Here is a 115,343-nt window from a genome sequence, read left to right on the forward strand (position 1 = left end):
TGGTTGATGATGCTTTTTGTATGTTTACTTAGTACTTTCCGTTCACGATCCGTGAGATCAGGCATTTTGCGTTCGATGCTTTTCATCGTTTCAGCCTGAATGGAAAGTGCCTTTTGTCTTAATGCCGTGATGACAGGAACTACTCCGAGGGTATTGATCCAGTTTAAAAATGCAAGCAGTTCTTCTTCAATAAGGACACGGATCTTAGCAGCTTCTTCTTGTCGCTCAGCTAAGTTCGCCTCGACGATTCCTTCTAGGTCATCAATGTCATATAAGAAGACACCTTCAAGGTCTTGCAAATCTGGAGATAGGTCTCTAGGTACCGCGATGTCCATCATGAACAACGGTCTCCCTTTACGTTTCTTCAAAACTGGTGCAACGTTGGCCTTCGAAAGTACGAACTCAGTTGAACCAGTAGAACTGATCACAATATCCGCTTTCTTCAACGAAGATTCCAGCTCTTCCATAGTAGAAGCTTGTCCATTAAAACGGGCTGCTACTTCCTGAGCTTTTGAATATGTCCGATTAAGAACGGTAATTTGATCGACTCCGTTACTGCATAGGTGTTTTGCAGTTAGTTCACCCATCTTTCCGGCACCGATGATCAATACATTCTTTCCCTCAAGTCCATCGAATATTTTTTTAGCTAGTTCGACTGCAGCATAGCTCACAGAAACTGCATTCTCTCCGATTTCAGTTTCGGAATGAGAGCGCTTTGCCAATGTGATCGCCTTTTTGAACAGCTCGTTGAACACAGTACCAGTTGTCCCGATTTGTTGTGCAGTGAAAAAGCTTGAACGCACTTGTCCAAGGATTTGGGTTTCACCTAGAATCATCGAGTCCAGTCCGCAAACAACCTTGAATAGATGCTCGATGGCATCCTCACGTTCACGAATTTGTAAATATGGGTTCAACAAGTCCTTATCTAATGAAAACCAATTCGCTAAGAATGATTTAATATAATATCGCCCTGTATGCAACTGATCAGCGACGGCGTAAATTTCAGTACGGTTGCAGGTCGATACGATTACACATTCCAGTATGCTTTTCGTGTTTCTAAGTGACTGCAAAGCCAGCTCCATTTCGCCAGGTTGAAAAGATACCTTTTCACGTATTTCAACCGGAGCTGTCTTATGATTCAGCCCAACTTTTAAAATGTGCATCGTTCGTCACCCCCTGTATTTATGTAAATAGAGATAAATAAATTCCCAATAGCATTATAGCATGTACAGTCCAGCATTATTCGAAACAAATGTGAACAGTGTTTGAAAGTCTTATGGTATGATTTTTAGTAGATAAAATTAGTATACCCTTAAAACCAAAATTTAGTATTTCATAGTATTATCAAGGCTTCGTACACATCTAATGTACCAAATTTCCAAGATTTTCGCAAAAGAACAGCAAGATGTAAGCTCTGTGAGGAGGAGATTATGAAACAAGGTATTTTTCCAGGAACATTGATCGCAGGTTTGGGTGTCTATTTTTTATCAAAGCAATGGTCTGTTCCATTTATTAGTGAAGTTGATGCCTTACCTGCATTCTTATTGATCATCGGAATAGGGTTCCTTTTACAAAAGAATGAACCTTACGCTCTGTTTTCCGGTGTGGTCATTTGCGGGATCGCAGTCCATTACTATGCAAGCGGGAATATCACAAATTGGCCAGCTTTATGGATCGTCTATTTCCTTAGTATCGGCATAGGATTTTTACTACAATATAACAGAACAAAGCAGAGCGGGTTATGGATCGGTGCAGCCTTGACTATCCTTTCCCTGATTGCACTGTTTTCAACCAATACAACTGGAATTATCAGTACGATCGTCAATTATACTGAACAATTTTGGGCAGTAATCCTCATTGTGATCGGGTTTTATTTGATGAAACGAAACAAGTGAGTATTAATTAAAAAAAGGTGTGACCTCTCTTCGGGTCACACCTTTTGCTTTAGAGTATGGAACTTAAGAAATCTTTTGTACGCTGTTCTTTTGGATTGTTGAAAAGTTCTTGTGGATGGCCGCGTTCCACGATTCGTCCATCATGCATATAAAAGACCCAGTCACCTACTTCACGTGCGAAGCCCATTTCATGGGTGACGACGACCATCGTCATTCCTTCCCTCGCCAATTGTTTCATTGTTGATAAAACTTCCCCGACAAGTTCAGGGTCTAATGCAGACGTAGGCTCATCGAACAGCATGATGTCTGGCTTCATCGCTAATGCCCTTGCAATGGCGACCCGTTGTTTCTGCCCGCCAGAAAGCTTTGATGGATAGACATCCGCTTTTTCAGCCAGCCCTACTTTTTCGAGTAATTCTTTCGCTTCATTCTCAGCTTGGGATCTGTTCATCCCTTTCACCATGAGTGGTGCTTCCATGACGTTTTCAAGCACTGTTTTATGAGGAAACAGATTGAAGTGCTGGAATACCATCCCGATTCGTTCACGAACTTTATTCAAATTATCTTTATTAGGGTCAATTTCTTTTCCTTCTACGATAATTTTCCCACCGTTTTTGATTTCTAAGAAATTCAGGCATCTGAGCAGGGTACTTTTCCCTGATCCACTTGCCCCTATTAAAACGACAACGTCATTTTCTTGGACTTCCATATCAATATCTTTCAGTACATGCAGATCACCGAAACTCTTGTTCAGCTTTTCTATTTTGATCATTTCTCGTTTTTCACTCAATATTATTCACTCCCTTAATCACTTGCAGATAGCTTTTTCTCCATCAAGCTGACAATAGCTGTTAGTAAGAAGACAAGAATCAGATAGTAAACAGCTACGATCAATAAATAGGTCATAGAATCGAAGTTATTCGAACCAGCTGTTGTAGCAACATTGAATAACTCATACATACCGATGAAGGCTGCTAATGAGGAGTCTTTCAATCCAATGATGAACTGATTACCGAGTGGAGGCAACGCTCTTCGGAACGCTTGTGGAAGAATGATTCTACGCATCGTCAGAGCAGTCGTCATACCTAATGAACGCCCGGCTTCCATTTGACCTTTGTCGATCGATTGAATCGTACCTCGAAAGATTTCTGCTATATAGGCACCGTTGTGAAAGGCGAGTGCTAATGTTGCCGACCAGAACCCTGAAATATTATACTCTGATAGCCCGAAATAAAAAATGAAGATTTGGACGATCAGCGGTGTTCCGCGGACAATATAAATATAAACATTTGCAATTGCTTCTAATACTTTGATCTTAGAAATCTTCAATAATGCAAAGAAAAGACCTATGAATATTGCAATTAAAATAGAAACCGCCGTTACTTGAAGGGTTAGAAGCATCCCTTTGAGAAAGACAGGATAACTATCAATGAACGTTTCAAAAAAATGCGGAAAACTTGGCAAGGTGTATCATCTCCTTAAAGCACCGATATCAAGTTGATATGATTAATGGATTATGGCCTTTGGAAAAGTTATGCAATAGGAAATATAAGAAACAAATGTGCGCAATGGTGCGCACATTCGTCATTTTCTTTCCAATAAATTTATTCACCTTCAGGATCCGATGTAATGTCATCCCCAAAGTATTTTTCACTTAGCTTTTTCAATGTACCATCTTCTCTAAGCTTCTCTAAAGCTGCATTGATATCTTCAAGAAGTATTTCATTATCTTTTGCAACAGCGATTGCTTGCTCACTTCGTCCTATAAGTTCTTTACCTTCGATATTGAAATCATTCCCGATTGCTTCTTTACCAGTTACGAAGTCAGTGATGACCGCATCGTGCTTCCCTTCACTCAAGGCTTCTAGTGCTGTCACGTCACTGTCATAGATTTTGATATTATCCGTCACTTCTTCCGCTGATTTTGCATATGTTGAACCTTTTGAAACTGCAATTTCCTTATCTTTCAAATCATCTTTTGTTTCGATATCACTATCTGGCCGAGTGAAAATTTGGGGACCGGAATAATAATATGGAATCGAGAAATCTACATGCTCAGCACGTTCAGGTGTGATTGTATGACTCGCCACCGCAGCATCGAACCGACCTGTCTTTACCCCTTCAACGATACTCGCGAACTTGAATTTCTGTGGACTAGGTTCCAATCCTAATTCTTTAGCAACTGCTTCAGCTACTTCGATATCAAATCCAGACATTTCACCATTTGCATCGGTTGAACTGAAAGGCTTGAATTCACCCGAGGAAGCGAAAGTAAACTTGCCATCTTCCTTGAGATCGTATTCCCCATTTGCTCCCCCTCCATCTTCTGAACCGCCTCCACAGGCTGCCAGAAGCATAGAAAACGATAAGATCATGACTGCCCATAAGCCAACTTTTCTCATTCTGTTTTGACCCTCTTTCTGTAGAATTTTTGGATACTACTTACGAGAGAAACATACAGTGGTAAACAGTCCATAAAACGATCCCATTCTTTTTCTAAGAGTATGAAGATGAGACATTCTATCTATCAGCCTACTCCACATACCCTACATTTCTCTCCACCACTGTATATTCCCCTTAACTATAACGAACTAAACAGTATCAATGTCATGTTATATTTAAAAGTATCCACAGTATATCTTCTACATAAAAACAAAAAAACCTCCCTGTTTTTTAAAACAAGGAGAGTTTTGTCACTTTATAAAAGGCTTTCAATTGTAGACCAGACTTTTTCTTTCCCGAATGAAGTTTCTGCAGAAAAAGGGAGTACAGACTCACCTTTATCCATCTGAAGGGTTTCACGGATTTGTTTGATATGCTGCTGATGCTTGCCTTTTGGAATCTTATCCGCTTTTGTCGCAACGACAATTACAGGGATTTCAAAGTGCTTCAACCAATCATACATCAATTGATCATCCTTGGAGGGAGCATGGCGCAGATCGACTAACAAAACAACTGCCCTCAATTGCTCGCTTTCCATCAAATATGTCTCAATCATCCGCCCCCAAGCATCACGTTCTTTTTTGGAGACTTTCGCAAAACCATACCCTGGAACATCGACAAAGTACATTTCTTCATTCAAAAGGTAAAAATTCAATGTTTGTGTCTTACCTGGTTTTGAAGATGTCCTTGCTAGAGCTTTACGATTGATCATTTTATTGATGAAAGATGATTTACCTACATTCGAACGGCCAGCGAGTGCGATTTCCGGCTTCAGATCATTCGGGTATTGCTCCTTCTTTACGGCGCTGATAATCAGTTCGGCTGTATTTACTTTCATTTTTGTCCACCTATCAATGCTTCCTTTAACACTTCATCTAAATGAGAAACTGGAATGAAGGTGAGATCTTTCTTCACACTATCAGGAATATCATCCAAGTCTTTTTCATTTTCTTTAGGGAAAATGATTCTCTCAAGGCCTGCTCGATGGGCACTCAGTGTCTTTTCTTTCAATCCGCCAATAGGCAGTACACGTCCCCGAAGGGTTATTTCTCCGGTCATGCCGACTTCTTTTCGGACAGGACGGTTTGTCAGTGCTGAAATGAGGGCTGTGGCCATCGTAATTCCTGCAGAAGGACCATCCTTAGGTGTTGCGCCTTCCGGGACATGGATATGGATATCATTTTTCTCGGAAAACTCCGGATCGATATTCAACTCTTCAGCACGTGAACGAATATAACTGAAAGCTGCTTGTGCCGATTCTTTCATCACATCGCCAAGTTTCCCAGTCAAGATCAACTTGCCTTTACCTGATGAAACCGAGACTTCAATCGAAAGTGTATCACCGCCAGTCGTAGTATAAGCCAGACCTGTAGCAGCTCCGATTTGATCTTCCACTTCAGCTTGGCCATATCTGAATTTAGGTCTGCCCAGATAATCTCCCAGCGTTTTCTCTGTAATGATGACACGCTTTTTATCGCCGGCCACGATTTCTTTAGCCGCTTTTCGGCATAAGGAAGCTATTTGACGTTCTAAATTACGCACGCCTGCCTCACGTGTATAGCGACGGATGACTTGTATCAGTGCTTCATCACGAATCTGAAGTTTACCTTTGGTGAGACCATGTGCCTCGGTTTGCTTCTTTACAAGATATTGATTCGCTATATGAAGCTTTTCCACTTCAGTATATCCAGCGATTTGGATCAATTCCATACGATCCAACAGTGGGCCAGGTATGGTTGAAATGTTATTTGCAGTCGTTACAAATAAAACCTTTGATAGATCATATGGCTCCTCAATGAAGTGATCGCTGAACGTATTGTTCTGCTCAGGATCAAGCACCTCTAGTAAAGCGGATGCAGGATCTCCACGAAAATCATTAGACATTTTATCTATTTCGTCAAGTAAAAACACAGGGTTCACGGAACCTGCTTTTTTCATCCCTTGGATGAGTCGGCCCGGCATCGCACCTACATATGTACGGCGATGACCGCGAATTTCCGCTTCATCACGTACGCCCCCAAGTGAAATCCTGACGAAATTCCGTCCGAGAGTGCGGGCGATCGACCTGGCAAGGGAGGTTTTACCGACCCCAGGAGGTCCGACTAAACATAAAATAGGTCCTTTTAAAGAATTTGTAAGCTGTTGGACTGCAAGGTATTCAAGAACCCTTTCCTTCACTTTTTCAAGTCCATAATGGTCTTCATTCAAGATTTTTTCGGCATGATTGATATCAAGGTTATCTTCTGTCTCTTTCATCCATGGTATATTGAGGAGCCAATCGATATAATTTCGGATCACACCGCTTTCAGCAGAGCTTTGTGGCATCTTTTCATACCTGTCCAATTCCTTAAGTGCAGTTTTCTGGACATTTTCAGGCATTTGAGACTCTTCAATTTTTTCTTTTAATGATGTGACTTCCCCAGCTTTACCTTCCTTGTCACCGAGTTCCTTTTGGATCGCCTTCATTTGTTCACGAAGGTAATATTCTTTCTGAGTCCGTTCCATCGACTTTTTGACGCGCTGCCCGATTTTCTTCTCAAGACCGAGGACTTCCTTCTCATTATTCAATATCTTAATGATTTTATTAAGGCGTTCTTTGATTTCGAGTGTTTCTAAAATTTCTTGTTTTTGTTTTATTTTTAACGGTAAATGTGATGAAACGATATCGGCTAATCTGCCGGGCTCTTCAATGTCTTGAACAGAAGCAAGGGTCTCAGCTGTCACTTTCTTTGAGAGGCTTATGTATTGTTCAAAATGGTGCAGCAAAGTACGCATCAAAGCCATTTCTTCAGCATCTGCCTCGTTGCGTTCTTCGATCAAATTCACATTCACTTCAATATAACCGACTTCTTCATCGTCTTTATAGGAAGTGATCTCCCCCCGTTGTACACCTTCAACAAGTACCCTGATCGTTCCATTCGGGAGCTTCAGCATTTGATTGACTTTTACAATCGTGCCTAATTTATAAATTTCATCTTCCGTTGGTTCTTCTATGGCCACTTCTTTTTGAGTGGATAAAAATATATGTTGGTCATCCATCATTACTTTTTCAAGGGCTTGAACAGACTTCTTGCGTCCTACATCCAAGTGGAGAACCATTCCTGGGTATACAAGTAGTCCTCTAAGTGGCAACAATGGTATTGTTCTCGTTTGAGCCATAGAAACACACCTCCAAATTCTATTTGACAAACTGACTTCAAACACTTTCCTAACACTGATCGCTTCGAAATATTTTTCAATAATACAGCGATGGGAGTGGGTTAAAATCAGCTTGATTATCATGAGTTAAAATAGGTATTTCATCTTATCAATTCTACCCGTAAATCCTATCTTTGTCTAATAAGTACCATCCCTTTCAGCCCTTATTTTAGATGATATTGAGAATATTTCAATGTTCGGGAAAAAATCCGTTTTTCATAATCCAATCGTGACAAAGAATGATTCATGTCATCCGGATATGAAAAAAGAAACCCCCGCCTCAAACTACCTTTGGCGAGGACTCTTGCACAGTAATGCTATCGACTCTTTCTTTATTATACTTTTCCTTAAAGACATGTTCGAAAACCTCATCTAAGTGATCGACATAAATAATTTCGATCCCTTGGATTTCTTTTAAAATCGATTGTTGATTTTCTTTAGGGACAAATACGGTCTGAACCCCTGCCTGGCTTGCAGCTGTAACTTTTGCAAATACGCCTCCAACAGGCTTGACACTTCCATGTATACTGATTTCACCTGTCATGGCAATTTGGTTGTCGACTTTGATACCTTTTATTGCTGAATAAATGGCTGTTGCGATCGCTATCCCCGCAGAAGGACCATCGACTGGAGCGCCCCCAGGGAAATTGATATGAATATCATAGTTGTTAGAAGGAACACCCATTCTTCTAAGAACTGTAAGCACATTTTCGACTGAGCTTTTTGCCAGGCTTTTGCGCCTTATTGATTTTGATTGACTGCCGATACTCTCCTCTTCCACGATACCTGTGATCATGATCGAGCCATTTTCTTTCGAAGGGATCACCGTAGCTTCAATTTCGAGTAATGCACCTGTATTGGGCCCATAAACAGCTAAACCATTGATATAACCAATTCGAGGCACTGGGTGGATCTTTGATTCCATCCTAGGGGACAGCTGGCTGGAGTGGAGAACCCATTCGATATCACTTTTCGTTAAATGGTTGCGATCCTCCGTGATTGCTAACCCTGCAGCAATCTGTATACTATTTACAGCTTCCCGGCCATTTCGCGCATATCGGGAAAGGAGGGCCAAAGCATTCTCTTCAATTGTAAAGCTGATTTTCTCCACTGATCTTTTTGCAATTCGGATGATATCTTCGGCGGTCAGCTCTTTAAAGAAAATTTCAAGACATCGTGAACGAATTGCTGGTGGAATCTCATCAGGTGTACGAGTAGTTGCACCAATCAAGCGGAAATCAGCAGGTAATCCATTTCGGAAAATATCATGGATATGCTGCGGAATCTGAGTGTTTTCTTCACTATAATAAGCACTTTCCAAGAAGACTTTACGATCTTCAAGAACCTTCAGAAGCTTGTTCATCTGGATCGGATGAAGTTCACCGATTTCATCAATGAACAGCACACCCCCGTGCGCATTCGTGACTGCCCCTTGTTTCGGCTGCGGAATTCCTGCTTGCCCCATCGCTCCAGCGCCTTGATAGATCGGATCATGCACAGAACCGATGAGGGGATCTGCAATACCTCTTTCATCAAAACGGGCTGTCGTTGCATCCAGTTCAACAAAAACAGCTGTCGGCTTAAATGGTGACCGTATATTTTTCTTGGCTTCTTCCAGTACGATTCTCGCAGCAGCTGTCTTCCCTACTCCTGGTGGCCCATAAATGATGACGTGTTGCGGATTCGGACCACATAACGCAGCTTGTAAAGCACGTATTCCTTCTGCTTGACCAATGATTTCATCAAAGCGTGAAGGACGGACCTTTTCTGATAATGGTTCGCTTAATGAAATATTTCTCAGCCTCCGAAGCTGATCCATTTCCTTTCGTGATTCCTTATCTATCGAGACTTTCTGTGTACGTTGGTTTCGTAATAAATTCCAAAAGTAGAGACCGATGATGATTCCGAAGAACAGCTGGATGATCAATGCTATTCCTGTCCAACTCATACTTTCCCCTCCAATATGTATGTTTTCGTATCCATTAGTATCTCCGAGCATGTGTTGGACTAAACGTTATTTTAAGAATTGAATAGAGGAATTTGGAATTGTCAGTTTAACAGTAGAAGATGGTGTTGGTGTGGATTTTTGAACAGATTTGCGGAAAGCTGTTGGATAAATAACATGAATTACAGAAAGTTATACTATCCTATAAGTACCAAGAGCTGCTGAAGCTCCATAATCATATTAAAAAAACACTCCGCATTCAGCGGAGTGTTTCATCGCAATATTAATCAAGCACTTTCTTTTGGTTTCTTTTCATCGACAACCGTTCCATCTTCAAGAACAAGTTGTGGCGGTACTTTTTCCGTAACCGTTTCAGCTGTGATGATACATTTATTGATATCTTCCCGTGAAGGAAGGTCAAACATGACATCAAGCATGATTCCTTCAATTATGGAACGCAGACCACGTGCTCCTGTTTTACGTTCAATCGCTTGTTTTGAGATTTCGCTCAACGCGTCTTCAGTAAATTCAAGCTCTACTTCATCAAGCTGCAACAGCTTCTTGTATTGTTTCACAAGAGCGTTCTTCGGCTTTGTGAGGATCTCTACCAATGCTTCTTCATCCAGTGGCGTTAAACTTGCCGTTACTGGCAAACGACCGATGAATTCTGGAATAAGTCCAAAACGAAGCAGGTCTTCAGGCAATACTTTTGATAGGTATTCACCTTGTTTAAGGTCAGCTTTTTCGGTAGTCTCGGTTCCGAATCCGATGACCTTTTTACCTAGACGACGTTTGACGATCTGTTCAATTCCATCGAATGCTCCACCACAGATGAATAAGATGTTGGTTGTATCGATCTGGATGAATTCCTGATGTGGATGCTTACGTCCGCCTTGAGGAGGAACGCTTGCAACAGTTCCTTCCAGAATCTTCAGTAAGGCTTGTTGTACACCTTCACCAGATACATCACGAGTAATGGATGGGTTCTCAGATTTACGTGCAATCTTATCGATTTCATCAATGTAAATGATGCCGCGCTCTGCTTTTTCCACATCGTAATCTGCAGACTGGATCAGTTTAAGTAAGATGTTTTCCACATCTTCACCGACGTAACCTGCTTCAGTTAATGATGTAGCATCAGCAATTGCGAACGGTACATTGAGGATACGTGCCAAAGTTTGAGCCAGCAATGTTTTACCGCTACCTGTCGGTCCGATCATTGCAATATTACTTTTTGCCAACTCGACATCGTCCGACTTCTTAGATGCGTTGATACGCTTGTAATGATTATAGACCGCAACGGAAAGCGATTTTTTCGCTTGATCCTGGCCAATGACATAATCATCAAGAATCTTCCGGATTTCCTGAGGCTTCGGTACGTCTTTAAATTCTACATCCTCTTCTGTACCGAGTTCCTCTTCTACGATTTCTGTACACAATTCAATACATTCATCACAAATATAGACACCTGGTCCGGCAACCAGTTTACGTACTTGATCTTGTGTTTTACCACAGAAAGAACACTTCAATTGTCCTTTTTCTTCGTTAAATTTAAACATTGAATCACCCCTAAGAATGGTTTGGATGAATTGTTACTTTTAGTTATTTGTCATCGAGTGTATTTTACACATTGAAAGATTTCCAATAGTTTTCAGAGTAACAAATCTGTCGATGGATTCCATTTTAATTATGTACATACGATTTTATCATGAAGAGCCGTAAAACAAAAATAATAACGCTTTGATATGTAAAATTCAAGTGCTGATATGTATCAGTATAGTCATAATTCAGTTGTGCGATTCCTATTAAAACTATATTTTTTGGATTAGCTCTCTGGAAAATCTTATACATATAAATAAAGCTTTTTTGTACAAAACAAGGCACGAAAGTTCGCGCCTTGTTTCATATCCTACTTTATATTATGCAACAGTTTTGCTATTCTCTACAAGAAAATCAATTGCCTTACGAACTTTCAAGTCACCCTTCAATAGATCAGGTCCACCTTGCATCGCAAGCATTTGCTTCATTTTATCAACTTCCATTTGGTACATTTCAGCCATCTTCTTGATTTCTTCATCTACTTCTTCTTCTGAGACTTCAATGTTTTCAGCTTCAGCGATCGCTTCAAGAGTCAAGTTTGTACGAACACGCTTTTCTGCATCTTCTTTCATTTGCTCTTTCAACTGATCTTCAGAAGTGCCTGAGAACTGAGAGTACATATCCAAGTTCATACCTTGCATTTGAAGGCGTTGATCGAATTCCTTCATCATACGATCAAGTTCGGAATTGACCATTGCTTCAGGAACATCTATCTCTGCGTTTTCAGAAGCTTTTTGAACAAGTTGATCTTTCATTTCATTTTCAGCTTGTGTCGCTTTGTCATTTTGAAGACGCTCTTTAATTTGAGATTTCAACTCATCAAGTGTTTCCACTTCTTCATTTGCGTCCTTAGCAAACTCGTCATCCAGCTCAGGAAGTTCCAGTTGTTTGATTTCATGGATTTTCACTTTAAACGTAGCTGGTTTTCCGGCAAGCTCTTCAGCATGGTATTCCTCAGGGAATGTTACTTCGACGTCCTTTTCAGCACCTGCTTCTTCACCTTCAAGCTGCTCTTCGAAACCAGGAATGAATGATCCCGATCCGATTTCAAGAGAATAGTTCTCAGCAGTTCCGCCTTCGAAAGCTTCCCCGTCAACATATCCAGCAAAGTCGATTATAACTGTATCGCCTTTTTCAACTTTACCTTCTTCTTTCACAGCCAATTCAGCATGCTTCTTTTGAAGAGCTGTCAATTCTTCTTGGACATCTTCATCTGTAACTTCACTATCTTGTTTTTCTACTTCAAGGCCTTTATATTCACCTAGTTTGACTTCAGGCTTGACTGTAACAGTTGCTTTGAAAACAAGGTTTTTACCTTTTTCCATTTGCTCGATATCAACATCAGGCTGGTCGACCGGCTCGATTCCTGTTTCCTCAACTGCTTGAGTATATGCGCTAGGAAGCAGGATATCTAAAGCGTCCTGGTAAAGTGCTTCCACTCCGAAACGCTTTTCAAACATTGAACGCGGGACTTTCCCCTTACGGAATCCTGGTACGTTCACTTTTTTTACGACCTTTTTGAACGCTTGATCCAATGCTTCGTTGACACGTTCAGCATCTACATCAATGGTTAATACACCTAGATTGCCTTCTTGCTTTTCCCATTTTGCACTCATGACTATAATTCCCTCCAACATTTATCTTCTTATAACTACATTAACGTACGAATGAGTTTGCAACCACTACATTATAACACATGAACATTGGTTTTCAACTAGTTCGACTAGTCATCAGAGAGACCGACTTCTTTCATTGATAATCGTTCAATTTCTATGATCTTTCCAACAACATCCTCAAGTAACTCTTCATCTAATGAAAAAGCAACCTGCAGATCATCCCCATCAAAATCTATACCGTTCAGCCTATGAGCTACTTCAAGAACGGCGACGGCCCATAATTGTTCATTAAGGGGCTCTGGTTGGAACGGGTAAATCATAAATAAGTAATGGTCCCAGATTTGTTCAGCCATTTCTAACAATGTCGGATTCTGTTGTTCCAATTGATGCTCGATGATGGTTTTAACCAGTCTATAAAATTGTCCGTCTGGTATGTCATGAAGTTGGTCAGGACTTACCGTCATCGTCTTCCCAAATTTATGTATACTGATGGTTTCTGACGCGTCTCCCTCTTTCAGCATTTGCAGAACAATTGTTTTTAAAGATGGATTGGCATCGGGATATGTAAGAAAATTCTTCAACTCATTACGTACTGCTGGTTGATCAGGTTTTTCAATCGATTGTACTGCTTGCCATTGTTTCTTAGAGTCCGGTGATCTCAATTGTGTTGCAAGATGTTCTACCTCTTGATCCGAAAATTTCGTTTCAAAAACAAAGTTATCACTCGGTTCATCCTCAGCCATTTTTCGACTGAAATATAAAAGCTGATAGAAGTTTTCAGCCATTTGCGGCGGCAGGCTTTGCTCTTGGATGACTGCTTCGAGAATTTCCACAACTTCTTCATAATCGCCTAATTGGATGAGGATGGATATGTAAATTTGCAGGACATCATAATACTCACCGATGTCTTTTTTAAGAATCGTATCACACTTTTCCTTTGCTTCTCTCAATTCACCAAGTTCAACCAGACTTAAGACAACGCCAACGTTACCTTGTGGATGATCCGGTTCCATCTCGATAAGCTGTTGGAAATAATTCAGCGATTCTTTGAATTTCTTTTGTTTTAGGGCTGACATTCCCTTATTCACAAGCTTTGCAGTAAGGTTTGGGAAGTAAACGATTTTACTTTCACGCGGCCCTTTATGGTCTTTTTCCAAAACAATCTCCCCGCTTTTTATCAATCGTTTAAAGCAAGTTTAGCAGTTTAACTTCTTAAAAACAAATTCTAACATATTAAGTCTATATTACACTTGTCTTGACATCAACATTCATGTATGTATGGATGAAGGACGGAGTAAGCAACCAGTTAATGGGATTTTTACTCTTGAAGGATTTTATAAAGTCTTTATGAGTACCTTACAGTCGGTTTTACCCACTCAAAGGGTATCAGGAAGCTCCAACGACTAAGGTTATCATCAACTATAAGAAAAAACGCTCCCTGCTTTTATGCAATAGAAGCGTTTGTATGTATTAAGTATGGCGTCCCAGGAGCGATTCGAACGCCCGACCGACAGCTTAGAAGGCTGTTGCTCTATCCAGCTGAGCTACTGGGACATGTTAATAAATGGAGCGGGTGATGGGAATCGAACCCACGACCAGAGCTTGGAAGGCTCTTGTTTTACCACTAAACTACACCCGCATCAATCAGCGACAATAATTAATATATCGAATTACGAGGGAAATGTCAATGGTTTTTTTAATGATCGTGAGTTCTTTTTCTTTTATAATTGATATTCAGTTGATAAATCTGTCAGTTCTTCCCCATCAAATTCAAAAAAACGTACCCGTATTTTATGACGATCCTTACATTCACAAATTGCATAAGACCTTTCTTTCCGCCCTCTAGGCAAACGGAGACTTCCCGGGTTAACAAAAACCATACCATTTTCTTCGAATGATTCTGCTGTATGAGAGTGCCCGAAGAAAACCAGGTCCGCTCCTTTTTCTTCAGCTTTATAGGCTAAATTCATGTAGGACATTTTCACATTGTATAAGTGTCCATGTGTGACAAACAGGCGGTAGTCTTGTTCTTCAATTAATGTTTCATTCGGGAAATCATGATGGCCGAGATCCATATTTCCTTGAACATTGTAAAATGGCCGCAGCATCGGATCATCCGAAGGAAGTTCAGAATCCCCACAATGGATCATTACATCGAGCTGATTTTTATGCAGATCAACGACTTCCTTCAGTTCCTTTGTCAGTCCATGACTATCACTTACGACTAAAACATTCATTGAAAGGTCCTCCTTTAAAAAGCTAAAGTAAACTTCGCAAAGCAAAACTCTTGGTGAAGGCTGTGCTTTGACCCTCGAAAAAGCTAACGCTTTTTCTTCATGCGGCGTTAAGCTTCCGGAGTTACCAGCTTGTGAAAACATACTGAGGAAAGCTTTACTTTCTTCAAGTGTAAAAGATTTCAGACCAATGATTGCGTAATTCTCTCAAAGCCTTTGCACGGTGACTGATTTTGTTCTTTTCCCCTGGTTCCAATTGAGCTAACGTTTTCCCCATAGCAGGAAGATAGAAAATCGGATCATAGCCAAAACCGTGATCTCCTCTTTTTTCATGAAGAATGATTCCTTCACACTTACCTTCAACACTACTTGTTTCTTTCCCTGGTCGTGCAATCGCTAAAACACAGATAAATCGAGCAGAACGATCCTTTTCTGGCACATGTTCCATTTCCGCTAGTACCTTCTTCAGGTTGGCTTCATCGTCTTTTTCTTCCCCTGCATAGCGCGCTGAATAGATTCCAGGCCTGCCATCCAGTGCATCAATTTCAAGTCCGGAATCATCAGCAATGACAGGTTCTTGGAAATGGTTTGCGATTGTTTCTGCTTTAATACTGGCGTTTTCTTTGAAAGTTGAACCATTCTCTTCGATTTCCTCGTGAAAATCCAGGTCTCTCAAAGAAACCACCTTTAACCCAAACTCTTTAAACATTTCCCGGAATTCCTTGACTTTACCCTCATTATGGGACGCGATGATGACCTTTTTCATGAATAAACACCTACTTTTCACCGATGAGCCGGTGAATATCTCCTAGTGCTTCTTTTTGATATTCTATAAGTTCAGTAATCCCTTTATCTGCAAGGTTAAGCATTGCTTGCAATTGATTGTATGAGAATGTTGCCTCTTCACCTGTACCTTGCAGTTCTACAAATTCTTTCCCACCAGTCATGATGACATTCATATCGACATGGGCTTTAGAATCCTCTTCGTAGCACAGGTCTAAGATCTCCCCGTTTTCTGGCACTACCCCAACGGACGTAGCAGCTAAAAATTCTTTTATCGGCATTTTCTTGATGACATCTTGCTCAATGAGTCTGTTGAAAGCCATAGTCATAGCTACAAATGCACCAGTGATACTTGCAGTACGGGTTCCTCCATCCGCCTGTATGACATCGCAATCGATCCAGCAGGTACGCTCTCCGAATTTATCCAGCTCTACTACTGACCGGAGTGCGCGACCAATCAATCGTTGAATCTCCATCGTTCGCCCAGACACTTTCCCTTTACTGGATTCACGGATGTTCCGCTGCTCTGTAGCACGTGGAAGCATTGAATACTCCGCTGCAATCCAACCTTTCCCTTGGTTTCTCATAAAAGGTGGAACGCGATCTTCAATACTAGCTGTACAAATGACTTTTGTATCCCCCACTGAAATCAAAACAGAGCCTTCCGGGTGTTTAATATAATTCGTTTCGATATGTATTTTTCTTAACTGATCATTCATTCTACCGTCTGTTCTCATCCGAAATTCCTCCTTTATAACTTACATTATTGATTAGTATGACCATCACGATCCATAAAGTATGCCGGTGATCACACGTCTTTGGCAAAAGAAAAAGGCGGTTGTTAACCGCCTACTCTTTTATCGTAACACATTTACTTCCTCTATTCATTTTAAAATTCTACAGTATTCACATTCACAGGTCTTGAAACAGGCTCAGTCAATAATTTTCCATCTTGGTTAACGACTTCACTCGTACCATTCACTTTGATCTGTACCTTTTCGATACCCGTAAGTTCAGTCAATGATAATACCAGTGAGTTCAGAACAGCCTCAGATATAGCTGTATTTTTCTGTTCACTGAGGAGCGCCTCATTGAAGTCTAATGTTACGACCCCATCCTCTTCAACTGGGGCACTTACAAGTTCAACTTCATTTCTCATATCCGTCAACAGACCGGATTGAATGGATGGTCCGCTTAACAATTCATCAACAGTGGCTTTTACCATGTTTTCATTCGAATTCACTTTTCTTGTGACCGGAACATAATAGAAGTCATCATCACCATTTTGGCCTATGAAGTAAACCGTTACGGTCTTGCTTCCTGTCACATCGACAACTCCATTGGTCTCAATATTGATGCCATCTGCCCGTGTCATGTTTTCGCCAATCGGTGTCTGGTTGACCGGCATGACTTTCTGGTCTTCTCCGTTAATCTTGATCTTGACTGCGTGTACATTATCGAATTGTGTAAGCGTATACGTCAAAGATTGTAATATACGAAGTTCATCTTCAGCTGCATACTCTTTAAACTCCTCTGAAAAGTCGACCGTTGCTGTTCCTTGGTCTATGTTCAAGCCTAAAACCTCAGTTCCTGCAGGTAAAACGGCTCGCATACCATTTGGAATATAGTTGGACGCTTTTCCATCATTCACTAAGTACTCGACGACTTGCTTTGCTGGATCTTCCTCACTCGGCATTTTCATCGTTTGGGGAACAACCAGCCCGTTTTCATCAATTAAGTATACTTGCAATTGGTGCGATTCTGTAGCACCTGCTGGGGCATCCTTCCCATCTGCCAGAGCATCTGTGTCTTCACCAGTCTCCTCTAAAGACTCGCCATCATCCAGAAAATTGACTTCTTGGGGTGGATCGATTTCATTATTTGTTTTTTCTGTTAACAAGCCACACCCAGACATAAGCAGTAATAGACCTGTTAAAAGAGAAACAAAGATTAATCTCCTCTGCTTCTTCCTCATTCCATTCCCTCCTACAATGGTTTGTACTACTATATATACGAGCCATCCGTCCAATTAGACCATCGTTCTATAATTTTAGGGAAATGGAAGGAAAGGATTTAATTGTTAATTTTCACGAAGTTCAATCCCTTTCAGCGGGCGATCCGCAAGCCTCCTCGCTCACTTGCACAGGATGTGCTGGCTTCGACGTTCACCACAGGACGTGGTGGTTGTTAGTCGAAGATCCTTAAATCCCTGCGGGGTCTTGCCTGGCTCGCTTTTCTCGGAGGAGTGTCGCAAATTTCAGCTAAAAGCAATTTTCTATAAAAATCTCGTATAACAGGTCTGAAAAACAAGAAAAGCGGCACAAAAAATGATGTGCCACTTATAATTCGATATGCTCAATATGTTTTACATTTTGATCAAACCATTCACTGGTGAGACGATTGAAGATTTGACTGGAACCTGTTGTAAAAAAACGATGTTCAGGTGTTTGATTGCCCGTGTATAGACGATTACTGTAATATAGAAGCGTACTTACTTCCCGCGCAGTTTCCGCTCCAGATGAAATGATCCGGACATTACTCCCCATCACTTTATCAATAACGGGTGCTAGAATCGGGTAATGTGTACAGCCGAGAATCAAAGTATCGATCGGTAAATCGCTCAATGGGGCGAGCCTTTCATAAACCACTTGCAAAGTTTCTTGGGTGTCGATCATCCCACTTTCAACCAAGGGGACAAATTCAGGGCACGCGAGACTATGAACATTTACATTATTATCAATATTTTGTAAAGCCTTTACATAAGCCCGGCTGTTGATTGTTCCCTCTGTTCCGATTACGCCAATTTCACGGTTCAAGGTGTTTTTTATAGCCGCTCGTGCTCCTGGATGAATGACCCCTACTACAGGAATCGGAAGTTTTTCCTGCGCCTCTTCCAAAACTGCAGCAGTAGCTGTATTACAGGCAATCACAAGTAACTTGATGTTTTTCTCTAAAAAGTAATGGATCATTCTCCAAGTGTACGTTCGGACTTCTTCTAAAGGTCTCGGACCATATGGACAACGTAATGTATCTCCTAAATAATAAATTTTTTCTTTAGGAAGCTGCCTCATGACTTCCCGAGCTACAGTCATCCCCCCGACACCAGAATCAATAATTCCTATAGGACTATTCAAATAAACCCCTCAATTTCTCTGTCAAGTCTAGTTGGTAGTATGTGAATTCATTTTGTCATAAAGGAGATGCAAGCTTTGGTGAAGATTTTCAATTTCTTCATCGGAAAATTGCTCAGTCAGATCCTTAAGATAATTCTGTCTCCGTTTAATGACCTCTTCTATTATTTCGTAGCCCTTATCAAGTTTCTGGATGCGGACCACACGACGATCTTTCGGATCCCGAATTCTTTTTACTAGTCCATTTTTTTCCATGCGGTCGATCAAATCCGTAGTCGTGCTGTATGCAAGGTACATTTTGTTTGAAAGGTCTCCGATTGTCATTTCATTTTGTTCAAATAACCATTGCAACGCCACAAATTGCGGCGGTGTAATAGAGAAATCATTCAAGATTTCCCTACCCTTTTGTTTTATATGTGCTGAAATCATTCTTAGTGCTTTTTCCATATCATTGATTTTTTCTTGTTTAGCTAGCTCCAACTATGTAACCTCCTGAACAAACTGTTATTTCTATTTTGCGTTGTTTAGTGGTTTTTTTCAACTACATTTCCTGATAATGTGCAATATTTTGTCATTAAAGGTATTAAAAAGACTGAATTTTCCCTCTAAAAATGATACAGAACCCTGAGTATGTGCAGACTATGTCTAAACACAATGACTAAAAGTCTAAATATGTTTACATAAGTCTAACAAGAATACCCATAAAAGAAATGACCCAAAAGGGATATTTACATCCTTATGGGTCAAATCGTTTCCTTTATTTCAAGAAATGTTGTTGAACATATTGCTTTACAGCTTCATCTGTATCTAGTTGCAGGACATCCTCCATATGCGTCGCAATTTCATCCTGACTCAATTTCCGAATCTGGCTTCGAGCAGGCAGGATCGACGTTGCGCTCATACTGAACTCATCCAGTCCTAATCCAAGCAGGATAGGAATAGCGATTTCATCTCCAGCCATTTCTCCACACATGCCGGCCCATTTGCCTTCATTATGAGCAGCATCGATTACATTCTTGATCAGTCTTAAAATAGCTGGGTTATATGGTTGGTATAGATAAGATACTTGTTCATTCATACGGTCAGCTGCCATAGTATACTGAATCAAATCATTCGTGCCAATACTGAAGAAATCTACTTCTTTAGCAAATATATCCGCCATTACTGCGGTTGACGGAATTTCCACCATCATTCCGATTTCAATTGAATCAGATACTTCTACCCCATCTTGCTCAAGCTTTTCCTTTTCTTCTAAAAGAATCGCTTTCGCTTGACGGAATTCCTCCAGCATCGCGATCATCGGGAACATCACTTTCAAGTTACCAAAAGCACTTGCACGTAACAACGCCTTAAGTTGGGTCCTGAAAATCGTCTGCTGATCGAGGCAGAGACGGATTGCTCGATAGCCTAAGAATGGATTCAGTTCCTTCGGAAGGTTCAAGTATGGTAATTCTTTGTCTCCCCCTACATCCAATGTACGGATGACGACAGGTTTACCTTCCATTTTAGAAAGGACTTCTTTATAAGCCTCGAACTGTTCCTCTTCAGTTGGTAATTGATCCCGATTCATGTAAAGGAATTCCGTCCGGTACAATCCGATTCCTTCTGCCCCGTTGTTCAATACGCCAGGGAGATCTTTTGGTGTGCCGATATTCGCAGCAAGTTCAACATGTTTGTCATCTGCTGATTTGGTCGATTCATCGACTAGCTTCGCCCATTCTTTCTTCTGCTCTTCATAGCGTACTCGTTTTTGCTCATAGGATGCCTTTTCATCTTCTGTTGGATCGATGATTACAACTCCATCTATACCATCGATAATAACATTCGTGCCATTTTCCACAGAACCGGTAATTTCTTTCGTTCCGACTACAGACGGAATTTCCATTGAGCGAGCCATGATTGCTGAATGGGATGTTCTTCCTCCGATATCTGTCGCGAAACCTTTTACATAGTTTCTGTTCAATTGGGCTGTGTCTGAAGGCGTCAAGTCATCAGCAATGATAATGACTTCGTCAGTAATCATACTTGGAGTATTGAATTCAACATTCATCAAGTGAGCTAGCACCCTTTTTCGAACATCACGGATGTCTGCTGCTCTTTCCTTCATATATTCATTGTCCATATTTTCGAACATTGAAATGAACATGCCTGAAACTTCGTCCAAAGCACTTTCTGCATTGGTCTTTTCCTCATTAATCTTACTAGTTACATTATCGATCAATTCAGGGTCTTGCAGAACAAGAAGATGGGCAGCAAATATTGCTGCCTTGTCTTCTCCTAGCTCTTTTTCTGCGTGGTCTTTGATGACTTCAAGTTCATTTTTCGATTGGTGGATCGCTTCTTTAAACCGCTCTATTTCTTGGTCAGGATTTTCTATCGTCGTTTTTTCTACTTCAAGGGCAGGATTTTCAAGCTTGAAAACTTTTGCGATTGCAATTCCTGCAGAAGCTCCAATCCCTATGATGCGTTTGCTCATTACTCAGCAAGTCCTTCTTGTTTTAGTACATCTGTCAAAGCAGAAAGTGCATCATCCGCATCGTTTCCATTTGCCTTGATTGTAATTTCAGAGCCTTGTTGGATTCCTAAAGACATGACACCCATGATCGATTTCAGATTGACTGTTTTTCCTTTGTGCTCAAGCTCAATATCAGAACTGAATTGTCCTGCCTTATTAACTAATGTTGTTGCTGGTCGTGCATGTATTCCTGATTCACTCGTTACTGTAAAAGTCTTTTCTGCCATTTTTCATCTTCCTTCCTATTTTTCGATTGAGATAATGTCTTGTTCTTTGTGATCAACTGAGCCAGACTTCTCGATTTTTACTTTTTCTCCTTCTTGGAGGTTTGTAAACACAATTGGAGTAATGATTGATGCTGCATGTTTTGAAATGTAATCAAGATCTGCCTTCATCAATGTTTGACCTTTTTTCACTTCGTCACCTTGCTCAACCATTATTTCGAAACCTTCACCTTTCAAGTTGACGGTATCAATTCCAAAATGGATTAAAATTTCGCGACCGCCAGCTGTTTCTAATCCGATCGCATGCTTTGTCGGAAATACATTGACCACTCTACCATCAACTGGAGATACTACGGTTCCATCCACTGGTTTAATCGCAAAGCCATCACCCATCATCCTGCCTGAGAAGACCTGATCTGGTACTTCTGTAATTTCAAGAATTTCCCCTTTGATTGGTGATACAATCATTTCCTTGTCCTCCTCAACTTCATTTTTCAAAGCACCAGGAGTCACATCTTCTATTTGTTCTTGAACTTCCTCATCCGTATCTGTTTCGATTTTCCGAGGCCGTTTTCCTTTCATGATGTCTTGCATTTGAGATTTAATGGAATCAGACTTTGGGCCAAAAATCGCTTGAATGTTGTTCCCTACTTCCAGCACACCTGAAGCTCCTAATTTCTTTAATCTTGCTTTGTCCACCTTTTTCACATCATTTACAGATACACGGAGACGAGTGATACATGCATCTAAATGAGAGATGTTATCTTGTCCACCAAGTCCTTCTAAGATGTTATAAGGCAACTCGGAAGTACTGGATTGTGTCGTATCTTCTTCATCTTCAGCTACATCTTCCCGTCCTGGTGTCATTAGGTTGAATTTGCGGATCGCAAAGCGGAATCCGAAATAATAGATAACCGCAAATACAAGCCCAACTGGAATTACAAGCCACCAGTTTGTTTGAGGGTTTATGACGCCGAACAGAATGTAGTCGATCAGTCCTCCAGAGAAAGTCATACCGATTTTAACATCCAGCAAGTGCATTGTCATGAATGATAATCCAGCAAAAATCGTATGGATTCCAAACAATATAGGAGCTACAAACAAGAATGAGAACTCAATTGGTTCTGTGATACCCGTCAAGAACGATGTCAGGGCTGCTGAAGCCATTATACCAGCCACAACTTTTTTTCGCTCAGGACGTGCTTCATGATAGATGGCGAGTGCTGCTGCAGGTAGTCCGAACATCATGAATGGGAATTTACCAGTCATGAAAGTCCCGGCAGTCAAGTTCTGAACACCATCCTTAATTTGTTCAAAGAAAATACGCTGGTCTCCCCGTACGAGATTACCTGCTTCATTAGTATATGAACCGAATTCAAACCAGAATGGAGCGTAAAAGATATGGTGAAGTCCAAACGGGATCAATGCACGTTCAATGACACCGAATACAAACGCAGATAAGGTCAAATTCGCATGCACCATGTTCTCAGAGAAAGCGTTCAAACCAGCCTGTACTGGCGGCCAGATGAATGTGAGGATGACACCGAGAATAACTGCACTCGCTGCTGTCGCAATCGGGACAAATCGTTTCCCAGCAAAGAATCCTAAGTACGATGGTAAATCAATGTTATAAAACTTATTGTACATGTAAGCGGCCACTATACCGAGTATGATCCCTCCAAACACACCTGTTTGCAAGGTAGGGATTCCCAATACGAGTGCAAATGCCGGGTCAGCGTTCTCACCTGTTACATCTGCAATCTCAAGTCCTTGGATAACGCTCATTGTTGCATTCATGATCAAGAATCCGACAGTCGCCGCAAGTCCAGCAACACCGTCACCGCCTGCTAAACCTATAGCGACCCCAACAGCAAAGAGCAATGCGAGGTTATCAAATATGATTCCCCCGGCTTTTTCCATGACTGCTGCGATCATTTCGATCACTGCATTATCCAGGAAAGGTGCCAATTCCAATAATGTAGGGTTCTGCAATGCATTACCGAACGCAAGTAATAGACCTGCAGCTGGTAAAATTGCAACCGGTAGCATTAATGCTTTACCGACTTTTTGTAAAGTACCAAAAGCCTTTTGCATTTTTTATACCTCCATTGATATTGTTGTCCACAATAGCTTAAGAATACGGTTACAGAAAGAAAAAAGACATGAGTAAAAAAGACCAAAATGCATCTAAGGTATATACTACCCCTATTTTCTGCATTTCAATAATCTTCTTTACTCATGCCTGATCGTATCAGTAACACGTAAAGTTTTTGATTCTTATTCTATTGTGGTGAAAGCCTTTGCAAATGCATTGTCAAGTATACTGCTTCCGCATCGGAAACATTCTTGCCTACCTTTTGCTGCATGACTTTCATCAGCTTCCATGCTAGATTGTAGCATACTGGGTATTCTTCTTTCAATACTTTTGCAAGTCTATCTTGCTTACCAACTTGTTCCTCTCTTTCAATTCTGTCGATTCCATGCCGTAAATGCTGAATAAGTCTCAAGTAATCAATACTTGAACGATCAATCGAAATATCCAATTGCTGCTCAATGATCTGAATCAGTGAATTGATCAATTGGGAATAACTATTCAATTTAGAAATCGATCGATTGGTTGCTGCACTATGAAGATGGAGAGCAATGAATCCAATCTCACCTTCCGGAAGATGGATACCCGTTTCTTCCTCAATCAGTTTAACGACATCTTCTGCTACTGCATATTCTTTCGGATAGAGGAGTTCTGTTTCTTTAGAAAAAGGGTTAGTAATATCGATACCTTGCTGGATACGTTTAAGAGCAAAAGCGATGTGATCGGTCAATGCGATATGAATATGTTCGTTAAACTTCACTCCTAATTGATTCTCACTGTAGAAGATCACCTCATTCATGACAAGGATGAAAGATTCATCGACTTGTGAGAGCAACTGCTTGTATTGTTGCTGTTCCTCCGCATCATTCAAGATATAGAGCTTGTCCACACTTGGTCCATCAAGGATATCATTGCATTTTTTCGAGAATCCGATGCCATTGCCAATCAACACGACTTCTTGAAGAGAGGAATCACGTGCAATGACGACGTTGTTATTCAATACTTTTAAAATCGTATAATGCCTATCCATGCACTGCCATCCCTTCACCTTTTCCATGTTTCAAACGACAACATCATACCTAATCATACAGATACCGTCAATAGTTATTATTATACCAATACATCGGGAATGTTCCAGCCCTAGTCTACTATCGAAACCCCGATGATTTTTAATAGAGCGAAATTTACGACTCTCAAAAGCAAGCCAGATGAAACCCCGCAGCGATTTAAGGATCTTCGACTAACAACCACCACGTCCATGTGGTGCGTCGAAGTCAGTACATCCTGTACAAAGTGCGTCCTGCGCCTGCGGTTACTCGGCGCAAAACTATAAGGATGGAATTCAAGTCCATGGTCTTGTGGTGAACGTCGAAGCCAGCATAAGGAAAGCTTCTAAGAATTCTCATCGCAGACACGAAAATGATTTCATTTTTGTGTTGAGATCCTGTGCAAGTGAGGAGGCTTGCGGATCGCCCGCGGAAAGGGAGTGAATTTCGAATAAACCAAAAATGATAAAATAAAAAAAAGCGGCTTTCATCATGTTGAAAGCCGCAAACCTCTAAATTTCCAACTCGCCAAGCCGCAATAGCTCGACGACGGCCTGGGAGCGCCCCTTGACACCTAGTTTCTGCATCGTATTGGAAATGTGATTCCGAACAGTTTTTTCACTTATAAAAAGTTGTTCAGCAATCTCCCTGGTCGTCTTGTCTTGAACAAGAAGTTCGAATACTTCTCTCTCCCTTTTTGTAAGTAGAGGCTTCGGTCGGTAGTGTTTATCTTTCAATGAATTTCACCCCTCCTTGCATGGGCTAACGAGCTGCGGTTCATGCAAAAAAGATATTTAGTCAACATATCATATGAAGGGATGAAATTGGTCGTGACTTGATACATTGAAAATAATTGAGAAACTTGATTTACTTCATCATTCTTTCCATGCGTTCGATCATATCCCCTGTCCATTTTTCTGGGACGCCCTGGTGTTTATCAATATGAACAATACGACCCCTGCCTAACAGGGCAGGCTCTCCTTCCGAGTTCTCTGCCATATAGTGCAGATCAATGGAAGTTTTTCCGATATGAGCGATTTTCACATAGATTTTCAACGTTTCATCAAAAAACACTTGTTTCAGATAATTGCATTGAAGGTCTGCTACAACTGGAATCGTCTTGCTGCCTGGCATGTTCCACTCTTTCATGAACCCGAGTTCTTTGAATAGCTGGATACGTGCATCTTCAAAATAGACAAATGGAATCGTATTATTCAAATGGTTGAATAAATCGACTTCAGAAAACCGGACATCTACCGTGGTATAAAAGTTAAAACCTGCCCTCCAGCTCTTCCAGTCTTGTATGTAATCTATCCCTTTCATGTTCCCCTCCGGACCAATGTTTTTTTAATGAATAGTCATTCATTTTTAGTGACAAACGAGGACTGACACTTTATCAGGCCAGTCCTCGGAACATTATCATGATCAGCTATTATTGGGCATCCGATCCGAAGAAATTCCGGAAAGATTGCAATGATGTATCACGGTTAAGTGCAGCAATCGATGTCGTCAAAGGAATCCCTTTCGGACATGACTGAACACAGTTTTGAGAGTTTCCGCATGAAGCAAGTCCACCGTCGCCCATAAGCGCAGTCAAACGTTCGGCTTTGTTCATTTCTCCAGTTGGATGTGCGTTGAACAAACGAACTTGCGAGAGTGCAGCAGGGCCGATAAAGTCAGAATTATCATTGACGTTAGGGCATGCTTCTAAACACACACCACATGTCATACATTTAGATAATTCATAAGCCCATTGACGCTTGCTTTCTGGCATACGAGGTCCAGGACCGAGATCGTATGTGCCGTCGATCGGAATCCATGCCTTTACTTTTTTCAAAGCATCGAACATGCGGCTGCGATCGACTTGAAGGTCACGTACAACTGGGAAAGTCGCCATCGGTTCTAGTCGGATCGGTTGTTCTAGCTGATCAACCAATGCCGTACAAGATTGACGAGGTTTTCCGTTGATCAACATCGAGCAAGCTCCGCAAACCTCTTCCAGGCAATTCATTTCCCATGTGACTGGAGTCGTAGCCTCGCCTTTACTATTTACAGGATTTCGACGGATTTCCATCAAAGCCGAAATCACATTCATGTTCGGACGGTAAGGGATCTCAAATTTTTCATCATAAGCTGCAGAATCAGGGTTATCTTGACGTTTGATTATGAATTGGATCACTTTATTTTCTTCAGCCATGACTATTATTTCTCTCCCTTCTTCTTAGAGTAGTCACGCTTACGTGGTTTGATGAGAGAAGTGTCGACTGGCTCATATTCAAAGTCTGGACCGTTCTTCTCTGAATTGAAAATGGCTTTAGTTGTCTTCAACCATTCTTCATCGTTACGATCAGGAAAGTCTGGCTTGAAGTGTGCACCACGACTTTCGTTACGATTCAGTGCACCAAGTGTGATTACACGTGCTAATTGTAACATATGCCAAAGTTGACGAGTGAACGAAACACCTTGGTTGCTCCATTTTGATGTATCGTTGATGTTGATGTCCTTGTAACGTTCCATCAATTCAACGATCTTGTCGTCCGTTTCTTTCAACTTATCGTTGTAACGAACAACCGTTACGTTATCAGTCATCCACTCACCAAGCTCTTTATGAAGTTGGTAAGCATTTTCCGTACCATCCATCTTCATGATTTCAGCAAGGTGATCTTCTTCTATTTTCACTTGACGCTCGTAAATTTCCTCAGGCATATCCTCGATTGTTTTTTCGAGGCCGCTCACATATTCTGCTGCCTTAGGACCCGCTACCATACCACCGAAGATTGAAGATAATAACGAGTTTGCTCCTAAGCGGTTTGCTCCGTGTTGAGAATAGTCACATTCACCTGCAGCAAAAAGGCCAGGAATATTCGTCATTTGATCGTAATCAACCCACATACCACCCATTGAATAGTGGACAGCAGGGAAAATCTTCATTGGTACCTTACGAGGGTCATCCCCCATGAACTTTTCATAAATCTCGATGATACCACCAAGTTTGATATCAAGCTCTTTCGGGTCTTTATGCGAAAGATCAAGGTAAACCATGTTTTCACCGTTGATACCGAGCTTTTGTCTTACACAGACGTCAAAGATTTCACGTGTTGCGATATCACGCGGCACTAGGTTTCCATACGCCGGATATTTTTCCTCTAGGAAGTACCAAGGTTTTCCGTCTTTATATGTCCATACACGTCCGCCTTCACCACGAGCAGATTCGCTCATGAGACGCAGCTTATCGTCACCCGGTATTGCGGTCGGATGAATTTGGATAAATTCACCATTTGCATAGTGAACACCTTGTTGATAAAGGGCAGAAGCTGCTGAACCCGTGTTGATGACGGAATTCGTGGACTTACCGAAAATCACACCAGGACCACCCGTAGCCATAATGACTGCATCAGCTTTGAAACTTTTGATTTCAGAAGTTTTCAAATACTGTGCAACGATTCCGCGACATACATTGTCTTCGTCAAGAACTGCTGACTGGAAATCCCATCCTTCATACTTTGTGACAAGTCCTTGCACTTCATAACGTCGGACCTGCTCATCAAGAGCATAAAGTAATTGTTGACCTGTAGTAGCCCCGGCAAATGCTGTACGATGGTGCTGTGTTCCGCCAAATCGACGGAAATCTAATAATCCTTCTGGTGTACGGTTAAACATGACACCCATACGATCCAATAAATGTATGACGCCAGGTGCGGCATCACACATTGCTTTAACAGGAGGTTGGTTTGCAAGAAAGTCCCCACCATATACTGTGTCATCAAAATGTTCCCAAGGAGAGTCTCCCTCACCTTTTGTGTTAACTGCTCCGTTTATTCCGCCTTGTGCACAAACGGAGTGAGAACGTTTTACAGGCACGAGTGAGAACAAGTCAACATGTGTTCCTGCTTCAGCGGATTTGATGGCAGCCATCAAGCCGGCTAGTCCTCCGCCTACAATTATGATATTTCCTTTGCTCATCGTGACTCACTCCTTATAAGATTGGTAGGTTTGATGCAAAAGCAAACCATTCAGGATTTACAAATGCAAAAATGGCTCTCATGCCAACGATTGAAACTGCGAAGAAGATTCCAACAGTTACATACGTTGCGATCCTTTGAGAGCGTGGTGATTGAACAATTCCCCACGTTACTAGGAACGACCATAGTCCGTTCGAGAAGTGGAAGATTGTGGAGAGTACACCAACAACATAAAATCCAATCATGAAAGGATTATCTAAAATCTCTTCCATCATGGTGAAGTTGACTTTCGCCCCAAATGCGGCTTGTATACGTGTTTCCCATACGTGCCATGAAATGAAGATAAGCGTGATGATCCCTGTTACCCGTTGTAATAGGAACATCCAGTTACGGAAGTAACCATAACGGCTTACATTATTGCGAGCTTGAAATGTTATGTACAATCCGAAAACAGCATGGAAAATGATCGGTAAAAAGATGACGAAAATTTCTAGGAAATAGCGGTATGGAAGTGTCTCCATAAAATGTGCTGCAGCATCAAATGACTCACGACCCCTAGTCGCAAAATGGTTTACTGTCAAGTGTTGGATCAGATATAAACCAATTGGTATAACACCAAGTAACGAATGTAGTCTTCTCAAAGCAAATTCTCTTGTGTCTGCCATGTCTGTGCCCCCTTCTAGATAAGTGTTGCCGCTGCAATTTACAAAATGTTATAAATCCGATCATGCGTTCAGAATACTGTTTACCGAAGACAAGCTCCGACAAGAATTGATAACATGTCTATTGTACTCCCATCATTTAGGACCGTCAAGAAAACGAATACATCGGATTTCAGAAATTTCTTGAAGGTGAAACCCCTTTCACTCCTTGAATAATCAGCATGATTGATCTCTAGGCCCAGCCTGCGCTTTCTTTTAATCTGTTAACGTATTAGAGACAGTTTGACCTTTGTCATTCATCCCAAAGATAGTATAATGAGATAATGATGAGCGAAGGAGAGGGGAATGCATATGAAAAAAGACAATGATATCCTTCCACAACCGACGAGCGAAAATGAGGGTTACTTATTCGGCTACGAATTGATGAGAGATGTATTGCTGCCTGAACTGTTAGGCAAAGAAGATCATAGTCTTCTATATTGGGCTGGGAGGACCCTTGCGCGCAAATATCCTATGGATACGACAGAAGAACTCATCCAATTCTTTGCAGCTGCCAACTTCGGAGAGTTGCTTCTTAAAGAAGAAACTTCCAAAACGATAACCTTCGAGTTGACTTCTGACCGGATCTCTGACTTGCTTAGTAAAAGAAAGCACGAGGGATTTCAATTGGAAGCTGGCTTCTTGGCTGAGCATATCCAAAGGCAAAAAGATAGAGTTACAGAATCGTTTGAAGAAATTAAGCGGGGCAAGGAAGACAAAATTATTTTCACCGTACAATGGGATCGTAAAGATGAAATTTCAGACCCGAATGTATCTGAAGTTTGATTGGTTTTACATAGGAGATGCTCCGAAGAATGAAATTTCTTTAGGAGCTTCTTTTGTTGTACTTTGGATTATGGCAAGATTTTCAGCTTATACCAGAGCCCTTATTTGCTTAATAACCCTATGTTTTATAAAAATAGAGGACACCAGAACCCTTATTTGATGAAAAGCATTGAAAAACAGCTTCCTTATGCTCAAATAACGGATCAGATGTCCACCAATTACTAGAATTACCCCTTTTTATCACAAATAGCGGATCGTATGATCTCTGATAACAGGTTATTGAACAGAGTGTCTTGACTGGCGAAAAAAACTTATGAAGAAAGTAAAAAACGCAAGTGATTTCTAATGGGAAATCGCTTACGCTTTCCTATACCAATCATTCAGATTCAGTCTCTTTCTTTTCCTGTTCAGTAAAATAAGAGACAATACTTTCTGCAACTGATGTAGGGATTTGCGCCTCTCTCAAATCATCAACGGACGCCTGCTTGATTTTTTTAAAAGAACCAAAGTGACGCAGCAAGGCTTTACGGCGTTTTTCACCGATTCCAGGGATTTTATCGAGGCTTGATTGGACCATCCCCTTTTCACGGATCTTACGATGAAAGGTAATGGCAAAACGATGGACCTCATCTTGTATTCGTTGCAGCAGGTAGAATTCCTGACTATTCCTTGCAAGGGGAACTGTTTCAGGCGGATCGCCCATCATCAATTGTGCTGTATTATGTTTTTCATCTTTCACCAGCCCGCAAACCGGGATCGATAAGCCCAACTCATTTTCGAGGACATCGATGGCTGCACTGATCTGACCCTTTCCTCCATCAATGATAATAAGATCGGGAAGCGGCAAGTCTTCTTTTAAGACACGGGAATACCTTCTTCGCGTAACTTCTTTCATCGATGCATAATCATCCGGGCCTTCTACAGTCTTGATTTTATACTTCCGGTATTGTTTCTTATTCGGTTTCCCGTCAGTAAACACGACCATTGCAGAAACGGGATTGGTTCCTTGGATATTAGAGTTATCAAATGCTTCAATTAAATGTGGTGTTGCAATCCTCAGCTTTTTCCCAAGCCCCTCAACCGCATTGATCGTCCGTTCCTCGTCCCTCTGGATCAGTTCGAATTTTTCGCTTAAAGCGATCTGGGCATTTTTCGTTGCAAGATTAACCAGGTCTTTCTTTTTACCTCGTTGGGGTTGAGTTACTGGAATCTCAAGCAGTTCCTCCAACAAATGATGCTCAACATGCTTCGGTACGAAAATTTCTTTTGGCATGATATGATCCTTTTGCAAATAAAATTGTCCGACAAAAGAAAGGAATTCTTCCTCAGGGTCACCGTAAACTGGGAAAAGTGAAACATCACGTTCAATCAGCTTTCCCTGGCGAACAAAGAATACTTGGATACACATCCAGCCTTTATCAACATGATATCCGAAAACATCACGGTCCTTCTGATCGGTATGAACCATCTTTTGCTGTTCCATGACTGACTCGATATGCCTGATTTGATCTCTAAGTTCTTTCGCCCTTTCAAATTCAAGTTTTTCAGCAGCCTCTTCCATTTTCCGTTGCAGATCACGTTTAACCTCTTTATGGCCGCCGTTAAGAAAACGGTAAATTCCTTCAATCATTTCCCGGTTCTGCTCATTGCTTACTTCATAGACACATGGAGCAAGGCATTGTCCCATATGATAATATAGACAAACCCGATCAGGAAGCGTTTTGCATTTCCTCAGTGGATAGATCCGATCGAGTAACTTTTTCGTCTCATTGGCTGCATACACATTCGGATACGGTCCAAAATACCTACCTGTTCCTTTTTTCACTTTTCGGGTTGTAATCAATCTAGGGTGTTTTTCATTCGTAACCTTGATATATGGGTAGCTTTTATCATCTTTCAACATTACATTGTAGCGGGGATCATGCTTTTTAATCAGATTCATCTCAAGGACAAGTGCTTCTAAATCCGATGTAGTGACGATATATTCAAAATCCTGTATTTCCAGGACGAGCCGCTGTGTCTTCCCATCATGGGATCCGGAAAAATAAGAACGGACTCGATTACGCAGATTTTTGGCTTTCCCGACATATATGATAGTCCCATTCCGATCCTTCATAAGATAACAGCCAGGCTGGTCTGGCAGGACGGACAGCTTTTGCTTCAACTGTTGATTCATCTTTCAACCTCCTTAAGGAGTGACATTTCTTTTTTATATGGTTTTGCTATACCAAATTGCTGATTACGAAATTTCAACAAATCCTTTTATGTATTAATCACGAATCCTATCGTTGATTTGATTGTATCATCCTCGAACATTTAATGGAAAAAAGACAAACTGCAACCTGAAAAAGAGGCTGGTTCCTTGTAAGGAATCAGCCCCATTTGGTTGATTACATGGATTATTGGTGTTTGTTGATCAGGTCGACTAGTGCTTCTTTCGGTTGGAAACCGACCACTTGATCGACGACTTCACCATTTTTGAAAAGCATCAGTGTAGGAATACTCATTACTCCGAACTTCCCTGCTGTCTCCTGGTTTTCATCTACATCAAGTTTAACGATTTTAACACTATCGCTCATTTCACTATCAATCTCTTCCAATACTGGTGCAATCATTTTACAAGGTCCGCACCATGGAGCCCAAAAATCAGCTAATACAAGGCCTTCACTTGTTTCTGATGTGAAATTTTGGTCTGTTGCTTTCACGATTGCCATATTAATGCCTCCTCATCATTTCGCTTACAATGCAAAGTATATCACCTTACAAAAAAACTTCCCACTAATTTGTTTTTACTTGTAGCATACCCGATTTCGCCTAACTCACACACTATTTTAACTTCGGATATTAAACCGCAGATCAAAGAAAAGGACCGGCTCATCTGTATCTGTTACTCCATCTTATACATTCCGAGGAACGTTGTGAGGAGAACTTTTTTGAGCCAATCCATGTTAGTGATATAATCATTTCTTTTTTTAACCAGACCGAATTAGACGAGTACTTTCTTGAATTCTTCTGTAAGCTTCGGAACGACTTCAAAAAGATCTCCCACGATTCCGTAATCCGCTACATTGAAGATGTTCGCTTCAGGGTCTTTGTTGATTGCCACGATGACCTTCGAGTTGGACATACCGGCCAAGTGCTGGATGGCTCCAGAAATACCGCAAGCGATATAAAGGTCCGGTGTAACGACTTTACCGGTCTGACCGATTTGCAGGCCATAGTCGCAATACTCCGCGTCACACGCACCGCGTGATGCTCCGACTGCCGCTCCAAGAACTTCTGCAAGCTCTTCCAATGGGCCGAATCCGTCAGCAGACTTCACACCGCGCCCACCTGCAACAATGATTTTCGCTTCTGAAAGATCGACACCATCCGACGTCTTCCGAACAATCTCTTTAATAATCATACGGAGATCCTTGATCGTCACATCAACATTCGTGACATCCCCCGAACGACTTTCATCTTTCTCAGGAGCCGCAATGTTGTTCGGACGAATCGTCACAAACGAAATCCCATCTGTGATGATTTTCTTTTCGAACGCTTTCCCGGAGTAGATTGGGCGAGTATAGATCAGGTTTCCACCTGTATTCTCAATATCAGTGACATCTGAAACCAGACCGGATCCGAGTTTAGCTGCAATACGCGGTGAAAGGTCTTTCCCCATTGCCGTGTGACCGAAGACGATTCCTTCAGGGTTTTCCTGATCGATCACTTGCATCAACGCTTGAGAATAACCATCTGTTGTATACGTTTTCAAATTTTCGTCTTCCACAACCAATACGCGGTCTGCTCCATAGTGGATCAAGTTACTCGCTAGTCCGCTTACAGATTCACCGCATAGGACACCGACGATTTCTCCGCCTTCAGAGATTTCTTTTGCTGCAGCAATCGCTTCATATGATACATTACGTAATTCTCCGTCTCTGACTTCTCCTAAAACTAATACTTTTTTAGCCATGGTTTCTCTCCCCTTCTATATCACTTTTGCTTCTGAGCGTAACAATGACACTAGTTCTTTTACTTGATCGTCAACTTCCCCTTCAAGGACCTTACCTGCTTGCTTTTCAGGCGGCAAGTATACTTCTAGTGTTCTTGTCTTTCCTTCCACATCATCTTCATCTAGGTCGAGATCATCAAGTTCCAGCTCTTCAAGGGGTTTCTTCTTTGCTTTCATGATCCCTGGAAGGGAAGGATAACGCGGATCGTTCAACCCTTGCTGTGCAGTAACGAGGACTGGTAAAGAAGTTTCAATCACTTCCACGTCCCCTTCTACATCCCGCTCAATCTTTACGGTCGAGCCGTCAATTTCCAATTTCGTAATCGTCGTAACATGTGGAATGTCCAATAATTCTGCAAGACGTGGACCGACTTGTCCAGATGCGCCGTCAATCGCCACGTTACCTCCAAGGATGATATCCACTTCTTTATCTTCGAAGTATGCCGCAAGGATTTTTGCAGTTGAGAATTGGTCTCCATCCTCTACATCTTCATCGTCGATTAATGCGGCTTTATCAGCACCCATCGCCAGGGCTGTACGAAGCTGCTTATCACTTTCCTCTTCTCCGACAGTGACGACCGTAACCTCTCCGCCATGCTCATCACGTAATTTGATGGCTTCCTCTACGGCATATTCATCGTACGGATTGATGATGAATTCCACACCATCTTCACTGATTTTGCCGTTTTCGATTGCAATCTTCTCTTCCGTATCGAATGTACGTTTTAAAATCACATAAATATTCATTACTTTTCCCCTCCAATATTAACGGTCTTTAAAATCTGGTTTTCGTTTTTCTATGAAAGCTTGAATACCTTCTTGCCCATCATAGGACGCAAAGGCTTTCCCGAAAAATTCAGTTTCTTTTTTAGCTCCTGCTTCATATTCACCTTTTCGAGCATAGTCTACTAGTTTCAAAGCCAAGCCCACCGCTACAGAACTTTTAGCTGCTGCTTTACCAGCAAGTCCATAAGCCTTATCGAGCAGTTCATCTTCTGAAACGACGTGGTTCGCTAACCCTAATCGATGTGCTTCAGTACCAGAAATCGGCTCACTGGTCAAAAGCATTTCAGTCGCTTTTGCTGCACCGACATAGTGCGGAAGACGTTGAGATCCAGCAAACCCGGGCACCAAACCAAGCTGAAGCTCTGGCAAGCCAAGCTTCGTATTATCCGTCACTATCCTCATGTGACATGACATGGCTAGTTCAAGTCCCCCACCAAGCGCCGCACCGTGTACTGCTGCTATGACAGGTTTTGAAATTTGTTCGATCCGATCAAACACCTGTTGTCCGAAGGCACCGAGTTCAGAGAATCCATCCGCATCATTGACGGTTGTAAATTCTTTTATATCTGCACCCGCTGAGAAGAATCTTCCTTCTCCACGAATGACAATCGCCTTTATCTCTGTATCATTCTCCACTTCATCGAATACTGAATTCAGCTCTTTGATCATCGGGGAACAGAGGGCATTCGCAGGCGCGTGTTGCAATAGAATCGTACAAATGTTGTTTTCTTTTGAATAGGATAAGTACTCCAAAATTTCTCCTCCTCTAACTTGGTCTATAACGGAAGCCATTAATCAATAAATCGTGGACTGGTTTTGCAAGCGCTATCAAATCAAAACGATGATCATTCATTACCCAGCTCGTAGTCGTCTCATCTATAGTGCCGAAAATCATTTGCCGGACAATTCGGATATCAAGGTCTGGATGGAAAACCTTTTGATCGATGCCTTCAAGGATGATCGAATCGACCAATTCCAGATATCGCTTCAGCACTTCTCCTATTTTTGCCCGTAATTCCCGATTCGTCTGACGGAGCTCCAACTGGGTGACGATTGCAAGTTCATGGTCCACTGATAGCTGCTTGAAGTGCATTTCAATCAACGTTAACAGCTTATCTTCAACAGATTGCTTATGTTCGATTTCATCGATTGTCGTGTCGATAAAACGTCCCATCTTTTCACGAAACAAAGAGATGAGAAGATCCTCCTTGTTTTTGAAATATAGATAGATGGTTCCATCAGCCACACCAGCTTCACGTGCGATCTTGGAAATCTGAGATTGGTGATAGCCGTATTTTGCTATGACCGTTACAGCTGCATCGATTATTTTTTCATATTTGGGGCCTTTACGTTTTACGGTCATCTGTTTTACCTCCACAGTAAAGAAAACTTGGCTCGGCTAAGCCTTTGGTGTAGGCAGAGCCAAAGTTACCCTTATACTGAAGAAAGTATTTTATACTTTCTTCAAGTGTCAAAAAATGAATGAACATTCACTCGGGTTAATTGTACTGTAGTTGAAGGTAAAAAGTCAATGAATCTTTCGTATTTTTCAGAACTTTACGCATCCTGTTTTTAAGTATAACGTCAACAGTTTGACATAGCAATTGTTAATCATCTGGACTGGATTTAGCACAATTTTTTATAGTTTAGATCGTACACTCTCTACAACTACAAAATCATCTCTACAACTAAATGGGTTCCACGAAGAAAGACCCCACCTATGTGAGGTCTCCATCATACATCATGCATTTTGTTTTTGTTTCTGCTTTTCTTTTTCTTCCTCAACAAGTACTCTTCGAAGCACTTTACCTACCATAGTCTTCGGAAGTTCGTCTCGGAATTCATAAAGGCGCGGTACTTTAAATGAAGCCAGGTGCTTTCTGCAATGTTCATCCAGTTCTTGTTCGGTACATTTGGTATTATCCTTCAGTACGACGAAAGCTTTCACCGTTTCTCCACGATATGGGTCAGGAACACCGATGACGGTCGCTTCCCTTACCTTCGGATGCTCATACAGGATCTCCTCGATCTCACGCGGATAAATATTAAACCCACCAGCAATGATCATATCCTTTTTCCGATCGACGATATAAAAGTATCCATTCTCATCCATATAACCCATATCACCGGTCAAAAGCCAGCCTTCGTGGAAGGTTGAAGCAGTTTCTTCGGGCTGATTCCAGTAGCCTTTCATCACTTGTGGACCTTTGATCATCAGTTCGCCTACTTCATTGACACCAGCTATTGCACCAGTCTCTGCAGACAAAACGGCTGCTTCGGTATTCGGCCAAGGTACACCGATACTTCCTTTCATACGATTATCATACAAGAAGTTAGCATGCGTAACAGGTGAGGCTTCAGTCAATCCGTATCCTTCTACGAGATTTCCTCCTGTCATGGATTCAAAATTCTCTTGAACCTCCACAGGCAGTGGTGCTGATCCACTGATACAACTTGCAATCGAAGATAGGTCATAAGACTTGATACTCGGCTCATTCAACAAGGCAATATACATCGTCGGCGCGCCAGGGAACATCGTCGGTTTGTGCTTTCCGATCGCTTTCAATACTTGTTTTGGATCAAACCTAGGGAGAATGATCATTTCTGACAAGTACATGATCGAAAAGTTCATGACACAAGTCATTCCATAAACATGAAAGAAAGGCAGTGCTCCAAGGATCTTCTCTTCCCCATATTTCGCCTTATACATCCACGATCGGCATTGCATCGTATTCGCTACAAGGTTGTAATGAGTCAGCATGACCCCCTTTGCTGGCCCTGTCGTCCCGCCTGTATATTGCAGTAGTGCGAGATCTTCCATCGGGGCGATATCAAGCTCGATAGGGTTTGAAGAGCCTTCATCGATCATTTTTTTAAAAGCATGGACCTTATCGTTATAATTGATATTGACGACGATATTGGTCTGTCTTTTTTGGATAAAAGGATAGATGAGATTCTTCGGAAACGGAAGATAATCCTTTACCCCTGTCACAATCACGTTCGTTAATTCTGTTCGGCTTTTGACAGCTTCTACTCTCGGGAACAACAAATCCAAGCAGATGATGATTTTTGATCCTGAGTCGATCAGTTGATGCTCCAACTCCCGCTCTGTATATAACGGGTTCGTCTGTACAACAATCCCGCCAGCCATCAATACACCATAGTAACTGATGACGGATTGCGGGGAATTCGGCAGCATGATCGCTACTCTGTCACCTTTCTGTATGCCGAGTGAACGCAGTTGATTCGCCATTTTAAGAGAACTTTCGTATACCTCACCATACGTTATCCTTTTGCCTAAAAACTCCAAAGCAGGTTTGCCAGGATGCTTGCTTGCTGTATCCTCCAGATAAAATTGCAACGGCTTCTCGTCAATTTCGACTTCTTGAGGGATCTCTTCGGGATATTGCTGTAACCATCTTTTCTCCACTTAATCTCCTCCTTTTATACCGCTCCTTTCCATTAAAAACTCACTCTCTATCACCATTATAATGAAAACGGATTCAATTTTACATATTTTTTGAATATTTTTTCATTTAAAGATTTTACCATTTCCCTTTTACAGAGCGATATAGCAAGCATTACTTCTAATTCAAATATATGAAAATGTCGATAAAAAAGACCTTACCAAGCCAAAATCCTCAGTAAGGTCTTCTCAGAAAATTATAAGTTATCATTTGTTATGTTTATAATACTTCTTTTAAAAAAGCCCATTTTTACGAAATTCACTCCCTTTCCGCGGGCGATCCGCAAGCCTCTCGCTCACTTGCACAGGGATCTCAACACAAAAATGAAATCATTTTCGTGTCTGCGATAAGAATCCATAGAAGCTTTCCTTATGCTGGCTTCGTCGTTCACCACAAGAACCACGGAATTAATTTACATCCTTGTAGTTTTGCGCCGAGTAACCGCAGGCTCAGGACGTACTTGTACAGGATGTACTGACTTCGACGTTCACCACAGGACGTGGTGGTATTTAGTCGAAGTTCATTATTATACTCAGAGATCCTTAAATCGCTGCGGGGTCTCGCCTGGCTCGCTTTTCCCGCTGGAGTGTCGTAAATTTCGCTTAAAGTGATCACTTTGTAAAAAGTCACGTCCAATACGACGGTATATCATTTGTTGGGTTTTTAAACTTCCTCTAAAAAAAGAGGTAGATCACCCCTGCCAGAATGAACAACCCGCAACAAACCAACAGGACCTTCCATAATGTTTCCATATCTTTTCACCTATCCGATTCCACTGCCAATCACAAATGATAATCCAATCGAAATGATCATGGAAATCAGACCGACAGCTCTATTATCCTTTTGAATTTCATCATCAATACGAAAGCGGGGCGTAAGAAATTCGAATATGAAATATCCGATCAACATCAATAAAAATCCATATGCACCCCAGACCATCATATCAACGATTGTATCGTTATGCTCAATCGAGTAGCGGAATATGTTGGCTATCCCGAATATTTTTCCTCCAGTAGCCATTGCAACTGAGAGATTCCCTTTACTGATCTCTTCCCAGTTTTTATACTTTGTTACGACCTCAAAAACAGCTAAGAATACAACTAAACTTAAAACTACTACACTATAATTTGCTACGGTTTCAATGTAAGGATTCGTCAACCAACTACCCATTTCCGCCCCCACTTTCTATTTCAACCCAACAATCGTTACACCGCTTCCGCCTTCACCTGCAGAACCTAATCGAGTCGATTTCACATTCGGATGCTCCTTGAGCAAGGATTGGACCCCTTTCCTTAGAGCTCCGGTCCCTTTCCCGTGGATGATTGAAACCTGTGGATATCCAGCCAACAGAGATTCATCCAAAAATTTATCAACTGTACGAAGTGCGTTTTCATAACGTTCGCCTCGTAAGTCCAATTCTGGTTTTGTTACAGATGAGCCTTCTACTTTTACGAATGGTTTAGGTTCACGTTTCTTTTCTGTTTTGATCGGCTCCAGCTCGTTCGCTTTAACCGTCATTTTCATGATCCCGATTTGGACTTGATATTCATCAGTGCCGACTTTTTCAACAATATGGCCTTTCTGATTCACACTCAACACTTTCACTTCTTGGCCAGGTATAAGGTTGTCCAGTGTTTTCTTCGTTGGCCTTACTTGCTTTTTCGTTTTCGAATCGAAGTCCGGTATCGCTTCGTCTAAACGTTTTTGTGCTTCAATCAACTTGTGCTCTTTCACATTACCATATTCTTTCTGGTAAGCTCGGAGCTCTTTTAAAATAGCATCGGCTTCTTTACGTGCTTTTTCCACCGATTGCTGAGCTTCTTGTTCAGCTTTTGTAAACAGCTTTTCTTTGAAATGTTCGAATTCATCTAACTTTTTCTCTAAATCCTTTTTCAATGCTTCAGCTTCATCGTGGAGATCTGTTGCTATCGACCGTTCACGTTCTGCTTTTTTCTGAGCATCTTCCAAGGATGCGATCATAACATCGATTTTATTGTTGTCTGCACTGATATGGCCACGAGCATTCTCAATAATCTTCTCATCCAACCCGATTCGTCTCGAAATCTCAAAAGCATTACTCCGTCCCGGTACGCCGATCAATAAACGATACGTTGGGCGTAATGTCTCCACATCAAATTCAACGCTCGCATTCATCACACCAGTCCGGTTGTATGCATAGGCTTTCAACTCACTATAGTGGGTAGTGGCGACAACTTTTGCCCCGCGTTCATTCACATAATCCAGTATAGAGATGGCGAGGGCAGCTCCCTCTGTAGGATCCGTTCCTGCTCCTAATTCATCAAAAAGAACAAGGGACTTGAAATTCACTTTGTCCAAAATGTTTACAATGTTGGTCATATGTGAAGAGAACGTACTCAAGCTTTGTTCAATCGATTGTTCGTCCCCGATATCTGCATAGATCGCCTCGAAGACCGTTACCTCAGATTCTTCTTCTGTCGGTATTTGTAAGCCGGATTGAACCATCAATGACAGAAGGCCGATCGTCTTAATTGTTACCGTCTTCCCGCCGGTGTTGGGACCGGTGATCACAAGAGCGTTATACTCACCGCCTAATTCAACATCGATCGGCACAACTTCTTCAGCTGGAATGAGAGGATGGCGTGCATGTTTCAAGCGGATATACTCTTTGTCATTCAAAATCGGCTTCGTCGCTTTGATTGAATGTCCATAACGAGCTTTTGCAATGATGAAGTCAATCTCAGCAAGGACGTTAACATTATGAGTAAGGAAGGTTGATACTTCAGCAACCGTTTCTGTCAAAGCTTTTAAAATCCGTTGGATCTCTTGATACTCCTTACTCTTTGCTTCTTTCAACTGGTTGTTGATCGTCACAACTGCCTGTGGCTCGATGAACAATGTGGCTCCTGAAGCGGATTGATCGTGGACCATTCCACCGAATGCTGAACGGTACTCTTGTTTGACTGGGATGACATAGCGGTCATTCCTGATTGTCACGATTGCATCAGATAGCATCTTTTGGGACTTTGAAGAACGGATGATCGATTCCAATTTTTCGCGGATTCGAGACTCATAGCTTCTTAACTGCTGACGGATCGTCCTTAGGGCTGGACTTGCAGAATCCATTACATACCCCTGATCGTCAATGCAATCTTTGATTTTAGTTTCGACCTCCATCAAGGGGTCGATCTGCTCAACAAGGTCTTGCAAGATCGGCAGTTCGATTTCCTCATCAAGAATGCTTTCTATAAATCGTTTGAACCTTCTTCCCCCATAAATGGTTGTTGAAATATCAACCAATTCTTCTGGATTGAGTATACCCCCGATCTCACTTCGTTTGACAGAAGCACGTATGTCACGTATTCCTCCTAACGGCACATTCCCTTTCAACCGAAGAACCTGTACACCTTCATCTGTACTGCTTTGTTGATGAGCTACATCTTCAAAATTCGTCCATGGTACCAATTCGCTGATCTTTTCTTTTCCTAAGGAGGAGGAGACATGCTCGAGTAGTTGCTCTTTAATCTTTGTATATTCTAAAACTCTTAATATTCGTTCGTTCACTTGAAAGCCTCCTGTTAACAGTTCACTTACTTATGCCGGTCTAAGAAAGTACGAAACTCTTCCAAACTATAAGCGTTCAAGACATTCTCTTTCCGCAATAACGCTTGTTGACCGACACAGACACCGATATCCATATGTTCAAGGGTCTCCCTGACATGGGCATCTGTATTGATTGACAGCTTTACACCTTGTTCCTCGGCTTTTTCCAACCATTTCGGTGCCAAATCCAACCGGTTAGGGTTTGCATTCAATTCTAACGCTGTGTTCGTTTCTGCTGCCATTTCAATTAATCGTTCAAAATCCACTGCATAACCTTTACGGCGTCCAATGATTCTTCCAGTAGGATGAGCAATCAGATCGACATGCGGATTATTGAATGCCGTTTCGAAACGTTTCATAATTTTCTCTTCACTTTGCGAAAAAGATGAATGGATCGACGCAATAACAAAGTCAAGTTCGGCTAAAACCGCATCTTCATAATCTAAAGATCCATCAGGTAAAATATCCATCTCTATCCCGGATAAAATCGTAAAGTCATCCCACTTTTCATTCACTCGTCTGATTTCTGCTTGTTGTTCTTTGATTCGCTCTGGCGTCAAGCCATTCGCAACACGTAAAAATTGAGAATGGTCCGTTATGACAATATAGCTATATCCTCTACTTCGTGCAGCCTCAGCCATCTCTACAATCGAATTCGCACCATCACTCCACGTCGTATGCATGTGGAGATCACTCTTTATATCTTCTTGCTTCAGATAGTCGACTTTGTTTTTAAAAAGTTCAAGCTCATTTCTCCCTTGCCGAACTTGTGGAGGGATGAATTCCAACCCAAAATGGTTAAAAAACGCTTCCTCGCTTTCAAAAGTCTTGATCTCTCCAGACTCTGTGTCTTCTACACCATATTCACTTAATTTTTCAGATCGTTCCTTTGCGAGCTGGCGCATCTTGATGTTGTGTTCTTTGGAACCTGTAAAATAATGCAGTGCACTCGCAAACGCTTCAGGTTTCACAAGACGGAAGTCGACTGAAATATCATAATCATACGTGATGACGACAGACACTTTTGTCGATCCTGATGCAATGACCTGTGTCACGTTTTCAAGCTTTTCGAGCTCCGGAGCGATTTTATCAGGGGTATTTGTGCCAATAAGGAAATCGATATCCTTGATCGTCTCGCTAAAACGCCGTAAACTTCCTGCCCGTGAATAACGCTCGATGCCATCAAGTGTGGAGAGTTGTTCTTCTATTCTTTCAGCGATCGGCAACATCATCGCAATCGGTAGACGTTCAGGTCGTTTTCCGAAGTCTTCAATAGCTGCAAGGATCTTTTCCTCTGTTTTCTTCCCGAACCCCTGCATTTTTTGGACTCGATTCTGTTCACATACTTTTTTTAAGGATTGAATATCCGTGACTCCAAGTTCATGGTAAAGCTTTGCAATCTTCTTGCCTCCTAGGCCTGGCAAGTGGACCAAGCTAAGCAAGCCTGCTGGCAATTCTTCCTTCAACTCTTCCAAAAGGGATGATTCACCGGTTTCCAAGATCTCTTCAATCACCGATAAAGTGCCTTTTCCAATGCCTTTGATTTTCGAAAGGTCGTCCATTTCAGAGATCGTCCTTGAATCACTTTCCAACGCCTGGGCGGCTCTTCGATAGGCTGATACTTTAAAACTATTTTCCCCTTTTATTTCCATATAAAGAGCAATCTGCTCCAATATCCTGACAATTTGCTTTTTATTCACCAGATGACCCCTCCTTTGCTTGATTTATCAAAGGCTGTTTTCTAAAAGTTTGTTCCTAATGAATACTGATAAGGAGATGAATGAAAGTCTATAGAAATGGAAATATGCGAGACTCCTGCGGGATAGCAAGCTAAGCGAGACCCCGCACTCTTTAAAAAGGATCTTCGACTAAAAACCACCTGTGGTGACGTCGAAGCCAGCATAAGGAAAGCTTCTTAGAAATCTCATCGCAGACACGAAAATGATTTCATTTTTGTGTTGACATCCGTGTGCAAGTGAGGGAGGCTTGCAAATTGTCCGCGGAAAGCGAATATATTTCCAATTTGTAAAAAACAACAATCTATACGAATACAGCCTTACAAAAAAGCTGGAATGTAGAAAAAGGGCGTGACTCAAAGTGTCAGCCCCTTTACTCTTAGTTAAATCTTTGTATTGATTTCAGCAATCCACATGCTTTTTATTTTTTCAGAAAAAACTGGCGTGTGTTCTACCATTGCTTTAGCAACGACAGAATCTCCCATGGCTGTTTGTATCGATGTGAGCGGAACAAGAGCAGCAATGTACAAGAAAAGGAAGATGACCAAATATACCTCCACAAAGCCAAGGACGCCTCCTAACCAGCCATTGATCGTCCTCAATATAGGAAGATCTGCAAGGAAGTCTAACATCGATCCTAGAATTTGCAGAATTATTTTCGTTGCAAAGAACAGCATTGCAAATGCAATTGCCCGATAATACGCATCTTCTAAAAATCCAGCATTCATGAATATTGCAAGGCTGCTTTCCTCTGATACTGTTGGATAAGGAATCCATAGCCTTAATTTAGGAGCCAACTCATCGAAATAAAGATAAGCAACGATAAAAGCAGCGATGAACCCAGTCAAGTGAACAAGCTGCAGAATCAATCCCCTTCTTAACCCGACGAGAAAGCCGACCACCAATACCCCTATTAAAATCAAATCAATCATTTGTTATTCCTCTTTCTGTTTCTCTAATTGTCTGACACGTTCCTGTAATTTCAAATAGTCGCTCGTAATATTTACGGATGTAAGAACAGCTAATTGTTTAGCATCGAGATTATTGCTTTGATGTCGAATCTCTCTCATTTTTTTATCGACAATTGATGCTACTCTATTGACATGTCCTGGGTCCTCTTCACCAACAATAGTGTATTGCTGACCATAAATATGTACAATTGTTCGATTACCGTTAGACACCCACAAGCCTCCTAACTCGAAAATAACTATTCATTATATTAACACGAACTACTGAGAATGGGAATAATGAGACTCCACGGTTTTACATATTATTACAAACGATAATCCTTCCATTTTATTTTACTGAATATGTGAATATGATTTCAACCTATTTTCTATTCGCGTGCCCCGGCTGCCTCCGTTATAATTGTGTTAGACTAATCTATCTGTTACATTGATGTATGTTTTATAATTTTATAGGAACGAAGGTGAACCATACAATGTCTCATGCTGTACTGAAATTGAATCAAGCACAAATCAATAAAATTAAAAATGAATATCAACCCTACATACAATCGAACGTTCCCCAAGGCGGATTATTCGTTGCAAAAGTGGAAGGCTGTACGATTACCGCCTACAAGTCAGGAAAAATCCTTTTCCAGGGACCGGCTGCCGAGCAAGAATCCTCTCGTTGGGGTAAAGAAGAAACAAGTTCAAGCGTTCCAGGAAAAGCCAAGGGGCGAAAAAAACACGCATACCTACCACCTGAAAATGTCGGCTCAATGTCCCTGATCGGTTCAGATGAGGTTGGTACAGGGGATTTCTTCGGACCGATTACAGTCGTAGCTGCTTTTGTATCAAAGGAACAACTTACGCTTGTAAAAGAACTGGGTGTAAAGGATTCGAAGCTTTTGAAGGATCCACAAATCATCGAAATCGCAAAAGACCTGATTCAATGCATTCCTTATAGTCTATTGGTGCTCGATAATCCCAAATACAATGAACTGCAGAGTAAAGGGATGTCTCAAGGAAAGATGAAGGCAATGCTCCATCAGAAGGCGATCGGTAACGTACTTTCAAAAGTATCAAATTCTGCTGCTGTGGAAGGTGTTTTGATCGATCAATTTTGCGAGCCTCCTGTTTATTTCAAACATACGAATTCACAGCCGGGTATAAATCCACCATTCTTTTTCGAAACAAAAGCGGAAGCGCTCCACCTCTCTGTCGCAGCAGCTTCCATCATCGCCCGTTATGCTTTCCTTAACAAAATGGATGAGTTATCCGATTCTATCGGATTTCCACTACCCAAAGGAGCCGGTCCTCTTGTTGATGAAGCCGCTGCCAGGGTCATTTTCAAACACGGAGTGGAAGGATTGAAAAAAGTGAGTAAAGCCCATTTCGCCAATACCCAAAAAGCGAAGAGACTTGCGCAACAGAAGCGGAAAGGCTGAATTGAGAGCTTTACCATAGGTGTTCTTTGAAAGGTATTATCTATTATCTTTAAAAAAACGACTCCCATAAAAAATAAATCAGGGTAGACGCCATCTGGTGTCTACCCTTTTTCATATCAGCCTCTCATGGTTGCTTTGAACTTTTCTTTTACATAGCTGAGGACTTTGCTATGGACTTTTTCCACATCTTCATCTGTAAGTGTTTTTTCTGGATTGTAGTAGGTCAGAGAGTATGCGACTGACTTTTTCCCTGCATCCATATGTTCTCCTTCATACAAGTCGAAGATCGATACTTCTTTCAATAATTCGCCGCCGGCAGCTTTAATGCCAGATTGGACGTCTCCTGCACGCACATCCTGATCAAGGATCAAAGCGATGTCACGTGAAATCGATGGATATCGTGGTAAAGCAGAATACACCACTGGATCCACATCAGTCTCGAACACTACATCGAGGTTAAGTTCGAACAGGTATGTTTCCTTGATGTCCCATTCTTTTTGATCTGCAGGGTGCAATTGTCCGACAACCCCGATCTGTTTCCCATCAAGCAACACGATTGCGGTACGGCCTGGATGGAACCCTTCACGTTTCACTTGTTGATACTCGATTCGTTCGCTAACTCCAAGCTTTTTGAACAAACCGCCCAGCACACCTTTTACGACATAAAAGTCTACAGGTTTCTTTTCCTGCTGCCATGGGTGGAAGTGCCATAGCCCTGAGAATGCGCCGGCTAACTTTTGATGTTCGTTCGGCAGGTTTGCCAAGTTTGTTTCCTCTGTCAAATAGGTGGAACCGACTTCGAAAACTGCAACATCGTTCAACTGGCGATTTTGGTTGTACTGAACTACTTCTAAAAGTTGTGGCAATAACGTACGGCGCAAAACTGCACGTTCTTCACTCATCGGCATTGAGACAGAAATATAAGCTGGGTCATCCTCTGTAGCTAGGCCATGATAGGCGTTAGCTTTCTCTTTCGTCGTCAGTGAGTAAGTTAGTGCCTGATAAAGACCTACGCTTTCCAGATAGCGGCGGACTTTACGTCTTTTCGTTTGAGCAGGAGTCAGTCCTCCTGTTGTAGTTGAGCCTTCTGGTAATGTTGTAGGAATTTTATCATAGCCATAAATACGACCGATTTCTTCAATCAAATCCTCTTCCAGGGTAATGTCAGGTCGTCTAGCTGGCACCTCAACCGTGAATTCATCATTGTCATGTTCATACGAAAACCCGAGTCGTTCCAAGATTTCGTGAATCTCTTTCGATTCAATATTTGTTCCTAATACTTTATTGGCCCGCTCACCGCGTACTATAACTTTTTCTGGGTCTACGAATCTTGGGCCCGCTTCCACAATCCCTTCAAGAACCTCGCCTCCCGCTAATTCTGCCATCAATTCAGCAGCACGGTTGGCGGCCTCATAAATACGGTTGCGGTCGATCCCTTTTTCGAAGCGTGTAGACGATTCACTTCGAAGTCCGAGGTCTTTGGAAGCTTGGCGGACAATAGAAGGGTTGAAGTAGGCAGCTTCAAGTAAAATCGTCGTCGTCTCACCTGAAACTTCTGAATCTGCGCCACCCATCACACCTGCTACAGCTACCGGTTTCGTTCCGTTCGTGATGACGAGATGATGCGCTTCAAGCTTTCTTTTTTCGTCATCTAACGTCATGATTTCTTCTCCTGCTTCCGCTCGTCTGACGAGAACATCCTTTGATCCGAATCGGTCATAGTCGAAAGCATGAAGAGGTTGACCATATTCAAGCAGCACATAGTTTGTAATATCAACCACGTTGTTGATCGGCCGGATCCCTGCTGATATCAAGCGGTTTTGCATCCATTCAGGAGATGGTCCCACTTTAATGTTACGGATCACTTTTGCACCATAATACGGATTATCCTCGTAGTCATCCACCTTGACTGAGATATAGTCAGAAGCCGATTCATTGCTTTCATTCAATGACGGCTTTGGTAACATCAATTTTCTTTCAAAGACAGCAGCTGTTTCATAAGCCACCCCGATCATATTCAAGCAATCAGCTCGGTTCGGGGTAAGCCCCAATTCTAAAATGTGATCGTCCAGGTTGAGGTAAGAAAGTGCGTTCTTCCCGACTTCAGCTTCCTCCTGCATGACATAAATGCCATCCGCAAATTCCTTTGGTATCATTTTCGCATCAACACCAAGTTCTTCTAAGGAACAGATCATACCGTTTGAAACTTCTCCACGGAGTTTCGCTTTTTTGATTTTGAAATTACCTGGAAGAACCGCCCCGACTGTTGCAACTGGAACTTTTTGGCCAGCCCCGACGTTTGGAGCTCCACAGATGATTTGGACCGGGTCACCTTCCCCGATATTCACCTGGCATACATTCAATTTATCAGCATCAGGGTGTTGTTCGCACTTTTCAACATGGCCGACAACAACGCCGGATATACCCTGGCTCAAAGATTCGACGCCCTCAACCTCAATGCCGCTTTTCGTGATCCGATCAGCAAGCTCATCTGGTTGAATACCATCGAGATCCACATATTCTTTTAACCAATTATAGGATACTAACATAATTTACACTCCCCGTATATATTTGTTCAAATAAGTCACCTAAGGGAGGACCACCAGCTGACTAACATCTGTTAGCCTCCGCACTTTTGACTTCATTACTTTTAGGCACGTTTGAATTGTTCAAGGAACCGAAGATCATTCGCATAAAAGTGACGGATATCGTCAATTCCGTACTTCAGCATTGCGATCCGTTCAGGTCCCATACCAAACGCAAAGCCTGTGTACTCTTTCGAATCGAATCCTGCCATTTCAAGTACATTCGGGTGGACCATTCCAGCTCCTAAAATTTCAATCCAACCAGTCCTCTTACAGATCGAGCATCCTGCACCGTTACATTTAAAACAAGATACATCGACTTCAACAGATGGTTCAGTGAATGGGAAGAAACTTGGACGAAGTCGGATTTCCCGTTCTTCTCCAAACAATTTCTGCGCAAACAGTGTCAGTGTTCCTTTCAAATCACTCATCCGGATATTTTTATCAACTAGAAGACCCTCAATCTGCATGAACTGATGAGAGTGTGTCGCATCATCCGTATCACGGCGATAGACCTTACCAGGGCTGATAATTTTGACAGGACCTTTCCCTTTATGTTTTTCCATCGTACGTGCTTGCACGGGTGACGTCTGCGTACGTAAGAGGAGGTCTTCGGTGATGAAGAAAGAATCCTGCATATCTCTGGCAGGGTGGTTCTTCGGAAGATTCAACGCCTCAAAATTATAGTAGTCTGTTTCAACCTCTGGACCCTCAGCAACTGAAAAACCCATACCAATGAAAAGATCTTCAATTTCTTCGATTACTGCTGTAAGGGGATGTGCGTTCCCTTGGCGGATCGGCCGTCCAGGCAAAGTTACATCAATCGTTTCATTACTCAGTTGGCGATCAAGTTCTTCCCTTTCAAGTTTCTCCTGTTTGGATTCAACTTTTGTCGTGATGACTTCTCTTACTTCATTTGCTAACTGGCCCATCTTTGGTCTTTCTTCAGCTGGTAGTTTCCCCATACCTCTTAATACTTCAGTGATTGGACCTTTCTTACCTAAATATTCAACTCGAATATCCTGCAATTCCTTTAATGAAGAAGCCTGTTCGATTTTTTCAACAGCTTCCTCCTGCAGGGTCATCAAACGTTCTTTCATAACTTATTCCTCCCTTATCTTCGTAAACTTACCCTGTAAAAAGTTAAAAAATTTCCTATCCAAGTTATTGCGCAAGCAATGGGGCTCTGGAGAGTCAAGGGTGTCATGCTTGCATGTAAAACCTTACCGACACGGAAGAGCCAGGATAGGGAGCAAAAATGCCATAAAAACAAAAAACCTTCATCCCAGAAAGGGACGAAGGCATCGCGTTACCACCCTAATTAACAGCAAAAAAACAAAAAAGGCTGTTCACTTCATTATGTAACGGTTTCCCGGCACAATCTTAGCTCATCAAAAATCCGATCAGTGTCGAAAGGCAACTCCGGAGTGAATTCCATCATCTCTACCATAAGCACGCTCCCAGTCTATGGCGTCCTCTCCCTGAATGGCGACCTATAATGTACTACTTTCCATCATCGTCATTTTTCAATATATTTTATTAGTTAACTATACTGTATTATAAGGAATCAAAAAAGTTCCTGCAACTATTATCGCCTTATTTATGCACTTTTAGACCATATAACAAAATTCCCGTAGCTACTGCCACATTAAGTGATTCTGCCTGTCCATAAATCGGTACGAAAAGATTCTGATCCGTGGATGCCAGAAGATCTTCATGCACACCGTTCGCTTCATTCCCTAAAAGCAGAGCATAACCGCTCGTTTTTTGGGATGAGGTATAGGGTATGCCGCCCTTGAGAGAAGTACCGAACACCTGGATCCCTTTCTCCTTCATTCGCGGAATCAATTCAAGCAAATTTCCTTTTACGATAGGCAAGTGAAAGAGTGATCCTTGCGTCGATCTAATGACCTTACTGTTGTATAGATCCACCGTTCCGTTTCCGAGGACTACACCGTTAGCCCCCGCGCTGTCTGCGGTCCGGATAATCGTCCCTAAATTTCCTGGGTCCTGGATCCCGTCAAGTAAAAGGTAGGTACCATCAGAACTGAGCTCCATTTCCTTGTCTGTCACTTGAACAATCGCTACCACACCTTGGGGAGTCTCTGTATCTGCAAGTTCCCCGATCACAGAGGGTGCTGCAACCCAGGTCGTCACATTTCCTGTATGCCAATTAGATGGAATACGGAACGATTCATCGATGATCAAGTCGGTTACTTCAGCATTATGCTTTAAAGCCTCCTCAATCAAATGCGGACCTTCAATAATGAAAGCACCAGCTTTGTCTCTGCCCTTTTTTCTTTTTAACTTGTTCCATTCCTTAACACGTCCATTTTTAGGTGAAGTAATTCGATTCATCGTTTTTCATTCCTTAATCCAAAATAATAATGCTATTATACGTGATAATCATACATAATCCAATCCGACTGGATAAAAACTATCAATATACAAATGCTATGCACATCATTCTTAAACGAAAAATAAGAGGTGAAAAGAGTATGGATCTAAATCTAAGAAAAGCAGTTTTAGCGAATGTTTCTGGAAATAGCCACGAAGAGCTTGAAAGCACGATTGTTGAAGCGATCAACAGCGGAGAAGAAAAGATGCTGCCTGGTCTCGGAGTACTTTTTGAGATCATCTGGCAGAACTCTGATGAATCAGAGAAAACCGAAATACTTGAAATTCTTGCAGAAGGTCTTCAATAACCAGAATTAGAAAGACATGAAAAATAGGACTCCACATTAAGGGGTCCTCTTCTTCATTTCAGGATTGTTTGATTTGGTGTACCATTTTCTCATCAAGGCCTTTAATAAGCTCTACCATCAGCCGTACAGTCTGTTCATAATCATCTCGATGTATGATAGAGGCATTCGTATGCAGGTAGCGGGTGGCGATCGTTATCGAAATCGCTGGAACTCCTTCATGACTGATATGGATATTCCCTGCATCTGTACCTCCTCCAGCTGTAGTATCGATCTGGTAAGGGATTTTATTTCTTTCTGCTGTTTCGATGACAAAGTCCCGTAACCCTTTATGAGAAATCGTCCTCGCGTCATAAATGATGATCTGAGGTCCTTCACCAAGCTTAGATAAAGCGTCCCGGTCCGTCACTCCTGGAGTATCACCTGGAATCCCCGTGTCAATGGCGAATGCAATATCCGGTTGGATCATATGTGCTGCTGTCTTAGCACCACGTAATCCTACTTCTTCCTGGACAGTGCCTACACCAAAAATGGTATTCTGATGCTTGATTTTTTTCAGCTGCCTCAACGTATCAATTACAATTGCGCACCCAATACGATTGTCGAAGGCTTTAGCAAGCAGCATTTTCGGATTGCTCATGACCGTAAACTCAAAGTACGGAATGACGGAATCACCTTGCCGTACTCCAAATTCCAAGGCATTGTCCTTATCGGAAGCACCGATATCTATATACATATCCTTAATCGGTACAGGCTTCTTCCTCGCCTCAGGTGAAAGGATATGTGGCGGCTTAGAACCGATGACGCCTACTACGTCTCCCTTTTTCGTTTTGACAGTGACACGTTGGGCGAGCAAAACTTGTTCCCACCAGCCTCCAACAGGTTGAAAGCGCAGGAAACCTTTATCATCGATTCTTGTCACCATGAATCCGACTTCATCCAGGTGGCCTGCCAGCATAATGCTCGGGCCGTCTTTGGAACCTTTTTTCTTAGCAATCAAACTGCCGAGATTATCGTAAAATACCTCATCAGCATAGGGCTCGATATATTTTTTCATAACCTCTCTTGGTTCTGATTCGTCGCCTGAGATTCCTTTTGCATCTGTCAATTCCTTGAGCATGGTAAGTGTTTCATCTGAATTTTTCATGAAGAACCTCCTGATGTCTAATCGTGGTGTATTAATACCCCTGATCTTGACGTGCGTGGTTCACCTGATTCTTCGATAAATAAGCTTTTTGTATCTCTTCAGTGGTAAAACCTAAAATCCGTCCGATCATCAGATAGTCTTCCATTAATTGATTGTAATTATTGACGTCATCTCGATTGTTTTCGAATATAGTCACGCTCTCATAGACCTTCAAGAAAGCACGGACAGGATTCTCGTTGGTAACTTCTGGTAAACGCGCATACTCCGGAACATCATAAGGGAGAATCAACCCAATCGAAAGCAAAAAGTGAATACCATCCACGTACTCTTCCAGAATGACTTCTTTAGTTGAAGGCGGCTTCGAGCTCCAAAATTTGAAACACCGTGTTTCATTTGCAAGTTCACCAATTTCGACGAGCAATGCAAGGATTTTTTCATTCAATAAATCTTCCCTTTCCAATCCTCTTTCGGATTCAATACGGCGATCTAATTCATTTTGCATCTTATACATTTGTTGTAATTCCAGGTCCATCGTATTTCCCCTCTCCTAATGCTTTCTCCAGTATAACAAGGAACATCATGGACCTTAAGGATTTCTTCTCATTAAAAATGCCGGAACCCCCTTTTAAAGAGCATACCGGCATTTATGAGTATGATGGTATCTTAAATCAACGTGCATCCGCAAAGAAATCCTGCCATTTGTAAACCCATTCTTTACGCCTTAGTACGTAAAATAACACTGCTAAGATACAAAGGATGCTGATCATCCAATGTAGCGTCAATTGGTTCAGCCAGCTTCCAAACGATGTATAGACAATAGCTAAAGGTACATTTGTAAATAAGGATAGCTTGGTGTAGTCTTTAAAATTTCTTGCAATCTCAATGATACAGAGTGAGATGAGATGAAAATGAAGAAATGGGACCAACCTTAAAATGGTGATTTGTCCGATTGAGAGTTCTGAACGTTTTCCAAACCATTTTTCTTTCATATTCATGACTTTGCTGAAGGATTTCGGTAAGGATTTTACAATTGCATAAAAATAGACACTGACTAATGTCACACCGATGATGGAATAGATCGTCCCGAAAACTACTCCGAAAACTAAACCACCAAGAATACAAATGAATCCGACTGGAATAAATAAAAATTGCCGTAATATGTGCAAGAAAATAAATAGGACTGGGGCAAATGCACCGCTTTCACCGAGCCAATGGATGAGTTGCATTGCATGCTGTTCCATCTCCATCCCCCCCATAAACAATTTATGAGAGGGGGAACGTACTTAGACCTTGCCTGTTGGCAGACAAGTATAGGTAAATACTGATCTGAAGAATGATCAAAACCGGAACCCCTATTCGAAAGGATGTGTGCTTCGTCTTATGACGGAATAGCTGCATGCCAGCAAGAATCCCGATCGCACCCCCTATAATGGAAACGATCCACAGATGTGTCTCAGAGATCCTCCATTGCTGTCTTTTTGCTTTTTGTTTATCCATGAACATGATGATTAGACCATAAAAATTAATTACAACCAATATGTAAATGATCATCGTTTACGCTTCCTTTTCTTCTTATTGGATTTTTTTAGTTTCCGGGATGGTGCTTGCAGGCTGTTTTCTGATCCACTTTATGTATTTGCTCGCTCGTACGAAGGGATTTCAAATCTGGATATAAAGTCGACAGCTCTTCATTCGTAAAGAGAGCAAGAACCTGTTTATGGCACGGAATGCAGAGATCAGCCGTTTCACCGAATGTCCCTCCGTACTCATGGGACCATGTATGGTCATTTGTCTTGACGCCTTACCAGCCGTAGTTCACATAATGATGTTATAGAATCCATAAATCATCTCCAAACTTCCTGCCGAGTTAGGACGCCTACTTTGAGGACCTCGTTTTCCGATTTTTGCATTTTCAGGGTGTCAAAACCCTTCTTTGAGGACCCCGTTTTCTGGATTTCGCATTTTCAGGGTGTCAAAACCCTTCTTCGTTTTCAGGATTTCGCATTTTCAGGGTGTCAAAACCCTTCTTTGAGTACCTCGTTTTCCGATTTTCGTATTTTCAAGTACTCAAAAACCTTCTCTTGAGTAGGCAACAGCGCCTACAACTTCAATCTTTGTGAAAACTGGCTCTAGAACCATTAATACCCAACGATATATAAAAAGAGGCTGACCACATTTAGTCAACCCCTTGTTATTTACGCCTTAAGGCTATCTTTAGCTTTGTTTGCAAGTTCAGCAAAAGCTTTTTCATCGTTTACAGCAAGCTCAGCCAGCATCTTACGGTTAACGTCGATTCCAGCTTGCTTCAATCCGTGCATCATGCGGCTGTATGAAATTCCGTTCACACGAGCAGCAGCGTTGATACGTGTGATCCATAATTTACGGAAATCACGCTTCTTCTGACGACGGTCACGGTACGCATAGCGTAGTGATTTGAATACTTGTTGTTGAGCAACTTTAAATAATTTATGTTTCGCACCAAAATAACCTTTAGCAAGTTTTAAGACGCGCTTACGACGACGACGTGTTACATAGCCACCTTTTACTCTTGGCATTGTAATCCCTCCTGTATTTTTCAGTAATTGATAAGTTCAATACGGGTTCAAAAGTCGACGAATCAGAAACAAGAAGTTCAAGGTATGAAGGTTTTGAGGAAGGCTACTAACTTGAAAGTCATTGCTGCCTTGCACCGAGGAAGCTTTCTTCGGCAGGATTACCATGCAGACGCAGGTGCACAATGTTTATTCTTCGCAGTATCGTAGCTTCTAGTCCTACATGAGGACCGGAAAAACCAAGTAACGCCGAAATTCGTAGTTTATCATTCGTGATCTTTTGAACATCCAATTTAGATCATGTCTTTAATGCGCTTGTAGTCTCCACTAGATACAAGTGCAGATTTACGTAGCTTACGCTTTTGCTTTTGAGACTTGTTACGGAACATGTGGCTAGTGAATGCGTGTGAACGCTTCAATTTGCCACTACCAGTTTTCTTGAATCGCTTAGCAGTCCCTTTATGAGTTTTCATTTTAGGCATAGTAAAGTTCCTCCTTTGGTTACTTGTTCGAAGAAATTCCGTTCAAGATCCCCTTCCAATGTTGAAAGTTATTTACTTTCGATTGGAGCAAGAATCAAAAACATACTGCGGCCTTCCATTTTAGGCTTGGATTCAATCGTTCCAAGATCCTCACATTCCTTTGCCATACGCATGAGCACGTCACGTCCTAATTCGGAGTGAGTGATCGCACGTCCTCGGAAACGGATGGACGCTTTAACTTTGTTCCCTTTTTCAAGGAACTTTCTCGCATTACGAAGCTTTGTGTTGAAATCGTGTTCTTCAATATTCGGGCTAAGACGAACTTCCTTCGTCGTAATCGTCTTTTGATTTTTACGCGCTTCTTTTTCTTTTTTCTGTTGCTCATAACGATACTTACCATAGTCCATAATTCGGCACACTGGCGGTTTCGCATTAGGTGCAACAAGAACAAGATCCAGATTTGCATTTGCTGCAATTTCAAGTGCTTCTTGACGAGATTTTACGCCAATTTGATCTCCATTGGCGCCAATCAGGCGAACTTCGCGAGCGCGAATGCCATCGTTGACCATCATGTCCTTACTAATAATGAGCCACCTCCATCGATTTTTACAACCTAATCTTTTCTTGTAAAGTAAAGCAAATCTACTTCAATGTTTATTACAAAACAAATAGAAAAAGCGTCGGCGCATACCACACCCACACTGAAAGGTTCCGATCATTATCGAAAGCTGAATCATTTGTACCTGCCAGCTGTACGATCGTACGCCAATCAGGTGAGAAGCGGGTGCTTCTGCTTGTTTACAAGAATATACGATTATATTTTCACATTAGAATCATATCATCGATGTCATACTGCTGTCAAGCCAACACTATGGCTTCGTTTCAACCTATATAGCGTAATTGATTTCAGGAAAAAAATCAAGGGGTAATATAAAGGCACTGTTATTCTTCATTGTTGATTTCTGCGAAATTCCTTCCTTTCCGCGGGCGATCCGTGAGCCTCCTCACTTGCACATGGATCTCAACATAAAAATGAAATTATTTTCGTATCTGCGATGAGAATTCTTAGAAGCTTTCCTTATGCTGGCTTCGCCGTCACCACAAGACCACGGACTTACATTCCATCCTTGTAGTTTTGCGCCGAGTAACCGCAGGCGCAGGACGTACTTGTACAGGATGTACTGACTTCGACATTCACCACAGGACGTGGTGGTATTTAGTCGAAGTTCATTATTATACTCGAAGATCCTTAAATCGCTGCGGGATCTCGCCCGTCTCGCTTTTCCCGCTTGAGTGTCGAGAATTTCGAATGAAGCAAGTTGTATCAATATCAACATTCACAATGCCCTCATAGAAAAAAGAGATGACCGATTCAGTACAGTCATCTCTCTCTTAATTTAACTATGCTCTATTTCTGCTTTAAGACTTTCTTTGAAGCTCTCAAGTGAAACAGTTTCGGAATCCTGCTCGCCGTACTTCCGTACATTGACAGCGTTGGACTCGATTTCCTGGTCCCCGACTACGAGCATATAAGGGACTTTCTGCATTTGTGCTTCACGGATCTTATAGCCGATCTTCTCTTCACGGGAATCGACCTCGACACGGAAACCGTTCGACTTCAGTTCTTCCTGCACTTTATAGGCATAGTCCATATGCACCCCAGAAACAGGGATGATTTTCGCTTGGACTGGCGTTAACCAAGTAGGAAGCGCACCTTTGTATTCTTCAATCAAGAAGGCGACAAAGCGTTCCATTGTTGAAACGACACCTCTATGGATGACAACCGGACGATGGTCTTGGCCGTCGCTGCCTTTGTAAATAAGATCAAAACGTTCTGGCAAGTGGAAGTCAAGCTGTACGGTGGAGAGCGTTTCCTCTTTTCCAAGGGCAGTTCTTACTTGGACATCAAGCTTCGGTCCGTAGAAGGCTGCTTCGCCTTCCGCTTCCACATAATTCAGGTCCATGTCTTCCATTGTCTCTTTCAAGAGGGCTTGTGCTTTTTCCCACATTTCATCATTATCGACATACTTCTCTTTATCTTCAGGGTCACGATAGGAAAGACGGAATTTGTAGTCAGTGATTCCGAAATCCTTGTAAACTTTCTGAATAAGTTGCACGACTCGGATGAATTCTTCTTTCAACTGATCAGGTCTTACGAAAATGTGTGCATCATTCAATGTCATGGAGCGCACACGTTGTAACCCTGCAAGTGCTCCAGACATTTCATGGCGGTGCATGGTGCCGAGCTCAGCAATACGAACAGGTAGATCACGGTAGCTGTGCAATGCGTTTTTATAAATCATCATATGGTGCGGGCAGTTCATCGGACGGAGAACAAGCTGTTCGTTATCCATTTCGATTGCAGGATACATATCCTCCTGGTAATGGTCCCAGTGACCGGAAGTCTTGTAAAGCTCTACACTGCCAAGATGGGGTGTATATACGTGATCATAGCCAAGCTTTACTTCAGTATCGACGATATAACGTTCGATGACTCTGCGGATTGTTGCGCCTTTAGGAAGCCAGATCGGCAGTCCTTGACCGACCTTTTGTGATATTGTAAAAATCTCTAATTCCTTTCCTAGTTTACGGTGGTCACGTTCCTTCGCTTCCTCAAGGAAATACAGATGCTCTTCAAGCTCTGATTTTTTATTGAACGCTGTACCGTAAACACGTTGAAGCATTTGATTATCGCTATCACCTCTCCAGTATGCCCCAGAGATGTTCATCAACTTGAAAATCTTTAGTTTGCTTGTTTGCGGGACATGGACACCTCGGCAAAGATCGAAAAATTCTCCCTGCTGATAGAATGTGATCTTTTCTCCTTCTGGAATCGCCTCGACCAACTCGACTTTAAGTTCGTCTCCGAGCTCTTCATATCGACGGATTGCCTCTTCCCGACTCACTTCCTCACGAGTGATTTCAAGGTTTTCATCCACAATTTTCTTCATTTCTTTTTCAATCTTAGGGAAATCTTCTTCAGTGAGGCGGTGCTCCATATCAATATCATAGTAGAACCCGTTTTCAATAGTCGGCCCTACACCAAGCTTTACTTTCTGATCTGAAAACACACGCTTGATTGCTTGTGCCATCAAATGAGCTGTGCTGTGACGGATGATTTCAAGCCCTTCTTCAGAGTCAGGCATGACGATTGTAATCGTACCGTCCTGTTCAATCGGTTGCCGTAGATCGAGCAACTGATCATCAAGTTTTCCAGCGATGGCTTTCTTTTTCAAGCCTGGGCTGATTGATGCGGCGATCTCTTCTGTTGTAACGCCTTTATCAAACTCCTTGACTGCTCCATCCGGAAAAGTAATTTTCACCTTAGACATGGTCGTTCACACTCCTACATTATTTAATACAACGTTAGTCAACTAGCTTTGCGCAAACTAGAAAAACACTTTTTCCGTCAAATAAAATGGAATTAAAAAAACACCCATCCCTGGAAAAGGGACGAGTGTTTGCTCGCGGTTCCACCCTCGTTCCGACAACATTACATGTCGGCGCTTGGTATCATTTAACGGTCATTTACCGTCAACGGTTACTTATAATTTCTCCGTTGAAGTTCAGAGGTGGTAAGTACTTTTTACTTGGTGAAGAGATTTCAGCTGATTCTCTTCTCTCTGGAAACCAGTATCAAAAGACTCATATCCTCGTCATTACTTTGGTATTGTTGATTGTTATGTAGTATTATATGCAGTCTACCAAAGAAAATCAAGCCTAAAAATACCAAATATAAAATTTTGCTAGTTAACTGAAAACTTACGGTTAGGAAGGATACGGACACGTTCCTGGAAGACATTCTGAATGGTACGGTTCATCGAGTCATCTTCAACATCGGTATACAGATAAATTCTTTCTGGAGCTATTTCGATCAATATTTTCAGCAAATCCGAAGCTATGGACTGCAAATGGGCTTTCCCTTTACCCTTCGTAAGCTGTTCAATATCTTGTTTAGTCAACTCATAGTAATGTTCATTATAAATCCTGAACTGATTACGCTCATGCTTAAGATGAACAGTCGAAAACAAAGAAACCCTTGATTTGACGAATTGACGCAATTGATTGATAAAATCCTGGTACTCCTGTTCGTACTTGAATTCATCTATCGCACATTCAATATATTTTGTTAATAGTTCCCGATATGGTTTCAAGCGGAATTGCAAAAAAGATTCATAGGAAAAGATCATTTCAGAGTCAAAAAAGTCCTCCAATGCATCGACGATCATATCTTCTCTTGATGGGAACTTACTGACTAAGGGGATGTTTTCAGAATTTCCTTCGATAAGAGACTGAGCAATGGATAGGATCTGAAGTTGTTCATCTATATCCGTAAAATAAAAGTTGTTCTCCAGGATTCTTAATATCCAGGCATCTTCCCTCGTTCGTATGATATGCTTCGCTAAGAAAAGTAAAATCGTCGGCTTCAACATGTCACTGACCGGATCACGGTGATCTAAATCGATCTCCAATGTGTTTTCATCTGTATATTGAAGCCTTATTGGAGTCGACCGGTTGGATATGTTTTGGTTATTGAGTAATTTATTGATTCGTTTATACAAATAATGTCCTTCCTTTTCATCCAAAAAGTGAATCGTAACCAACCTTAATCCTCCTTGTCCACAATCATTGTTACAATATATGAACATCAAGAAAGATTATTCTAACGAAAGCTGTCAAAAGGAAAAGACTCTGTCCTATAAGTATGACAGAGCCTGTTCCATTTATTTTTGACGTCGATTTTCTCCACCGAGCGATATTGGAGTTGTAAAATGTTTGATCCGTTCCATAATACGCTTCGCCTTCAATTGTTCAATCCCGCCTTTTTGAGAATAGGCGAGATGACCTTCAAGTTCCTCATAATCGTAATTTGACGTATAGCATGTCGGGAGTTTCTCCATCATGCGATGCTGTAATATCGAACCTAATACTTCATCTCGTATCCAGCTAGACATCGTTTCAGCACCGATATCATCGAGGACTAATACTGGTGCTTTTTTGATCACATTCAACTTTTCATCTACTGTCTGATCCCCAATTGATGATTTCATTTCTCTAAAAAAGTCAGGAGTATACACAAGTATCGTTTGGATGTTCTTTTTAGCCAGGGCGTTTGCCATTGCCCCCATGAGGAAGGTCTTTCCTACGCCGAACTCTCCGTGTACATAGAGACCTTGAGACGAGCCTTCAGGACTAGAGACTGCTTTTACAAACTCTGCAGCATTCAATGTCGCTTGATACCTCTCTTTGTCCTTTTTATCAAATTGATCAAACGTGGCAGCAAGGATATCCTTCGGGATGAAATAACTTTTGATCAACGATTGTAAACTTTCCATCTCATCGTTAGCTACTTTACTAGGACAGCGATTGTAAGTTACATCGATGATCTGACCGTTTATGAACAACTGGGGCTCGTATCCTTTGATCATGTTTCGACAACTCTTCAGATCCATACATCCTTTACAATTCCTGGTTCCTTCTATAAACTCCACTAATCTCGGAAGACTCTTGTTGATCATTTCTATCGTCACTTCTGGATTTGCTCGATGAAACGCCTTCCAGTCGGGATGCGACAACACCTTTTTCTTCACTTCGATTAATTCTCTTTCTACATTTGAACGTTCGGTAAAACTTTTCATCGATTCTGATATGGATTTCACGTTGTGCACCCCCTATAGACCTTTCAAATATTCTTCAAGCCATTTTTCATCGTTTTCTGAAACCTGTTGTTTTTCTTTATCTGGTTTAGGTGAATCCATCCATTTAGGAAGTTTGTCCTTTCTGACATTCTTCTGTTGAGCCGGCCTGCTCGGTTTTGATTTTTGTTGATAGGCTTGATAACTTTTATGCTCTGCTTTAGCCAGTTCCATCGCTTCTTTGACAGAGGATATTTTTTTACGCTTCCACTGGCTTGCGATTTTTTCAACATGACCGTGGATCAATTTCATATCGTTTGTATTCAATACATAATCGATCAGTACGTTGATGACGCCTGCTGAAAGCTTCTGATCGAACATGATGGAATCGATCAGCTTAAGGTCGGCACTAGCAGCACGGCCTCCCTCACTGTATTTTTCAAGCAATGCACGTGGTGAAATCGTCTCGAAGGTCTTTATCATCATTTCCTCGGGTGATAAATCTCCCTTATTCTTTTGAATCGGGGTATTCGTTTGACTTCGTTCACTTAATCGTGGCAATTGCCCTGGCTTTTCAATCTTATACCAACGCTGTACCTCTTGTCTTAAAGAGTACGGGGTAAGTTGCTCATCCCGGAAATAAGCCTGCTGGACGATACTACTCATATCAAGCGGAGATATTTGATAAATGAACGCAAGGCGATGAATGGATTCACGAATACCATCTGTCAAAACTTCTGAAGGAATAATGAAGCTGCTCAAGTCCCGTTCAAGTACATTGAAATCGAAATCGTCTTCGGAAAAGTTCGGAGCACTGCCTGTAAGATCTCCAGTTTGATCATTAGAATTAGAAATGGACTGGTGGATTTCGGAGTCTGTCGCTGCTCTGATCTCCGATGCATGTAATGATGAGAATACATCATTAAAGCTAGCCGTAATATCATCGAATTCGTCATGCTGTTCTGTTTTCATGACGAACCGGTTCCTTACTTCAAGATATCTTTGCTTACCCAAACGTCCATATAAATAGACACTTAACACATCGTCCTTGAAAAATTGCTCCGGTTGTAGTATCGGTTGTAGTTCATATATGAAAATCCGGTCCTCGTCAATTCGTTTACGATATGTCTTTAAAAGTCCAATTGCCTCAAGTTTTTTTCGTTCTTCAAAAATCTGCTGCATATTCATTTGCGTCTGGTTCATCAATGTATGGTGAGAAGTCATTCCATTTAGGTTTTCACTGAAAAGAGTCATATATAGACTATATGCTTTTGCACCTACCAATGGTTGATATAACAGGGTGACCATCTTCAATTCTTCAGCTTGTATCCTTCCCCTGCTATATACTTGAAAGCGATCGACAGGAAGTAATTCTTTCCAATGATTTTGCATAAGCTTCACCTTTATCATTCAATAATCGAGTTAATAGAGCATAGTTGCGCTATTCTGAAGAAAGGATTTTATACTTTCTTTAATTGTAAGTGAAAAAAGAGCTTATGTATATGTAAGCTCTTTACTCGTTCTCTCGTTTTAATAGATCTTTCAGTTCATCGATAAATACGTTGATATCCTTGAATTGTCTATAAACAGACGCAAATCGGACATAAGCTACTTCGTCAATCTTTGCTAAATGGTCCATTACACGTTCACCAATTTCTTTACTTTGGATTTCCGAAGAGCCATCATTTCGTAAATCTTTTTCGACAGTATTTACGACTTCCTCTAAAACTTCAAGCGGTACCGGACGTTTTTCACAAGCTTTGATCAAACCACGTAACAGCTTGTCCCGGTTAAATTCTTCTCTGGTACCCTCTTTTTTTACAACCACAAGAGGAATCTCTTCCACTGTTTCAAAAGTGGTGAACCGATAATTACATTTTTCACACTCTCTGCGTCTGCGAATCGAACGCCCGCCATGGACCGGGCGAGAATCCAACACTCTGGTGCCATTATTTTGACAATTTGGACAACGCATTTAACCAACCCCATATCGATAAACTTCGCTTTATATAATGTCATGTTTAGTCGAATTGTAAAATTATCCTTAGATATAATGATAGTAGAAAGGTGTCCCCGTGACAAGATATTTTCAAATCAACTCGGGTCCTCCTAAATTTTCCATATGGCTCTATTAAATGTAATTGTATATTTTTGCGAAACTCACCTCCCTTTCCGCGAAGAGTAGTTGCCCTTATGTCATGAGGTATAAAGAAAACTTGGCAAGACCTTGATGAAAGCTGAGCCTTAGTTACTCGAAAAAGCAAATGCTTTTCCTTCGTGCGGAATGTTGCTTCCGAAGTGACCAGCTTGTACGCTTATACTGAAGAAAGTATTAAACCCTTTCTTAAAGTTAAATTTAAAATTCAACAAATTCTTCCATTTAAAAAAGGTGTGCAGCTGCACACCTTGTTAGTTTTTTTGTCATTATTAATATGCTGAGACCTTCTTCTGGCCAACTTTAACTGGACCCATACCTCTTGGAAGTTCTACATTTTCTTTGGAAGAAGCACCAAGTGCCTCTGCGATATAATCTGCAGCGACATTAGGATCAAGATCACCACATGTATAAACATCAATGCTTGCATAACCATGCTCTGGAAAACTGTGAATTGTTAAGTGTGATTCAGAAATGATCACGACTCCACTTACTCCATGAGGTGCAAATTTATGAAAAGCAACTTCTCTTACCTCTGCACCTGATTTAAGCGCCGCTTCTACAAAAAGTTGTTCAATATAAGGCATATTGTTCAACTTCTCAACATCACAACCCCATAACTCAGCAATCACATGACGTCCCATTGTATCCATCTGCATAGTCCCCCTTTAAGATTAATCATGCCTTCAAAAGCATGCGGAAATGGAATGTTACCACGGGGGAAAGTTAGTCCAAAGAGGTCCTAACCCTTTAAGTAGTATCCAGTTCCTAAATTGCTTATAACTTGAAGTTCACGATGAACAGTATACTGCTTTTCTATATTTTTTGCAAGTTAATTTTTTAAATTTTTCACCTCCATAAAATGCACCTTGTACTTGCTCATACCACATATGAAATATATAAAAACATGCGATTCATCACACTGGTTAAAAGCCGACAAAACAGGAGTTTTACACTATGTAAAAAACGGAGTTGACCATAAAGGTCTACCCCGCTCTACTTTTAAATTATAATTATTGTTATGCAGTTCCAGACAAGCGCTTGTTGGATAGTGCACCAAGTGTTTCTCCAACTTTCTCAGCAAGATCTACCACTCTGCAAGAATATCCCCATTCGTTGTCATACCAAGCAAGAACTTTAACTTTTCGATCTTCGATCACCATTGTAGACAATCCATCAATGATTGAAGAATTTTCATTTCCATTGAAGTCGATTGATACTAGCGGATCTTTTGTATAACCTAAGATTCCTTGCAAAGTTCCTTTGGACGCGGTTTCGAGGGCTGCGTTAACAGTTTCAACCGTCACATCACGTTTTACATCAACTACAAGGTCGACTAGAGATACGTTCGGTGTCGGAACTCGAAGTGCCATCCCGTGAAGTTTCCCTTCCAATTGAGGCATGACCTTCGCGATTGCTTTCGCTGCGCCGGTAGAGGTTGGAATGATCGATTGTCCGCACGCACGAGCACGTCTTAAGTCTTTGTGAGGATTATCGATATTCTTCTGATCATTTGTATATGCGTGAACGGTTGTCATCACACCATTCTCAATTCCAAATTGTTCTTCAAGTACTTTGACGACAGGTGCAAGACAGTTTGTCGTACATGAAGCATTAGAAAGAACGTGGTGCTCTTCCGGAATGTAAGCGTCATCATTTACACCCATTACAACTGTAAGATCTTCATCCTTACCAGGAGCAGTGATGATGACCTTCTTCGCACCAGCTTCTAGATGATAGCCAGCAGTCTCTTTAGATTTGAACTTGCCTGTGGCTTCAATGACGATATCGATGTTCAATTGTCCCCAAGGCAATTGCTTAGGATCTCTATTGTTGATCAACTTGATCTCTTTACCATCTACGACCAGAGAATTCTCCTTCGCTTCAACCTTAAGTTCGTAAGTACCATGAATGCTATCGTACTTGATAAGATGAGCCAATGTCTCAGAAGGATAACTTGCATTTATCGCAACAACATCTAATTGTTGGTTTTTCATCGCTTTACGGAATACCATTCGCCCAATTCGGCCAAATCCATTAATTGCTACTCTAGCTTTCATGTTGAAATCCCTCCACTATATAAAGTGCTATACTTTTTTCTAAAAATCTAAAATTAGTATAACATATTATATGTAAAAGGGAACACTAAATTTATCAATAATCTAAAAAGAGGCCTGCGCCCGGCCTCCTAATGTTCAATGAATCGACAAAACATTACATATTAAATGTCGTCTTACGAGGACAACATCCATATTATCTCGTCTCTATTGTCGAAAAATCTGCAATATCTATTTACAAACTAAAGTATATCCCATTTCGTGAAAATATGTATCAATTGCTGACGGCTCTCTTCAACCGTACCATTATTATCGATGATTTCATCTGCCCATTTTTTCTTGTCGTCCAATGTGATTTGTGAACGAATCCGGGATAATGCCTCCTCAGATGAAGATTGATCACGTTTCATCAATCTTTCCAATTGCGTTTTTTTATCCACATAGACTAGTAAAGTACGATCCACCATATGGGTTAATTTACTCTCATACAATAACGGGATGTCCATTACGACTGACTTATGCACTTCTAGCAATTCGTCCTTGTACGCAAGCATTCGTTCTCGAACAGCTGGATGGACAAAGCTGTTCAACTTTAGACGATTCTCTTTATCATTGAAAATGAGCGTACCTAACTTTTTGCGGTTGATATTACGATCTTCTTCCAAAATATCTTCACCAAAGAAATCAACAATTTGCGAATATGCTGCTTCGCCCGGCAATACCACTTCCCGGGCGATTTTATCAGCATCTATGACAGGGATATTCAGCTCTTGTATCATAGCCGAAATGGTACTCTTCCCACTTCCGATCCCACCAGTCAAACCAACAATCAATTGTAACACCTCACAGTTTGAAAATACCTAACACAATCAACATGACACCTGGCAAAAAGCTGACCAACCTCATGGAAGGAATGGTAGATAATACTCTTCCAAGCTTCATACCTGTCACAAGAAACAGCACGCTCATACCTGCAACGAATACAGCCGTCTGTAAATGCGGAAAACCGAGTAGTGAGGCACCCAGTCCGGCAGCGAATGAATCTAACGATAAAGCCAAACCGAGCAACAATGCTTCTAGCCCTGTAATTGTTCCAGAACGGTCGATATCTGCGGCTGCAGGGGTCCGTAAAATTTGAATGACAATCCCTAACGACCGGATTTCCATGTTCCAGATGTATTCTGATTCATGCTTTTTGTTTGAGGCCTCTTCAGGCTTATCGCTGCTTTTAAAGAATTGCCATAAGACATACATACCTAGGCTGATCAACAAAATTCCACCCAACTTGCCGGCAAAACTCGGAGAAATGAATGTACTGATGATTGTTCCTACGTTCATAGCGGCAAGTAACATCAAAGCAGAACATATTGCAATCAGAATTATGGAGAAGTAAGTGATTTTCATTCGTCGTACACCGTATGTTACACCAACCCCGAAGCTGTCCATGCTTACAGCAATCGTTAGAGTCAGTAGGGCTATCCATCCTGTCACTTCTACACATCCTCCTTGCTTCAACGCTAGGATAGTATATGGATAGTGCCCATCCGACGTACGGCTTTTTCATGAAATTCTTATGTTACTTTTGGCAGTTTGGACATATATGAGTGCCCCTCCCCCCTACCACAATACGCTCGATTTCTGAGCCACAATTGAGACAAGGCTCACCTTTTCGAGCGTAAACAGCAAGCTTTTGCTGAAACATCCCCAAATCACCTTGGGAATTTACATAAGAACGGATCGTGCTTCCACCTTGATCAACGGCTTCCATCAATGTTTCGACAATGGCTTGGTACAACTCTTCCACTTGCTTTTTAGATAAAGCTCTCGCTTCAGCTTCTGGGTTGAGCCCGACTTTGAAGAGGGCTTCATCCACATAAATGTTGCCGAGTCCAACCAATATCGTCTGATCCAATAGAACAGGCTTGATTTTACGAGTCGTCTTTTGAAGCTTTTTCCAAAGTTCGAGTGGATTAAAAGCCGGATCGAATGGTTCCGGACCCAATTGGGATAAAGGTAAATGTTCCTCTTCCTTGCCTATCGGATAAACATGCATCGTTCCAAACTTGCGGACGTCACGATAGCGTAATTCCGATCCGTCTGTAAAAGCGAAGATCACATGAGTATGCTTATCAGCTTCTTCGCCGTCTTCCACATAAATATATCGTCCTTCCATCCGCAGATGTGAAACAAGGACTACATCGTCGAGGATTATTTTCAGGAATTTTCCTCTTCTCCCGATAGAGCGGATCGTTTGCCCGATCAATAAAGAATTAAACTCTCCCAAATCATCCGGATGTTTAATGATTTTCGCCCACTTCACCGTTACCTTTTCTATCGTTTTACCAAGCACTAAATTTTCTAAAGTACGTCTGACAGTTTCAACTTCTGGTAATTCTGGCATTTCTGATCTCCCTATCTCTTAAAAAGAAAACTTAGGAAAGCTAAGCCCGCAATTGGCCAGACTTAGCTTTTATCCTTGTATTTCACTTATCTGCTATTTCGCATCATACCATGTGTCCCCATAAGAATAATCGACTTTCAAAGGGACATCCAGTTGTACAGCATGCTCCATAACATCCGGTACAATCTCCTCGAGTTTTTCAAGCTCGTCTTTCGGGGCTTCGAAAATCAATTCGTCATGCACCTGTAAGAGCATTCTTGTCTCCAGCTTTTCTTTCTCTAAACGTTTGCACATCTCGACCATAGCTTTCTTGATAATATCTGCCGCTGAACCTTGTATAGGTGTATTCATCGCCGTACGTTCAGCGAAACTTCTCAAGTTGAAATTACGGCTAGTGATTTCAGGAAGATACCTCCGACGGTTCAACATTGTCGTCACATATCCTTCCTGCTTCGCCTGTTGGACAATATCATCCATGTACTGTTTGACACCTGGGAAGCTTTCAAGATATCGCTCGATGAATAGTCCGGCTTCCTTCCGGCTAATACCAAGACTTTGTGACAGTCCATAATCACTGATTCCATAAACGATTCCGAAGTTGACAGCTTTCGCTTGTCTTCTCATATCCGACGTCACTTCATCTTTTTCCACGTGGAAGACATCCATTGCTGTTTTCGTGTGGATATCCATTTCATTATTGAAGGCATCAATCAATTTATCATCCTGGGCGATATGCGCAAGGACACGAAGCTCGATTTGTGAATAATCCGCAGCAAACACGACCCAATCTTTTTCTGATGGTATGAAGGCCTGGCGGATTTTCCTTCCCGCCTCCAGACGGATCGGGATGTTTTGGAGGTTCGGATCGATTGAACTCAAACGTCCAGTCTGTGCTAGCGCTTGATTGAAACGTGTATGGATCTTCTCCGTATCACGGTTCACCACTTTCAGAAGTCCCTCTACATAAGTGGATTTGAGTTTGCCGAGCTGGCGATAGTATAGGATTTCCTCAACAATTTCATGCTTATCTTTCAGTTTTTCCAATACATCCGCTGACGTAGAGTATCCTGTCTTCGTCTTTTTGATGACAGGGAGCTGCATTTTCTCAAATAAAATTTCACCAAGCTGTTTTGGAGAATTTATATTGAACTCGGTTCCAGCCAGCTCGAAAATTTTCGCTTCGATCTTATCCAATTGGTCATTCAGTTCTGAACCCATCTCCTCCAGACGTTTCACATCGACCTGGACACCCTGCTGCTCCATTTTACCGAGGACTATGGAGAGCGGCATTTCCAAATCATAGAACAACTGGTGCTGTTCATTCTTTTTAAGGCTCTCTTCAAGATGGGGGACGATTTGAAGAAGCATATTCGCTTTACGCACAATATGTTCACTTAAAACCTTTTCTTCCGGAACTTTCTGCTTTGCCCCTTTTCCATAAACCGTTTCATTGCTAGATACCCCCTTCAATCCAAGCCGGCTTGCAATGGATGCGATATCGTGTGAGGAATCGGAAGGATTCAGCAGGTAGGAAGCGATAAGGGCATCAAATTTGACCCCTTTCAAGTTGATGCCCTTCCAAGCGAGCGATACGGTCACTTGTTTTGCATCAGCGGCATACTTTTCTACCTCTTCATCCTCTAGCCAATTAATGAAGGCTTCCGACTTTAAAGCCACGTTAGTTGAAATGAAGTATTTCCCTTTATCACTGACAATACCGACCCCTAAAATATCTCCATGATGATAGTTTTCAGCTAAGCATTCGATGACCACTGCAGCTTTTGAACCGAAATCTGCCTCGGATACCTTTTCTAAAATCTCGTAATCAATCTCTTCGGTCGGTGTATCCACTTCTTCAGCTACCCCGCTATCCACTCTGTCGAGAAGTGAATTGAACCCTAACTCTTTAAACAGTTTGATGACTTTATCAGAGATTTCATTCTCATACTCACAGCTGTCTAACATGACCTCAACTGGGGCTTTTATTTCAATCGTTGCAAGCTTTTTGCTCATTTCAGCTTGTTCTTTATTTTCTTCAAGCCTTTCCTTTAGCTTTTTACCAGAAACTTTGTCAATTGAATCTAACACTTTTTCAATCGTTCCGAATTCCTTCAGCAGCTTGATCGCAGTCTTTTCACCAACCCCAGGGACTCCAGGGATGTTGTCAGAACTGTCTCCCATAAGCCCTTTCATGTCAATGATCTGATCTGGCGTCAGTCCATAACGCTCCTCGACAAGCTTCATGTCGTATGTATCCACATCTGTTATGCCCTTTTTTGTCAATGCAACATGGACATGCTCGTCAACTAACTGAAGCAGGTCCTTATCTCCAGTGATGACTTTGACATCCCATTCTCTGGGATCTGCTTGCTTGGATAATGTACCGATGATATCATCCGCTTCATATTGCTCCAATTCATACCGATTGATACCGAATGCATCCAGCAATTCACGGATCAACGGTAATTGTTCTGAAAGCTCTGGCGGCGTCTTTTGTCGTCCTCCTTTATATTCATCAAAGGTTTTGTGACGGAATGTGGTCTTTCCGGCATCAAATGCAACCAGCATATGACTTGGCGCTTCCTCTTCAAGCACCTTCAATAACATCGTTGTAAACCCGTACACTGCATTCGTGTATACACCTTTTTCGTTGTTCAAAAGGGGTAACGCAAAAAATGCACGGTATGCAATACTGTTCCCATCTACTAAAACGAGTTTCTTTTTGCTCATTCGATTTCCTCCTCGTTCAACACTAGCTTCATTTTATCATGTTTGGATTTAGAAGGGAAAAGGGGAGGCGCAGAGGAGTGATTCACCCCCCCATGCTGAAACTTTCAAATTCTTTGGGCTGAGGCGTGGAAACCAAAGTCAAGCAACTTTTAAGCTTAGTCGGGTAACTTCCGGGGGGCGTGCAACATTAGATCTTTGTCGAGCAACTTAGTAAAAAAGACTTACCCTTCTTAAGAAACTCAAAAAAAAGACGAGAGTCGTAGGAGCACTCTCGCCATCAATAAGGGGATCCTTTAAAAAGGATTTTCAAATTCAGTCTAGCAATGGATTATGAAGTATGAATATCACCGGTGTTAACGTTGTGTAAATTTTCAGTCTTGTCTCTTTTTGAAAAATGTCAGTGTAAACGTTGTGCCGACATCCCTCTTGCTAGTCACCTTGACCTGTCCTTTATGGGCTTCTACCAAGTGTTTGACAATAGCAAGACCAAGCCCAGTTCCACCGGAGTTACGGGTCCGGGCCTTATCGACTCTGTAAAATCGTTCGAAAACACGAGGAATTTCATCTTCATTGATGCCGATCCCCGTATCTTTCACTTCAAGGTAAACCTTTTCATGATCATCTCTTCCAGTAATCCACACCGTGCCGCCATTAGGAGTATATGATAAAGCATTGTTCAATAAATTGATCAAGATTTGCTTAATACGCGCAGAGTCCCCTTCTATCCTAAGTTCCCCTTCCAACTCGACGGAAACCTTGATCTGTTTCTCCTCCGCACGCGGTTCGAGCAATGTCACCGTGTCATTGACGATCGTCTCCAGATTGATCGTCTGCCAGTTCAATTGAAAGTTTGATTGCTCCATTTTCGTAAATTCAAGCAGATCCTGAATCAAATTTTGAAGACGATCGCTTTCTTTCCAGATGATGGTTAAAAATTTCTCCCTCAACTCTTTGCTTTCCATCGCTCCATCCAATAGGGTTTCAGCAAACCCTTTCAGGGAAGTGACTGGTGTACGTAACTCATGGGACACATTTGCCACAAAATCTTTCCGCATTTGCTCAAGATTCTTAAGCTCCGTGATATCATGGAAAACAAGAACGATCCCTTTGATTTTATCCTTGTGTCCAAGGATCGGCACACAGGTGATATGAAAATGTTTGCGGTCAATCCCGATTGACAATGTCACCTGTTTTCTGACAGTTGATTCTGTAAGGAACGTTTCATCCACCAGATCAATGACATCTTGATTCGGCATGATTTCATGATACAACTTGTCATTCCATACATCTGAATCAATCCCAAAAATGGTTTTGTATGCCCTGTTCATCAAATTGATATAACCTTTGGAATCAATCAATAATAACCCACTATCCATATTTTCGATAACCGTTGACATCCGTTCTTGTTCCGATTCCCTCAGTTCCGTGATCTGCTCTAAATTGCGGGCAAGGATATTAAGGGAGTGATTCAATTCACCGGTCTCTTTCAACTGATATTCATGCGTCCTGGCTTTGAAATTACCACGAGCGAGTTCTTTCGCCACCCGCATTGCATCATCGACTGGTTTTGCAAGCTTTCCAGTCAATCGGAACGTAACAGCGATCAACAATGCATAGCTCAACAGAATGGTCAATAAAATCGGTATCCAATAACGACGGACTTCATTCGTCAATTTCCGCTTTTCAGTGGAAATGACCAGATAATCAGATGTTGGTTGTCCAGGTAAAAGGGTCAGAATAAAATCTACCCTGTCATCCCTCTCAATTTTTTCCACACCATCAGAGGGACTGAATATGTCTTGATTAGTGAAAGGAGGCTCTTCAAAAGTAGTGGCTGAAACCTCTCCATTATGTGTTATGTAAGAAATCTCTCCATCAACGCTTTCCTTGTATCGACCTAATGCGGACTGCAGCTGTTCAGTTTCAGGATCAACGGCACGAGAAACGAGTTCTAGCTGCTTGGCATAGGAATCAAACTGCTCTCGCTCCATTGCTCCTATAGAAAGATTGGCAATCGCAAAACTCAGCAATAAAAATATGCCGCTTGAAAAAATAATGAAAGAATTTAAGATCCTTCCGCGAAAATTAACCATTTATTGTGGCCCGTCCAATTTATACCCTAACCCGCGAATTGTTTTTATATAAATTGGCTTTCTTGTGTTATGTTCAATCTTTTCACGTAAATGGCTGATATGCACATCGACGATCCTCGTATCCCCGACAAAATCATAATCCCAGATCGCATTCAGCAATTGTTCACGTGACAGTACCCGACCACGATTTTTCACCAGATAGACGAGAAGTTCGAATTCTTTTGGTGTGAGTTCAAGCGGCACTCCCTCAAAAAAGGCTTCATAATTGTCAGGAAACACTTTCAAATCCCCGACTTTCATTGACTCAAGGTCATCCCGGTTTTGGTTTTGAGAAGAAACGTATTGACTTCTTCTTAAAATCGCTTTTACTCGTGCAACAACTTCACGAGGACTGAATGGCTTGGTCAAGTAATCATCCGCACCAAGCTCCAAACCTAAAACCTTATCGAACTCATCATCTTTTGCAGTTAGCATTAGGATAGGAATTAGATGCCGTGATTGACGGAGATTTTTACAAACATCCAAACCATCCATTTCTGGAAGCATTAAGTCCAATACGATCAAATCAGGGTGTTCTTCTCGAGCCAGTTCCAGTCCGGTAACCCCATCCATAGCTGTGATCACTTCGAAACCTGCTTGTTCGAGATTGAACTGTAATAAAGTATTGATTGACTCCTCATCTTCGATAACTAGTATTTTCTCTCTCATCTTAAGCTCCACCTCATATTGGACATAATTTTGATTTTATTTTTACACATTAGAGTAAAAAAAAAAACAAAAAAGACGAAAACGTCTCTTTTGTTACTGAATTTTTACAATGGCTTAAAAATTTTCGAAGGTTCTTGATGTAATCGAGCGCGGTGCGTATGGCGGACATACTTCAAGTTCTCCATCTATGACAAGCGTTTCATCTTCATCGTAACCTTTAATCATAACAGTCACAAGGTGTTTCTCCGAATCTACATTCGTGATTTCGAACTTAAGCATAATCGTTGCATAATGATAGACAGGCTTCGGAAATGAAATCGTCTGTTTTAAAATCGAACTCCCCGGGCCTGGAAGATATTTACTCACAGCAGAGGTTATAAAACCGGTAAGCATGATTTGCGGGACGACAGGTTTTTTAAAAGGTGTCAGCGAAGCATAATCATGTTGGATATATAACGGGTTGTTGTCATCCGTCAATCCAAGATAGAGGAGAAGATCTTTATCATGAATCGTTTCTGTGATTTCTAGTTTTTCCCCCACATTTATTTCATCAATTTTTCTTCCAAGCTTTCGTTTTTTGCCTAGTAGCATGCAGTTCCCTCCTCGTGAAGTAAGCGTTTACACCATTTTAAAAAAGAAATGCCAGATCAATAGAAACATTCTGACATTATGGTGTAAAAGAAATTTGGCTATACTGTACCAAATGGCTTCAGACAAGCCGAAACATGATGAATTGTAGACTCAGTTAAACTTTAAAGTTGATTTTCAAATAACATTCATGACACTCCTGCGGGAACAGCGAGCCAGGCGAGACCCCGCACTCTTTAAACAGGATCTTCGACTAACAACCACCACGAATTCTCATCGCAGACACGAAAATAATTTCATTTTTGTGTTGACATCCTGTGCAAGTGAGTGAGGAGGCTTGCGGATCGCCCGCGGAAAGGGAGTGAATGTCGTAAAAATCAACAAAAAGAGTAACAAAGCCATGTGTAAAGAAAGAATTCGAGAAAAAATCCCGAATTCCTCCTTTTCATTGTTCCATTATTAAGCTAAAACATTCATGACGTTACGCACAGAGTCTGCTGATTTATCCAATTGAGCTTTTTCATCTTCTGTAAGTTCAAGCTCAATGACTTCTTCCAGGCCATTTCCACCAAGAATTATTGGAACCCCTAAGCAGATTCCTTCGTATCCATACTCACCTTCTAGAAAAGCAATTGCAGGAAGTACACGTCGTTGGTCTTTGAGGATCGCTTCAACCATCTCAACTAGGGAAGCAGCAGGTGCATAATATGCACTACCATTACCTAACAGTTGTACGATTTCTCCTCCACCTTTACGTGTACGCTCAATGATTGCGTCCAGGCGGTCTTTGCTGATCAACTTGTCTAATGGGATTCCCCCAGCATTGGAGTAACGGATCAACGGAACCATGTCGTCCCCATGGCCGCCAAGTACGAATCCGCGAATATCTTTTACTGAAAGGTTCAGTTCTTCTGCAACGAAAGTACAGAAACGAGCAGTATCCAGAATACCAGACTGACCGATCACTCGGTGTTTAGGGAAACCGGATTCTTTAAGTACTGTGTAAGTCATAGCGTCAACTGGGTTCGTTAATACGATGATTGTACAATCAGGAGAATGTTTTACAACTTCCTGTGTTACACTCTTCATGATTTTAGCATTCGTATTTACGAGGTCATCACGGCTCATACCAGGCTTACGAGCAATACCTGCAGTGATCACGACGATATCAGAACCGGCCGTATCTTCATAGTTTGCAGTTCCTGTAATTTTCGCGTCAAATCCTTGAACAGGACTTGATTCAAGCATATCAAGCGCTTTACCCTTCGTAGGGTTCTCCATATCTGGAATATCTACAAGAACAACATCACCAAGTTCTTTTTGTCCAGCGATGAATGCTGTCGTGGCTCCAGTGAAGCCACCACCAATTACGGAAATTTTATTACGTCTGATTGCCATGGATATCTCCCCTTACGCCATATTTTTGATCAGTTCATTACCGAATTCAGAAGTCTTCACCTCAGTAGCACCATCCATAAGACGTGCGAAGTCGTATGTGACGACTTTACTTGCAATCGTCTTCTCCATTGATCCCATTACCAATTCAGCTGCCTCAGTCCAACCAATGTGTTCTAATAATAAAACGCCTGAAAGGATGACTGAAGATGGATTAACCTTATCTAAACCAGCATATTTTGGAGCTGTTCCATGTGTCGCTTCAAAGATTGCATGCCCAGTTTCATAGTTGATGTTAGCTCCCGGAGCAATACCGATTCCGCCGACTTGAGCAGCAAGGGCATCAGACACATAGTCACCGTTCAAGTTCATTGTCGCGACAACATCGAATTCTGCAGGGCGTGTAAGGATTTGTTGAAGGAAAATATCCGCAATCGCATCCTTGATGATGATCTTTCCTTCAGCTTCAGCGTCGGATTGTGCTTTGTTTGCAGCATCCTTACCATCAGCTTCTACGATACGATCATATTCAGCCCATGTGAATACTTTATCTCCAAATTCTTGTTCAGCAACTTCATAACCCCAGTTCTTGAAAGCACCTTCCGTGAACTTCATGATATTACCTTTATGGACAAGTGTTACGCTCTTGCGTCCTTCATTCAATGCATACTCGATTGCAGCGCGTACAAGACGTTTTGTCCCTTCTTCAGATACCGGCTTGATCCCGATTCCAGAAGTTTCAGGGAACCGGATTTTGTTTGCACCCATTTCTTCTTGAAGGAATTTGATGACTTTCTTGACTTCATCCGTTCCTTTTGCAAACTCAATTCCAGCATAAATATCCTCAGTGTTTTCACGGAAAATGACCATGTCAGTATCTTCAGGCTTTTTAAGTGGGGATGGTACTCCTGTGAAATAACGAACCGGGCGTAAACACGTGAATAGATCCAATTCTTGGCGTAGTGCGACATTCAACGAACGGATACCGCCACCAATAGGAGTCGTCAATGGTCCTTTGATCGCGAGTATGTATTCACGAATTACATCAAGTGTTTCTGCAGGTAGCCATTCACCAGTTTGGTCATAGGCTTTCTGTCCTGCAAGAACTTCCTTCCATACAATTTCTTTTTCCCCGTTATATGCTTTGTCAACAGCTGCTTCTAATACTTTAGATGCTGCAGCCCAAATGTCTGGTCCAATTCCGTCTCCTTCGATAAAAGGAATGATCGGATTGTTCGGTACATTCAGTACCCCATTATCAACTGTAATACGTTCTCCGTTTGACAAGTTAATTACCTCCTGATCAGAAATCTTATTTTCGTTTATTATCGTAACAAAAATTCTTGGGAATGACTCATAAAAAGAGTCTGATGAAGTCAACTGACATGCTGAATCTCATCCGACACTTTTAAAGTGGAACCGATATGTCCATTCCAATTAGCGATTTTCGATTGAAACATACTTTTGCTTTGATGGTCCTGTGTACTCAGCACGCGGACGGATTAGACGGTTGTTTTCATATTGTTCAAGGATGTGTGCAAGCCAGCCTGAAACCCTGCTCATTGCAAAAATAGGTGTAAAAAGATCATGTTTGAGACCTAGACTGTGATAGACTGATGCTGAATAGAAATCGACATTAGGTAGTAAGCCCTTTTCATTCGTCATCAATTTATCGAGTTTCACAGACATATCATACCACTTCGTTTCACCAGTGATGCTAGTCAATTGTTTAGACATTTCGCGTAGGTGTTTTGCACGAGGGTCTCCATTCTTATATACACGATGGCCGAACCCCATAATTTTTTCTTTACGCTCAAGCGCTTGTTTCAAATAGGATTCTACGTTTTCCGGGTTACCGATTTCCGTAAGCATCTTCATGACCCTTTCGTTAGCGCCGCCGTGAAGAGGTCCTTTCAATGCACCGATTGCAGCAGTGACACCTGAATACATATCAGATAATGTAGCCACACAAACACGGGCTGTAAATGTAGAAGCGTTGAGCTCATGATCAGCATGGAGTACTAATGCTTTATTGACAGCTTTTTCCGAAATCCCATCAGGCTCTTTTCCGTTAAGCATGTACAAAAAGTTTGCAGCATAGCTAAGTTTTTCATTTGGTTGGATGACTTCTTGTCCATCACGCAAGCGGGAAAATGCAGCGACGATAGATGCAAGCTTCGCTTGAAGACGAATCGCTTTCGTGAAATTGGCTTCTTTACTCATTTCATCAGCTTCGCTATCATATAATCCTAGCGCTGATATTGCAGTTCTCACTGCAGCCATTGGATGGATTTCATCAAGCGGAAAGCTTTTCATCATATCCAATACTTGTTCTGGCAAAGCATAGTGTTTGGATAACTCAGCATTGAAATCATCCAATTCCTTTTGGTTAGGCAATTTACCGTACCAAAGTAAGTAAACAACCTCTTCAAAGCTTGCATAGTCTGCAAGGTCATCAATATTGTAGCCGCGGTACGTCAGTACACCGTCGATGATGGAACTTACCGAAGATGTAGTCGCTACAATGCCTTCTAAACCTCTAGTGGTGGTCATGGCTCTCTCTCCTTTTAATAGATTGAATTCTCTGTTCTCTTAATACAATAAAGCACGTGTCCAAAAAGTGACGAACTTTTTGTATCAAAGAAAATGTTTACACTATAGTAAACACATTAATTAAGGAAGGATAAAACGCATACATTTCAATTATAAACAAGTTTTTAAACTTTGTGAACGCCTACGACTCGAAAACCTTAATCTATCAACAAAATTCTCTTTTCAAACTCATTGGCTTTGTTAATCTTATATTGGTGATTTCCGCTTAATTCACTCCCTTTCCGCGGGCGAACCGCAAGCCTCCTCGCTCACTTGCAAAGGATGTCAACACAAAAATGAAATCATTTTCGTGTCTGCGATGAGAATTAGAAGCTTTCCTTATGCTGGCTTCGACGTTCACCACAAGACCACGGACTTTACATTTCATCCTTTTAGTTTTGCGCCGAGTAACCGCAGACGCAGGACGTGGTGGTTGTTAGTCGAAGATCCTTAAATCACTGCGGGGTCTCGCCTGGCTCGCTATTCCCCTCAGGAGTGTCGTAAATTTCGTTTATCAACACTTTAACAAAGTCATAATGAAATGTAGTGTACGACTTTCATGACCAAGTATGCAATCCCTGCTCCAATCAACGGACCAACTGCTATTCCATTAAATAAACTTACTGCTAAAATTGTACCAAAAACCAGTGCTGTCGTAATGTGAGGATCTTCAGCGAGGAGCTTGATCCCGCTTGAAGCTATTAATGCAACGGCAATACCAGACCCGAGGGCGATCCATGCATAGGATGATTTCAGGGCTTCTCCCAACTGTTTGAACCCGATATCCCCAGTGGCAATTGGAACCAGGACAGCTATCGTAATAATGGTGACCCCCCATTCAATCCCTTTTTTTTGAAAGGTGGGAAAAACCTTGTCACCAAGACCTGCCCATTTGATAACTAGTAAAAAAACGACAGCGATCAATAATGACTTATTCTTAGCCCAAAGAGCAATTCCTAATAATATCAATAGGAATAAAGATGGCTGGTTGAACATTCTTTTTTCTTCCTCTCTAGATAACATTGAATCTTCGTGCTAACAATTGTAAAATAATACTATTCCACAGGGTGGAAGCCCTGGTGAAAGGATCGAGGCCATTGAACCTTCATTATGTATATAGCTTTCTAAGATTTTTATTAATCATCGCAATCATCATCTTCTCTTTCTATGCCTTATTACTTACGGCAAAGGTTACATATCCTTTCATCATCGCATTTTTCTTAGCTTTGATGATCAATCCGATTGTAAATCTTCTAGAGCGGAAAGGTAAGATGCCTAGAGGTATTGCTGTCATGATCGTTTTAATTCTATTGCTCGGGTTGATTGCCGGATTTCTGACTTTGTTGATCAGTGAGATGATTTCCGGATTCGGGTATTTGGCAGAAGTGATTCCACAGCATACGCAGACGCTCGTTCATTTTGGGCAAGCCTATTTCACCCAGCAGATTTTACCGATCTATTATGACCTGCTTGCTATGTTCAAAAACCTGGACCCGACCCAGCGTGAAACGGTCATCGGCAATATCCAAACGATTGGTGAAAACATAACCGATAATGTCAAAGGATTTGTGCAATCTGTATTGATCGGATTACAGAACTTTTTACTTAGTTTGCCTAATGTCGTCACCGTTATGATTTTTTCTTTACTTGCAACGTTTTTCATCAGTAAGGATTGGTATCGTTTCAAAGGATGGTTGGAGAAAAAGACCCCTGAACGGACTGTTGAGAGCGGCCGAAGTGTCTATAATGAGCTTCGTAAAGCGCTTGTCGGCTTCCTCAAAGCACAATTGACGCTCATTTCAATTACTGCAGCGATTGTCCTAGTCGGGCTTCTGATTTTGCGAGTAGACTATGCAATAACCATAGCTATCCTGATCGGTATCGTCGATCTCTTACCTTACCTTGGCACTGGTGCTGTATTTGTACCCTGGATCATCTACTCGTTCGTCATGGAAGAATTCACGTTGACGATCGGATTGTCGATTTTATATGGGGTCGTAATCGTACAGCGTCAAATCATGGAACCTAAGATCCTATCGTCCAGTATCGGTTTGGACCCACTTGCTACATTAATCTCTTTATTTGTAGGATTCAAGTTATTCGGTTTCCTTGGCCTGATCATTGGTCCTGTTACTCTGGTTGTCATTCGTGCGTTGAGTCAAGCCAATGTCTTTGAGGATCTCTGGCGTTTCATAATCGGTAAAAAAGCAGCATGATAAAGAAAGATTTAAAGCTCCTTTCAGCTCCATTTTCTGAACCGGCTGAATCAAGCTAGCTTGATTACCCGGTTCAAGAATGAAGCTACCTTTCAATTTTGTTGAAAGGCGTGTGAAATGAACTTTTACATGAATGAGCTGAAAATCTTCGAAAATTAAAACTGGACTGACTTAGTGTCAGCCCAGTTTTTTTAGTTAACGCCTGATTGTGAATGTAAATTGTCCTGAGTCAATCTTCTTTTTTATGAATCGTCTCATACCGATCTTCACAAAAGTTCTGGTATAAGGGATCAGCAACAAGAAGCCTACTGTATCCGTAATGAATCCTGGCGTTAGCAACAATGTACCGCCTACCAGAATACAGATTCCATCTAATAGGACGTCACTCGGTATTTGAGCATTTTGTAATTGGATCTGTACCAATCTCAGCGCTTGTATGCCTTCTTTTTTTGCCAGCCATGCACCGATGATCCCTGTTATGATAATCAGAAGAATTGTGACAGGTACGCCGAATGTATTACCAGACCAAATTAATATCCCAATTTCCATTGCAGGTATGATGATAAGCAATAATAAAAGAATTCGAAACATAGGCTCGCTCCTTAGGACGGGGTTACTACAATTATAGCCCAAAAAGCGGCTTATAGCACACTTGTCTTCCCGCTGTATACAACACCGCGCGAACCATCTACAGTAATATCTTGACCATCCTCCAAGATTTTCGTAGCATTCTCAATCCCAACTATGACAGGAATCCCCAGACTCAAACCAACCACAGCTGCATGGCTAGTCAGTCCACCTTCTTCTGTAATGATTGCTGAGGCTTTTTTCAAAGCAGGCATCATTTCTCGATCTGTTCCAATCGTAACAAGGATATCTCCTTCATTAATTTTCGTAGTCGCATCCTCTGCATTGTTTGCTACAACTACTTTTCCTGCAACTGAGCTTTGACCGATTCCTTGACCTTTGGCAATTACATCGCCGACAACGTGAACCTTCATGAGATTGGTAGTGCCCGTTTCTCCAACAGGTACACCTGCAGTGATAAGGACGAGGTCCCCGTGATTAACAATGCCGGACTTAAGGGAAGCATCTACGGCAATTTCCAACAGTTCATCAGTCGATCGTGCTTGCTCACTAAGCTGAGGTGTCACGCCCCATACAAGGGACATCCTTCTGCAAACCACTTCAGAACTTGTCACCGCAATGATTGCTGCCTCTGGGCGGTATTTTGAAATCATACGTGCAGTATGGCCGCTTTCTGTTGGGGCAATGATAGCAGATATATTCAAGTTGTATGCTGTGTGAGACACAGATTGGCTGATCGCATCCGTCACTGTCAGCTTACTTGATTTGCTTCTGGAATGAAGGATATCAGCATGGTTCATCGCCGTTTCTGCCTTCAGGGCAATCTTATGCATCGTTTGTACAGCCTCAACTGGATATAGCCCTGCTGCCGTTTCTCCTGAAAGCATAATTGCGTCTGTGCCATCAAAAATCGCATTTGCCACGTCACTTGCTTCAGCACGCGTAGGACGCGGATTACGCTGCATGGAATCTAGCATTTGAGTTGCTGTAATGACAGGCTTCCCTTTGTCGTTACACTTACGGATCAATTCTTTTTGGACAAGGGGGACTTCCACAGCTGGAATTTCAACACCGAGGTCTCCACGGGCAACCATCAAACCATCTGAAACTTCGAGGATTTCATTGATATTATCAACGCCTTCCTGATTTTCGATCTTCGGTATGATTTGGATATGTTCTGCATTCTGTCGTTCCAGAATTTCACGGATTTCTAATACATCGGAGGCCCTACGTACAAAAGAAGCAGCGATAAAATCAACACCTTGACGAATACCAAACTCGATATCACGTGCATCCTTGTCTGTAATACCCGGAAGATTGACGGACACGTTCGGGACGTTCACTCCTTTTTTGTTTTTCAATGTCCCACTATTCAATACACGTGTATGAAGCTGTTTATCCTCTACTTTTGTCACTTCCAGTTCAAACAGACCATCATCGAGCAGGATTTTCGAACCAACCTTGACATCATTCACTAGTCCAGGATACGTAACAGAGATCTTGGTCTCGTCTCCTATAACTTCTTCCATGGATACGATCAGGTCTTGTCCAGCCTTCAATTCCACTTCTCCATTCTCCAATGTTCCAGTACGGATTTCCGGACCCTTCGTATCAAGGAGAATCGCGACCGTTTTCCCTGTCTTCTCTGCCGCTTGCCGGATGTTCGTGATCCGGGCACCATGCTCTTCAAAATCCCCATGTGAAAAATTCAGTCTTGCAACATTCATCCCTGCATTAATCAATGATGTCAATGTTTCTACAGTTTCACTTGCTGGTCCTATTGTACAAACAATCTTGGTATTTCTCATCATGTTCCTCCTTGAAATTAACTCTTCTATAAAATGCATTGGAGAAGGCCATAAGCCGTCCTATCAAAGCATCTTTATATGGATAGCTCTTGAGAGAGCTTGTACATCTCATTATCGATTTTGTGGGGGTGAGACAGGACCTCGTTTATGTCATGTGTAACGATTTGGTTATTTTGAATCCCAACTGCTTTACCAGCTTCTCCGGCGATTAGCATCTGGACCGCTCGTGCTCCTAGGCGGCTAGCTAACACACGGTCAAATGCTGTGGGAGAACCACCGCGTTGGATATGGCCCAGAACGGTGACCCTTGTCTCATAATTGGTGGATTCTTTAATTTGGTTGGCAATATCCACACCACTGCCTACGCCCTCTGCAACGACGATGATACTATGCTTTTTCCCTCTTTCATGTCCACGGCGTAATCGGTCAGTGATCTCTTCCATTTTAAAGTCTTCCTCAGGAATCAGAATTGATTCAGCTCCTCCAGCTAGTCCTGACCAAAGGGCGATATCCCCGGCATTCCTTCCCATCACCTCGATCACATAAGTTCTTTCGTGAGAAGTTGCTGTATCCCGGATCTTATCGATTGCATCGATCACTGTATTCAAGGCAGTGTCGAACCCGATTGTATAATCAGTCCCGGAAATATCATTATCGATTGTCCCTGGTAAAGTGATAGTCGGGAACCCATGTTCCGTCAGTTTTTGGGCACCTCGATAGGAGCCGTCACCACCGATGACGACCAGTCCCTCAATACCGAATTTCTTCAGCTGCTGAACTCCTTTCATTTGCCCCTCGTGAGTTTTAAACTCTTCACATCGAGCTGAATACAACATCGTTCCGCCCCTATGGATGATATCACCTACAGAGCCGAGCTCCATCTTTTCGATATGCCCATTAATGAGACCTGCATATCCATGATAAATCCCGTATACTTCTATTTCCTGATATATAGCTTCACGTACGACAGCTCTTACAGCTGCATTCATACCTGGGCTGTCTCCTCCACTAGTTAATACTCCAATCCGCTTCATATCTTTCACCTCGACCAATAGTTGTGTTAGTTGTGTTCTTAAAATATCATGTTCCAAAATGGAAGACAATAGACAAACATCCAACAGAAAAAGTGCTTTCCCATTGCGGGAAAAGCACTTTCTTTTATTTTACGCCAATGGAATCGTTTTCAAAGGTGTATTGTCCGATTTTTTTGTATTTTTCATATCGATGCGCTACAAGTTCATCACTAGTCATTTTTGATAGCTCGTCTAGTGATGATTTAAGTACAGTTTCTATAAGGGATGCTTGCTTTAGAAGATCGCGATGAGCCCCGCCTTCCACCTCTGGAATCATTTGATCGATAATACCCATATCAAGCAAGTCAGGGGCCGTGATTTTCATAGTGTCGGCAGCTCTTTTTGCCTGTGTGGAATCCTTCCACAACAAAGCCGCAGCACCCTCAGGCGAAATCACAGAATACCACGAGTTTTCCAGCATGTGAACATGGTTTCCTACACCAATTGCGAGAGCTCCGCCACTAGCACCTTCACCGATTACAATACATATGACAGGCACCGTTAAACCTGCCATTTCCACAAGATTGCGAGCGATTGCTTCACTTTGCCCACGTTCCTCAGCTGACATACCAGGATAAGCACCCTTTGTATCAAGAAGACATACGATCGGTCTGTTGAACTTCTCTGCTTGTTTCATCAATCGTAGAGCTTTTCTATATCCCTCAGGATGGGGCATACCAAAATTCCTGCGTAGGTTCTCCTTCGTATCCTTACCTCGCTGATGACCGATCACAGTCACTGGTTTGCCATGGAATTTTGCGATTCCGCCAACAATCGCTTCATCATCCCCATAAAGACGATCACCATGCAACTCAAGGAAATCGGTGAAGAGAGTGGTGATATAATCCAGGGTTGTCGGTCTTTCAGGATGTCGAGCCAATTGGACACGGTCCCATGGGGTCATGTTGCCGTAAATTTCTTTTTCAACCTTTTCAAGCCGTTCTTCTAATCGTTGAAGTTCGTCAGTCAGATCGATTCCTTTTTCATCCATAAATCTTTTAAGTTCAGCAATTTTACTGCGTAACTCCTTTGCAGGACGTTCAAACTCTAAATCTCCTACCATTACTCTTCACCTCCTTCGTGAATATCCAACACATTCGATAGTGTCGCCTTCATTTTCGTTCGATGGATCACATCATCCAACTGGCCGTGTTTCAGTAAAAATTCCGCTGTTTGAAAGTCCTCCGGCAGCTCTTGCCTTATCGTCTGTTCAATGATCCGGCGCCCGGCAAATCCAATCAATGCTTGCGGTTCAGCAAAATTATAATCTCCTACAGACGCAAAGCTTGCTGAAACTCCCCCTGTTGTAGGATGAGTCATTACAGAAATAAACAATAATCCTTCTTCATGGTGACGTTTCAATGCAACACTTGTTTTTGCCATTTGCATCAGACTCAGAACGCCTTCTTGCATTCTAGCCCCACCAGATGCAGTAAAAATGATGAAGGGCTTTCGTTCTTCTGTTGCAACTTCTATTGCCCGAGTAATCTTTTCACCGACAACAGAACCCATGCTTCCCATTCTGAAGTGTGCGTCCATCACGGCGAAAACGATCGAATGCCCATCAATATCGCCTCTTCCAGTCACAACAGCTTCAGTTATTCCTGTCTTCTTTTGATCTTTTTCAATTGTTTCCAAGTAGTTTGGAAAGTGCAGTGGGTTTTCAGTCTGCATTTCTTTGTTGATTTCGTTAAACGTACCCTGATCGATGATAAGGTTGATGCGCTCTTTTGCTGTCATGCGGAAATGATGATCGCAAGAAAGACACACTTTATTAGCCTTATTCAGTTCCTTTGTCGTCATGATTGTCTTACAAACCGGGCATTTGGTCATCAATCCTTCAGGAACCTCTTGCTTAACTCGATCAGAAGGTATCGTCGCATATTTTCTTTTCTTGGCAAACAAGTCTTTTAACAAGTTGTTGCACCTCCATAAATCACTAAATAAAAAAGCACAAGCGCCAGGCTTAGCCTCAACAGACCATGGACAGTCCGTTGAAGCAGGTTGAAGCGAACGGGTTGACGATGGCGCTGAGCCAGGTATATTTCTAATCTACTTATTGCTGATACCTTTGTATGGAAGATAACTGATTTTCTTCCATTCCTGCTTGGATCAACGATGTTATATTTTTGTAATCGGATAATTTATAAGAGTATTTTTTCTTAGAACAAGTATCATCATATTCATTCAATTCAATCCACAGTCTGTACAGTAAAAAGTTCTGTGCGGCGTCAAAAACGATCTTGAAAAAATCCCATTCCATAGCAGACGACATTTTATCGGCACTGGCCTCTTCCATCCGAGAAAGCAAATCCTTCAATTTTGAAATCTGTTCCTCTGTTCTTCTCTCAGAAGCAAGCATGATGGCGTTTTTCTCAATAAGATTTCTTGTTTCCGCCAGCTCCTCTTTAGCTGTGGTATCGTTCAAAATAAAGGAAGCAAGCACCTCGACAAGGCGATGCTTCTTAGGTTCTTTTATAAATGTTCCCTCGCCTCTTCGTGTTTCGATCAACCCTAACAATTCCATAGCCCTCAATGCTTCACGAACAGAGGATCTGCCGACATTCAGCCTTTCTGACAATTCCCTTTCAGACGGAAGTTTGTCTCCTGGCTGCAGTTGATCATCAAACATGATTGTCTTCAGCTTGTTTAAAATTTCTACAAACATCTTTTCACGAGGTTTGGTTGTCATTTATACGCCACCCACTTTTTCAGAAGCTTTTCTATTCTTCATCGATAAGGGCAAGTCGGCGGGTTTTCTCTGCAATATCCTCAGGATTGACCTCGATTCTGGCAACGCCAGTTTCCATTGCTGCTTTTGCAACAGATGCCGCCACCGCTGGAGCAACTCGAGGATCGAACGGTGCAGGTATGACATAATCGTCCGAAAGTTCGGTCGTTTGGATCAGGTTTGCTATTGCATAAACAGCTGCAATCTTCATTTCTTCATTGATGTGGGTAGCACGTGTATCAAGTGCTCCACGGAAAATCCCTGGGAATGCAAGGACATTATTGACTTGATTCGCGAAGTCAGAGCGTCCTGTCCCGATCACTTTAGCACCGGCTGCCTTTGCTTCATCAGGCATGATTTCAGGAACCGGGTTCGCCATTGCAAAAATAATCGGATCTTCGTTCATACTTTTTACCATATCAGGTGTCAAAGCACCTTCTACAGAAACCCCGATGAAGACGTCCATTCCTTTTACTGCCTCTTCTAGTGATCCTTCTATTTGTTGTCGGTTCGTAAAGTGTGCAACTTCTGCCTTTACTCGATTCATTCCATAAGGTCGGCCTTCATAAATCGCACCCTTTGAGTCGCACATGATGATGTCTTTCACACCGAATCTGTTCAAAAGTTTGATGATGGCAATCCCGGCAGAACCCGCACCATTCACAACAACTTTGATGGAAGACATCGACTTACGAGTCAATTTAAGCGCATTGACCAACCCGGCAACCGTTACGATCGCTGTGCCATGTTGATCATCATGGAAAATCGGAATGTTCGTTTCTTTCTTCAACCGCTCTTCAATGATGAAACAATTAGGAGCGGCGATATCTTCGAGGTTTACACCGCCAAATGTCGGTTCCAGCAATTTGACCGTTTGGACAATCTGATCCACATCACTCGTATTCAGACAGATAGGAAAAGCATCTACACCTGCGAAGCTCTTGAAAAGGACCGCTTTGCCTTCCATGACAGGAAGTGCCGCTTCTGGCCCGATATTACCAAGGCCTAGAACTGCTGTGCCATCTGAAACTACAGCAACAGTATTCCCTTTCATTGTGTATTCATAGACTCTGTTTTTATCTTCGTATATATCCTTACATGGTTCTGCGACGCCAGGAGAATAAGCAAGACTTAGGTCAGTCGCATTTCTAACTGGTACTTTTGCTTTGGATTCTAGTTTACCTTGATTGATTCTATGCATGTGCAGTGCTTCTTCTCGAGAAACAGACATAAGTTCATCTCCCTTATTCTTATAATATATAGGCTCCGATAATAAAATAATTTGTTGGCTTGGCTAAAGGATTGAGCCAACACTCAAGCTATGTCTATGGAGAGTAAAATGTGTTTTAAATAAACAGAATTGTTGTACACTGCCTAGACTATAATTTTCGCCTGTTGTAGTACATATTAGATAAATCAAGGTGGTCTGACCACCTATCGACCTATTCATTATAACAAACTGGGTCAACCTGTAAAGAAAATTACGGTTTATTTTAAAACAACATTTTTCGTTCCAAGCAACGACTCAAACTTTACAATACATTCATGAGTAGGGTCAATATTAAACTCGTTAGATAATCTTACAGTCTTTCTATCTTGTTCATAGTATAAAATGACGTCTGTGTTTCCCGGGTATTGCAGGACAATTTTTTTGATATGGTGCAGAACTCCACTTTCCTGTTGAGATGGGTCCACCTTGAGAAATAGACTTCGATTCTTCTTTTCATCTGGATTCGGCAGTGTCTGTAAGTCAGCAGCTTTGTCAATGATGATCTTTAAGCCTTCAGAAGTTTCTATATTTCCTTCAACAAGCAGGAGTTTCCCCTCCTGATACAGGTCAGGAGTTTTTTGATACGTCTTTGGGAAGACAATCCCCTCAATTTCACCAGTTTCGTCACTCAATTGGACAAACGCCATCCAATCTCCCTTTTTCGTTTTGATAAGCTTTGCTTTAGTGATCATGACTCCTAGCCGAATAGATTGTTCATTATTATCAATCTCTCCAACTTGCTTACGGTTATAAACATCAAGGATTGAATTAAATTCTTCTAAAGGATGTCCGGTCAAATAAAAGCCAAGTACTTCATATTCGAACTGAAGATTTTCTTTATCCTGAAAAGGTGGTACATCTTCCATGACAGGCTTATCTGAATGATTATCATCCTCGAAAAAGTCAATTTGGCCTTCCTCTTCAGCCTTTTGAATTTTAGACCCATGATCGATTGCCATATCAAGATTAGCCAAAAGCTGGGCCCGGTTGTTTGAAAATTCATCTAAGCAACCTGCGAGTATCAACGATTCTAACGATCGTTTATTCAACGTTTTTAGAGATACTCTTCTGCACAAATCGAAAACATCCTGATATGGACCCTTTCTTCGCTCTTTTAAAATGGCTTCGATGGCACGTAAACCTACGTTCTTGATGACAAGAAAACCCATCCGTAAGCCTTGATTTTCGACTGTGAATCCAGCGTCACTTGAATTGATGGAAGGCGGGAACACTTCAATCCCTTTTTGACGGGCTTCGCTTAGATAAGCTGCTGTCTTTCCTTGATTTCCTACCGTACTGCTGAGAAGTTCAGCTAAGAAATATAATGGATAGTTCGCTTTCAAGTAAGCCAGTTGATATGCGATCACACTATAAGCTACGGCATGGGAACGATTGAATCCATAGTTGGCGAACCGGACAATCAAATCATAAATGTCGTTTGCTGAGTCGGAATCATAGCCTTTACGGATTGCCCCGTTCACAAAGAATTCCCTCTGTTCATGGAGCACTTCTGCTTTTTTCTTACTTACAGCTCGTCTAAGCAAATCGGCTTCACCTAGAGAGAATCCTGCCATGGTTGAAGCAATCTGCATGATTTGTTCCTGATAAACGATAACCCCATAAGTCTTGCCTAAAATCGGCTCTAGAGCAGAATGTGGATACTGTACTTGAGTCTTCTTGTGTTTCCGCTCAATGTAGGTCGGAATGTTTTCCATCGGGCCTGGTCTATACAAGGCATTAACTGCGACGATATCCTCGAATTCAGTAGGTTTCAGCTTTCGTAAAACCTTTCGCATCCCATCGGATTCAAGTTGGAAAATCCCAGTCGTATCACCCTGGCTTAACAGTTTATATGTTTTGTAATCATCGAACGGCAATTCGTCTAGAGAAATCTCTTCTCCTGTACTTTTCTTTATTGAAGCTTTAATGTTCTCTAACAAAGTTAAATTACGAAGACCTAGAAAGTCCATTTTGAGAAGGCCGATCTCCTCTAAACCATCCATCGTATATTGGGTCAGATCCAAGAATTCGCTTCCCGATTGAGTGGGCACGACCTCATGAAGAGGATCTCTGCTGATGATGATACCCGCTGCATGAGTTGAAGAATGCCGCGGCAGTCCTTCAATTGTTTTTGAAATATTCCATAAGGTTTGGGTTTCTTGTGATTGATCTAGTGTTTTTTTGAGTAACGGCGATTCATTGATAGCCTTTTCTAATGTGATTCCTGGCCGTGAAGGAATCTGTTTTGCTACTTTATCTACCAAGCGGTTATCGAGATTCAACACACGGCCGACATCCCTTACAGCCGCCTTTGCTGCCAATGTTCCAAACGTAATGATTTGGGCAACCCGATCTTTCCCATATTTATTCGAAACATATTCAATGACTGCGTCTCTCCGTGTGTCGGGAAAATCAATGTCAATATCAGGCATTGATACTCTCTCCGGGTTTAAGAACCGCTCGAAAAGTAATTCTTTTTCGATTGGATCCACCTGGGTGATGTACAACACGTAAGCAACGAGTGAACCCGCTGCTGAACCCCGTCCAGGACCTGTCATAATCCTGTTTTCTCGAGCATATTTCATAAAATCCCAGACAATTAAGAAGTAATCATTGAAGCCCATTTCCTCAATGATCTTTAATTCATATTCCAGACGGTCGTCTACCTTGGAAGACGGAGCACCATACCGTTCTTGTACGCCTTTTTCACAAAGTTTTCTTAAGAAAGAACCACTGGTCTCTACAGGAGGTAAAGGATATTGGGGTAAGATTGGATTGCCAAACCCCAATGTAACATTACACTTTCCAGCAATTTCTATGGTATTTTGAATCGCTTCAGGAATATGTGCGAAACGGTTCTCCATTTCTGAACTCGGTTTGAAATAATGCTCATCTGTCGGGTAACGTTCATGATCACCATCATTCAATTTCGTGCCAAGCTTGATCGCTCGTAACGCTTCAAAAGCGTTCGCGTCGACCTTATCTATGTAATGGATATTATTTGTAGCCACTACCGGAACATCGGTTTGTTTGGATAGTTGGCTGATGTTCAGGTTAAGTTCTTTTTCCCTTCCGAGCCCGTGATCTTCTATTCCTAAATAAAAATCCCTTCCGAACGACTGCTTCATTTTCCTGCACATCTGCTCAGCAATCTGCCTGTCAGTCTGAAGAAAACGCTGAATGATCCCATTTAAACCTGTAGAAATTATGAGAAGACCTTCCCTGAACTTGTGGATATCCGAAAGACCAAGAGCTGGTTGCTGTTTGCCTTCATATGTCTGGAGCATGGAACTAAGTTTGATCAACTGACGGTAACCGGTCTGATCTTTGGCGTATAAAAGAAGTTTCGCAGGTAATGATCCTGCATCCGAACTAAAGTGAAGATCTGCTTCGAGACCAAGGATCGGTTTTATACCTTTCTCTACACAAGATTTATAGAACGGGAGTATGCCATACATGACATTTCGATCGGTAATTGCTAACGCCTGCATTCCATCTTCTCTTGCACGCTCGGTTAGTCGATCGATTCTGCAAGCACTTTCTAACAATGAATACTCACTATGTACGTGCAAATGAACAAATCCCATTTGAGTCACTCCCTTCCTTTTATCCTAATCTCATTATATACAAGACTGTAACAACATGAAATCAAGCATACTTATTTGCGGTTGTCCATACTTATAAATTGAGAGAGTTTATCAGATTCTCAGGTAAAGGTGGGGTCTGTTTGGTCAGAGAATTTGTTTCGACGACAATTATCTATTTCTGTATTGCATTTGGAATCATATTAGGGGGGTGTTTAGTCGGGGCGATCGGAATGATGTTGACAGGAAAGCCACCGTTCCTTTCTATGACACAATTATCCAAAAGCTTGAAAATATGGGCGATTGTTGCTGCAATCGGCGGTACCTTCGATACTATCGATAATTTCGAAAGAGGGTTTGAAAGCGAAGCTTGGATTGAAGTCATCAAGCAAATCCTTTATATCGTCTCGGCTTTGCTTGGTGCGAATTCAGGCGGAGCAATCATACAATGGATTACCCAGGAGGATTAGAAGATGCGGATTCCTCCTCTCTATCGTCGTAAAGGTTACCAACGTTTTTTTGCCGGAATCGTGATTGGCTTCATATGCGGATGGTTCTTTTTCCTGCTAAGTTTCGGTAGTCTACAGGAATTTTATATGACAGAGATCGATCGAAGGGATGAAGAGATCAAAGACCTGAATGAGAAATTCAAACATTTTAGAGAAGATTATGAAGAAAAAAATAAAGAAAATGAAAAAAAGCTCCGTATCCAAGAAATTAAAGTCAGTTTTTTGAACCGAGAACAAGTAGGGCTGAAAGGGCTCCCATTGATCGAGCTTGAAAATGCCGTGAAATCGCAATTAAATGACGTCTTGACAAAAGACATTGAATCAGTAGGCCAAAACTCAAATTTATTGATCCGTACTCTTGAAAACAAGAACTTCTTCATCGGTAAAGAAACGTATAATGTGAATGTCTATCAGATGCATCTTTATACAACTTTACGATTATATTTAAAAGTAGAACGAGTAAACTAGGCTTGTTTTTTGACATTTGTGAGACATTTGGGTTTCATTGTTAGCAAAGTACATGCACATCGTATACAATATAAATAGGAAAAAACATGAAAGGGGGATTGTGAATGATCATCAGCCGAAAAGAAATGGCGAGGGCGAAAGTCGAAAAGCTTAAAAACGGTTATTCCGCGTTCGCTGAAACAAAAGAGGTCGCGGAACTGATTAAGAAGCAAGCTACCGCACTAAACATCGAATTTATAGAGGACGTGACAGAAATTGGATCCTGGTTCATCCCAGCCAAACAATAATTTACTGAAAACATAGCCCCAGCCTTTTCATAAAAAGGAATTGGGGCTTTTATTTTTTGTAATGGATGTTTATATATAATGTGGAGTAAGAGAATCTTTTTAATCGAAATTTGCGACACTCCTGCGGGAAAAGCGAGCCAAGCGAGACCCCGCAGCGAGGAACGAGCGAGGAGGCTTGCGGATCGCCCGCGGAAAGGGAGTAAATTTCGCAAAAAAGATAAAAAGCTTTTTTTGAAAATCATTTGTAAGCCTTACAAGCATCCACAAGATCCTGAATGATCTGCTCAGTCTCCTCCATTGTGTATACTGTAGCACCGGATGCCATAGGATGACCTCCGCCATTGTATTTTGCCGCGATCGTATTGACAATCGGCCCTTTAGAGCGAAGACGTACACGAATTTGGCCAGGTTCTTCTACAAAGAAAACCCACGACAAAAGACCTTCAACATTAGAAAAGGAATTGACAAGCAAGGAAGATTCATTTGGCGTTGTATTGAATTTCTCCATTACTTCTTGTGTCAAGTAAATATAGCCTACACCTGGCTCGATGTATTTGAAATTAGTTAATACATAACCATTTAAGCGGGTTAAATTCAATTTCACTTTATACATTTCATTATAGACGGATGAGATATCGAAATCGTAATTCCGTAATTCCCCTGCATATTTCATCGTCTTCTCTGTCGTATTTGGAAACAAGAAACGTCCTGTATCTCCGACAATCCCTGCATATAGGAGTCCAGCCCCTTTATCAGACAGCTTGAATTTATGGTTTTCTTTCCCATATAAAAAGAACTCATAGATCATTTCACTGACACTGCTTGCATCTGTATCAACCCAAATCAAATCACCGTAACGGTCTTCATTTGGATGGTGATCGATTTTTATAATGAAGTCTCCAGATGAGTAGCGTTCGTCACTGATCCGAGCTTGATTAGCTGTATCACATATAATAACAAGTGCATCCTTGTATACCTCGTCTGAAATCTGATCCATTTCAATCAAGAATTTCAATGATGCTTCTTCTTCCCCGACAACATGGATCGTTTTTTGTGGAAAGCTTGCTTTTAAGATTTCAGCCAAACCTCCTTGTGATCCGAGGGCATCCGGATCTGGACGTACATGCCGGTGAATGATGATTTTTTCATATTCTTTAATCTTCTGTATAATATGTTCTTTCATTCTGGACTCCTTTAACTGTAACCTAATGTTCACTTTAGAATAGTACAATCTATGGAATTTATATACGTTTTTCTATACAATGGAACTCGAAAGATCAATGACATTGGAGGTTTGTTATGCCTGTTTTCATCATATTTATCGTATTATCAATAAGCCTTTATATATTTTATAAAATAAAGGAATTTCGCGTAAAGGCTCCTTATGAGAAGAGATGGACGAAATCCAAAGCTAATATAGCGCTAGGTGTTTTCATTGGAATGTTCGGGCTTAATCGCTTGGTTATCAATGAGTCTACATATGATTTGGTAATCGGTGGTGTATTTTTGATATTGGGCTTGATCAATGTTTTTATGGGTTATAAAGCTTATAAGTATTTTCTACCGCTTGCTGTTGAGGAGAATCAACAGTCTAAGTCGTAGAATATTTTGGACCGATATTTTTTAGTCTGGCCCCTTTTTAATTACATTCTTGCTCCCTACGGGATCTCAATCATTTAAAGAGTCTTTTATTTCAACATGACGCCTCTTTTGTGATTTGAGATCCCGTTTCGTTTCGCTCAAAAAATATATCCATATTTTTTAGGGAGCAAGGGGGATTACTCATATCGGAGGTATTTTCGGGTATATTCTAAGTGAACTACTTATTCGAGACTTCCTCTAAGATTAAATTGTAGGAATTTTGGGTATGTTCCTTGTTGAAAGGCTCTTGTTGGATCAACTCAGAAATTTATAAGCTGATTCGGAACTGATATAAGCGGATTTTTTGATTCTTAAGCCGATTATGAATTATATGAGTCGAGTTCAACTTTTTATAAGCCAATTCCATAAATATATCCGTCGACTCCCTCGGTCTTCCCTTTTAGAGGTGGCGTTCGATAAGTTGTGCCATCATCAGTGCTTTGCCGACGACGTCTCCCTCATGGTAGATCTCGACATCGACTTTCCCATACCGTCTGCTTAGTTCAAGAATCTTTGGACGGATGGTAATTTTACTATCGATTTGCACAGGTTTTAAGAAGTATAGAGTGATATTTTCTACGACGAGGTCACCCTTTTTCTGCTTTCGCAACGCCCTGCTGCCAACCTCAGATACCAGTGTCGTCATTACACCATAAGATAGAGTCCCCAAATAACTCGTCATCTGTGGAGTGACTTCACAGGTGAAGAACACATCCTGTTCATTTTCATTATCTCGAACGTGGCTTGTTATCAGATCATCGAATGTTTCTCCAATCTGCGGCTGCTTTTGAATCATTTGAAGAGCTTTCAACACATCTTGTCTGCTGATGATACCATGTAGTGTTTGCTGTGAATCGACGACAGGTAAAAGCTCAATGCCTTCCCAAATCATCATGTGGGCTGCGTTCGCAACGGAGGTAGTACCACTGACAGTGATTGGATTTTTGGTCATCACTTTCTCAATCGTCAATTCGTTGTCCTTTCCTATAATGTCTTTGGAAGTCACGACCCCAACAATTCGCTTCTTTCTATCTACAACAGGATAACGGCTGTGATTCGTCTCCCTGTTCAACTCGTACCATTTAGAGACCTTTTCTTCGTTCACCAGATAATTTGTTTGTTCGATTGGGATCGTAATGTCACTGACAAGGACGATTTCCTTTTTGATCAACTGGTCATAAATGGCTCGGTTGATCATTGTCGCAACGGTAAACGTATCATAACTCGTTGAAATGACTGGAAGCTCTAATTCGTCTGCCAGCTTCATCACCGTTTCATCGGTATCAAAGCCACCTGTTATGAGGACCGCTGCCCCCGCTTTTAATCCAAGCGCATGTGCTTTTGTTCTGTTTCCGACGATCAACAAGCTGTCCGGGTCCACATAGCGCATCATTGCCTCAAGCTTCATGGCACCGATAACGAACTTGTTGAGAGTCTTATGCAGCCCTTTTTTTCCACCAAGGACTTGTCCATCAACAACATTGACAACCTCAGCAAATGTAAGCTTCTCGATGTTTTCTTTACGTTTCTTTTCTATACGGATCGTACCTACACGCTCAATCGTACTGACCGTCCCTTGATTTTCTGCATCTTTTATAGCCCTGTAAGCAGTACCCTCACTAACGGAAAGAGCTTTTGCAATTTGTCTGACAGAAATTTTGCTTCCGATTTCTAATGTTTCGATATACTCTAATATTTGTTCATGTTTTGTAGACATCTTTTCACCAAGCTTTCTAAAACCGATCTCCCAAATTGCTAAGTCTTTCCTATTATACTAAGGGTGACTCGTTACATCAATATTGTCTGACTCTCTTTCGTTCCTTATCTGGACGTTTGAGAGATGTGCTTTCGGTGGTTTGCTGTGGATATCTCCGGAAAAGCAATACTGAAAAATTCCCGCCGATCACAAGTAGAGCAAAGAATAACCAGATGGCAGAAAACCATCCACCCAGCCCTGTCCCGATTTCAGGTAGATACGGAACAGCAAAGTATACAAGTGCCAGGGCACCTAGTAAGGATAAAATCAGTCTATTTTTCATAAAGTCATTCTCCTTTCCCTTTGCATAGGGGATGTCCTTTTTACTCAATGTATGCAAATACCCTCTTAGAAAGAAGAATGAGCCTTGTTAAAGTTCGATGGATTCTCCAGATTTTAATGCGCGTCCTTTTTTACCTTCCAGCTGATTTACAAACGCGTCAGGATCTTGCTCGATAACAGGGAACGTATTGTAATGGATCGGTACTACATAATTTGCTTTCAGCCAGCTTGCAGCAATCGAAGCATCTTCAGGTCCCATCGTAAAGTTATCACCGATTGGCAAGAAAGCGAGGTTGATATAGTTCTGGTCACCAATCAATTTCATATCGGAAAACAATGCTGTATCACCGGCATGGTAAACTGTTTTGTCCTCAGCTATGAATAGAATTCCTGCTGGCATCCCAGTGTAAACGATAGTTCCATCCTCTTCAGTATAGCTTGAACCATGGAAAGCCTGGGTCAACTTCACTTTCCCGAAATCAAACTGGTATGCACCACCGATATGCATCGCATGGATCTCAACACCTTTAGAACCTAGGTAATTTGCTAATTCAAATGGCGCGACAACCAAAGCATCGTTCTTTTTCGCAATATCTACCGTATCTCCAACATGGTCGTTGTGGCCATGGGTAAGTAGAATCACATCTGCCTTTACATCATCTGCTTTAATGTGACATTGTTCATTTCCTGTAATGAAAGGATCAATCCAAATTGATTTTCCATTTGTTTCGATAGCGACTACTGAATGGCCATAATACGTTACTTTCATTTAAGATCTCTCCTCTTTCAAATTAATTTCTGTGTAATTCCTTCTCCTAAAGTATTTCGGTTTCCTTCTACTAGTAGAAACAAAACACAAGATACATACCATCCTTGTACCCGTTTCACCCTTCATTTTACACATCAGAATGGAATTTAAAAAATAATTTGGGGTGAATAGACTCTGGGTAAAATTCAATCCCTTTCCGAACGATCCGCAAGCCTCCTCGCTCACTTGCACAGGATCTCAGCACAAAAACGAAATCATTTTCGTGTCTACGATGAGAATTCTTAGAAGCTTTCCTTATGTTGGCTTCGACGTTCACCACAAGATCACGGACTCATATCCCATCCTTGTAGTTTTGCGCCGAGTAACCGCATAGTCGAAGTTCATTATTATACTCGAAGATCCTTAAATCGCTGCGGGATCTCACCTGGATTGCCTTTTCAACTGGAGTGTTACGAATTCCGTTTCAAAAAATTCCTTGCAAAAATCAACACTATTTAACAAAGCCGTTGAATAAAAAAAGAGACTGAGCACATCCGTGTCAGTCTCTGTTCCATCGGCATTTATATTTTATTTGAGAGCATTTCCTTTACATCATTGTACTCTATACCATGTGCCTCAGAAACTGCTTCATATGTCACGTAGCCATCAAGTGTGTTGATTCCTTTTAGTAGAGCATCATTATCACTGCAAGCTTTGACGTAACCTTTATTGGCAATTTCCAAAGCATAAGGGACGGTGACATTTGTCAAAGCAATCGTAGAGGTACGCGGAACCGCACCTGGCATGTTTGCAACAGCATAGTGGACTACTCCATGTTTTTCATACGTCGGGTTATCATGAGTGGTAATGCGATCAGTCGTTTCAAAAATACCGCCCTGATCGATTGCAACATCAACGAGGACAGATCCTTTTCTCATTTTCTGGATCATTTCCTCAGTAACAAGCTTAGGCGCTTTCGCACCTGGAATCAGTACAGCACCGATGACAAGATCAGAATCTACTACAGCTTCAGCAATATTCAGTGGATTAGACATTAACGTATTGATATCAGAACCGAAAATATCATCCAACTGGCGAAGCCGCTCTGGATTCAAGTCGATGACCGTCACACTTGCACCTAAACCAACAGCGATTTTCGCTGCATTTGTACCCGCTACACCCCCGCCGATGACAGTAACTTTACCTCTGTGCACTCCAGGAACGCCTCCAAGCAGGATCCCCATTCCGCCATGAGGTTTTTCGAGGAATGAAGCACCGATCTGTGTAGCCATTCTACCTGCCACCTCACTCATTGGTGTCAACAATGGAAGACTGCGATTAGGTAGCTGTACTGTTTCGTAAGCAATACCGACAACTTTATTTTCAATCAACGCTTTTGTCAATTCCGGTTCTGCAGCCAAATGTAAATATGTAAATAAAATTAGTCCTTCGCGGAAATATTGGTATTCTTCCGGCAATGGTTCTTTAACCTTCATTACCATTTCCATGCTCCAAGCTTCTGCTGCAGAATCGACGATCTCAGCCCCAGCTTCTTGGTATTGTTCATTCGTAAAACCTGATCCGAGTCCAGCATCTCTTTCAATGAAAACCTCATGCCCCGATGTTTTCAGATTAACTACACCAGCTGGCGTCATTGCGATACGATTTTCATTATTCTTAATTTCTCTTGGTACACCAATACGCATTTTTACAACCTCCTAAATCAACAAATCTTCAATAACTACCACGTCGTCGATCTTGTCCAAATTGACTGCCATTTAAAGATAACACCAATTGACAAAAAGAAAAAGGGAAAAATCGTTGTATATACTGAAATGAGCGTATTTTTCACACTTTTCCATACGTTGCCATCATAACACAAAATAATAAAGGAAGTAGCCTATAATCATAAGGTTTGTTTTATTGGGTGATTTTATTTATCTTTTTGGCTTGTTGAATAGTCATGTTGATTTTTGTATGAAATTTTCTAGAACAAAATTCGCGCCACTTCAGTGGGAAGGGAGTGAATTTTGCATATATCAACAATAAACTTTAACAGAGCCATTTTTTGAAGACCTCTTCTTTTTAAATGTTTCGAAAAGGTCTTCACTGGAACTTATCTCAATTGATTCTGTCTTCCATCCTCTTGGTGTGGAGCCTCAATATGATTCGGGCCTGCTTGACCGACAACACCGCTTTGATAGGATTGCAAGATTTGGTTTTGTACTTCTATTTCACCTTCTGTTTCAAATTGATATTTTTTGTTTTTATTAGGTTGTTTCTCCATGATCTGCGCCTCCTTGTCCTATAAGATTCAATTTTAGTATGTGAAATAGACCACCTCATTATTTGAACCAATATGAGCCAAAGTACGTCATGTCGATAGCCGAAATCGACCATTTTATGTACAATGTGTGTTAGTAGGAGGAATGGATGGATGATATATACATTTACAAATGATGAACGCTTAGGGATCAAGCTTCCGTTATTAGAGCAATCTTGGAATAACTATACGAAAGAAACTCAAGAATTGATATTAGCAGAATGGGAAACGATTCGAGGAAAAATTCCCGATCGAATCAAGGAATTGGAAAATGAAATCAACGACAGACAAAGCCAACTCTATCAAGAGGAAGACTTCGAACGTTCATGTGAGTTGAATTCTGAGATATCTGAATTAGCCTCCATTATCAATGATTTGTGGATCTGGTATCGAGCTAACAATCACATCACTCAAAAAGGACATTACTAACATTTGTTGGCTTCGTTAAATAGTAATGTTGATTTTTGGCAAGAAGTTTCCTGAAGCCAAATTCGCGACACTCCTGCAAGAAAAGCGAGCCAGGCGAGACCCCACAGCGAGGATCCAGAGAAGTGATGTCCAGCTCAGCGACCAGTCACTTGGATCACTTCAAACTTCCTGCGGCTGCCTCCTCGTCAGTTCTCCAGTGATCTATGTGACTATGCGGGTCGCTTCCGCTTTTCATCAGCCCCCGGAAAGGGAGTGAATTTTGCCTATATCTAACACTCATTGCAAAATGAGTTTTTTCTTTTGATTAAAAATAAAAGACGACCCAATTTAATTGAGCCATCTCTTACAAATCTTTTTTGATTTCACGGACGACATGATTGATTTCAGGAAGGATCAGTTTACTCATAGCCAGCTTTACTGCACCGGTCGATCCTGGTACCGAAAAAATCACTGTATCATTATAGACACCTGCAATTGCCCTGCTTAGTATTGCGGCTGAACCGATATCCTCTGTATAACTTAACATTCTGAAAAGTTCTCCAAAGCCGGGGATTTCTTTATCCAAAAGTTCTGATACTACTTCTACAGAAACATCCCGCTTAGCAATGCCTGTCCCACCATTCATGATGATCGCATCCGTTCCGGAGTCACTTGCTCCGCTCCTTAATATCTCTTGAAGAACGATCGACTCATCTTTTACGATTTTGTATGAAGAAATCGTGTGGCCGTTATCTTCAAGTGCTGCTAAAATATACTTTCCGCTCTTATCCGTTTCCTTTGTCCGTGTATCACTGACTGTTATGACCATTACTCGTACATGGTTTGGCGCTTCCTTTTTGTGTTCTTCCACACTCATCACCTATCACCCTTAGTTCCGTTTTTCTAGTAGCCAACGTTTCTGATAAAACTGGTTTGCAAAATCTGTGATCTGCCTTGAAAGCTGATAATTAGCTGTTGCTCCATATACCATCCCCATCAACGGAATTCCTTGGATCAGGCGTTTTCGCAACATGAAAAGAACCATTCCTTTACCGACTAAACTTACCAGGTGCCGCATCCATTGACTGTCAGCAACCAGCTCGTCTGATTCGAAAAAGTATGGATTGATTTCTTGGTCCAAAACCTCGCTCATCAACTGCTCCCATGCTTCATGCTGATGCTGCTTCGGCAATGTAGCGGCATGAAATAATTTCAGTGATAACATGGTTTCATAAGGTTGGTTGATCGAATATCCATATGAAAGGGAAAGTACTTGGATTGATCTCAAATGCGCTGCAATGCTTGCAGGTATATCAATCCCTAAAAACAAAATACCGCCTGCTCCTGATAAACCGCCTTGTGCAAAAGAAAGGAGCCTATGTTTCGCTACTTGATGCTGCGCTATGTATCTAAGCTGTTCAATCCGGCAATCCTGGACATCTTCCCAAACTTCCACATCTTTGTTCATTGATTGAGCTGACAGCAGCACTCTCTGCTTTGTATCTTGTTGGAATTGTGAATTCAAAATGATTGAATGCAAATGGAAAAGCAGGTTGTCGATTGTTTGAAGTGCTTTCCCCCTAATCCTCGAAGAAATCCTGCTGAAGACATCCTCAAATGTTTTTTCATACGCTCTATTGAAGTCAGTCGGAACATATGTAAAATATTCTTGCTCCCATTTTTCAATGGAAGACCAAACTTGCTTTTCATTTTGAGACCATTCCATACCGTCCACCTCCAAGAATCACTTTTCATCCATTATAACAAAACTGACACGATTAAAATATGAGGGTTAAAAAGAACTCCACCAGAGAGTAGGTGGAGTTCTTTATGAAAGGATGTTTTCTAAAATGCTGTAGAATTTTACTCGCTTTCCGCGGGCGATCCACGAGCCCCTCGCTCACTTGCACAGGATCTCAACACAAAAATGAAATCATTTTCGTGTCTGCGATGAGAATTCTTAGAAGCTTTCCTTATGCTGGCTTCGACGTTCACCATAGGACGTGGTGGTATTTAGTCGAAGTTCATTATTATACTCGAAGATCCTTCGATCGCTTCCGGGGTCTCGCCTGGCTCGCTTTTCCCGCAGGAGTCTCGTATATATTTCCTCTAACGATTGAATTGTTAAAAAACCACAATCTTTACAAAAGGAGCCTTATCGAATATTCTATTGAGCTAATCGGACTGTGTCTCTTGCAATCATCACTTCTTCGTTCGTTGGGATGATCAATACTTTTACAGGGGAATGCGGATAATTCAAGAATGCTTCTTTTCCGCGGACTTTGTTCAAAGCCGGGTCCCAATACACACCCATGAATTCAAGTCCTTTAAGGACTCGTTCACGGATGATATCACTATTTTCACCTATACCTGCTGTGAAGATGATCGCATCTATTCCGTGCATTTTTGATGCATAGGAGCCGATATATTTATGGATCCGTCCTCCGAATACTTCTAGTGCTAACTCAGCTCTTTCATTCCCTGTTTCAGCTTGTTGTTCGATATCACGCAAGTCACTAGAAAATCCAGAAACGCCAAGGAGTCCACTTTCCTTATTCAAAACGTTCATCACTTCTTCAGCAGTTTTCCCTGTCTTCTCCATGATATAGGGAATAAGCGCAGGGTCGATGTTCCCTGAACGAGTTCCCATCGTTACCCCAGCAAGCGGCGTAAAGCCCATGGATGTATCGATGGATTTTCCACCTTCAATCGCAGCGATACTAGCACCGTTTCCAAGATGGCAAGAAATCAATCGTAATTGTTCAATCGGTCTTCCTAATAATTCAGCACAACGCTGGGACACGTATTTATGGCTTGTTCCATGGAAGCCATATTTCCGGATTCCATATTCTTTGTAGTAATCATAAGGGAGGCTGTATAAATAAGATTGCTCCGGCATCGTTTGATGGAATGCTGTGTCAAACACTGCTACAGCAGGCACATCTGGCAGAATTTCTTTAAATGCCCGGATTCCGACGATGTTAGCAGGATTATGAAGTGGTGCCAAATCGGACACATCTTCAATCTCTTTGATGATCTCCTCATTTATAAGCACTGAATCGTTGAATTTTTCACCACCGTGTACAACACGATGCCCGATCCCTTCGATTTCATCATAAGACTCGATAATATGGTGAGACATGAGTTTATCCAGCAGCATCTTCACAGCAACAGCATGATTTTCGATGTCTGTCACTTCTTTTACTTTTTCACCATTCACTTCAATTATAAAAACACTTTCAGGAATCCCGATGCGTTCCACCAGGCCTTTTGTGATGACTTCTTCTTCCGGCATCTTCAATAATTGAAATTTCAGCGATGAACTTCCCGCATTAATGGCGAGTACCTTTCGCATATATCGACAACTCCTTCGTTGTTCAAGTTCATTTACCCAAAAACCAATTACCATTAAACCACCGGTTTGGGGTTCCTGCAAGGAAGGAAAGCGTTTTCCGTCAATATTCGTTATTTTCAGATTTGAATCCGATTTCATTCAGCTCTTCCGGAACTTCCTTTGTATGTTTAAGTTAACCAGTAAACGATGTCTTAAACCAAGTATCGATTTTCTCCATGATCGATTGCAAAGCCTTAGGATCTGAAAAACTTGGAAGTTCTGCCATCAATGCTTCCTTAGGCGCTGCCACCCCTTCACCTTTTTTCTGTATGAAAAAGATGCTTTTCGCCTGCTCTTCTTTTTTAAACATCGTCAAAGGCAACTGGAGAAGTCCATGGATGACCGCTTCTTCTTTAAGATATTTATTCAATTTCTGTGCTTCATCACCGGCAAAAAGGAAGTTCGGAATCAAGAAGAAGAGAAATCCGCCTTCCTTCGTATGGTTAAGTGCCTGCTCGATCATCAAATAGTGTGAAAATGAATGGCCTGAATCTGCCTTTAAACGGTATTTTGCTGCCATATCATCGTTCGGGTAATAACCGACTGGCAAATCCGTGATCACGAGGTCAACAGGATCGATCATCAATGATTGTAAGCTGTCCTGATGATAAAGCTGGATATCGTGCTCTTGCGCATTCATATTGACATACGCTAGCTTTATCAATGTTTCATCAACTTCTGAACCATAACTGAAGACTTTCTTTTTCGTCTGGTTGAGAACTGCTGATACGAGATTTCCTGTCCCAATTGCAGGATCCAAGAGGGTGACTCTCCCTTTTTTACTCATCGTCTTATCGACTAGATAGCCAATGAATAACGCTACTGCATCTGGCGTCATCGCATGCTGGGACTGCACCCCATCCTGCATTCCTTTTAGGATCGCTAACTGATATCCTTTCCGGATTTCTTCCTTGGATAATTCATCTAACGGAAGTGACTCATATTTATAGATGAGATCATTTTTCGTCTGTTCATCATATTTATCCGCCAGACCACCCTGTACAAGGTTTTGTCCCGTCATGATCAGACCATCCAAGTATGAAGTCTGTTCCTTTTCAGAAAGGATAGTAGCCGTTTCATGTAATAATCTATAGAATGATTCAACGTTCTTAAAATCAGCCATGCATAATTCCTCCTATCTTACACTAGACCCATTGTAACAAACACATGTAAAATCACCGAATGAAAACATTATTCCCAAAAAGGAAGACATATAAAGCCAAGCCTTTTGTGTAGGCTGAGCCTTAGTTGCCCATATATTGAAGAAAGTATTTTATACTTTCTTGAAATGTAAAAAGAGGTTAACCTCCCAGGAGACATTTTCAAGATGCCCCTCTCAGCGGTTAACCCCTTCTTAACTAAATTTAAATATTAAAGTTCAAAAAGTTGCGAATCAGAAGTTCGCAGTTGAACAACCTTACTGGGCAGACTTAGCCGCTTCGATCGCCGCCTCATAATCCGGATGATCTGTCGCTTCGCTTACATACTCAACATATGTAACTTTATCGTTGCTATCTACAACGAATACTGCACGAGTCAAAAGACGTAGTTCTTCAATTGCTACCCCATATGCTTTTCCAAATGAAAGATCTCTGTGGTCTGAAAGAGTTTGAAGGTTTTCAACTCCTGCAGCAGCACACCATCTCTTCTGTGCCATCGGAAGGTCAACGCTTACCGTCAACACTTTTACATTATCAAGCTTTGCGGCTTCTTCGTTAAAACGACGCGTTTGCTGGTCACATACGCCAGTATCGATAGATGGGACAACACTAATAAGCCTTACAGAACCTTTTGTGTCTTGTAAAGTTACAGGAGACATGTCGTTTGCTAATACTTTGAAGTCAGGAGATGTATCCCCTACTCTCACTTCATTTCCTAATAATGTTACAGGCTTTTGTTTAAATGTTACTGCTGCCATTTTTTAAACAACTCCTTATAAAAGTATTCTCACATCGTTAATGTTAAACTTTCTGAAATTTGTAATCAAGTAAAATGTGCAAAAACAAAAAAGCTGGCCAAGTACATCGGCCAAGCGATGTCAGAGCCAGCTCTTTACATTCAAAGTATTAAAAATCAAGGTCTTGCTTTTGACGCCTTTCAGATTGCTGCTGCATCTGTGAATTGTTGTTCGATTGTTGATTGTTTTTATTAGAATTCGATTTCATCTGGAAGCCGCTGTTGTTCATCATTTTCTGTACCCTGTCCACTACTTGTGGTGCTAAATCCAGCAGCCGCTCATACAAGTGAGTGCTGTTGTCAAGGTGGATCGTCTTCACTCCAGAAGAATTGACGATCAAAAAAGCAATTGGTGTGATTGAAACTCCACCACCACTACCACCTCCGAAAGGATGGGATTCTCCCTCTGAGGAATCTCGTCTTGATTGACCATTTCCTCCTGATAGACCACTGAACTGGCTACCTCCAGCAGCAAAGCCGAATCCAACCTTTGAAACTGTCAGGATCACACTTCCATCCGGTGTTTCTACTGGATCACCGATAATTGTATTCACATCAATCATTTCTTTAATATTTTCCATTGCTGTTTGCATCAAGCCCTGAATTGGATGTTCTGACATGCTGTTTCCTTCCCTTCCAATTTTTTACGATCAGATATGCTGCGAGCATAGCTTGCCCGATTCTGAAAGAAAACATACATAATAAATCCGTTTGAACCACTGGTGTTTGAAAAGAAGGGGTAACCTCGAGGACCGGTGGTTTGATCATATTTGTCGCAAAGCTTAAAAATCCAGTTACACTTCCTTTGATCGTCCATAATAAACCTGCAAATATTCCAGTTGATGCTGCATCTCCGGTACCGATCGTACTGACCCATTCGAATTCTTCTACTGTCATTTTCCTTAAAAATCTCCTGACGATCCTGCTTAGTTGGTACACAGAGTCTAGCAATTCCTTTGTTTCTTGAGCTCGGTTAATCAACGATTCAGCCTCGAATGTCGATTCTTTCGTTTCATGCTGCTTCTGATTTCCGATTTCCATATCAGTTTCATATTGCATATGCATAAGACCATCTTTTTCAAGCTCTATTTTATTCAAAGGGATTTCCCAGGCATAGTCGAATAACCCTTTAAAAAAATGGGCTTGGACCAAAACCGTATCGCTTTTTGCTTGATGAACGTATTTGATAGTAACCCTTACTCGACTGATCATAATGATGAAGACCACTAAACAGAAAAAGAGCAGGATTCCAATAATCCAATACATCATGAGGACCACCTCAGTATCTAGAAAACTCGGCAAAGCGCTTCTCACTGAACCTATGTTTCATACAAGGGCTTTGTTAGATCCTAATGCTGATTATCTTCAGGCCAAATTCCGACACTCCTGCGGGAAAAGCGAGCCAGGCGAGACCCCGCAGCGATTTAAGGATCTTCGACTAACAACCACCACGTCCTGCGCCTGCGATTACTCGGCGCAAAACTACAAGGATGAAATGTAAAGTCCGTGGTCTTGTGGTGAACGTCGAAGCCAGCACATCCTGTGCAAGTGAGCGAGGAGGCTTGCGGATCGCCCGCGGAAAGGGAGTGAATTTCGAAAAAACCAACAAGGAAGAGTAACAGAGTCCTATACAAAAAATAAGACCTATCAGCATTATGTACTGACAGGCCTATAACAATACCTATTTTCGGGTGTGGACGACTCTAGTGTCCGCGAATATGTCGTGCAACGATTGCTTTTCATTTGTAAATGCAGTCACGATATAACCGATCAATAATATGGTCTTACTGATGAACCGCCCGATCACTTCCCGAAATAGCAGTGTTGACCACGGCAGTTTATCATTCAGATCCTTTGTCACCACTTTTATCGCGAAAAGCATTTTTCCTATGGTTTGGCCGAAAAAGCGTGTCATCAATACAAAATAACCATAAAAGATGATTGTCGCTAGGATCGCTCTTAGTGAAAACATTCCCCCTTCGTCTAGAGGCAGATTCAACAAGACGAGCAATGGTTTCACTATGAGACTGTTCAAACTCCAAATGACAATGAGATCTAATAGATACGCCCAAAACCGCATCCAAAATCCTGCATAGGAAGGAGGAGCAGTTGGTGCCATAGGTTGGGTTGGTTCTGCAACCTGTTCTCCACCTGATAAAGTATGGTCCATTCCAATCCCTCCTATTCTGTATACAAGTACTTGATTTGAGGTGTATTCGTTTGACTCATCAATTCATGAATTCCTAACAAATCTTTATTCGGTTGGAATAATTTTTGCGCTGTCATGTTCAAGAAGGAATTCAATCCAAGGCGGCTTTCATACTTGATGACATTCAGATGCGAATTACCGAGATCTTTTTTCATAGCTTTTATCGTATCATCCAGGTTTCCAAGTTCATCGACAAGATCCGTTTCTTTCGCCTGTTGACCATCATATACCCGTCCATCAGCTAATTCTCTCACCCTGTTTTCAGGTAGGTCACGGCCTGAAGCGATCACATCGACAAATTGATTATAAGAATTATCAACGATCGATTGTAAGATATCCCTTTCTTCATCTGTCATTTCGCGTGTTGGGGAAAGGATGTCTTTATGAGCGCCACTCTTGATCGTTTCCCATTTCACACCTAGTTTGTCAGCAAGCTCCCCATAGTTCATAGATTGGATGATGACACCAAGTGAACCCGTCAATGTTGAAGAGTGGGCGAAGATTTTATCTGCTGGGGCTGAAATGTAATAACCGCCAGATGCAGCCATATTCCCCATCGATATGTATATTGGTTTTTTATGATCCTTTTGGATGGTGGTAATTGCGTCATGGATCTCTGCACTTTCAACGACACCGCCACCTGGACTATTCACGCGGATGATGATCCCTTCCACATTCCTGTCTTCACCAGCGTGTTTCAACATATCTAAGAATCTCTGGTGATTGTATCCTGGTGATTGAAAGAATGAGGTTGCATCTCCTGTATCCTGGATGACACCTTCAACGTCCAGCAGGACGATATTCTGCTTATCGCTCCCTTTTTCAACGACTTTCTCGACGAAAGGGTCTTCATCTAAAAATCCGCTGTTCTGTAATCCTGATAAATTGTTGGATGCAGCCGACGATAATACATTCATCATAATAGAACCTATGAACAATACTGCTGCAATTCCTAGTGCAATCCAACGTTTCCCGTTCATATAAAGCCTCCTAGCACATCTTCATTTGGTAATAATGTCCAGCACTTGTAAGAATATCATATTTTCATCTTGGAATGATGCTCATTTGACAAAAACTTTGTGAAAAACGAAGATAAAATTAGCATGTACAATTTTAGTAACGAAATAATCAGGGTAAAACTAAATACAACAGCAACTCATAGGAGGTTTGTAATGGCTGACCGTAAGAATATCCATTTTTTCTACAAAAAAGACAGTCAATTTGAAGAACAAATACTAACGCTGAAAAATTTAGCGATCGATAATGGATTTACATTGGTTGAAAATCCAGACGATGCCAACATCGTTGCAAGTATCGGGGGAGATGGAACCTTCCTCCAAGCCGTCCGTCAAACTGGTTTTCGGGATAATGCGCTCTACGTCGGTGTAAGTACAGGGCAATTAGGGTTTTATTGTGATTTCGATATAGAAGATCTTGCTGGCATGATCGATGCAATGATGAATGAACAAGTCGAGGTCCGCAGATACCCGACCATTCTGGTCAGCATGGAGAATGATGCTTCTTTTCATTGTTTGAATGAATGTTCAATCCGCTCTAGTATCATTAAAACCTTGTCCATGGATTTGTATATTGATGACTTGTTTTTTGAACGATTTAAAGGAGACGGTATGATCATATCGACGCCGACTGGAAGTACCGCTTACAACAAGTCATTGAATGGAGCGATCGTTGACCCGAAGCTCCCATGTATGCAGATCAGTGAAGTAGCGTCCATCAATAATAATCATTACCGCACACTCGGAACGTCGTTCATATTAAATGAATCAAGAGCACTTGAAATTCAAATCGTCAATGAAGGGAACAACTTCCCGATCATCGGCATGGATAATGAAGCACTAAGTATACGTGAACCCGGAGCGATCCGCATCCAACTGTCCGACAAAAGAATCAAGACCGTCAAGCTGAAGGACAATTCCTTCTGGCACAAGGTCAAAAGAAGTTTTTTGTAAAGACAAGCAATGTGCAAGCCCTCGACAGCCAAGAAGGTCAATAGTAGTCCTGGTGGCGGCTTTGCCGCCGCAGGAGGGCTGAATGAACAACTTTTAGCGGACATAGGAGACCTTATTTTCTCAAAAACCCCATTTTTTACATAATCAGAGGACACCAGAGACCTTATTTGCTTAAAATCATTGAATTTCAGTCTAGTTTACCCAAATAGGGGAACGGATGTCCTCTATTTTTTCAAATCACCACTTTTTGTCACAAATAACAGAAGAGATGTCCTCTAAAATTTTTCATTGCTTTTAGCTTGATAAACAGTCGAGTTGTTCACAACGGTTTTCACTACTTTAATATTCGGAATTTCTTCTGGGTCCATATGGAACAAGTCTCCATTCAAAATCGTGAAATCAGCACTATATCCTTTTTCGATCATCCCATTTTCGTTTTCTTTTCCGATGGCATAGGCGCTTCCCCTGGTATATAATTCAACAGCTTCAAATACAGACAATTTTTGTTCTGGATAAAAGCCTTCGTGTTTATCTCCATGCTTTTTACGCATGACTGCTGCATAGATCGTCAATAACGGATCAGCCGTCTCGATCGGCGCATCTGAACCAGCGGCACATGGAATCCCTTCTTTTAATAACGTTTTCCAGGCAAAACTGTACTTCATACGAGCTTCCCCTAAGCGTTCGATCACCCATGGGAAATCAGATGCAACAAAGTGAGGCTGGATATCAATGATTACAGGGACCTTTTTCAAGCGTTCCAACAAATCCGGACGAACAACCTGACCATGGACGAAACGATCTCTTAACCCTTCTGGAGGCGGATGTTCTTCAACCGCATAAAGTGCAAATTCCAAAGCGAGATCCCCAATCGTATGGATTGCAACTGGCATTTGATAATGACGCGCCTTTTTGACCAGCTCCTTCAGCTCGGTTAATGAATGGATCGCTACCCCATATGTTTCTGGCATATCATTATAAGGTTTACTCAAATAAGCCGTACGTCCGCCAAGGGCTCCATCCGCAAAAATCTTCATCGCCCCGAGCTCGACCAGCCCATTCGAATGCCCGAACTTCAAGCCTTCCTCATGCATATCCTTCACTACTTCATGATGAACCAAAAGATTTGCTTTGAACTGAAGCTGATCAGGATTGAGTATATCCAGGAAGGCCTGGTGTGTTCGTTTAAACCCACCATAATAATTGAGATCCTCAGTGTGTCCGCCAACAAGTCCAAGACGGGTGAGATCCTGGACTGAAGTCCTAAGAGCACGATGCAAATAGTCCTCCGTCACTTGTGGAAGGGCATCTTTCACCAATTCCTGAGCTTTATCCAGTAAAAACCCGGTTGGGGTACCATTGGAATCCCTGACGATGACACCTCCCGGTGGGTCCTCAGTTTCCTCGGTGATCCCTGCAATCTCCAAAGCCTTTGAATTTGCAAGCAAAGCATGGCGACAGATCCGGGTCAGCATCATCGGATGATGAGGCGCGATTTCATCTAGTTCCAACCGGTGGAATATTTTTCGATCCATAAAGTTATTTTCATTCCAGCCTTCACCGATAATCCAATCCCTAATAGAGGTTGTATACACTTTCTCTCTTAAGGTGGTTTTCATTTCTTCAGCTGACATCACTTCAGAGAGGTCCAAACGTAATAGTTTTTCTCCATGGCCAATCATATGTAAATGGCTATCGACAAAGCCTGGATACATGATTGCTCCTTGTAAATCCTCGATATGGTCGATTTTATATTCCTCTTCAAGCCGGAAACGGTCACCCCGATCAATAATTTTATCCTCTTCAACCAAAACAGCTTCGACTTTATCAAATTCATGCTTCATCGTATAAATTGTGCCGTTTGTCCACAACGTTTTCATCTTTACACCTCAATTACAGTCCTCATTTGTATCAGCATACCTAAGATTTTCTAGGAAATCTAGAGAAACGGAAAGAGGATTGTATGGTCCCGCCCTTATGTAAAATAAATGTGGGGAACAAATCAGCACCTTTTCACAGATTATTTTAAAAAGGTAAACTTCACTAAACACGTATAGTAATGCAAAAAGTTCACAACATTTTACTGCTATACTATCTTTGATCAAATTTTTTCGGAGGTAGGAATTATGACTAATAAATTAAAGAATACATTCGGGATGCCTATTGGTTTCCTTTCTCTTCTGGCTCTACTTGGTGTTCCACGTGTCATCGCCCATTATTTGAAATGGATAGAACCTGGTAGTTTAGCGAATATGCTGTTGGCAATCATTCCACCAATCATCTGGATCTTTGTTGTTGTATGGAAAAAAGAAGAAAGCCCTTTTAAAACATTATTATGGATAGGAATATTCTACGGAATCTTATTAGGTATTACACACCAAATTTTTTGGCATAGATCCTTTGAGGAACCTCCAGTATTAGGTGGCAATTTATCAAACATACCTCCTTTTCTAAACGAGTTGATCACAAGGACTTTCGGTTTTTTCAGCAGTGTGATCACAGGAAGTATTTTGGGAGTGATTTTAGGTCTTATCGGTTCTTTGATAAATCGTTTCCGTTCATCACCTTGTTCCTAAGCAGTGACCACCTTTCACGTTTTATATGGAAGTCTTACAATGAAACTTGTTCCTTTATTCAGCATGCTCTCCACATCAATTTTTCCATTGTGGGCAAGCACATATTCCTTTGCAATGGCCAAGCCTAGTCCACTACCGCCACTGTTGCGCTGACGTGCCTGATCAGTACGGTAAAAACGATTGAAAAGATTAGGTATGTGTTTAGGATCAATACCCATCCCTGTATCTGTTATGAGAATTTTTAAGAAATCCTCCTCTCCAGGAGAATTTCCTTATCGATACTGACAGTCACAGTTCCTCCAGCAGGAGTATAACGAATTGCATTGGTAAGCAGGTTCAAGAAAACCTGCATGATTCGGTTCGGGTCGACGACAATGGTGGTATTATCTGTAAAAGATGACAAACTTACCAGAATACCTTTATCTTCTGTATCCTGTTCAATACGGTCTATAATTCTCTGGAATATCCATACAATATCAGTAGGAGTGGGATTAAGTGGAAGTTTTTTAGCTTCGGCTAGTGAAAGGGATCGTAGGTCTTCCACAAGCCGAGTCAATCGGATCAATTCGTCCTGCAAGGGCAATAGGGATTTAGGACGGATCGACTGACCGGATTGCTGCAGATAATCAAGCTTTCCACTTATGATGGTTAAGGGGGTCCTTAGTTCGTGAGCGATATCAGCGGTCATATTCTTACGTACAATTTCAGCATCCTTTAGCTGTTTAGACATTTGATTGAAGGCTTTAGTCACAGTTGCATATTCATCTTTCGTGACAACAGGTGCTTCAACGCCATAATCACCCTTACCCAATTGTTCAATTGATGAAATGATACTGTAAAGCGGTTTAGTCAGCTTTTTAGATAACCAATGAGCTCCCAAAATAGCAATAAGGACGAAAAGAAAGGAAGATAGCAATAGTAAAAAGCTTACAGAACTACTTATTCCTATACGTATTTTGGATATGCTGGCTATCTCGGGATCGTGATAGTATAGGTGTGCTATCGTTTCTTCATCCAGCTGTATCCGTTTATAATATCCCAGACGTCTAATCTCTTTACCTTCAGCATTTCCATAGGAGTATATATCGGCGTCTTCTGGAGATGACAATAGGACACTGATATTCTTTTTACCATTCAACCTTTCATCAAGTTGAATCTGGTTTATACCTTTCCATGAATAATCATTGTTTTGATAATAACTGATGAACAAGCTGTTCAATTCCTTCATTTCCTTGCTTCTATCAACTTCTAACATTCTTTCAATGATCGGTTTTACGACCAAATGAGTCGTAGCTACAAACATCCCCCCCATAGCAATGATTATAGAAGTCATTGCTAAAAAGAGCTTTCGTCTTACATTCATGATAACTGATCACCAAACCGGTAACCGAACCCATATACTGTTTCTATGTAAATCGGGCTAGATGGGTCATCTTCAACTTTCCTTCGAAGACGGCTGATATGAGCATCAACTGTTCTTTCATCATTAAGGATATCTTCTTCAAGTGCAGTTTGAAGAAGTTGTAACCGGCTGTACACAATGCCTGGTTTAGTGGCCAGGGTATGAAGCAGCCTGAATTCAGTTGGTGTCAACAATATTTCTTCTCCCCGTTTCCATACACGGTATTGGGATTCGGAGATTGTAAGTTCACCTCTCTCTATGTTTTGTTCCATAGTTTCTTCTTCTGAAACCCTACGTAATACAGAGCGGATCCTTGCTGTAAGTTCACGTAAAGAAAAAGGTTTTGTGATGTAATCATCTGCTCCGACTTCTAAACCGATAACCTTATCTATCTCATCTGTACGAGCAGTAACCATTATTACCCCGATTCTACTCATTTTTCTAAGTTGCTGGCATACTTCAATCCCACTCATCTCCGGCATCATCCAATCCAGGACTGCAATAGATGGTTTAGATTTACGTGCTTTTTCTAATGCCTCCAATCCATTTTTCGCAGTTATGATGTCAAAACCTTCTTGGCGTAAAAAGGGTTCGATAAACTCAAGTACTTGGTCTTCATCATCAGCAAGCAATACAGTATGAGCCATTTATAACACGTCCTTTCTTCTGTATTTTCTCATAATATGACGAAGGAGCATTGGATTTTTGATAATTTCATGGATACCGTAATAATTCGTCAAACAATCACAACATTTCATTGATATATTCTTTCTTAGGATGGTGGACGCGATGTGTTTGTTGTCTGATGTTCGGCAAAACTTCCTTACCAAATGATTGGAAGAAGGAGATGATTATATATGAAACAAAAAATAGCTTTTTTATCAATCTTATCCCATTTATGGGTTCAACTGATTCTTTTGGGCAGTATTTTGCTAGATACATTTATGGTTTATCCTAATATTTTTCATGACATTCCTGAATCGTTTGAAACAGCTTTAGATTTTATGGCGGTGGCAAGTCCACATACTTACTTTCCACCACTTGGTCTGTTAAGCTATATAACTGGTTTGTTAGCTGTATCCTTAGGCTGGAATGTTAAATCCGCCCGTTACTGGATCTTGGGAAGTGTTTTCATGATAGTATGTGAAGGGGCATCTTCCATTATTTTTGAATGGCCGCGTAACGAAATCATGTTCATTGAGGGAGTGGATGTTCATTCTGTCGATTTTTTGAAGAAGACTGCTAAGGAATTCCTTATCGTTCATGGCTTTCGTGTAGCTTTCAATGTCATTGGTTCGGTACTAATTTTTACAGGATTTATGAAGTTTTATAAGCACATTCTTCTTTCTAGACAAGTGGATTAAAGATTTATCCAGGTTCAGAGGTCTTGGTTTGATATCCAAAAAGGCTATCCCATAAATTGTAATGGGATAACCTTTTTAAGTTTAGAATAAACACTTTTTATCGTGTTAATTTACTGTCGTTTTGTTTTCTTTCATCCTCAACTCGACCCGCCGAATCTTACCCGAAGTCGTTTTCGGGAGTTCCTCGATAAATTCGATTTTACGCGGATATTTATAAGGTGCGGTAAGTTTTTTCACATGGTCTTGCAGAGCTGGTATCAACTCCTCCGATGAAGCTTCTGACGGGTTTTTCAACACAATGAAGGCTTTTACTATATGTCCACGGACCTCATCGGGACTTCCAACAACCGCACATTCTTTTACTGAAGGATGCTTGACGAGTGCATCTTCAACTTCGAATGGTCCTATCGTATAGCCTGAACTGATGATGATATCATCTCCTCTGCCCTCGAACCAGAAGTATCCGTCTTCATCTTTTTTCGCTTTGTCACCTGTCAGATAATAATCACCACGGAAGGCCATCCTTGTCCGTTCTTGATCTTTGTAATATTCTTTGAACAGAGCCGGTGCATCTCGATGGACAGCGATATCTCCTACCTCACCGACATTAACGGGCTTTCCTTCGTCATCGATGATTTCAACACGGTTTCCAGGCGTCGGTTTGCCCATTGATCCAGGGCGGACTTCCATTCCTTCCACAATACCGACTAGCAATGTATTCTCTGTCTGGCCATAACCATCCCGGACAGTAATATTGAAATAGTTGCGGAAAATGTCGATGACTTTACGGTTCAATGGTTCTCCGGCTGAGACAGCACTTCTCAAACT

General features: G+C 41.6%; 106 protein-coding genes, 2 tRNA genes and 2 other annotated features (2 of these 110 running past the window's edge). Of the genes, 13 read left to right on the forward strand and 95 right to left on the reverse strand.

The genetic code is table 11. The annotated features are described in order from the left end of the window. Positions 1 to 1,163: the 5' portion of a glutamyl-tRNA reductase gene (gene hemA / locus ACJROX_RS20765; protein WP_408007108.1), read on the reverse strand. The gene continues 208 nt to the left of window position 1, outside the view; 1,163 of the gene's 1,371 nt are visible here — the first part of the coding sequence; its start codon is at positions 1,161 to 1,163; its stop codon lies beyond the left edge, outside the window. A 267-nt stretch (positions 1,164 to 1,430) separates the two neighbouring features. On the opposite strand from hemA, the gene ACJROX_RS20770 reads away from it, so the two are divergent. Then, positions 1,431 to 1,895 (forward strand): hypothetical protein, encoded by a 465-nt coding sequence (locus ACJROX_RS20770; protein ID WP_408007109.1) that lies wholly within the window; start codon positions 1,431 to 1,433, stop codon positions 1,893 to 1,895. A 49-nt stretch (positions 1,896 to 1,944) separates the two neighbouring features. Here the strand turns inward: ACJROX_RS20770 and ACJROX_RS20775 are convergent, their stop codons facing one another. From ACJROX_RS20775 to ACJROX_RS20900, 26 genes are all read right to left on the reverse strand, one after another. Beyond that, positions 1,945 to 2,667 carry an amino acid ABC transporter ATP-binding protein gene (locus ACJROX_RS20775; protein ID WP_408011718.1) on the reverse strand — a complete coding sequence of 241 codons (723 nt, stop codon included), beginning with the start codon at positions 2,665 to 2,667 and terminating at the stop codon, positions 1,945 to 1,947. Between the two features lie 32 nt (positions 2,668 to 2,699). Further along, positions 2,700 to 3,359, reverse strand: coding sequence for an amino acid ABC transporter permease (locus ACJROX_RS20780; RefSeq protein WP_408007110.1), 660 nt, complete (start codon positions 3,357 to 3,359; stop codon positions 2,700 to 2,702). A 140-nt stretch (positions 3,360 to 3,499) separates the two neighbouring features. After that, positions 3,500 to 4,297 (reverse strand): transporter substrate-binding domain-containing protein, encoded by a 798-nt coding sequence (locus tag ACJROX_RS20785; protein WP_408007111.1) that lies wholly within the window; start codon positions 4,295 to 4,297, stop codon positions 3,500 to 3,502. 296 nt (positions 4,298 to 4,593) lie between these two features. Then, the gene (gene yihA / locus ACJROX_RS20790) at positions 4,594 to 5,175 is read right to left on the reverse strand and encodes a ribosome biogenesis GTP-binding protein YihA/YsxC (RefSeq protein WP_408007112.1); all 582 of its coding nucleotides are present in this window, start codon (positions 5,173 to 5,175) and stop codon (positions 4,594 to 4,596) included. Continuing rightward, positions 5,172 to 7,496, reverse strand: coding sequence for an endopeptidase La (lon, locus tag ACJROX_RS20795; protein ID WP_408007113.1), 2,325 nt, complete (start codon positions 7,494 to 7,496; stop codon positions 5,172 to 5,174). Before lon ends, yihA begins: the two co-directional genes overlap by 4 nt. Positions 7,497 to 7,815: 319 nt before the next feature. Next, positions 7,816 to 9,483: an ATP-dependent protease LonB gene (lonB, locus tag ACJROX_RS20800; protein WP_408007114.1), complete on the reverse strand. Its 1,668-nt coding sequence runs from the start codon at positions 9,481 to 9,483 to the stop codon at positions 7,816 to 7,818. Between the two features lie 284 nt (positions 9,484 to 9,767). Next, the gene (gene clpX / locus ACJROX_RS20805; protein WP_408007115.1) at positions 9,768 to 11,039 is read right to left on the reverse strand and encodes an ATP-dependent protease ATP-binding subunit ClpX; all 1,272 of its coding nucleotides are present in this window, start codon (positions 11,037 to 11,039) and stop codon (positions 9,768 to 9,770) included. A 360-nt stretch (positions 11,040 to 11,399) separates the two neighbouring features. Further along, positions 11,400 to 12,695, reverse strand: a complete 1,296-nt coding sequence (gene tig / locus ACJROX_RS20810; protein WP_408007117.1) for a trigger factor — start codon at positions 12,693 to 12,695, stop codon at positions 11,400 to 11,402. 107 nt (positions 12,696 to 12,802) lie between these two features. Continuing rightward, positions 12,803 to 13,852 carry a hypothetical protein gene (locus tag ACJROX_RS20815; RefSeq protein ID WP_408007118.1) on the reverse strand — a complete coding sequence of 350 codons (1,050 nt, stop codon included), beginning with the start codon at positions 13,850 to 13,852 and terminating at the stop codon, positions 12,803 to 12,805. A gap of 320 nt (positions 13,853 to 14,172) precedes the next feature. Beyond that, positions 14,173 to 14,249: transfer RNA gene (locus ACJROX_RS20820), tRNA-Arg, on the reverse strand. Between the two features lie 11 nt (positions 14,250 to 14,260). Continuing rightward, positions 14,261 to 14,334: transfer RNA gene (locus tag ACJROX_RS20825), tRNA-Gly, on the reverse strand. 82 nt (positions 14,335 to 14,416) lie between these two features. Then, complete coding sequence (locus ACJROX_RS20830; RefSeq protein WP_408007119.1) at positions 14,417 to 14,932, reverse strand: metallophosphoesterase family protein; 516 nt, start codon at positions 14,930 to 14,932, stop codon at positions 14,417 to 14,419. A 163-nt stretch (positions 14,933 to 15,095) separates the two neighbouring features. Continuing rightward, on the reverse strand, positions 15,096 to 15,695 hold the full coding sequence (locus ACJROX_RS20835; protein ID WP_408007120.1) for an XTP/dITP diphosphatase: 600 nt from the start codon (positions 15,693 to 15,695) through the stop codon (positions 15,096 to 15,098). Positions 15,696 to 15,705: 10 nt separating this feature from the next. Then, positions 15,706 to 16,449, reverse strand: a complete 744-nt coding sequence (rph, locus tag ACJROX_RS20840) for a ribonuclease PH (protein ID WP_408007121.1) — start codon at positions 16,447 to 16,449, stop codon at positions 15,706 to 15,708. A 152-nt stretch (positions 16,450 to 16,601) separates the two neighbouring features. Further along, positions 16,602 to 17,687 carry a GerMN domain-containing protein gene (locus tag ACJROX_RS20845; RefSeq protein WP_408007122.1) on the reverse strand — a complete coding sequence of 362 codons (1,086 nt, stop codon included), beginning with the start codon at positions 17,685 to 17,687 and terminating at the stop codon, positions 16,602 to 16,604. A gap of 364 nt (positions 17,688 to 18,051) precedes the next feature. Further along, entirely contained in the window at positions 18,052 to 18,846 is a 795-nt protein-coding gene (gene racE / locus ACJROX_RS20850; RefSeq protein WP_408007123.1) for a glutamate racemase, read from the reverse strand. 27 nt (positions 18,847 to 18,873) lie between these two features. Beyond that, positions 18,874 to 19,290, reverse strand: coding sequence for a MarR family winged helix-turn-helix transcriptional regulator (locus tag ACJROX_RS20855; RefSeq protein WP_408011719.1), 417 nt, complete (start codon positions 19,288 to 19,290; stop codon positions 18,874 to 18,876). A 310-nt stretch (positions 19,291 to 19,600) separates the two neighbouring features. Next, positions 19,601 to 21,319, reverse strand: coding sequence for a phosphoenolpyruvate--protein phosphotransferase (gene ptsP / locus ACJROX_RS20860; RefSeq protein ID WP_408007124.1), 1,719 nt, complete (start codon positions 21,317 to 21,319; stop codon positions 19,601 to 19,603). Then, positions 21,319 to 21,585 carry a phosphocarrier protein HPr gene (locus ACJROX_RS20865; protein ID WP_408007125.1) on the reverse strand — a complete coding sequence of 89 codons (267 nt, stop codon included), beginning with the start codon at positions 21,583 to 21,585 and terminating at the stop codon, positions 21,319 to 21,321. Before ACJROX_RS20865 ends, ptsP begins: the two co-directional genes overlap by 1 nt. Positions 21,586 to 21,600: 15 nt before the next feature. Beyond that, positions 21,601 to 23,676 carry a glucose-specific PTS transporter subunit IIBC gene (ptsG, locus tag ACJROX_RS20870; RefSeq protein ID WP_408007126.1) on the reverse strand — a complete coding sequence of 692 codons (2,076 nt, stop codon included), beginning with the start codon at positions 23,674 to 23,676 and terminating at the stop codon, positions 21,601 to 21,603. A 188-nt stretch (positions 23,677 to 23,864) separates the two neighbouring features. Further along, positions 23,865 to 24,704, reverse strand: a complete 840-nt coding sequence (gene glcT / locus ACJROX_RS20875; RefSeq protein WP_408007127.1) for a glucose PTS transporter transcription antiterminator GlcT — start codon at positions 24,702 to 24,704, stop codon at positions 23,865 to 23,867. A 528-nt stretch (positions 24,705 to 25,232) separates the two neighbouring features. Beyond that, a complete protein-coding gene (locus ACJROX_RS20880; protein WP_221566329.1) occupies positions 25,233 to 25,457 on the reverse strand; it encodes a response regulator transcription factor in 225 nt (74 codons plus the stop codon). A gap of 130 nt (positions 25,458 to 25,587) precedes the next feature. Beyond that, entirely contained in the window at positions 25,588 to 26,043 is a 456-nt protein-coding gene (locus ACJROX_RS20885; RefSeq protein ID WP_408007128.1) for an acyl-CoA thioesterase, read from the reverse strand. A 109-nt stretch (positions 26,044 to 26,152) separates the two neighbouring features. Next, positions 26,153 to 26,917 (reverse strand): succinate dehydrogenase iron-sulfur subunit, encoded by a 765-nt coding sequence (gene sdhB / locus ACJROX_RS20890; protein WP_408007129.1) that lies wholly within the window; start codon positions 26,915 to 26,917, stop codon positions 26,153 to 26,155. A 5-nt stretch (positions 26,918 to 26,922) separates the two neighbouring features. Continuing rightward, entirely contained in the window at positions 26,923 to 28,683 is a 1,761-nt protein-coding gene (gene sdhA, locus ACJROX_RS20895) for a succinate dehydrogenase flavoprotein subunit (protein WP_408007130.1), read from the reverse strand. A 13-nt stretch (positions 28,684 to 28,696) separates the two neighbouring features. Further along, positions 28,697 to 29,347 carry a succinate dehydrogenase cytochrome b558 subunit gene (locus ACJROX_RS20900; protein WP_408007131.1) on the reverse strand — a complete coding sequence of 217 codons (651 nt, stop codon included), beginning with the start codon at positions 29,345 to 29,347 and terminating at the stop codon, positions 28,697 to 28,699. Between the two features lie 348 nt (positions 29,348 to 29,695). Here ACJROX_RS20900 and ACJROX_RS20905 point away from each other — a divergent pair, with 348 nt between their 5' ends. Further along, complete coding sequence (locus tag ACJROX_RS20905) at positions 29,696 to 30,169, forward strand: YslB family protein (protein ID WP_408007132.1); 474 nt, start codon at positions 29,696 to 29,698, stop codon at positions 30,167 to 30,169. A gap of 376 nt (positions 30,170 to 30,545) precedes the next feature. On the opposite strand, the gene uvrC is transcribed toward ACJROX_RS20905, so the two are convergent. The 12 genes from uvrC to zapA form a co-directional block, all read right to left on the reverse strand. Next, on the reverse strand, positions 30,546 to 32,345 hold the full coding sequence (gene uvrC / locus ACJROX_RS20910) for an excinuclease ABC subunit UvrC (protein ID WP_408007133.1): 1,800 nt from the start codon (positions 32,343 to 32,345) through the stop codon (positions 30,546 to 30,548). A gap of 223 nt (positions 32,346 to 32,568) precedes the next feature. Beyond that, positions 32,569 to 32,883, reverse strand: a complete 315-nt coding sequence (gene trxA / locus ACJROX_RS20915; protein WP_221566336.1) for a thioredoxin — start codon at positions 32,881 to 32,883, stop codon at positions 32,569 to 32,571. Between the two features lie 272 nt (positions 32,884 to 33,155). Continuing rightward, positions 33,156 to 34,127 (reverse strand): electron transfer flavoprotein subunit alpha/FixB family protein, encoded by a 972-nt coding sequence (locus ACJROX_RS20920; protein WP_408007134.1) that lies wholly within the window; start codon positions 34,125 to 34,127, stop codon positions 33,156 to 33,158. Positions 34,128 to 34,142: 15 nt separating this feature from the next. Further along, positions 34,143 to 34,913: an electron transfer flavoprotein subunit beta/FixA family protein gene (locus ACJROX_RS20925; RefSeq protein ID WP_408007135.1), complete on the reverse strand. Its 771-nt coding sequence runs from the start codon at positions 34,911 to 34,913 to the stop codon at positions 34,143 to 34,145. Between the two features lie 18 nt (positions 34,914 to 34,931). Then, on the reverse strand, positions 34,932 to 35,705 hold the full coding sequence (locus ACJROX_RS20930; RefSeq protein WP_408007136.1) for an enoyl-CoA hydratase: 774 nt from the start codon (positions 35,703 to 35,705) through the stop codon (positions 34,932 to 34,934). Between the two features lie 13 nt (positions 35,706 to 35,718). After that, the gene (locus ACJROX_RS20935; RefSeq protein ID WP_408007138.1) at positions 35,719 to 36,315 is read right to left on the reverse strand and encodes a TetR/AcrR family transcriptional regulator; all 597 of its coding nucleotides are present in this window, start codon (positions 36,313 to 36,315) and stop codon (positions 35,719 to 35,721) included. A gap of 378 nt (positions 36,316 to 36,693) precedes the next feature. Next, a complete protein-coding gene (locus ACJROX_RS20940) occupies positions 36,694 to 38,382 on the reverse strand; it encodes an AMP-binding protein (RefSeq protein WP_408007139.1) in 1,689 nt (562 codons plus the stop codon). Positions 38,383 to 39,181: 799 nt separating this feature from the next. Then, positions 39,182 to 39,589, reverse strand: a complete 408-nt coding sequence (locus ACJROX_RS20945) for a DUF350 domain-containing protein (protein ID WP_408007140.1) — start codon at positions 39,587 to 39,589, stop codon at positions 39,182 to 39,184. A 15-nt stretch (positions 39,590 to 39,604) separates the two neighbouring features. Beyond that, positions 39,605 to 41,962, reverse strand: coding sequence for an endonuclease MutS2 (locus ACJROX_RS20950; RefSeq protein ID WP_408007141.1), 2,358 nt, complete (start codon positions 41,960 to 41,962; stop codon positions 39,605 to 39,607). Between the two features lie 26 nt (positions 41,963 to 41,988). Further along, a complete protein-coding gene (polX, locus tag ACJROX_RS20955; RefSeq protein WP_408007143.1) occupies positions 41,989 to 43,701 on the reverse strand; it encodes a DNA polymerase/3'-5' exonuclease PolX in 1,713 nt (570 codons plus the stop codon). A gap of 419 nt (positions 43,702 to 44,120) precedes the next feature. Further along, positions 44,121 to 44,669 carry a CvpA family protein gene (locus ACJROX_RS20960; RefSeq protein WP_408007144.1) on the reverse strand — a complete coding sequence of 183 codons (549 nt, stop codon included), beginning with the start codon at positions 44,667 to 44,669 and terminating at the stop codon, positions 44,121 to 44,123. Positions 44,670 to 44,672: 3 nt separating this feature from the next. After that, a complete protein-coding gene (gene zapA / locus ACJROX_RS20965; RefSeq protein ID WP_225064162.1) occupies positions 44,673 to 44,918 on the reverse strand; it encodes a cell division protein ZapA in 246 nt (81 codons plus the stop codon). A 260-nt stretch (positions 44,919 to 45,178) separates the two neighbouring features. Between zapA and rnhC the strand changes: the two genes are divergently transcribed. Further along, positions 45,179 to 46,129, forward strand: coding sequence for a ribonuclease HIII (rnhC, locus tag ACJROX_RS20970; protein ID WP_408007145.1), 951 nt, complete (start codon positions 45,179 to 45,181; stop codon positions 46,127 to 46,129). A 116-nt stretch (positions 46,130 to 46,245) separates the two neighbouring features. Here the strand turns inward: rnhC and pheT are convergent, their stop codons facing one another. The 3 genes from pheT to ACJROX_RS20985 form a co-directional block, all read right to left on the reverse strand. Then, complete coding sequence (pheT, locus tag ACJROX_RS20975; RefSeq protein WP_408007146.1) at positions 46,246 to 48,678, reverse strand: phenylalanine--tRNA ligase subunit beta; 2,433 nt, start codon at positions 48,676 to 48,678, stop codon at positions 46,246 to 46,248. A 101-nt stretch (positions 48,679 to 48,779) separates the two neighbouring features. Then, positions 48,780 to 49,814, reverse strand: a complete 1,035-nt coding sequence (pheS, locus tag ACJROX_RS20980; RefSeq protein WP_408007147.1) for a phenylalanine--tRNA ligase subunit alpha — start codon at positions 49,812 to 49,814, stop codon at positions 48,780 to 48,782. A 496-nt stretch (positions 49,815 to 50,310) separates the two neighbouring features. Further along, a complete protein-coding gene (locus ACJROX_RS20985; RefSeq protein ID WP_408007148.1) occupies positions 50,311 to 51,072 on the reverse strand; it encodes a TrmH family RNA methyltransferase in 762 nt (253 codons plus the stop codon). A 140-nt stretch (positions 51,073 to 51,212) separates the two neighbouring features. On the opposite strand from ACJROX_RS20985, the gene sspI reads away from it, so the two are divergent. Then, positions 51,213 to 51,419, forward strand: a complete 207-nt coding sequence (gene sspI / locus ACJROX_RS20990; protein ID WP_408007149.1) for a small acid-soluble spore protein SspI — start codon at positions 51,213 to 51,215, stop codon at positions 51,417 to 51,419. Positions 51,420 to 51,477: 58 nt separating this feature from the next. Here sspI and ACJROX_RS20995 read toward each other — a convergent pair whose 3' ends face one another. From ACJROX_RS20995 to ACJROX_RS21115, 25 genes are all read right to left on the reverse strand, one after another. Beyond that, positions 51,478 to 52,563 carry a M42 family metallopeptidase gene (locus ACJROX_RS20995; protein ID WP_408007150.1) on the reverse strand — a complete coding sequence of 362 codons (1,086 nt, stop codon included), beginning with the start codon at positions 52,561 to 52,563 and terminating at the stop codon, positions 51,478 to 51,480. A gap of 31 nt (positions 52,564 to 52,594) precedes the next feature. Further along, positions 52,595 to 53,089, reverse strand: coding sequence for a dUTP diphosphatase (locus tag ACJROX_RS21000; protein ID WP_408011720.1), 495 nt, complete (start codon positions 53,087 to 53,089; stop codon positions 52,595 to 52,597). Between the two features lie 142 nt (positions 53,090 to 53,231). Beyond that, positions 53,232 to 53,804 (reverse strand): TVP38/TMEM64 family protein, encoded by a 573-nt coding sequence (locus ACJROX_RS21005; protein WP_408007151.1) that lies wholly within the window; start codon positions 53,802 to 53,804, stop codon positions 53,232 to 53,234. Positions 53,805 to 53,826: 22 nt separating this feature from the next. Next, positions 53,827 to 54,114, reverse strand: a complete 288-nt coding sequence (locus tag ACJROX_RS21010; RefSeq protein WP_408007152.1) for a DUF1294 domain-containing protein — start codon at positions 54,112 to 54,114, stop codon at positions 53,827 to 53,829. A 644-nt stretch (positions 54,115 to 54,758) separates the two neighbouring features. Further along, positions 54,759 to 55,118 carry a 50S ribosomal protein L20 gene (rplT, locus tag ACJROX_RS21015; protein ID WP_408007153.1) on the reverse strand — a complete coding sequence of 120 codons (360 nt, stop codon included), beginning with the start codon at positions 55,116 to 55,118 and terminating at the stop codon, positions 54,759 to 54,761. Positions 55,119 to 55,408: 290 nt separating this feature from the next. Then, entirely contained in the window at positions 55,409 to 55,597 is a 189-nt protein-coding gene (gene rpmI, locus ACJROX_RS21020) for a 50S ribosomal protein L35 (RefSeq protein ID WP_225064171.1), read from the reverse strand. Between the two features lie 68 nt (positions 55,598 to 55,665). After that, complete coding sequence (gene infC, locus ACJROX_RS21025) at positions 55,666 to 56,169, reverse strand: translation initiation factor IF-3 (protein WP_221566355.1); 504 nt, start codon at positions 56,167 to 56,169, stop codon at positions 55,666 to 55,668. Positions 56,170 to 56,262: 93 nt separating this feature from the next. Then, positions 56,263 to 56,399: a sequence feature (ribosomal protein L20 leader region), on the reverse strand. Positions 56,400 to 56,994: 595 nt separating this feature from the next. Further along, positions 56,995 to 58,929: a threonine--tRNA ligase gene (gene thrS, locus ACJROX_RS21030; RefSeq protein ID WP_408007154.1), complete on the reverse strand. Its 1,935-nt coding sequence runs from the start codon at positions 58,927 to 58,929 to the stop codon at positions 56,995 to 56,997. A gap of 114 nt (positions 58,930 to 59,043) precedes the next feature. Further along, positions 59,044 to 59,266, reverse strand: a binding site (T-box leader). A gap of 77 nt (positions 59,267 to 59,343) precedes the next feature. Then, positions 59,344 to 60,201 carry a sporulation protein YtxC gene (ytxC, locus tag ACJROX_RS21035; protein ID WP_408007155.1) on the reverse strand — a complete coding sequence of 286 codons (858 nt, stop codon included), beginning with the start codon at positions 60,199 to 60,201 and terminating at the stop codon, positions 59,344 to 59,346. Between the two features lie 120 nt (positions 60,202 to 60,321). Then, on the reverse strand, positions 60,322 to 61,257 hold the full coding sequence (dnaI, locus tag ACJROX_RS21040) for a primosomal protein DnaI (protein WP_408007156.1): 936 nt from the start codon (positions 61,255 to 61,257) through the stop codon (positions 60,322 to 60,324). Between the two features lie 12 nt (positions 61,258 to 61,269). Beyond that, the gene (locus ACJROX_RS21045) at positions 61,270 to 62,625 is read right to left on the reverse strand and encodes a replication initiation and membrane attachment family protein (protein WP_408007157.1); all 1,356 of its coding nucleotides are present in this window, start codon (positions 62,623 to 62,625) and stop codon (positions 61,270 to 61,272) included. Positions 62,626 to 62,746: 121 nt separating this feature from the next. Beyond that, positions 62,747 to 63,208 carry a transcriptional regulator NrdR gene (gene nrdR / locus ACJROX_RS21050; RefSeq protein WP_408007158.1) on the reverse strand — a complete coding sequence of 154 codons (462 nt, stop codon included), beginning with the start codon at positions 63,206 to 63,208 and terminating at the stop codon, positions 62,747 to 62,749. Positions 63,209 to 63,660: 452 nt separating this feature from the next. Then, positions 63,661 to 64,041, reverse strand: a complete 381-nt coding sequence (gene speD / locus ACJROX_RS21055; protein ID WP_408007159.1) for an adenosylmethionine decarboxylase — start codon at positions 64,039 to 64,041, stop codon at positions 63,661 to 63,663. A 366-nt stretch (positions 64,042 to 64,407) separates the two neighbouring features. After that, on the reverse strand, positions 64,408 to 65,448 hold the full coding sequence (locus ACJROX_RS21060; protein WP_408007160.1) for an ArsJ-associated glyceraldehyde-3-phosphate dehydrogenase: 1,041 nt from the start codon (positions 65,446 to 65,448) through the stop codon (positions 64,408 to 64,410). A gap of 239 nt (positions 65,449 to 65,687) precedes the next feature. Beyond that, a complete protein-coding gene (coaE, locus tag ACJROX_RS21065) occupies positions 65,688 to 66,287 on the reverse strand; it encodes a dephospho-CoA kinase (protein ID WP_408007161.1) in 600 nt (199 codons plus the stop codon). A 1-nt stretch (position 66,288) separates the two neighbouring features. Further along, positions 66,289 to 66,936 carry a sporulation membrane protein YtaF gene (gene ytaF / locus ACJROX_RS21070; protein ID WP_408007162.1) on the reverse strand — a complete coding sequence of 216 codons (648 nt, stop codon included), beginning with the start codon at positions 66,934 to 66,936 and terminating at the stop codon, positions 66,289 to 66,291. 85 nt (positions 66,937 to 67,021) lie between these two features. Further along, complete coding sequence (gene mutM / locus ACJROX_RS21075) at positions 67,022 to 67,846, reverse strand: DNA-formamidopyrimidine glycosylase (RefSeq protein WP_408007163.1); 825 nt, start codon at positions 67,844 to 67,846, stop codon at positions 67,022 to 67,024. A gap of 93 nt (positions 67,847 to 67,939) precedes the next feature. Further along, a complete protein-coding gene (gene polA, locus ACJROX_RS21080) occupies positions 67,940 to 70,576 on the reverse strand; it encodes a DNA polymerase I (protein ID WP_408007164.1) in 2,637 nt (878 codons plus the stop codon). A gap of 371 nt (positions 70,577 to 70,947) precedes the next feature. Further along, positions 70,948 to 72,669 (reverse strand): two-component system histidine kinase PnpS, encoded by a 1,722-nt coding sequence (gene pnpS, locus ACJROX_RS21085; RefSeq protein ID WP_408007165.1) that lies wholly within the window; start codon positions 72,667 to 72,669, stop codon positions 70,948 to 70,950. Then, the gene (locus tag ACJROX_RS21090; RefSeq protein WP_408007167.1) at positions 72,670 to 73,377 is read right to left on the reverse strand and encodes a response regulator transcription factor; all 708 of its coding nucleotides are present in this window, start codon (positions 73,375 to 73,377) and stop codon (positions 72,670 to 72,672) included. Positions 73,378 to 73,491: 114 nt separating this feature from the next. Next, a complete protein-coding gene (locus tag ACJROX_RS21095; protein WP_408007168.1) occupies positions 73,492 to 73,968 on the reverse strand; it encodes a MaoC/PaaZ C-terminal domain-containing protein in 477 nt (158 codons plus the stop codon). A 456-nt stretch (positions 73,969 to 74,424) separates the two neighbouring features. Next, the gene (gene mdh, locus ACJROX_RS21100) at positions 74,425 to 75,363 is read right to left on the reverse strand and encodes a malate dehydrogenase (RefSeq protein WP_408007169.1); all 939 of its coding nucleotides are present in this window, start codon (positions 75,361 to 75,363) and stop codon (positions 74,425 to 74,427) included. A gap of 12 nt (positions 75,364 to 75,375) precedes the next feature. Further along, positions 75,376 to 76,653 (reverse strand): NADP-dependent isocitrate dehydrogenase, encoded by a 1,278-nt coding sequence (gene icd / locus ACJROX_RS21105; protein WP_408011721.1) that lies wholly within the window; start codon positions 76,651 to 76,653, stop codon positions 75,376 to 75,378. A gap of 144 nt (positions 76,654 to 76,797) precedes the next feature. After that, positions 76,798 to 77,913 carry a citrate synthase gene (citZ, locus tag ACJROX_RS21110; protein ID WP_408007170.1) on the reverse strand — a complete coding sequence of 372 codons (1,116 nt, stop codon included), beginning with the start codon at positions 77,911 to 77,913 and terminating at the stop codon, positions 76,798 to 76,800. A 570-nt stretch (positions 77,914 to 78,483) separates the two neighbouring features. Further along, entirely contained in the window at positions 78,484 to 78,948 is a 465-nt protein-coding gene (locus tag ACJROX_RS21115) for a DUF441 domain-containing protein (RefSeq protein WP_408007171.1), read from the reverse strand. A gap of 101 nt (positions 78,949 to 79,049) precedes the next feature. On the opposite strand from ACJROX_RS21115, the gene ytvI reads away from it, so the two are divergent. Beyond that, positions 79,050 to 80,168, forward strand: a complete 1,119-nt coding sequence (gene ytvI / locus ACJROX_RS21120; RefSeq protein ID WP_408011722.1) for a sporulation integral membrane protein YtvI — start codon at positions 79,050 to 79,052, stop codon at positions 80,166 to 80,168. A gap of 195 nt (positions 80,169 to 80,363) precedes the next feature. Here the strand turns inward: ytvI and ACJROX_RS21125 are convergent, their stop codons facing one another. From ACJROX_RS21125 to ACJROX_RS21160, 8 genes are all read right to left on the reverse strand, one after another. Continuing rightward, entirely contained in the window at positions 80,364 to 80,759 is a 396-nt protein-coding gene (locus ACJROX_RS21125; protein ID WP_408007172.1) for an FxsA family protein, read from the reverse strand. A gap of 50 nt (positions 80,760 to 80,809) precedes the next feature. Beyond that, entirely contained in the window at positions 80,810 to 82,564 is a 1,755-nt protein-coding gene (pyk, locus tag ACJROX_RS21130; RefSeq protein ID WP_408007173.1) for a pyruvate kinase, read from the reverse strand. Positions 82,565 to 82,638: 74 nt separating this feature from the next. Next, on the reverse strand, positions 82,639 to 83,598 hold the full coding sequence (pfkA, locus tag ACJROX_RS21135) for a 6-phosphofructokinase (RefSeq protein WP_408011723.1): 960 nt from the start codon (positions 83,596 to 83,598) through the stop codon (positions 82,639 to 82,641). Between the two features lie 124 nt (positions 83,599 to 83,722). After that, a complete protein-coding gene (gene accA / locus ACJROX_RS21140) occupies positions 83,723 to 84,700 on the reverse strand; it encodes an acetyl-CoA carboxylase carboxyl transferase subunit alpha (RefSeq protein WP_408007174.1) in 978 nt (325 codons plus the stop codon). Next, a complete protein-coding gene (accD, locus tag ACJROX_RS21145; protein ID WP_408007175.1) occupies positions 84,700 to 85,554 on the reverse strand; it encodes an acetyl-CoA carboxylase, carboxyltransferase subunit beta in 855 nt (284 codons plus the stop codon). Before accD ends, accA begins: the two co-directional genes overlap by 1 nt. A 139-nt stretch (positions 85,555 to 85,693) precedes the next feature. Next, positions 85,694 to 86,329 carry a FadR/GntR family transcriptional regulator gene (locus tag ACJROX_RS21150; protein ID WP_408007176.1) on the reverse strand — a complete coding sequence of 212 codons (636 nt, stop codon included), beginning with the start codon at positions 86,327 to 86,329 and terminating at the stop codon, positions 85,694 to 85,696. 31 nt (positions 86,330 to 86,360) lie between these two features. Next, on the reverse strand, positions 86,361 to 87,599 hold the full coding sequence (locus tag ACJROX_RS21155) for an NADP-dependent malic enzyme (RefSeq protein ID WP_408007177.1): 1,239 nt from the start codon (positions 87,597 to 87,599) through the stop codon (positions 86,361 to 86,363). 257 nt (positions 87,600 to 87,856) lie between these two features. Continuing rightward, complete coding sequence (locus ACJROX_RS21160) at positions 87,857 to 91,225, reverse strand: DNA polymerase III subunit alpha (RefSeq protein ID WP_408007178.1); 3,369 nt, start codon at positions 91,223 to 91,225, stop codon at positions 87,857 to 87,859. Between the two features lie 140 nt (positions 91,226 to 91,365). Here ACJROX_RS21160 and ACJROX_RS21165 point away from each other — a divergent pair, with 140 nt between their 5' ends. The 3 genes from ACJROX_RS21165 (at position 91,366) to ACJROX_RS21175 (ending at position 92,486) form a co-directional block, all read left to right on the forward strand. Next, positions 91,366 to 91,692, forward strand: a complete 327-nt coding sequence (locus ACJROX_RS21165; RefSeq protein ID WP_408007179.1) for a YtrH family sporulation protein — start codon at positions 91,366 to 91,368, stop codon at positions 91,690 to 91,692. A gap of 3 nt (positions 91,693 to 91,695) precedes the next feature. Then, positions 91,696 to 92,199, forward strand: coding sequence for a sporulation membrane protein YtrI (gene ytrI / locus ACJROX_RS21170; RefSeq protein ID WP_408007180.1), 504 nt, complete (start codon positions 91,696 to 91,698; stop codon positions 92,197 to 92,199). A gap of 104 nt (positions 92,200 to 92,303) precedes the next feature. Next, positions 92,304 to 92,486 carry a hypothetical protein gene (locus ACJROX_RS21175; RefSeq protein WP_408007181.1) on the forward strand — a complete coding sequence of 61 codons (183 nt, stop codon included), beginning with the start codon at positions 92,304 to 92,306 and terminating at the stop codon, positions 92,484 to 92,486. 238 nt (positions 92,487 to 92,724) lie between these two features. On the opposite strand, the gene ACJROX_RS21180 is transcribed toward ACJROX_RS21175, so the two are convergent. Beyond that, positions 92,725 to 93,669 (reverse strand): DHH family phosphoesterase, encoded by a 945-nt coding sequence (locus tag ACJROX_RS21180; protein WP_408007183.1) that lies wholly within the window; start codon positions 93,667 to 93,669, stop codon positions 92,725 to 92,727. Between the two features lie 116 nt (positions 93,670 to 93,785). Here ACJROX_RS21180 and ACJROX_RS21185 point away from each other — a divergent pair, with 116 nt between their 5' ends. Then, positions 93,786 to 94,088 (forward strand): YtpI family protein, encoded by a 303-nt coding sequence (locus ACJROX_RS21185; protein ID WP_408007184.1) that lies wholly within the window; start codon positions 93,786 to 93,788, stop codon positions 94,086 to 94,088. Positions 94,089 to 94,527: 439 nt separating this feature from the next. Here ACJROX_RS21185 and ACJROX_RS21190 read toward each other — a convergent pair whose 3' ends face one another. From ACJROX_RS21190 to ACJROX_RS21210, 5 genes are all read right to left on the reverse strand, one after another. Then, positions 94,528 to 95,844, reverse strand: coding sequence for a DRTGG domain-containing protein (locus ACJROX_RS21190; RefSeq protein ID WP_408007185.1), 1,317 nt, complete (start codon positions 95,842 to 95,844; stop codon positions 94,528 to 94,530). 76 nt (positions 95,845 to 95,920) lie between these two features. Continuing rightward, positions 95,921 to 96,166, reverse strand: a complete 246-nt coding sequence (locus tag ACJROX_RS21195; protein WP_408007186.1) for a hypothetical protein — start codon at positions 96,164 to 96,166, stop codon at positions 95,921 to 95,923. Between the two features lie 87 nt (positions 96,167 to 96,253). Beyond that, positions 96,254 to 96,934 (reverse strand): metal-dependent hydrolase, encoded by a 681-nt coding sequence (locus ACJROX_RS21200; protein ID WP_408007187.1) that lies wholly within the window; start codon positions 96,932 to 96,934, stop codon positions 96,254 to 96,256. Between the two features lie 560 nt (positions 96,935 to 97,494). After that, entirely contained in the window at positions 97,495 to 98,619 is a 1,125-nt protein-coding gene (gene ald / locus ACJROX_RS21205) for an alanine dehydrogenase (protein WP_408007188.1), read from the reverse strand. Between the two features lie 410 nt (positions 98,620 to 99,029). Then, positions 99,030 to 99,200, reverse strand: a complete 171-nt coding sequence (locus tag ACJROX_RS21210; RefSeq protein ID WP_408007189.1) for a hypothetical protein — start codon at positions 99,198 to 99,200, stop codon at positions 99,030 to 99,032. 150 nt (positions 99,201 to 99,350) lie between these two features. Between ACJROX_RS21210 and ACJROX_RS21215 the strand changes: the two genes are divergently transcribed. Continuing rightward, a complete protein-coding gene (locus ACJROX_RS21215) occupies positions 99,351 to 99,665 on the forward strand; it encodes a hypothetical protein (RefSeq protein ID WP_408007190.1) in 315 nt (104 codons plus the stop codon). A 343-nt stretch (positions 99,666 to 100,008) separates the two neighbouring features. Here ACJROX_RS21215 and ACJROX_RS21220 read toward each other — a convergent pair whose 3' ends face one another. The 9 genes from ACJROX_RS21220 to sppA all read right to left on the reverse strand — a co-directional run bounded on the left by ACJROX_RS21220 (position 100,009) and on the right by sppA (position 108,183). Next, positions 100,009 to 100,521, reverse strand: coding sequence for a molybdenum cofactor biosynthesis protein B (locus ACJROX_RS21220; protein WP_408007191.1), 513 nt, complete (start codon positions 100,519 to 100,521; stop codon positions 100,009 to 100,011). A gap of 12 nt (positions 100,522 to 100,533) precedes the next feature. After that, positions 100,534 to 101,370 carry an EcsC family protein gene (locus ACJROX_RS21225; protein ID WP_408007192.1) on the reverse strand — a complete coding sequence of 279 codons (837 nt, stop codon included), beginning with the start codon at positions 101,368 to 101,370 and terminating at the stop codon, positions 100,534 to 100,536. 441 nt (positions 101,371 to 101,811) lie between these two features. Further along, positions 101,812 to 102,999: an acetate kinase gene (locus ACJROX_RS21230; RefSeq protein ID WP_408007193.1), complete on the reverse strand. Its 1,188-nt coding sequence runs from the start codon at positions 102,997 to 102,999 to the stop codon at positions 101,812 to 101,814. A gap of 172 nt (positions 103,000 to 103,171) precedes the next feature. Then, positions 103,172 to 104,161 (reverse strand): class I SAM-dependent methyltransferase, encoded by a 990-nt coding sequence (locus ACJROX_RS21235; RefSeq protein ID WP_408007194.1) that lies wholly within the window; start codon positions 104,159 to 104,161, stop codon positions 103,172 to 103,174. Positions 104,162 to 104,455: 294 nt separating this feature from the next. After that, the gene (gene tpx / locus ACJROX_RS21240; RefSeq protein WP_408007195.1) at positions 104,456 to 104,956 is read right to left on the reverse strand and encodes a thiol peroxidase; all 501 of its coding nucleotides are present in this window, start codon (positions 104,954 to 104,956) and stop codon (positions 104,456 to 104,458) included. 148 nt (positions 104,957 to 105,104) lie between these two features. Then, on the reverse strand, positions 105,105 to 105,614 hold the full coding sequence (gene ytfJ / locus ACJROX_RS21245; protein WP_408007196.1) for a GerW family sporulation protein: 510 nt from the start codon (positions 105,612 to 105,614) through the stop codon (positions 105,105 to 105,107). Next, the gene (locus tag ACJROX_RS21250; protein ID WP_408007197.1) at positions 105,562 to 106,260 is read right to left on the reverse strand and encodes a DUF2953 domain-containing protein; all 699 of its coding nucleotides are present in this window, start codon (positions 106,258 to 106,260) and stop codon (positions 105,562 to 105,564) included. The genes ytfJ and ACJROX_RS21250 overlap by 53 nt, the downstream gene beginning before the upstream one ends. A 415-nt stretch (positions 106,261 to 106,675) precedes the next feature. Then, positions 106,676 to 107,164: an RDD family protein gene (locus ACJROX_RS21255; RefSeq protein ID WP_408007198.1), complete on the reverse strand. Its 489-nt coding sequence runs from the start codon at positions 107,162 to 107,164 to the stop codon at positions 106,676 to 106,678. 11 nt (positions 107,165 to 107,175) lie between these two features. Further along, positions 107,176 to 108,183 carry a signal peptide peptidase SppA gene (gene sppA / locus ACJROX_RS21260; protein ID WP_408007199.1) on the reverse strand — a complete coding sequence of 336 codons (1,008 nt, stop codon included), beginning with the start codon at positions 108,181 to 108,183 and terminating at the stop codon, positions 107,176 to 107,178. A gap of 99 nt (positions 108,184 to 108,282) precedes the next feature. Here sppA and ACJROX_RS21265 point away from each other — a divergent pair, with 99 nt between their 5' ends. Further along, positions 108,283 to 109,173 carry an NAD kinase gene (locus tag ACJROX_RS21265; RefSeq protein WP_408007200.1) on the forward strand — a complete coding sequence of 297 codons (891 nt, stop codon included), beginning with the start codon at positions 108,283 to 108,285 and terminating at the stop codon, positions 109,171 to 109,173. Between the two features lie 275 nt (positions 109,174 to 109,448). Here the strand turns inward: ACJROX_RS21265 and ACJROX_RS21270 are convergent, their stop codons facing one another. Beyond that, the gene (locus tag ACJROX_RS21270) at positions 109,449 to 111,053 is read right to left on the reverse strand and encodes an amidohydrolase (RefSeq protein ID WP_408007201.1); all 1,605 of its coding nucleotides are present in this window, start codon (positions 111,051 to 111,053) and stop codon (positions 109,449 to 109,451) included. Positions 111,054 to 111,299: 246 nt separating this feature from the next. Between ACJROX_RS21270 and ACJROX_RS21275 the strand changes: the two genes are divergently transcribed. Further along, complete coding sequence (locus tag ACJROX_RS21275; RefSeq protein ID WP_408007202.1) at positions 111,300 to 111,749, forward strand: hypothetical protein; 450 nt, start codon at positions 111,300 to 111,302, stop codon at positions 111,747 to 111,749. A 14-nt stretch (positions 111,750 to 111,763) separates the two neighbouring features. Here the strand turns inward: ACJROX_RS21275 and ACJROX_RS21280 are convergent, their stop codons facing one another. Genes ACJROX_RS21280 through ACJROX_RS21290 form a run of 3 tightly spaced genes read right to left on the reverse strand, consistent with a single transcriptional unit; the run spans position 111,764 to position 113,798 of the window. Next, the gene (locus ACJROX_RS21280) at positions 111,764 to 111,967 is read right to left on the reverse strand and encodes an ATP-binding protein (RefSeq protein WP_408007203.1); all 204 of its coding nucleotides are present in this window, start codon (positions 111,965 to 111,967) and stop codon (positions 111,764 to 111,766) included. 23 nt (positions 111,968 to 111,990) lie between these two features. Further along, complete coding sequence (locus ACJROX_RS21285; RefSeq protein WP_408007204.1) at positions 111,991 to 113,112, reverse strand: sensor histidine kinase; 1,122 nt, start codon at positions 113,110 to 113,112, stop codon at positions 111,991 to 111,993. Next, positions 113,109 to 113,798, reverse strand: a complete 690-nt coding sequence (locus ACJROX_RS21290) for a response regulator (protein ID WP_408007205.1) — start codon at positions 113,796 to 113,798, stop codon at positions 113,109 to 113,111. The genes ACJROX_RS21285 and ACJROX_RS21290 overlap by 4 nt, the downstream gene beginning before the upstream one ends. A gap of 210 nt (positions 113,799 to 114,008) precedes the next feature. On the opposite strand from ACJROX_RS21290, the gene ACJROX_RS21295 reads away from it, so the two are divergent. Continuing rightward, positions 114,009 to 114,515 carry a hypothetical protein gene (locus ACJROX_RS21295; RefSeq protein WP_408007206.1) on the forward strand — a complete coding sequence of 169 codons (507 nt, stop codon included), beginning with the start codon at positions 114,009 to 114,011 and terminating at the stop codon, positions 114,513 to 114,515. A gap of 105 nt (positions 114,516 to 114,620) precedes the next feature. Here the strand turns inward: ACJROX_RS21295 and mbcS are convergent, their stop codons facing one another. After that, positions 114,621 to 115,343: the 3' end of an acyl-CoA synthetase MbcS gene (gene mbcS / locus ACJROX_RS21300; RefSeq protein WP_408007207.1), read on the reverse strand. The gene runs 867 nt beyond the window's last position; 723 of the gene's 1,590 nt are visible here — the last part of the coding sequence; its start codon lies off the right edge, out of view; the stop codon is at positions 114,621 to 114,623.

The organism is Pseudalkalibacillus sp. A8 (genome assembly GCF_045920555.1).
Lineage (GTDB): Bacteria > Bacillota > Bacilli > Bacillales > Fictibacillaceae > Pseudalkalibacillus.

What these genes read in the sequence shown, in the direction of transcription:
- ACJROX_RS21060 (WP_408007160.1), bottom strand. Translation starts at nt 65,448, where the DNA reads ATGAAAGCTAGAGTAGCAATTAATGGATTTGGCCGAATTGGGCGAATG.
- ACJROX_RS21160 (WP_408007178.1), bottom strand. Translation starts at nt 91,225, where the DNA reads ATGGGATTTGTTCATTTGCACGTACATAGTGAGTATTCATTGTTAGAA.
- ACJROX_RS20775 (WP_408011718.1), bottom strand. Translation starts at nt 2,667, where the DNA reads ATGATCAAAATAGAAAAGCTGAACAAGAGTTTCGGTGATCTGCATGTA.
- ACJROX_RS21280 (WP_408007203.1), bottom strand. Translation starts at nt 111,967, where the DNA reads ATGGGTATTGATCCTAAACACATACCTAATCTTTTCAATCGTTTTTAC.
- ACJROX_RS21285 (WP_408007204.1), bottom strand. Translation starts at nt 113,112, where the DNA reads ATGAATGTAAGACGAAAGCTCTTTTTAGCAATGACTTCTATAATCATT.
- ptsG (WP_408007126.1), bottom strand. Translation starts at nt 23,676, where the DNA reads ATGCAAAAGGCTTTTGGTACTTTACAAAAAGTCGGTAAAGCATTAATG.
- ACJROX_RS21295 (WP_408007206.1), top strand. Translation starts at nt 114,009, where the DNA reads ATGAAACAAAAAATAGCTTTTTTATCAATCTTATCCCATTTATGGGTT.
- ACJROX_RS21235 (WP_408007194.1), bottom strand. Translation starts at nt 104,161, where the DNA reads ATGGCTGATTTTAAGAACGTTGAATCATTCTATAGATTATTACATGAA.
- ACJROX_RS21255 (WP_408007198.1), bottom strand. Translation starts at nt 107,164, where the DNA reads ATGGACCATACTTTATCAGGTGGAGAACAGGTTGCAGAACCAACCCAA.
- ytrI (WP_408007180.1), top strand. Translation starts at nt 91,696, where the DNA reads ATGCGGATTCCTCCTCTCTATCGTCGTAAAGGTTACCAACGTTTTTTT.
- rplT (WP_408007153.1), bottom strand. Translation starts at nt 55,118, where the DNA reads ATGCCAAGAGTAAAAGGTGGCTATGTAACACGTCGTCGTCGTAAGCGC.
- lon (WP_408007113.1), bottom strand. Translation starts at nt 7,496, where the DNA reads ATGGCTCAAACGAGAACAATACCATTGTTGCCACTTAGAGGACTACTT.
- accA (WP_408007174.1), bottom strand. Translation starts at nt 84,700, where the DNA reads ATGGTAGGAGATTTAGAGTTTGAACGTCCTGCAAAGGAGTTACGCAGT.
- pheT (WP_408007146.1), bottom strand. Translation starts at nt 48,678, where the DNA reads ATGTTAGTATCCTATAATTGGTTAAAAGAATATGTGGATCTCGATGGT.
- glcT (WP_408007127.1), bottom strand. Translation starts at nt 24,704, where the DNA reads ATGGATAGGCATTATACGATTTTAAAAGTATTGAATAACAACGTCGTC.
- ACJROX_RS20785 (WP_408007111.1), bottom strand. Translation starts at nt 4,297, where the DNA reads ATGAGAAAAGTTGGCTTATGGGCAGTCATGATCTTATCGTTTTCTATG.
- ytfJ (WP_408007196.1), bottom strand. Translation starts at nt 105,614, where the DNA reads ATGTCAGAACATCCAATTCAGGGCTTGATGCAAACAGCAATGGAAAAT.
- sppA (WP_408007199.1), bottom strand. Translation starts at nt 108,183, where the DNA reads ATGAACGGGAAACGTTGGATTGCACTAGGAATTGCAGCAGTATTGTTC.
- ACJROX_RS21250 (WP_408007197.1), bottom strand. Translation starts at nt 106,260, where the DNA reads ATGTATTGGATTATTGGAATCCTGCTCTTTTTCTGTTTAGTGGTCTTC.
- pfkA (WP_408011723.1), bottom strand. Translation starts at nt 83,598, where the DNA reads ATGAAGCGGATTGGAGTATTAACTAGTGGAGGAGACAGCCCAGGTATG.
- ACJROX_RS21220 (WP_408007191.1), bottom strand. Translation starts at nt 100,521, where the DNA reads ATGAGTGTGGAAGAACACAAAAAGGAAGCGCCAAACCATGTACGAGTA.
- rnhC (WP_408007145.1), top strand. Translation starts at nt 45,179, where the DNA reads ATGTCTCATGCTGTACTGAAATTGAATCAAGCACAAATCAATAAAATT.
- nrdR (WP_408007158.1), bottom strand. Translation starts at nt 63,208, where the DNA reads ATGCGTTGTCCAAATTGTCAAAATAATGGCACCAGAGTGTTGGATTCT.
- ACJROX_RS21095 (WP_408007168.1), bottom strand. Translation starts at nt 73,968, where the DNA reads ATGCTACTAGGCAAAAAACGAAAGCTTGGAAGAAAAATTGATGAAATA.
- thrS (WP_408007154.1), bottom strand. Translation starts at nt 58,929, where the DNA reads ATGTCTAAGGTGAAAATTACTTTTCCGGATGGAGCAGTCAAGGAGTTT.
- polA (WP_408007164.1), bottom strand. Translation starts at nt 70,576, where the DNA reads ATGAGCAAAAAGAAACTCGTTTTAGTAGATGGGAACAGTATTGCATAC.
- ACJROX_RS20945 (WP_408007140.1), bottom strand. Translation starts at nt 39,589, where the DNA reads ATGGGTAGTTGGTTGACGAATCCTTACATTGAAACCGTAGCAAATTAT.
- ald (WP_408007188.1), bottom strand. Translation starts at nt 98,619, where the DNA reads ATGCGTATTGGTGTACCAAGAGAAATTAAGAATAATGAAAATCGTATC.
- pnpS (WP_408007165.1), bottom strand. Translation starts at nt 72,669, where the DNA reads ATGGTTAATTTTCGCGGAAGGATCTTAAATTCTTTCATTATTTTTTCA.
- ptsP (WP_408007124.1), bottom strand. Translation starts at nt 21,319, where the DNA reads ATGAGCAAACGCATCATAGGGATTGGAGCTTCTGCAGGAATTGCAATC.
- ACJROX_RS21225 (WP_408007192.1), bottom strand. Translation starts at nt 101,370, where the DNA reads ATGGAATGGTCTCAAAATGAAAAGCAAGTTTGGTCTTCCATTGAAAAA.
- ACJROX_RS21195 (WP_408007186.1), bottom strand. Translation starts at nt 96,166, where the DNA reads ATGAAAAATAGACTGATTTTATCCTTACTAGGTGCCCTGGCACTTGTA.
- lonB (WP_408007114.1), bottom strand. Translation starts at nt 9,483, where the DNA reads ATGAGTTGGACAGGAATAGCATTGATCATCCAGCTGTTCTTCGGAATC.
- ACJROX_RS21005 (WP_408007151.1), bottom strand. Translation starts at nt 53,804, where the DNA reads ATGGAACAGCATGCAATGCAACTCATCCATTGGCTCGGTGAAAGCGGT.
- ACJROX_RS20995 (WP_408007150.1), bottom strand. Translation starts at nt 52,563, where the DNA reads ATGAAAAATTCAGATGAAACACTTACCATGCTCAAGGAATTGACAGAT.
- ACJROX_RS21045 (WP_408007157.1), bottom strand. Translation starts at nt 62,625, where the DNA reads ATGCAAAATCATTGGAAAGAATTACTTCCTGTCGATCGCTTTCAAGTA.
- speD (WP_408007159.1), bottom strand. Translation starts at nt 64,041, where the DNA reads ATGGATACAATGGGACGTCATGTGATTGCTGAGTTATGGGGTTGTGAT.
- ACJROX_RS21115 (WP_408007171.1), bottom strand. Translation starts at nt 78,948, where the DNA reads ATGTTCAACCAGCCATCTTTATTCCTATTGATATTATTAGGAATTGCT.
- ACJROX_RS20935 (WP_408007138.1), bottom strand. Translation starts at nt 36,315, where the DNA reads ATGACCGTAAAACGTAAAGGCCCCAAATATGAAAAAATAATCGATGCA.
- ACJROX_RS20865 (WP_408007125.1), bottom strand. Translation starts at nt 21,585, where the DNA reads ATGGCAGAAAAGACTTTTACAGTAACGAGTGAATCAGGAATACATGCA.
- ACJROX_RS21180 (WP_408007183.1), bottom strand. Translation starts at nt 93,669, where the DNA reads ATGAAAGAACATATTATACAGAAGATTAAAGAATATGAAAAAATCATC.
- ACJROX_RS20925 (WP_408007135.1), bottom strand. Translation starts at nt 34,913, where the DNA reads ATGAATATTTATGTGATTTTAAAACGTACATTCGATACGGAAGAGAAG.
- ACJROX_RS21125 (WP_408007172.1), bottom strand. Translation starts at nt 80,759, where the DNA reads ATGTTTCGAATTCTTTTATTATTGCTTATCATCATACCTGCAATGGAA.
- mutM (WP_408007163.1), bottom strand. Translation starts at nt 67,846, where the DNA reads ATGCCAGAATTACCAGAAGTTGAAACTGTCAGACGTACTTTAGAAAAT.
- ACJROX_RS21150 (WP_408007176.1), bottom strand. Translation starts at nt 86,329, where the DNA reads ATGACAACCAAACCTCGTGAAAAGATGTTTGTAGAAATTTTAAACAAG.
- trxA (WP_221566336.1), bottom strand. Translation starts at nt 32,883, where the DNA reads ATGGCAATCGTGAAAGCAACAGACCAAAATTTCACATCAGAAACAAGT.
- ACJROX_RS20845 (WP_408007122.1), bottom strand. Translation starts at nt 17,687, where the DNA reads ATGAGGAAGAAGCAGAGGAGATTAATCTTTGTTTCTCTTTTAACAGGT.
- pheS (WP_408007147.1), bottom strand. Translation starts at nt 49,814, where the DNA reads ATGAAAGAACGTTTGATGACCCTGCAGGAGGAAGCTGTTGAAAAAATC.
- sspI (WP_408007149.1), top strand. Translation starts at nt 51,213, where the DNA reads ATGGATCTAAATCTAAGAAAAGCAGTTTTAGCGAATGTTTCTGGAAAT.
- ACJROX_RS20855 (WP_408011719.1), bottom strand. Translation starts at nt 19,290, where the DNA reads ATGGAAAAAGCACTAAGAATGATTTCAGCACATATAAAACAAAAGGGT.
- ACJROX_RS20985 (WP_408007148.1), bottom strand. Translation starts at nt 51,072, where the DNA reads ATGAATCGAATTACTTCACCTAAAAATGGACGTGTTAAGGAATGGAAC.
- ACJROX_RS21230 (WP_408007193.1), bottom strand. Translation starts at nt 102,999, where the DNA reads ATGCGAAAGGTACTCGCCATTAATGCGGGAAGTTCATCGCTGAAATTT.
- rpmI (WP_225064171.1), bottom strand. Translation starts at nt 55,597, where the DNA reads ATGCCTAAAATGAAAACTCATAAAGGGACTGCTAAGCGATTCAAGAAA.
- mdh (WP_408007169.1), bottom strand. Translation starts at nt 75,363, where the DNA reads ATGGCAATCAGACGTAATAAAATTTCCGTAATTGGTGGTGGCTTCACT.
- ACJROX_RS20885 (WP_408007128.1), bottom strand. Translation starts at nt 26,043, where the DNA reads ATGAAAGGGATAGATTACATACAAGACTGGAAGAGCTGGAGGGCAGGT.
- pyk (WP_408007173.1), bottom strand. Translation starts at nt 82,564, where the DNA reads ATGAGAAATACCAAGATTGTTTGTACAATAGGACCAGCAAGTGAAACT.
- ACJROX_RS21270 (WP_408007201.1), bottom strand. Translation starts at nt 111,053, where the DNA reads ATGAAAACGTTGTGGACAAACGGCACAATTTATACGATGAAGCATGAA.
- sdhA (WP_408007130.1), bottom strand. Translation starts at nt 28,683, where the DNA reads ATGAGCAAAGGAAATATCATAATTGTAGGCGGAGGACTAGCCGGCTTG.
- uvrC (WP_408007133.1), bottom strand. Translation starts at nt 32,345, where the DNA reads ATGAATCAACAGTTGAAGCAAAAGCTGTCCGTCCTGCCAGACCAGCCT.
- ACJROX_RS21090 (WP_408007167.1), bottom strand. Translation starts at nt 73,377, where the DNA reads ATGAGAGAGAAAATACTAGTTATCGAAGATGAGGAGTCAATCAATACT.
- citZ (WP_408007170.1), bottom strand. Translation starts at nt 77,913, where the DNA reads ATGACCACCACTAGAGGTTTAGAAGGCATTGTAGCGACTACATCTTCG.
- ACJROX_RS20835 (WP_408007120.1), bottom strand. Translation starts at nt 15,695, where the DNA reads ATGAAAAAGGTCATCATCGCGTCCCATAATGAGGGTAAAGTCAAGGAA.
- ACJROX_RS21290 (WP_408007205.1), bottom strand. Translation starts at nt 113,798, where the DNA reads ATGGCTCATACTGTATTGCTTGCTGATGATGAAGACCAAGTACTTGAG.
- tig (WP_408007117.1), bottom strand. Translation starts at nt 12,695, where the DNA reads ATGAGTGCAAAATGGGAAAAGCAAGAAGGCAATCTAGGTGTATTAACC.
- ACJROX_RS21175 (WP_408007181.1), top strand. Translation starts at nt 92,304, where the DNA reads ATGATCATCAGCCGAAAAGAAATGGCGAGGGCGAAAGTCGAAAAGCTT.
- ACJROX_RS21215 (WP_408007190.1), top strand. Translation starts at nt 99,351, where the DNA reads ATGATATATACATTTACAAATGATGAACGCTTAGGGATCAAGCTTCCG.
- ACJROX_RS20830 (WP_408007119.1), bottom strand. Translation starts at nt 14,932, where the DNA reads ATGAATGTTTTAGTCGTAAGTGATAGTCATGGACTGACAAAGGAACTG.
- ACJROX_RS21190 (WP_408007185.1), bottom strand. Translation starts at nt 95,844, where the DNA reads ATGTCTACAAAACATGAACAAATATTAGAGTATATCGAAACATTAGAA.
- ACJROX_RS21155 (WP_408007177.1), bottom strand. Translation starts at nt 87,599, where the DNA reads ATGTCTGTTTCTCGAGAAGAAGCACTGCACATGCATAGAATCAATCAA.
- ACJROX_RS20905 (WP_408007132.1), top strand. Translation starts at nt 29,696, where the DNA reads ATGAAAAAAGACAATGATATCCTTCCACAACCGACGAGCGAAAATGAG.
- rph (WP_408007121.1), bottom strand. Translation starts at nt 16,449, where the DNA reads ATGAGAACAGACGGTAGAATGAATGATCAGTTAAGAAAAATACATATC.
- tpx (WP_408007195.1), bottom strand. Translation starts at nt 104,956, where the DNA reads ATGGCAGCAGTAACATTTAAACAAAAGCCTGTAACATTATTAGGAAAT.
- ACJROX_RS20900 (WP_408007131.1), bottom strand. Translation starts at nt 29,347, where the DNA reads ATGGCAGACACAAGAGAATTTGCTTTGAGAAGACTACATTCGTTACTT.
- yihA (WP_408007112.1), bottom strand. Translation starts at nt 5,175, where the DNA reads ATGAAAGTAAATACAGCCGAACTGATTATCAGCGCCGTAAAGAAGGAG.
- ACJROX_RS21210 (WP_408007189.1), bottom strand. Translation starts at nt 99,200, where the DNA reads ATGGAGAAACAACCTAATAAAAACAAAAAATATCAATTTGAAACAGAA.
- infC (WP_221566355.1), bottom strand. Translation starts at nt 56,169, where the DNA reads ATGATGGTCAACGATGGCATTCGCGCTCGCGAAGTTCGCCTGATTGGC.
- ACJROX_RS21275 (WP_408007202.1), top strand. Translation starts at nt 111,300, where the DNA reads ATGACTAATAAATTAAAGAATACATTCGGGATGCCTATTGGTTTCCTT.
- ACJROX_RS21010 (WP_408007152.1), bottom strand. Translation starts at nt 54,114, where the DNA reads ATGATCATTTACATATTGGTTGTAATTAATTTTTATGGTCTAATCATC.
- clpX (WP_408007115.1), bottom strand. Translation starts at nt 11,039, where the DNA reads ATGTTTAAATTTAACGAAGAAAAAGGACAATTGAAGTGTTCTTTCTGT.
- ACJROX_RS20920 (WP_408007134.1), bottom strand. Translation starts at nt 34,127, where the DNA reads ATGGCTAAAAAAGTATTAGTTTTAGGAGAAGTCAGAGACGGAGAATTA.
- ACJROX_RS20960 (WP_408007144.1), bottom strand. Translation starts at nt 44,669, where the DNA reads ATGATTGATTTGATTTTAATAGGGGTATTGGTGGTCGGCTTTCTCGTC.
- sdhB (WP_408007129.1), bottom strand. Translation starts at nt 26,917, where the DNA reads ATGGCTGAAGAAAATAAAGTGATCCAATTCATAATCAAACGTCAAGAT.
- ACJROX_RS21185 (WP_408007184.1), top strand. Translation starts at nt 93,786, where the DNA reads ATGCCTGTTTTCATCATATTTATCGTATTATCAATAAGCCTTTATATA.
- ACJROX_RS20770 (WP_408007109.1), top strand. Translation starts at nt 1,431, where the DNA reads ATGAAACAAGGTATTTTTCCAGGAACATTGATCGCAGGTTTGGGTGTC.
- ACJROX_RS21200 (WP_408007187.1), bottom strand. Translation starts at nt 96,934, where the DNA reads ATGAAAGTAACGTATTATGGCCATTCAGTAGTCGCTATCGAAACAAAT.